Source organism: Blastococcus saxobsidens (assembly GCF_010682065.1).
GTDB classification, from domain to species: domain Bacteria; phylum Actinomycetota; class Actinomycetes; order Mycobacteriales; family Geodermatophilaceae; genus Blastococcus; species Blastococcus saxobsidens_B.
Window position 1 is genome coordinate 1 of record NZ_JAAGWG010000015.1, and the last position, 115343, is coordinate 115343.

Below are 115343 nucleotides of genomic sequence, written 5' to 3' on the forward strand. Positions count from 1 at the left end.
CAACCATCACCGCGGCCACACCGCGCTCGGCGGACGAACCCCCGCCGCCCGCGTCACCAACCTGGCGGGTCAGTACAACTAGCTCACTCGGCGGACCCGAAGGCGGCGGCCAGCTCCCGCGCGCGGGGCGCGTCCTCCGGGAAGACCAGGACGTCGGCCCGGTGCGGGGCGGGGAAGCGCACCGTGGACCGGATGCCGGCGTCGGAGAGCAGCGCCCGCAGCTGCAGCGCGGACTCGCGCCTTGCCAGCGTGGCGACCCGCGTGAGCAGCCCGTCGTCGCCCGCCGCGGGCGGGGTCGGCCGGGGCCCGCCGAACGCCCACCGCGTGAACAGCACGAGCAGCAGCAGGACCACGATGGCCACGCCCGGGCCGATCACCCGCCCCGCATCGACCAGCATGACGCCCCTTCTCCGACCCCGTTCGAGTGTGCCACCGCACACGGTGCCCACGCCGGGGCTGCTACTCACGGGTAACCGCCCTAGACTCCCGCGACATGCCGTTCCCTTCGAAGCCGTCGGAGCGCGACCGCCCCTGGGTCATGCGCACCTATGCCGGACACTCCTCGCCGGCCGAGTCGAACGCCCTGTACCGGCGCAACCTGGCGAAGGGCCAGACCGGGCTGTCGGTCGCCTTCGACCTGCCGACGCAGACCGGGTACGACCCCGACGACGAGCTCGCCGTGGGCGAGGTCGGCAAGGTCGGGGTGCCGGTCACGCACATCGGTGACATGCGCGCCCTCTTCGACGGCATCCCGCTCGACGAGATGAACACGTCGATGACGATCAACGCGACGGCGATGTGGCTGCTCGCGCTCTACCAGGCCGTCGCCGAGGAGCACGGGCACGACGTCACCACGCTGGCGGGGACGACGCAGAACGACATCATCAAGGAGTACCTGTCGCGGGGGACCTACGTCTTCCCGCCGGCTCCCTCGATGCGGCTGATCACCGACATGGTCGCCTACACGGTGACGACCATGCCGAAGTGGAACCCGATCAACATCTGCAGCTACCACCTGCAGGAGGCAGGTGCCACGCCGGAGCAGGAGATCGCCTACGCGATCAGCACCGCGATCGCCGTCCTGGACTCGGTGCGCGACTCCGGGCAGGTGCCGCAGGAGAAGTTCGGCGAGGTCGTCGCGCGCATCTCCTTCTTCGTCAACGCGGGCGTCCGCTTCGTCGAGGAGATGTGCAAGATGCGCGCCTTCACCCAGCTCTGGGACGAGCTGACGAAGGAGCGCTACGGCGTCGAGGACCCCAAGCACCGCCGCTTCCGCTACGGCGTCCAGGTCAACTCCCTGGGCCTGACCGAGGCGCAGCCGGAGAACAACGTCCAGCGGATCGTGCTGGAGATGCTCGCCGTCACCCTCTCCCGTGACTCCCGGGCCCGCGCCGTCCAGCTCCCGGCCTGGAACGAGGCGCTCGGCCTGCCCCGGCCCTGGGACCAGCAGTGGTCGCTGCGGCTGCAGCAGGTGCTGGCCTACGAGACCGACCTGCTCGAGTACGAGGACCTCTTCACCGGCTCGGTCGTCGTGGAGCAGAAGGTCGCGCAGATCCTCGAGGGCGCCCGCACCGAGATCGCGCGGGTGCAGGAGATGGGCGGGGCCGTGGCCGCCGTCGAGTCCGGCTACATGAAGGGCCAGCTGGTGGGTTCGCTGGCCGAGCGCCGCCGCCGGATGGAGAGCGGCGAGGACGTCGTCGTCGGCGTCAACAAGTTCGACACCACCGAGCCCAACCCGCTGACCGCCGACCTCGACACCGCGATCATGACGGTCGACCCGGCCGTGGAGGCCGCCGCCCAGGAGGCGGTGCGGAAGTGGCGCGCCGAGCGCGACCAGGGGAGGTGCGACGAGGCGCTGGACGCGCTGCGCGCGGCCGCCTCGTCGGACGTGAACCTGATGCCGGCGACGCTGGACTGCGCCCGCGCCGGCGTGACGACCGGCGAGTGGGCCGGCGTGCTGCGCGAGGTGTTCGGGGAGTACCGGGCCCCCACCGGCGTGGCTGCGGCCGCCGGCGGGGGAGAGGCCGACCAGGCGCTCACCGACGTCCGCGAGCGGGTGCGGGCCACCGGTGAGGAGCTCGGCGGCCGGCTGCGGTTCCTGGTCGGCAAGCCGGGGCTGGACGGGCACTCCAACGGCGCCGAGCAGATCGCCGTGCGCGCCCGTGACGCCGGCTTCGAGGTGATCTACCAGGGCATCCGGCTCACGCCCGCCCAGATCGTCTCGGCGGCCGTCGAGGAGGACGTGCACGTCGTCGGGCTCTCGGTGCTGTCCGGCTCCCACCTCCAGGTCGTTCCTGCGGTGCTGCAGGGGCTCCGGGAGGCCGGGCTGGACGACGTCCCCGTGGTCGTCGGCGGGATCATCCCGGACAGCGACGCGCGGCGGCTCCGCGAGCAGGGCGTGGCCCGGGTGTTCACGCCCAAGGACTTCGGCCTCAACGACATCATGGGTTCCGTCGTCGACGTGATCCGCGAGGCCAACGGCCTCGGGGACAAGGTGCCCGCCGGCGTCTGAGCGACACGGTCGGGTGATCGTGCGCACGTCGCGGAATGCCGGGGCCCGCCCCGGCACTGACCCCCGCGTGGAGAACGTGTGGGGGCTGACGCGACGGCGCGCCCTGGACTACGGACGGACGACGACGGCGAGCTGTTGAGCACCCGCTCGACCCTCGCCCTCGTCCTCCTCCCTCAGAACAGGTAGTCCTCCGTGCTCGCTCGTCTCCGCCGTGTGCCCTTCGCGGCACAGGTGCTCCTCGCCCTCGTCGTCGGCGTCGCCCTCGGCCTGGTCGCCCGTGACATCGGCCCCGTCGCCGACGGCTCGCCCAACTGGCTGGCCAGCACCCTCCAGACCATCGGCGGCACCTTCGTCACGCTGCTGAAGGCGCTGGTGCCGCCGCTGATCGTCACCGCCGTCATCGTCTCCATCGCCAACCTCAAGCAGGTCTCCAACGCCGCCCGGCTGGCCGGCCAGACGCTGCTCTGGTTCGCCATCACCGCGTTGATCGCCGTGGCCATCGGCATCGGCCTGGGCCTGCTCACCGAGCCCGGCCGCAACAGCTCGGTCGACCCCACCAGCGCGACCGACCCGGGCCGCACCGGCGGCTGGTTCGACTTCCTCACCGGTCTCGTGCCGGGCAACATCCTGGGCCTGCAGGCGTCCGCGGGCGCCGACGGCTCGGTGGGTCTGTCGTTCAACGTGCTGCAGCTGATCGTCATCTCGGTGGCCATCGGGATCGCCGTGCTCAAGGTCGGCGCGCCGGCCGAGCCCTTCCTGGGCTTCGTCCGGTCGGCCCTGGCGATCGTGCAGAAGGTGCTCTGGTGGGTCATCCTGCTGGCCCCGCTCGGCACGCTTGGCCTGATCGGCAACGCCGTCGCCACCTACGGGTGGGACTCCCTGGGCTCGCTCGGCGTGTTCGCCGGCTCGGTCTACGCCGGCCTGGCCCTGGTGCTCTTCGTCGTCTACCCGGTGCTGCTCAAGCTGCACGGCCTCTCGCCGCTGCGGTGGTTCGCCGGTGCGTGGCCGGCGATCCAGCTGGCCTTCGTCTCCCGCTCCTCGATCGGCACGCTGCCGGTGACCGAGCGGGTGACCGAGCAGAACCTCGGCGTCCCGCGGTCCTACGCCTCCTTCGCCGTGCCCCTGGGTGCCACGACGAAGATGGACGGCTGCGCGGCGATCTACCCGGCGCTGGCGGCGATCTTCGTCGCCCAGTTCTTCGGCGTGGACCTCTCGGTCACCGACTACCTGCTCATCGCGCTGGTCTCCGTCGTCGGTTCCGCCGCCACGGCCGGTGTCACGGGCGCGGTCGTCATGCTCACGCTGACCCTCTCGACGCTGGGGCTGCCGCTGGCCGGCGTCGGGCTCCTGCTGGCGATCGACCCCATCCTCGACATGGGCCGCACCGCGGTGAACGTGGCCGGTCAGGCCCTGGTGCCGACGATCGTCGCCAAGCGCGAGGGCATCCTCGACGTCGAGCGCTTCCGGTCGGGTCGTCCCGCGGAGCCGCTGGCCGCCGCCGAGCAGACCGGCGGGGTCGACAGCGACCTGCGCGCTCCCGTTCCCGCCTGAGCCGACGGGCCCGGTCCTCGCGAGAGGCCGGGCCCGTCGTCATGCGGGGGGCAGGTCGGCGCAGCCGGACTCGTGCGGCAGCAGGGGCCGCAGCAGCACCGTCCACCGCGAGCCGTCCGCCGAGGTCCACGGCGTGGCCGCCGACGCCGACTCCGCCGCCTCCAGCAGCGCCTGCGCCTCGGCCCCGGTCGCCGTTGCGCAGGTGACGCCCGGCGCGATCGGCTCCCCGGGCAGCTCCGGGCCGGGCCAGCGCTGCTCCGGCTGGGCCGGCTCCACCTCGACGTAGGGGCTCACCAGCGCCGCCACCGCCTCGGGCCGGTACGGCTCCGGTCCGGTGACGCGCTCGGCCCCCAGCGCCGCGGCCGGGTCCCGGAGCTCGTCCAGGAACGTCAGGAGCCGGTCCCGGGCGGCGGCCTGCTCCTCGGTCAGGCCGGCCTCCCCGGCCGGCGCGGGACCCAGGTCCATGCCCAGGGCGTAGGCCTCACGGGTGACCGTCGTCCCGCCGGTCCGGACGACGAACCGGGTCGTGGTCACGTCGGTGACCGGCGGCCGGCCGAGGTCGTCGGTCTCCGCGACGCCGGCCGCGAGCGCCCGGTCGACCAGGTCCCGCACCCCGCCGTCGTCGAGCAGGTACAGCTGCAGGTTGGGCAGCGCGGGAGCCGGCCAGATCGCCACCACCGGCCCGTCGGTGATCAGCCGGCCGTCGGCGTACACGGTCACCGTGGGGATCCGGCCGGTCAGCAGGGCGGGCGTCGTGTAGCCGCCCTGCTCGGTCACCTGCAGGACCACGGTGGCGTCCGCCGCGGCCGGCGCGGGCTCGGGCGACGGGCCGCCGCCGGCGGGCGAGGCGCAGGCGCTGACCAGGAGGAGCAGGGCGAGCGCGGCGCCCGCGCGCACGGGACGAGTCGGCATACGGGTAGGACGGCACGATCGTCCGGATGGTTCCACCGGAGACGGTCAGGCGCCGAGGACCTCGTGCGCGGGGACGGGGCGGCCGAAGAGGTAGCCCTGCCCGTAGCGCACGCCTCGGGCGATCAGGGTGTCCCGCTCCGCCGGGTCCTCCACGCCCTCGGCGACCAGGCGCGCCCCGGTCTCCTCGGCGAAGGCCACCATGGCCGAGGTCATCGCCTGGCGGGCGGGATCGGACTGCAGGCCCATGACCAGGCCGATGTCGAGCTTGATGACGTCGGGGCTCAGCCGCAGGATGTGCCGGAGGCTGGCGTAGCCGGCACCGGCGTCGTCCACGCTCACGGCGATCCCCGCGCGGCGCAGCCGTCGGGTGACCGCGACGACCGCCTCGTAGTCCTCGACCGCGCTGTGCTCGGTGATCTCCACGGCAAGGGGGCAGCCGGCGTGGTCGAGCAGGAGGTCGACCACCGTCGGGCACAGCAGTGCGTCGGGCGACAGGTTGACCGCGAGGGTCGCCCCGCCGGGCAGCCGGCCCGCCACGGCCAGCGCCGCGCGCGCCGCCACCTCCTCCAGCTCGACGCCCACCCCGACCGCGGCGGCCTCGCCGAACAGCGCCGCCGGCCCGTCCCCGGCCCACCCGGGGAAGCGGCTGAGGGCCTCGTGCCCGACGACGGCGCCGGTCAGCATCTCCACCACCGGCTGCAGGTGGATCTCGACGGCGCCCTGCGCCAGGAAGGCGCGCACCCGGGCGCGGCGGGCGGCCAGGTCATGCCCGGTCCCTGCTCCGGCGTGCCGGTAGTGGTCGCTGATCAGGTCGGCGAGCAGCTCCACCGTGCGGACCGACTCGCCGTCCAGCTGCGCCCCCGGGTCGCGGCTCACGCAGCAGAGCATGCCGATCGGCCGTGAGTCGGCACCCCGCACCGGTGCGCCGACGTAGGAGCCGATGTGCAGGTCGCCGGTCACGGCGAGGTCGCGGGTGCGCGGGTCGCGCGCGGCTCCGGTCACCACGGGAGGCAGCTGACCGCTGAGCACCCGGACGCAGTAGGAGCCCTCCAGCGGGGCGGTCATGCCCTCGTGCACGTTCATCGAGTCCAGGTCGCCGGTGGCCGAGGTGATCAGCTGGCTGCCCTCGGTGAACAGCGACACCCAGGCGACCTCCATGCCCAGCCGGGCGCGGGCGGCGTCGAGCAACCAGTGCACCCAGTCGCCGGCGGGGCCGCCCTCGGTGCGAACGCCGACCGCCCCCGCTGTGCCCACGTCGCCATTCTGCGGGCCGGTGGCGCCGGTCACCACGGTTTCCGTTCCGGATTCTTTCCGGAACCCGGTGCCGGCGCGGCCCCGGGGAAGGGGGCGGTAGCGTCGGCGCCCGTGCGTCTGGTCATCGCCCGTTGCTCGGTCGACTACGTCGGTCGGCTCACCGCCCACCTCCCCATGGCGACCCGCCTGCTGCTGGTCAAGGCCGACGGGTCGGTGTCGGTGCACGCCGACGACCGCGCCTACAAGCCGCTGAACTGGATGACCCCGCCGTGCCGGCTCGAGGAGGACCTCGCCGACGGCGCCGGCACCTGGACGGTGACCAACAAGGCGGGGGAACAGCTGATCATCTCCATCGAGGAGGTGCTGCACGACCACGCGCACGAGCTGGGCCCCGACCCCGGGCTGCAGAAGGACGGCGTCGAGGCCGAGCTGCAGCGGCTGCTGGCCCTGCACGTGGAGACCTTCGGCGCCGGGTGGTCGCTCGTGCGGCGGGAGTACCCCACGGCCATCGGCCCGGTCGACCTGCTGTGCCGGGACGCCGCCGGCGGAGTCGTGGCCGTGGAGATCAAGCGGCGTGGCGAGATCGACGGCGTCGAGCAGCTGACCCGGTACCTCGAGCTGCTCAACCGCGACCCGCTGCTCGCGCCGGTCAAGGGCGTCTTCGCCGCGCAGGAGATCAAGCCGCAGGCGCGGGTGCTCGCCGCCGACCGGGGCATCGACTGCGTCACCGTCGACTACGCCGTCCTCAAGGGCACCGACGACCCGACCCAGCGCCTCTTCTGAGTTACCGGCCGGTAGCCCGCGCGCGGCCGGAATGGGCGAATGAGAGACTGCCCGCGATCACCGGCGGCAGAGGAGATGGCAACGTGGCCAGGGAACTGAACGAGGTCGGCGTCGTGGGGCTGGGCACCATGGGTGCCGGCATCGCGGAAGTACTCGCACGGGCGGGCCTGTCGGTCACGGCCGTCGAGGTCACCGACGAGGCGCTGGGCCGCGGCCGCGGTCACGTCGAGCAGTCCACCGACCGGGCCCTCGCCCGCGGGAAGCTGGACCCGGCGGAGCGGGACCAGATCTTCGAGCGCATCCGGTTCAGCACGTCGCTGGAGGACCTGAGCACCGCCGAGCTGGTCATCGAGGCCATCCCCGAGCGCATGGAGCTCAAGGCCGACGTCTTCACCAAGCTCGACAAGATCTGCCCGCCGGACACCATCCTGGCGACCAACACCTCGAGCCTCTCGGTCACCGAGCTCTCGGTCGTCACGGGGCGGCCCAGCAAGGTGATCGGCATGCACTTCTTCAACCCGGCCCCGGTCATGAAGCTGGTCGAGGTCGTGCAGACCGTCGTCACCGAGCCCTCCGTGGTGGAGGACGTCGAGGCGCTGGCCGACCGGCTGGGCAAGGTCGACGTCACCATCGGTGACCGCGCCGGCTTCATCGCCAACGCGCTGCTGTTCGGCTACCTCAACCACGCGGTCTCGATGTTCGAGAACCGGTACGCCAGCCGCGAGGACATCGACGCCGCCATGCGCCTGGGCTGCGGCCTGCCCATGGGCCCGCTCGCGCTCATGGACCTCATCGGCATCGACACCGCCTACGAGATCCTCGACACGATGTACAAGCAGTCGCGGAACCGGCTGCACGCCCCGAGCCCGATCATCAAGCAGATGATGACCGCCGGTCTGCTCGGCCGGAAGGTCGGCCGCGGCTTCTACACCTACGCCGAGGCCGGGTCGGCCGAGGTCGTCCCCGACGCGCAGACCCCGACCCCCGGCGGTGCCGCCGAGGGCGCCCGCGAGGTGCGGACGGTCGGCGTCGTCGGCTCGGGCACGATGGCCACCGGCATCATCGAGGTGGTCGCCAAGGGCGGCTTCGACGTCGTGTTCGTCGCCCGTGCCGCCGACAAGGTCGACGCCGTCCAGAAGGCGCTGGCCAAGTCGCTGGACAAGCAGGTGGTCCGCGGCCGGCTCGAGGAGAGCGCCCGCGACGAGATCCTGGCCCGGGTCACCGGCACCACCTCCCTGGACGACCTCGCCGACCGCGATCTGATCATCGAGGCCGTCGTCGAGTCGCTGCCGGTCAAGGAGGCGCTGTTCGCCAACCTCGGTGAGCTCGCCAAGCCCGGTGCGGTCCTGGCGACGACGACGTCGAGCCTGCCCGTCATCGAGTGCGCCAAGGCCAGCGGCCGCCCGGCCGACGTCGTGGGCATGCACTTCTTCAACCCGGCGCAGGTGATGAAGCTGGTGGAGGTCGTGTCGACGATCTCCACCGCACCCGACGTGGCCGCCACGATCCACGCGGTGTCGGCGCAGCTGAAGAAGCACGCCGTGTCCTGCACCGACCGGGCCGGCTTCATCGTCAACGCGCTGCTCTTCCCGTACCTGAACGACGCGGTGAAGATGCTCGAGGCGCACTACGCCACCGCCGACGACATCGACGCGGCCATGAAGGTCGGCTGTGGCTACCCGATGGGTCCCTTCGAGCTGCTCGACGTCGTCGGCCTGGACGTCTCCCTGGCCATCGAGCGCGAGCTCTACACCGAGTTCCGGGAGCCCGGTTTCGCGCCGGCTCCGCTGCTCGAGCACCTGGTCACCGCCGGCTACCTCGGCCGCAAGACCGGTCGCGGGTTCCGGGACTACGCCAGCCGCTGACGGGTGCCCCGTCGCCGTCCACGAGCCGGCTCGAGGCCTTCGGGTCGCGAGCCGGCTCGTCGCGTCGATCCGGTCGAGGAGGCGGCGGACGGCGACTGGGTGGTGCGGGCCCTCACCGGCTCGGCCACGGGGAAGACCTACCGGTGCCCCGGGTGCGACCAGGAGATCCGGCCGGGCACGCCGCACGTGGTGACCTGGCCGGCGTACGCCCGCGACTCCGACCTGGAGCCCTGGGACGTCGAGTCCTCGGCCGACCGGCGTCGGCACTGGCACACCACCTGCTGGCGCTCCCGCGACCGACGGCGCTGAAGAAGGACCCCGCTGCCCCCCACGCCTCGCGAGCTCGGCGCGGGCCCCTGCAGCGGGGCCGTTCCATCAACTCACCAGCTCGGCGCGGGCCCCTGCAGCGGGGCCGTTCCATCAGCTCACGAGCTCGGCCGAGACCACGACGTTGTCCCGGTAGCCGCCCGTCCGCCGGTCGAACGGGCCGCCGCAGGTGATCAGCCGGAGCTCGGCCGCGGACACCGGCGCGTAGACCCGCTCGCCCGGGAAAGCGCTCTTGGCGTGCCGGTCGACGGCGGTGACGCGGAACCGCGCGACGCTGCCGTCGGCGCGGTCCACCAGCACCTCGTCGCCGGGGACGACCCCGGACAGCCCGGCGAGCACACCCGGGCGGCCGGCCCAGTCCACGTGGCCGGTGAGCACCGCCGGACCGGGAGCGCCCGGGAGCGGGCCGCCGGTGAACCAGCCTGCCACGGCCGGGTCCGCGGGTGGCACCAGCGCGCCGGCGCCGTCCAGGCCGGCTCCGGCCACCGCTCCGTCGATCCCGGCGGCCGGCACCCGCAGCCGCACGGGGGCCGCTACCGTCGCCGCCGCGCGGACCGGGGGAGCGGGCGGAGCGACGGCGGCGACGAGCCGGTCGAGGAACCCACCGCTCCCCGGCCCGCCGCCCGCCTCGACACCGCCGACGGGCCGCACCGCCGGGCCGGCCGCGTCGAGGACCGCGCGCAGGGTGGGTCCGTCCGGACCGGTGAGGGCCAGCAGCGTGACGACCGCACCGGCCGGTAGGTCCACCGGCACGTCGTCGGACCCGCCGGAGACCCGGGCCAGGTGCCGGCCGCCGGGTACCAGCACGTAGCCGCCGGTGCCCGGCCACGCGAGCCCGTCGGCCAGCACGGGGCCACCGTCCAGCACGACGTCCACCGGGGGCAGCCCGGCGGCGGCAGCCAGGACACGGACCCGGGCCGAGCCCGCCGGGGGAGCGCTCAGGTCGTCGGGCACCGTCGCCAGGACGAGATCGGCGAAGGGGCCGACGACGGTCACCGTGCTCGCACCGCCGGGCTCCAGCCGCACCCGCATCGACAGCACCGGCGGCACGCCCGCGGGGGAGCCCGCCGCGCGGACGCCGACCGCCCACTCGCCGGCCGTCAGCTCCTGGAAGCCGCTCACGTCGCCGTGGGCCAGGTGCTGGACGACCGTGGGTCCCGGGTCGGTGAGGACGGTGCCGGGTGCCGCGGCCGGGCTGAGCGTGACGTCGACGGCCGGGGTGTCGGGGGAGAGGTGGGCGACGCGGAGGGTCGCGGTCCCCGGCTCGTCCGCCGCGGCCGGCGGTGGCGACCAGAGACCGGCCAGGAGCACACCCAGCAGCACACCCAGCAGCACACCCAGCAGCAGGGCCACGACAGCCGGCAGCCCGCGGACCGACCGGACCCGGTGGTCCGTGGGCACGGGGGCTGCCGGGAGGTGCTGGGAGGGGATTACGAGCGCCCCTGGCCCACCGGCTGGTCGATCTCCTGGGTGCTGCCGGACTGCGACCCGGGAGTGGAACCGGTCGTGCTGCCCTGCCGCGAGGGGAGCGGGAGCTGCCGGGTGGTCGGCTCACCGGAGCGCTGCGGCGTCGGCGCCGGGAAGGTCGCGGTGACCGGGTCCGGCCGGGTCGGCTGGCGGGCGGCGGCTGCCTCGCTCTCACCACGGTTGACCTGCACGGCCGGCTGCTGCCCGGTCTGCGGCCCGGCGACAGGCGCCGGGGACTGGGCGGCGGGCTGGGCCGCGGGGGCAGCCGGGGCCGTCGTCGGCTGGGCGGCCTGCGGCGGGACCGCCGGCTCCGCGGACGCGGCGGCCGGCTCCGGCGCGGAGGGCTCGGTGGTCTTCGCCGGCGCCTGGGACGCCACGGCGCGGCGGTCGGCGTCGGCGTCGTCGCGGGCCTGCTGGGCACGGTCGCTGAGGTCGGGCAGCCCGTCGAGCAGGCGGCGGGCCTGCACCAGCCGTCCGGTCAGCTCGTCCCGCACCTCGCGGATGGCCTCGGCGCGGGCCTCGCCCTCGGCGACCAGCTGCGCGGCGTGCTGCTCGGCGGCGGCGATCCGCTGCCGGGCGGCCTGCGTGGAGACGCGCTCGCGCTCCTCCTCGACCCGGGCAGCCTCCGCACGGCGGGCGCGCTGCGCGATGTCGAAGTCCTCCTCGACCTTGGCGCGGCGGGCCTGCGACTCGGCGTCCAGGCGGGCCACGCGCTCCTGTGCCTTGGCCACCAGCTCGTCGGCGCGGATCTGGGCCTTCTGGGCGATCTGCTCGGCGGTCTGCCGGGCCTCGGCGATCATCCGCTCGACCTCGGCCTGCCCGGCGGCGTGGCGCTCGAGCAGTGCCCGCTCCTCGGCGGCGGTCTGCTCGCGGACGGCCATCGCGTCGGCCTCGGCGGCGCGGCGGATCTCGCCCGCCTCCTCCTCGGCCAGCTGCAGCATGTGCTGGATGCGCTCGCTGATGTTCTCGAACGTGGGGGCGGCGGCGGTCGCGGCCTTGCGGCGCAGCGACTCGATCTCGCCGTGCAGGGCCGACAGCTGGCTGGCCATGTCGGCGGTGCGCGCCACGGCGGCGTCGCGGTCGGCCAGCGCGATGCGGAAGTCGGCCTCGAGCCGCTCGATCGTGTCGGCGACCTGGCTGCGGTCGTACCCCCGCAGGACGACGTCGAACGAGTGCTGTGCCTCGTGCATCGGAAGATCGCGGCGGGGGTCGCTCATGCGTCCATCCTCGCAGAAGGGGGAGGGCTCGTCACCGTCCCGGGGCCAGTGGAAATCCCAGCCGTCCCGAGCGTCCCTGGTGACACGCGGGACCGGTTCCCCGGTGGGGCCGGCGCGTCGCCGGCCCCACCGGGCGCAGCATCAGATGCCGCGGAAGCGGTTGATCGCCTCGAGGTGCTTCTCGCGCTTCTCGGCGTCCTTGACGCCCAGCCCCTCCTCGGGGGAGAGGGTCAGGACGCCGACCTTGCCCTGGTGGGCGTTCTTGTGGACGTCGAGGGCGGCCTGGCCGACGTCGGCCATCGGGTAGACCTTGGACAGCGTCGGGTGGATGAGGCCCTTGTCGATGAGCCGGTTGGCCTCCCACGCCTCCTTGTAGTTCGCGAAGTGCGAGCTGAGGATGTTCTTGAGGTTCATCCAGAGGTACCGGTTGTCGTACTGGTGCATGTAGCCGGTGGTCGAGGCGCAGGTGACGATCGTGCCGCCCTTCTTGGCGACGTAGACGCTGGCGCCGAAGGTCTCGCGGCCCGGGTGCTCGAAGACGATGTCGACGTCCTCGCCGCCGGTCAGCTCACGGATCTTCTTGCCCAGGCGCTGCCACTCCTTGGGGTCCTGGTTGTTCTCGTCCTTCCAGAACTTGTACTGCTCCGCGGACCGGTCGATGATCAGCTCGGCGCCCATCTTGCGGACGATCTCGGCCTTCTCGGGGCTGCTGACCACGCAGACGGGGATCGCGCCGCCGTTGAGCGCCATCTGGGTGGCGTAGGAGCCCAGGCCGCCGGAGGCGCCCCAGATCAGCACGGTGTCGCCCTGCTTCATGTGGGCGCCGTTGCGGCTGACCAGCTGCCGGTAGGCGGTCGAGTTGACCAGGCCGGGGGCCGCCGCCTCCTCCCAGGAGAGGTGGGCGGGCTTGGGCATCAGCTGGTTGCTCTTGACCAGGGCCATCTCGGCGAGACCGCCGAAGTTGGTCTCGAAGCCCCAGATCCGCTGCTGCGGGTCCATCATCGTGTCGTCGTGCCCGGCCGGGTCCTCGAGCTCGACCGACAGGCAGTGCGCGACGACCTCGTCGCCCGGCTTCCACTTGTTGACGCCCGGGCCCACGCGCAGCACGACGCCGGCGAGGTCGGAGCCCACGATGTGGTACGGCAGGTCGTGGCGCTTGGTGAGCTCGGAGACCCGGCCGTAGCGCTCGAGGAAGCCGAAGGTCGAGACCGGCTCGAAGATCGACGTCCAGACGGTGTTGTAGTTCACCGAGGAGGCCATGACGGCCACGATCGCCTCGCCCGGGCCGAGCTCCGGGGTGGCGACCTCCTGGACGTGCAGCGACTTGCGCGGGTCCTTGTCCTTGGTGGCCACCCCCTCGAACATGGTCTGCTCGTCCTTGCGCACCACGACGGCGCGGTAGGACTCCGGCACAGCCAGGCCGCCCAGCGCGTCCAGCTGGTCGGCGAGGATGGCGTCCCTGATCTCGTTCACGCGTACTCCCGGGTCGTCTGCGGCCGTCGTCGGCCGGGCTCGGAGGGCGGTGCGGGTTCGGCGATGTTACCGGTCGGTAACCGCGCCGGTGGGGCGGGTCAGTGCGAAGGGGTGGCGGCGGGCTCGACGAGCTCCACCAGGACGCCGCCGGCGTCCTTCGGATGGATGAAGTTCACCCGGCTGTCGGAGGTGCCGCGCTTGGGCACGTCGTAGAGCAGACGGAGGCCGCGCTCGCGCAGGGTCGCGCTGACCGCCTCGACGTCCTCCACCCGGAAGGCCAGCTGCTGCAGCCCCGGGCCGGAGCGCCCGATGAACTTGGCGATGGTCGACTCGGGGGTGAGCGGAGCGAGCAGCTGGATGCGGGTGTCGCCGTCGCCGACGGCGAGCATCGCCTCGCGTACGCCCTGCTCCTCGTTGGTCTCCTCGTGCACGGAGCGCACCCCGAAGGCCTGGGAGTAGAAGGCGATCGCCTCGTCCAGGTCGGGGACGGCGATGCCCACGTGGTCGATGGTGGTGAACAGGCCGGCGGGCAGGCCCGTCGCGGCGCTGGCGTGATCGGCGTCGTTGGTGGTCACGCGGGCATCTTGCAGGCAAGACGTCTGGGACGACAGCTCGAAGTGGCACGGCTCACGCGCCCGCGTGACCGCGACCACACTCCTCGGACTGCCGCAGGCCGGGGCGCCGTCCTATCCTTCCCGGCAAGGCCCGGCGCCGTGCCTGGCCGTGACCTGCCTGGTCACGGCCGCTCGCGGTGCTTCGGAGACAACGTGGTCGCCACCGGCGGCGGCCCGGCACTGGAGGCAGCATGTCCCGCTCGGTCATCGTCAGCGGCGCCCGTACCCCGATGGGCCGGCTCCTCGGCTCGCTCAAGGACTTCTCCGCCGCCGACCTCGGTGGCTTCGCGATCAAGGCGGCCCTCGAGCGCGCCGGCGTCAGCGGCGACCAGGTCGACTACGTGATCATGGGCCAGGTCATCCAGGCCGGTGCCGGGCAGAACCCCGCCCGCCCGGCGGCCGTCAACGGCGGCATCCCGATGTCGGTGCCGGCGCTGACCATCAACAAGGTCTGCCTCTCGGGCCTGTCGGCCATCGCGATGGCCGACCAGCTCATCCGCGCCGGCGAGTACGACATCGTCGTCGCCGGTGGCATGGAGTCGATGACGCAGGCGCCGCACATCCTGGCGAACTCGCGCACCGGCACCAAGTACGGCGACACCAAGCTCATCGACTCGATGGCCCACGACGGCCTCTCCGACACCTTCGACCAGGTGGCGATGGGCGAGCTGACCGAGAAGGCCAACTCCCGGTACGACCTGACCCGCGAGGAGCAGGACGAGTTCGCCGCGGCCAGCCACCAGAAGGCCGCGCGGTCGCACAAGGACGGCGTCTTCGCCGAGTCGATCACCCCGGTGCTCATCCCGCAGCGCAAGGGCGACCCGATCGAGTTCACCGACGACGAGGGCATCCGTCCCGACACGACGGCGGAGAGCCTGTCGAAGCTGAAGCCGGCCTTCGCCAAGGACGGCACGATCACCGCCGGCACCGCCTCGCAGATCTCCGACGGCGCCTGCGCGGTCGTGGTCATGAGCGCGGCCAAGGCCGCCGAGCTCGGCATCACCCCGATCGCGGAGATCGGCGCGCACGGCGTCGTCGCCGGTCCGGACGCCACCCTGCAGAGCCAGCCGTCGCGCGCGATCCAGAAGGCCTGCGCGCGGGAGGGCATCGACCCCAAGGACCTCGACGTCGTCGAGCTCAACGAGGCCTTCGCCGCCGTCGGCATCGTCTCCACCCGCGAGCTGGGCATCGACCCCGAGAAGGTCAACCCCAACGGTGGCGCCATCGCGCTGGGCCACCCGGTCGGCATGAGCGGCGCCCGCGTGGTCCTCGACGTCGCGCTGGAGATCCGTCGCCGGGGCCTGAAGGTCGGCGCCGCCGCGCTGTGCGGCGGCGGTGGTCAGGGCGACGCCCTGATCCTGCACGCGCCCACCGGCGCGTGACCTCGGACGGCCTCGCGGTCCAGCCCGACGCCTCCGCCGCCCCTCGCGGGCGGCGGGGGCGCCGTGCTGTCGACGTCCCCACCCTCGTCGAGCGCGCCCGCGAGGGGGACGCGCGCGCCGTGGCGCGGCTGATCTCCCTGGTCGAGGACGCCAGCCCGGCCCTCCGGGAGGTCGCGGCGGCACTGGCCCCGCACACCGGCGGTGCCCAGGTCATCGGGCTGACCGGCTCACCGGGCGTCGGCAAGTCGACGTCGACGACGGCGCTGGTGCGCGCGCTGCGGCAGGCCGGAAAGCGGGTCGGCGTGCTGGCCGTCGACCCGTCGTCGCCGTTCTCCGGCGGCGCGCTGCTGGGCGACCGGGTGCGCATGCAGGACCACGCCGGCGACAGCGGCGTCTTCATCCGGTCCATGGCCTCCCGCGGGCACCTCGGCGGGCTGTCCTGGGCCACGCCGCAGGCGCTCCGGGTGCTCGACGCCGCGGGCTGCGACGTCGTGCTGATCGAGACCGTGGGTGTCGGGCAGTCCGAGCTCGAGATCGCCTCGCTGGCCGACACGACGCTGGTGCTGGTGGCCCCCGGGATGGGCGACGGCATCCAGGCGGCCAAGGCCGGGATCCTCGAGGTCGCCGACGTCTTCGTCGTCAACAAGGCCGACCGGGACGGCGCCGACCAGACCGTCCGCGACCTCCGCTACATGCAGTCGCTCGGCGGCCGGCACTCCGAGGCCGGCAACTGGCGCCCGCCGATCTGCCGGACCGTCGCCTCGCGCGACGCCGACAGCGGCGTGGACACCGTGCTGGAGAAGATCGAGGAGCACCGCCGGTGGCTGGAGTCCACCGGCGAGGGCCGCCGCCGGCGCGGCGAGCGCGCCGCCCGGGAGATCGAGGCGATCGCGCTGGCGACGCTCCGCAAGCGGATGGGCGACGTCCGCGGGTCGGCGGCGCTGGAGACGCTGGCCGGCCAGGTCGTCGACGGCGTCACCGATCCCTACCGCGCCGCCGACGAGCTGCTCAGCCGGCTGTAGCCGCCGCCGGTGCGCCTGCGGCCGTGCGGGTGAACCGCGCGGTGAGCCGCTCCCACGGGAGGATCGACAGGATCGCCACGCAGTGCGGCAGGAAGATGATCGTGACGCCGGCGTAGACCATCAGGTGGAAGCCGAGCAGGAACAGCACCAGCCCGATCCGCGCCCGGTCGCTGCGGGCCAGCAGGATCAGCGGGGCCAGGAACTCCATCACGAGCATCACCCACTGCGCCGTCCCGAGGAGCCACGGCAGCTCGAGGGTCCAGTTCGACAGGTCGGTGCCCCGGCGCAGCACCGCGCGGGTGAGGGTCGAGCCGGTCGGCCAGTCCCACCCGCCGAAGCGGATCTTGGCCCAGGCGGCGAGGAAGTAGGTGAGCATCACGGTCACCAGGACGGCGGCCATGGCCCAGCCCGCAGCCTCCGAGGGGCGCCGGTCGCGGAAGCGCGCCCGTCCGATCGTCGGCAGGACCGCGAGCGCCACGAGGAAGGCGATCCGGTCGTGGTCGACCTTGCCGTAGCTCATCGCGATCACCATCCACTCCCCGTAGAGGAGGAAGACGGCGGCGCCCAGCAGTCGGGGGGCCCGGCCGCTGGCGGCGGCCAGCGCGGCCAGCACCAGGGCCCACTGCACCACGACGACGAGGGTCTCGGTGGGGGTCGGCAGGTGCAGCAGCCGGCCGACGAGCAGCGGCTGGTACCACTCCGGGGGCACGTCGGCGTGCGCCCGCACCCACGCGGTGGTGAGGAAGACGTCGATCGGGATGAACAGGTAGGCGATCACCCGGAAGACCGCGATCCGGGCCAGCGGCACGGGGCGGAACCACCAGGCGCCGGGCCCGCGGGCGGAACCGGTCGGCCGGACCTCGGCCGGCTGTGCCCCCATCGTGGTCATGACCCCTTCCCCGGCAGGACGTAGGTGACGAGGACCTGGTCGGTCCAGTCGCCGGTGCGGCGACCCTCGACCAGCTCGAACCGGCGCTGCACGACCTGCACCGACACCAGGTCCGGCGCCGACGGGTTCGCGTCGGCGAAGGCGTCGGCGAGCAGGCCCAGCAGCTCGGGCCGTTCCCGGATCCGCGGCACCTGCCCCTCGAACTCCGCGCGACGCAGGCCCACCTCGCCGCCGGACAGGCGCACCTCCTCGCCGGCCTCGGTCAGCCCGACCGTCCGGGTGGAGGTGACCGCCGCGTTCGGGTCGGCCCGCGTGGAGTACATCCGGAACGGGCCGAAGGGGAACTCGTCGTCGTCGCCCCACACGGTCCCGGCCAGCAGCAGCGCCAGCACGACGGCGGACGCGAGCAACCGCCAGCGGCGGCCGGCGGGCGTCAGCCGGAGCTCCTCCGTCGTCAGAGGGTCCGGGGCGGTCAGGAGCGGCACGGCGGCCAGGGTAGGTCGACGCCGCGCCGATCGGTCGCTCCCGCGCAGCCGATACGGCTCTCCTGCGTACCGCGCTGCCCACCGTGCTCAACCGCCACACCGACGACCGCCGGACGCCGACGTCGCGCACCGCGGCAACCGGCGTGTGAGGATCGTGAGGTGAGTGGCGCGGGTGGACGACCGGACGCCGTCGTCGTCGGAGCGGGGCCCAACGGGCTGGCCGCGGCGCTGCGGCTGTCGGCGGCGGGGCTCCGGGTGCAGGTGGTGGACGCCGGGGACCGTCCCGGCGGCGGGATGCGCACCGAGGAACTGATCCGTCCCGGCTTCCACCACGACGTCTGCTCGACGGTGCAGCCGATGGCTGTCGCCGCGCCGTTCTTCCGCGAGTTCGACGTGGCGAGCCGCGGCGTGCGGTTCGTCCAGCCGGAGATCAACTTCGCGCACCCGCTGGACGGCGGGGGAGCGGCCCTGTCCTTCCGCTCGCTGGAGGAGACGGCGGTCGGCCTCGGTGCCGACGCCGCGGCCTACCGCCGGCTGTTCGAACCGCTGGTCGAGCACGGCGCCGACATCGTCGACTTCTTCCTGTCCAGCCGGCTGCGCTCGCTGCCGACGAAGAGCGTCGCCCAGGTCACGAAGTTCGCCCTCACCGGGCTGCCGAACGTGCGCTGGCTGGCGAACCGGTACTTCGACACCCAGGAGGGCCGCGCCCTGGTGGCGGGGGCCGGGGCGCACGGGATGCTCGACCTGGCCCAGCCGCTGACCTCGGCGCTGGGCATGCTGCTGGCGATGCTCTCCCACCACGCCGGGTGGCCGCTGATCGAGGGCGGTTCGCAGAAGCTTGCCGACGCGATGGTGACCGCGCTGGAGCAGCAGGGTGGCGAGGTCGTCACCGGGCACCGGGTCACCGACCTGCGCGAGTTCGAGGGCGTGCCGGCGGTGCTGCTGGACACCACGCCCGAGGACTTCGTGACGATGGCGGGCGACCGGCTGAACGAGGGCTACCGGCGCTGGGTCCGGCGGTACAAGCACGGCGCCGGCGTCTTCAAGATCGACTGGATCCTGTCCGAGCCCGTGCCCTGGACCAACCCCGACGTCCGGCGTGCCGGCACCATCCACGTCGCCGGCGACCTGGAGGAGACGCTGGCGGGCGAGCGCGCGCCGAACCAGGGCCGGCTCACCGACAAGCCGTACGTGCTGGCCGTCCAGCCGACGGTGCCCGACCCGACGCGGGCACCCGAGGGCGGCCACATCTTCTGGGCCTACGTGCACGTGCCGCACGGTGCCGATGTCGACATGACCGGGCCCATCGAGGACCAGATCGAGCGCTTCGCTCCGGGCTTCAAGGACACCGTCGTCGCGCGGGCGACCAAGAACGCCGTCCAGATGGAGCAGTGGAACCCCAGCTATCTCGGGGGCGACATCTCCAACGGCCAGGCGACGCTGCGCCAGATGCTGTTCCGTCCCGTCCCGCGCTGGAACACCTACCGGACGCCGGTCACCGGCGTGTACATGGCGTCGTCCGCCACCCCGCCGGGTCCGGCCGTGCACGGCATGTGCGGTGACCTCGCGGCGCGGACGGCGCTGCGCGACGTCTTCGGCGTCCGGCACGTCCCGCCGCTGCGGCCGGCACCCGCGGCGTAGGCGGGCACCGGCCGACCGTCAGGGCTACGAAGGTGCCCGGATGCGTATGGGAGCGCTCACGAGAGCCCTCGATGCGACGCTCATGCGTATCGGGACGCTCTCAGGGCCACGGCGATGCGCGCGATCACCACGTGCGGGTCCAGCAGGTCGGCGGCGGTGACGAAGACGACGGTCCACCCTGCGGCGGTCAGCTCGTCGAGGCGCCGTCGGTCGCGCGCCACCTGCTGGGCCCGTCCGTGCCAGAGGCCCTCGTACTCGACGGCGACCTTCTGGTCCGGCCAGGCGAAGTCCACGCGGGCGACGAAGCGGTCATCAGCACCTCGCACCGTGTGCTGCGCCACGGGCCGGGGCAGCGAGGAACGGTGAAGCAGCAGCCGGAGGCGCGTCTCCTGCGGTGACTCCGCCAGGCCGTCGGCGAGCTGAACGGCTCGCCGCAGCTGGCGGCAACCCGGTCCGGTGAGATCGGACGCGGCTGCCCGGAGCGCACCGAGGTCCACGAGCCCGGCACGCAGGAACCGGTCCAGTGCCACGACCGCCTCCTCGACCGGCTGGATCCGAGCGAGGTCCAGCGCCGTCCGCTGCGCGGAGGTGACGCGCACCCCGCCGCGGCGGACCACGTCGGATGCCTCGAGCGCACGCCGCGTCACGCGAATACCCCGGCGCCCCCACGGCTGGTGGGCGCGATCGTGCACTCGACGTCGTCGTCGGGGCCGGCGAGTTCGACGCCCCACAGCACACCGGCGCTACGACCGCTGACCACGGCACCCGGCAGCGCCAGGGCTGCTGCGGCCCGCGCCCGCCGCGCGTGGTCGAGCGACAACGAGGCGCAGGCGTAGACGTCCGGGAAGAGCCGGCGCCACGCCGAGCTCCGCAGCTGCCCCTTCGTCAGGCGCCCCGCTCTCACCTGGGCGGAGCCGCGGAACAGCCGGCCTCGGAGGGCATCTGGTCGGGTGGGTGTGCGGCCACCGGGGCACTCTGCCGCGAGGTGCGCCTCCGGGAAGCGGCCTGTCCACAGGCGGGCGGAGGGGTGTCCCGACTGCGGTTCCTCCCCGGATGCGCATGGGCGCGGTCATCCGCGTGCGTGAATGCGCCCGGATACGGACCGGAGCGCTCATGGCGTGGCGGCGTGCGGCCGGTAGCGTCCGCGGCATGGTGCGCGCACTCGGGCTGCCGTTCGACCCGATCGAACGGGCCGGGGAGACGTGGGAGCAGCGCTTCGGCCCGGCGTCGGCCATGCGCGCCGCGACGTCGATCTTCCGGGTCCAGCAGATCCTGCTCGCCCGGTTCGACGGCGTGCTCAAGCCGCACGAGCTCACCTTCGCCCGCTACGAGGTGCTGGTGCTGCTCACGTTCAGCCGGCTCGGCGAGCTCCCGCTGAAGGTGATCGGCAGCCGGCTGATGGTCCACCCGACCAGCGTCACGAACGCCATCGACCGGCTGGTGGCGGCCGGCTACGTCGACCGCCGGCCCAACCCCGCCGACGGCCGCGGCGTGTTGGCCGCGATCACCGAGCGGGGGCGTGTGGTGGTGGACGTGGCCACCGCCGCGCTCATGGCGCTCGACTTCGGGCTGGCCGAGCTGGGGGAGGAGGAGCGGGCGGAGCTGTTCGCCCTGCTCCGGACCGTTCGCCTCGGCGCGGGGGACGTCGCGGAGGGTCCCCAACACGCCGGGTGACCGTCGACACAGGATAGTTGGACGTCCTACTATCTGGTCATGACCCAGGACGCCAGGCAGCGGTGGCAGCAGCGGTACGACACGGCACTGGCGCAGGGCAAGGTGCGTGACGCGGACTTCACCACGCTCTCCGGCGTCGAGGTCGACCCCGTCTACGGCCCCGCCGACGAGTCCGCCTTTCCCGGCTTCGAGCGGATCGGCTACCCCGGCGAGTTCCCCTTCACCCGGGGCCTGCACGCCACCGGCTATCGCGGCCGGGCGTGGACCATCCGCCAGTTCGCCGGCTTCGGCAACGCGAAGCAGACGAACGAGCGCTACAAGATGATCTTGGCCGAGGGCGGCGGCGGACTGTCCGTCGCCTTCGACATGCCCACCCTCATGGGCCGCGACTCCGACGACCCGCGGGCGCTCGGCGAGGTCGGGCACTGCGGTGTCGCCATCGACACCGCCGCCGACATGGACGTGCTCTTCGACGGCATCGACCTCGAGGCGACGACGACGTCGATGACGATCAGCGGCCCCGCCGTGCCGGTGTTCTGCATGTACCTGGTCGCCGCCGAGCGCCAGGGCGCCGACCTCGGGAAGCTCAACGGCACCCTGCAGACCGACATCTTCAAGGAGTACATCGCGCAGAAGGAGTGGCTGTTCGCCCCCGAACCGCACCTGCGCCTCATCGGTGACCTGATGGAGTACTGCGCGGCGGAGATCCCCGCGTACAAGCCGATCAGCGTCTCCGGCTACCACATCCGCGAGGCCGGCTCGACCGCCGCGCAGGAGCTCGCCTACACGCTGGCCGACGGGTTCGCCTACGTCGAGCTCGGTCTGGACCGCGGCCTGGACATCGAGCAGTTCGCGCCCGGCCTGTCCTTCTTCTTCGACTCCCACCTGGACTTCTTCGAGGAGATCGCCAAGTTCCGCGCCGCCCGCCGCATCTGGGCCCGGTGGCTGCGCGACGTGTACGGCGCGAAGACGGAGAAGGCCCAGCAGCTGCGCTTCCACACCCAGACCGCCGGGGTGAGCCTGACCGCCCAGCAGCCGGACAACAACATCACCCGGACGGCGATCGAGGCGCTGGCCGCCGTACTCGGCGGCACCCAGAGCCTGCACACCAACGCCCTCGACGAGGTGCTCGCCCTGCCCAGCGCCAAGGCTGCGCAGATCGCCTTGCGGACGCAGCAGCTGATCATGGAGGAGACGGGGGTCATGAACGTGGCCGACCCGCTCGGCGGCTCCTGGTACGTGGAGGCGCTCACCGACGAGATGGAGCGGCAGGCGGAGGAGATCTTCACCCGCATCAAGGACATGAGCGCCGACGGCACCATGACGGGGGGCATCCTGCGCGGCATCGAGGACGGCTGGTTCACCGGCGAGATCGCCGAGGCCGCGTTCGTCTATCAGCGCGCGCTGGAGAAGGGCGAGAAGAAGGTCGTCGGCGTCAACACCCTGACCGGGTCGGTGGACGCCCACGACAAGCTGGAGATCCTGCGGGTCAGCCACCAGGTGGAGATCGACCAGAACGCCGAGCTGGCCGGCCGGCGGGAGCGGCGGGACGACGCCGCCGCCCGGGCCGCCGTCGAGCGGATGGTCGAGGTCGCGCGCACCGAGGCCAACATGGTCCCGGCGATGCTCGACGCGGTCCGTGCCGAGGCCACGCTGGGGGAGATCTGCGACGCGCTGCGGGCCGAGTGGGGCACGTACACCGAGCCCGCCCGGTTCTGACGTACCCGCCCGCCACGATGCGGGCATGACCGGATTCCGCGGGCGCCACCACACCATCGACTACGTCGAGCTCACCGTTCCCGACCTGGACCGGGCGCGGCGCTTCTACGCCGATGCCTTCGGCTGGCAGTTCACCGACTACGGGCCGGAGTACGCCGGCTTCCGCTTCCCCGGCGACGACCGCGAGTCCGGCGGCCTGCGCCTGGACACCCGCGTGCCCGGGCCGGGCGGCCCGCTGGTGCTGCTGTTCTCCACCGATCTCGACCGCACCGTGGCGGCGGTCGAGGCGGCCGGTGGCGAGGTGGCCGAGGGCCCGTACCCCTTCCCGGGCGGCCGGCGGTTCCACTTCCGCGATCCCTCGGGCAACGAGCTCGGTGCCTGGTCGGAGACCTGAGCGGGTCCCTGCGGAGCCGTAACCGGGTAGGTGTGTCGTCGTTCACACAGCAACATCCCCGGGACCCGGAGGTCGGCTGTGCGACGCATCGCGATCGTGCTGGCAGCAGGAGTGGTCGCCGTCGCGTCAGCGGCGCCGGCGACCGCCACCCCCACGGAGCACGCCGGGGACCACCCCGGCGTCCGCAACGTCCTCCCACCCGGCCAGGCCGGCGGCATGACGCTGCCCGGCGCGGCCGGGGCGATCCCGGGCGACCCGCTCGGCCGGCAGGCGGTCGACGGGCGGAACGCCCCGGAGAACTTCGCCGACCAGCTGGAGATGTACGACGCCCTGAACCACGCCGACCTCGGCTCGCTCACCGAGGAGTCCCTCGGCGCGTACTACAAGGACTCACCGCTCACCCTCACCGACGACGAGGCGGTGAGCGTGGACCGGCCCAAGGACGGCGTGGTCATCCGCCGGGACGAGTTCGGCGTCCCCTACATCGAGGGCGAGACCCGCGAGGACGCCGCGTGGGGCTCGGGCTACGCCGGCACGGTGGACCGGATGTTCCTCATGGACGTCCTCCGCCACGTCGGAGCCGCCCGGGCCGCGGAGTTCCTCGGTCCCAGCGCCGAGAACATCGCGATGGACCAGGAGCAGCTGCGCACGGCCTTCTACACCGAGGAGGAGGCCGCCGCGCAGATGGAGGAGGTCGCGGCCCGGTTCGGCGAGGAGGGGCAGCGGCTGCTCGCCGCCGCCGACGCGTTCATCGCCGGGATCAACGCCGCCCAGGAGCGGCTGTGCCCCGGGCTCGTGCTCGGGCCGTCCTGCCCGGTCGAGTACGCAGCACTGCAGCGGGTCCCGCAGCCCTGGGACCGGGCCGACGTCGTCTACATCGCGTCGCTGGTCGGCGGCATCTTCGGCAAGGGCGGCGGTGCCGAGTTCGCCAACGCCCGCTGGCTGCAGCAGCTCGAGCAGCAGTTCGGCCCGGAGGAGGCCCGCCGGATCTTCGACGACCTGCGCTCGGCCGACGACGCCGACGCCCCGACGACGTCCTCGGAGCCGGCGCCCTACGGCGGCGGACCGGTGGACCCGACGCTCCCCGGGGTCGCGCTCCCCGACCTGGACGGCCCGACCGCACCGGGGACCGGGGACGACGCCGGTTCCGGGGGCATCCCGCAGCCGTCGCTCGGCTCGCTGTCCGGCCGGCTGGCGCCCGCGCCGATGCGGATCACCGGCCCGTTCGGCACGCTCGACCTGGCCGCGGTGGCCGACGGCATGAGCAACGCCGCCCTGGTCTCCGGTGACCGCACGGCCGACGGGCACCCGGCGGCGGTCTTCGGCCCGCAGACCGGCTACTACGCACCGCAGCTGCTCACCGAGCAGGCCGTCGTCGCGCCAGGCATCCGGGCCCGCGGCGTCTCCTTCGCCGGCACCAACCTGGTCGTCCAGCTGGGCCGGGGCGTGGACTACGCGTGGTCGGCCACCAGCGCCAACAGCGACAACGTCGACACCGTGGTGGCCCCGCTGTGCGACCCGGCCGGCGGCGCGGCGACGGTGGAGTCCGAGGGCTACGTCGACGACGGCCGCTGCGTGCCGATGGACAGCCGGGTGCACCAGGAGACCGCCCTGCCCACCCTCGGCGGCGTGGGCGCACCGCAGGTGCTGCGCTTCCGGGTGCTCCGCACCGACGACGGCATCGTGCAGCTGCGCACCACCGTGGACGGTCAGCCGGTCGCCGTCGTGGCGCAGCGCAGCACCTACCACCGCGAGCTGGACTCGGTCATCGGGTTCGAGCGCTTCGGCAACCCCGACGTCGTCGACGACGCGGGCAGCTTCCAACAGGCCGCCGCGGCCATCGACTACACGTTCAACTGGTTCTACGCCGACGACCGGGACATCGCCTACTACTCCTCGGGCCGGCTGCCGGTCCGCGCCGAGGGCACCGACCCGCACCTGCCGCGCTGGGCCGGGGACCGGTGGGCGTGGCAGGGCTGGCTCGCCGCGGAGGACCACCCCCAGCAGGTGAACCCGCCCTCGGGCTTCCTGGTCTCCTGGAACAACAAGCCCGCGCCCGGCTGGGCTGCGGCCGACGACGGCTGGGGCTGGGGGCCGGTGCACCGGAGCCTGGCGCTGTCGGACCGCATGACCGCCCTGACCGACGCCGGTGGGGTGACGACGCCGGACCTGGTGGCCGCGGTCCAGGACGCCGCCACGGTCGACTCACGCGCCGACTACACGCTGCCGGCCCTGCTCGACGCCGTCGGCGACGACCCGGGGCTGGCGGAGGCGACGGCGCTGCTGCGCGACTGGCAGGAGCGGGGCGCCCACCGCCTCGACGCGGACCGCGACGGCGGCTACGACGACCAGGCCGCGGTGGCGCTGTTCGACGCGTGGTGGGAGTCGACCGCCGACGACGGCACGGTCACCTCGGTGGCCCACGAGCTGCTGCGCGGCACGCTGGGCGCCCTGGTCACCGAGCTCCCGCAGCGGCTGGACGACCACCCGCGCCAGGGTCTGGGCTCGGCGTGGAACAACGTCGCCTGGTACGGCTACGTCGTCGAGGACCTGGGCGGGCAGGGGCAGTGGTCGCGGTCCTACTGCGGCGGCGGGGACGCCGCGACCTGCCAGGCCGATCTGCGCGCCTCGCTGCGCGCCACGGTCGACCGGCTGCTCGCCGAGCAGGGCGCGGAGTCGGTCGGGGAGCTGACCTACGACAAGCACCTCGACGACATCACCGCCAAGTCCACCGGCGTCGTCGGGGTCCGGGACATCGACTGGCAGAACCGGCCCACGTTCCAGCAGGTCGTCCACTTCACCAGCGGGCGGTGAGTTCCGGAGCCGGGTAGGGCGAGTTCGTCCGGGGTGGGATGATCGAGGCCATGCAGCCCACCCGCCCCGGACGTCCCGACCCGCGCGCTCAGGCCCAGCAGGCGCAGATGGCCGCCGCGATGGCCGGCGCGGTCGACCTGGCCGCCGTCAAGGCGCGCTCGGAGGCCGCCGCACGCGCGCAGGCCGCCCCGCCGCCGAGCCCCACGGCACCGGCGGGGGCGCCGGGTGGCGCCGTCGTCGACGTCACCGAGGCCACCTTCCAGGCCGAGGTGCTCGACCGGTCCTTCCAGGTGCCGGTCGTGCTCGACCTGTGGGCGGAGTGGTGCGGCCCGTGCAAGCAGCTCTCGCCCGTGCTGGAGGCGCTCGCCGTCGAGGGCGGCGGCTCGTGGGTGCTCGCGAAGGTCGACGTCGAGGCCAACCCGGCGCTGGCGCAGGGGCTGCGCGTGCAGGGCATCCCGGCGGTCAAGGCCGTGTGGCAGGGCCAGCTGGTCGCCGAGTTCACCGGGGCCATCCCCGAGGAGCAGGCGCGGCAGTTCGTCACCGAGCTGGTGCAGGCCACCACCGGCGGAGCGGTCCCGGGCGGGGAGCCCGAGGAGGTCGAGGACCCGCGCCTCGACGCCGCCGAGGCAGCCCTGGAGCGCGGTGACCTGGCCGCCGCCGAGGCCGCCTACCAGGCGATCCTGGCCCAGGAGCCCGACCACCCGGACGCCGGGATCGCGCTCCGCCAGGTCCAGCTGTTCCGCCGGGCGGAGGAGGCCGGGCCGGACGCGCTGGCGGCCGCCGACGCCGCGCCCGACGACGTCGCCGCGCAGGCCCGGGCCGCGGACTTCCTGCTCGGCACCGGCAACATCGAGGCGGCGTTCGACCGTCTGCTCGAGGTGGTGCGCCGGACCGCGGGGGAGGAGCGCGACCAGGCCCGGCAGCACCTCGTCGAGCTGTTCGCCGTCGTGGGGGACCAGGACCCGCGGGTCGGCGCGGCGCGCCGCCGGCTCACCGCGGCGCTCTTCTGACCCCGACGATCTAGGCCCCGACGTCGCAGGCCCGGGCGCCGTCGACGAACCCGCCGCGGAACACGTCGACCAGCTGGAAGCCCGACAGCTCGGCGGCACCCAGGACCTGCTCCTCGATGCCGTACTCGAGCAGGAACAGCACGCTCTCGTCGAGGTCGCCGGGTGAGATGGCCACCTCGGGCACCTGCTGCCGGTAGACCTGCGCGCTGAACCAGCCGGTGAGGCAGACCGCGGAGCGGAGGGCGTCCGGGTCGGCGGCGTCGAGACCGAGCTGGTCCCGCGCGCCCAGCGCGTACGGGACGGCGAGCGCCGTGGCCACCGCGAAGTCGCCCAGCGCGTACGCCTCGGTGGTGAGGGACTCGTCGTAGGCGGCGACGTTGCCGTCCGCGCAGTAGACGAGGTCGCGGTCGGCCGGCGCGCAACCGGGGGCGCGGCCGTCGAAGCCCTCGATCGCCGGCGGGTCGAACCGCGTCGCGAACACCTCGTCGAAGGCCCGCTCCCAGAAGGCGGGCAGTGCGCCGTCCATCACGCCGACCAGGTCGTCGTAGGGCAGGTTGCCCTGCCGGCGGAAGTCGTCGTCGCGGGTGAACTCCTCCTGCGTGAACAGCCGCTGGGGACCGAACCCGTCGCGGCAGGCCTCCGGCCCGTCGTCGAAGCCCTCCTGGAAGGCCGACACGCGGTCGAAGTAGGAGCCGTGCGCGGACTCCTCCGCGGTGCTGGTCCCCACCGGGTCGCGCAGCAGGAAGTAGCCGCGCAGCAGGTCGTCGAGCTCCGGCTCCCGCAGGGAGGAGTGCTCGGCCTCGCCGCCGGCGACCCAGGCACTCCAGGCCCCGGCGAAGCAGTCGGCCTGCGTCTCGGTGGCGATCGAGGCCGAGGGGGACCCGACCCGGCCCTGGACCGCGTGGCCGAACTCGTGCGCCATGACCAGCGCGGGGAGGAACCGGCCGTAGCCGTCGGCGAGCTCGGTGAGGAACGCACGGTCGTAGGTGATCGAGTCGGAGTTGGGGTCCTGCACGGCCAGGCAGTAGAAGGCGTTGTTCTCCGCCTCGCGCGGATCGGCGCCGCAGCCGACCCCGTCGGGGAACTCCCCGGGCACGAGGGCGGCGGGATCGACGCTGAAGTAGCCGCCGCGCAGCGGCTCGAACGCCGTCCCGAACACGGCGGGGAGCTGCTCGGCCCAGTAGCTCTCCAGGTCGGCGAGGGCGTTGCGGGCCACCACGTCGGCCGGTTCGTCCGTGCCGCCGAGCACGGTGACCTCGCCCGCCGGTGCGTCGGGGAGGTCCGGCCGGGCGGGGGTCGCCTCCCCGAGCACCACCACCGCGCAGCCCGAGGTTCCCAGGCACAGCACGAGGCCGAGGACGGCGGTCAGCAGGCGGACCCCTCGCCGTCGCTCCATGGGTCGTGGATCGCCCCCGCGGGACGTGCCCAAACCCCGCCCGGATCACCGGCCGAAGCCGCACCCCTCCGCGCCGTAGAGGAACCCGCTGCGGAACTCGCCCACGAGCTCGAAGCCGGACGCGTCGACGGCGGGGAAGACCCGGTCGTCGACGCCGTACTGCAGCAGGAACTGCACGGCCTCGTCGACGTCGCCCGGGCTGATCTGGGCCTGCACCAGGTCGGCGAAGGAGTCCGCGTACCACTGGGCCTCGTACCAGCCGGTCAGGCAGACCGCCGAGCGGGTGGCCTCGTCGTCGTCCACGGAGAGCCCGGCCTGGTCGCGGACCGCCAGGGCGTAGGGCAGCGACAGCGCCGTCGTCAGCGCGAAGTCGCCGACCTCGTCGTAGGCGGGGACGGCGAGGTCGGTCTCGTCCACGTAGACCGTCGCGTCGTCGGCGCAGTAGCCCAGGTCGCGGCCGTCGAGCCCGGCGCAGTCGGGGCCCTCGCCGTCGAACCCCTCCAGTGCCGGCGGCTCGAACTCACCGCCGAACGCCTGGGGGAAGGCCTCGGCCCAGAAGGCCGGCAGCGTGGTGCCGACCCAGTCGACGATGTCGTCGAAGGGGGCGTTGCCCCGGTTCAGCTGATCGGTCGGCGTGAACGCGGCCGCGGTGAACAGCCGGTCGTCGCCGAACTCGTCGCGGCAGGTGGCCGGTCCGCTGTCGAAGCCGTCGTAGAAGGCCGACACCCGGTCGAAGTAGGAACCGTGCGCCTCCGTGTCGTCGGGGTCGCTGCCCACGTCGTCCCGCAGCAGGAGGAAGCCCCGGACGACGTCGTCGAGCTCGGGCTCGCGCAGGGACACGTGCTCGGCCCGCCCGTCGGCGACCCAGCGGGTCCACGCGCCGGCGAGGCAGTCGGCCTGCGTCTCGTCCAGGATGTTGCGGCCGCTGGGCGCGAAGCCGAACCGGCCCTGCATCGCGTGGCCGAACTCGTGCGCCATCACGACGGGGGCGAGGAAGCGGCCGTAGTCGTCGGCGAGCTCCTGCAGCAACGTGCGGTCGTAGGCGATGACGTCGCACACGGGGTCGTAGAAGGCGTTGCCGGCGACCTCCTCGGGTGCGGTGGGGGAGCCGTCGCACCCGATCCCCGTCTCCGGGTAGACGCTCTCGTCGAGGTCCACCGAGTCGACGGAGAAGTAGCCGCCCGCCAGCGGCTGGTACTCCCCGCCGAAGTGCTCGGGGTAGGCGGTGCGCCAGAACGTCTCGAGATCGGCCAGGGCGTTGCGCACGAACTGGTCGATGGGCTCGTCGCCCGCCCCGGTGACGGGGAACTCCTCGATGCCGACGTCGGCCTGCCCGCTGGTGCCCGGGGTGGCCTCACCGCGGACGACGTCGACGGCGCAGCCGGTGACCAGGACTCCGGCGAGGAGGGCGGGCACGGTCCGGCGCAGGAGCTGCCTCATCGTGTGTGGTCGTCCTCCCGGAACCCGGCCGACGCCCGTCCGGCGGGGCGGGCCCGCTCCAGCATGCCGTGCGGGCCCGGGTGCGACCAGCATCCGGCGCCCCACCCGTGGCGGGGCGCCGGAGGAGGCCGGTCAGCCCTCGTGCAGGAACCAGACGGTGCCCAGCGGCGGGGCCGAGATCGTCGCCGAGAACGGCTGACCGTGCCAGGGCTCGGCCACGGCCTCGATGCCGCCGTAGTTGCCGACGCCGGATCCGCCGTAGCCCTCGGCGTCGCTGTTGAGCACCTCACGCCACTGGCCGCCACGCGGCAGCCCGATCCGGTACTCGTGGTGCGGGGCCCCAGCGAAGTTGATGACGCAGGCCAGCGCCGAGCCCTCGACGACCGCGGGCTCGCCCACCGCGGACCCGGTGTCCGCACCCGCCGCGGGCAGGGCGGTGCCGGGCTGCTCCTTCGGTGCCACCCCGTACCGCAGGAACGACAGCACGTTGCCGCTCGCGTCGTTGGCGTCGATCCACTGGAAGCCGGCCGGCTCCACGTCCTGCGACCAGAGCGCGTCGTACTCCTTGTAGCGGGCGTTGAGGTCGGTGACCAGCTGCAGGACGCCGCGGTGCGCGGGGTCGTCGAGGTGCCACCAGTCCAGCGACCGGCTCTCGGCCCACTCCGAGTCCTGCGCGAACTCCGAGCCCATGAACAGCAGCTGCTTGCCGGGGTGGGCCCACATGTAGGCGAGGTAGGCGCGCAGGTTGGCCAGCTGCTGCCACCGGTCGCCCGGCATCTTCCGCAGCATGGAGCCCTTGCCGTAGACGACCTCGTCGTGGCTGATCGGCAGCACGAAGTTCTCGGTGTAGGCGTAGTGCATCGAGAACGTCAGCTGGCCGTGGTGGAAGCTGCGGTAGACCGGCTCGCGCTCCACGTAGGCCAGCGAGTCGTGCATCCAGCCCATGTTCCACTTGAACCCGAAGCCCAGGCCGCCGAGGTGCGTGGGCCGGGTGACGCCCGGCCACGCGGTGGACTCCTCGGCGATCGTCACCACGCCCGGGACCTCGCGGTAGACCGTGGCGTTGAACTCCTGCAGGAACGCCACCGCCTCGAGGTTCTCCCGGCCGCCGTACTTGTTGGGCAGCCACTCGGTGCGCGAGTAGTCCAGGTAGAGCATGGAGGCGACCGCATCCACCCGGATGCCGTCGACGTGGAACTCCTTGGCCCAGTACAGGGCGTTCGCGACCAGGAAGTTGCGGACCTCGGACCGGCCGAAGTCGAAGACGTAGGTGCCCCAGTCCAGCTGCTCGCCCCGGCGGGGGTCGCCGTGCTCGTAGAGCGGCGTGCCGTCGAAGCGGGCCAGCGCCCACTCGTCCTTGGGGAAGTGCGCCGGGACCCAGTCGACGATGACGCCGATGCCGGCCTGGTGGGCGCGGTCGATCAGGTAGCGCAGGTCGTCGGGGCTGCCGAAGCGCGAGGTCGGCGCGTAGTAGGAGGTGACTTGGTACCCCCAGGAGCCGCCGAAGGGGTGCTCGGCCAGCGGCATGAACTCGATGTGGGTGAACCCCGCGGCGACGACGTAGTCGATCAGCTCGTCGGCGAGCTCCCGGTAGGACAGCCCCTGGCGCCAGGAGCCGGCGTGCACCTCGTAGACGCTCATCGGGCGCGCGTGCCAGCCGGCCTCGGCCCGTGTGGCCAGCCACTCGTCGTCGGTCCACTCGTAGGTGGACTCGGTGACCACCGAGGCGTTCAGCGGGGGGACCTCGGTGGCGAAGGCCAGCGGGTCGGACTTCTCGCGCCAGGTGCCGTCGGCACCGAGCACGTGGTAGCGGTAGCGGGTGCCGACCTGGGCGCCCGGGATGAAGATCTCCCAGACCCCGGAGGATCCGAGGTGGCGCATCGGGTAGGCGCGGGCCTCCCAGTAGTCGAAGTCGCCGGTGACCTTCACGCCGCGGGCGCTGGGGGCCCAGACGGCGAAGGAGACGCCCTCGACGGTGCCGCGGGGCGTCTCGTACCGGCGGACGTGCGCGCCGAGCACCTCCCACAGGCGCTCGTGCCGGCCCTCGCGGATGAGGTGCTCGTCCATCGGGCCGAGCGTGGGCATCCAGCGGAACGGGTCGTCGACGGTGTGGGTGGTGGTGCCGCCCTCGGCGTCGCCGTAGCTGACCTCGATGCGGTAGTCGCCCGGCTGGCGGGGGAGCGCGGCCTCGTAGATGCCGCCGTCGTGCAGCCGGGTGGTGTCGTACCGGCTGCCGTCCTCGTCGAGGACGGCCACCGAGACGGCGTCCGGGCGCAGCGTGCGCACCGCCCACCCCTGGGCGGTGCGGTGCGCCCCGAGCACGCGGTGCGGATCGCGGGACCACCCGTCGACGATGGCCTGCAGGTCCTCGTCGGTGACCGACTCGATCGCCTGGTCGGCGTCCGCACCGGCGGTGGTGCCGCCGGCCTGCCCGCGGTCGGCGACGGCGAGGTCGGAGCCCGCGGTCGCAGGGGGGGCCGCCGGCTCGGCCGGCCCCGCCGCGTCGGTGCCGCTGTCCTGGGTCGGAGCCTCTGCGGAGCCCTCCGAGGGCGCCTGCGGGGTCGGCGGGGTGGCGGGGTCGGGGTCGGGCGCCACCGGCTGGCCGGCCGGGGCGCCGGTGCCGTCGCCGGGCTCGGCGATGGGCGCGGGGGCCACCACCGGGTTGGCGGTGACCTCGGTCTCCTCGCTGCCGGGCTCCGGGGTCGCCTCGGTGGCGTTCGGCGCGGCGGCGACCTTCTTCGCCACCGTGCGCTTGGCCGTGGTGGCCTTCTCGGCGGTGGCCTTCTTCGCCGGGGCCGCCTTCTTGGCGGCGGGGGCCTTCTTCGCGGCGGCCTTCTTGGCCGGTGCCTTCTCGCCCGGCGCCTTCCTGGCGGCGGCGCGCTTGGTCGTCCCGGCGGCCGTGGGGGCGTTCACCGGCGCTTCGTCGCCGGCGGCCGCCTCGGCCTGGGCGACCTTCTCCTCCACGGCGCGCTGGAGTTCCTGCTTGCTCTGCGCGTGGTCGTCGCTCGTCATCGTCTCGCCGTCCTCGTCCGTTCTCGGTGCTCTGGTCCGTCGGTTCGATGCCTCAGTCGCGGTCGGTGATCCGCGACAGCGACTGGAGCGGGATCATGAGCCAGTGCGGACGGTTCCTCGCCTCGTAGACGCATTCGTAAACCGCCTTGTCCGCCTCGAACGCCCGAAGGAGTGGTGACTCCCCGCACGGGTCGAGCCCGCTGGCCTCCGAGTAGCCCGCGCAGAACGCGGCCCGGTTGCGCGCCGCCCACTCCTGGGCGCGGTACTCGCGCTGGGAGTCCTCCGGCTGCTCCACGAGCAGGTGCCGGGCGGCGTAGTCGAAGCTGCGCAGCATGCCGGCGACGTCGCGCAGCGGGGTGTCCAGCTCTCGGCGGTCGACCAGCGGGCGGGCCGGCTCGCCCTCGAAGTCGAGGATGATCCAGCCCGTCGCGGTCCGCAGGACCTGCCCCAGGTGGAGGTCGCCGTGCACCCGCTGGCGGACGACCTGCTCGTCGCTCTCGGCGACGGCGGCGTACACCGCGCGCAGACCCTCGGCGTACTCGGCCAGCTGCGGCACGATCTCGATCGCCGCGTCCAGGCGTTCCGACATCTGCCGGGCCACGGTGGCGAACCAGTCGTGAGCGGCCTCCTCGGTCGGCAGGACCTGCGCCATGTCGGCGTGCACCGACGCGGTGGCCGCGCCGAGCCGGCGGCTGTCGGCGGCGAAGTCGCCACCGACCTCGTCGGCGTGCAGGTCGCCCTCGGCGTACAGGTCCCGGACGCTGGCCGTGGCCAGCCGCCAGCCGTCGCTGGCGTTGGGCACGAAGGTCTGCAGCATCGCGACCGTGGCCGGCTCGCCGCCCGCGGCGTCGTCGATCTCGACGTGCCCGAGCAGCGGGGCGATGTGCTCGTTGTCCGTCGCGCGCAGGGCCCGGTGGATCTCCACGTCGGGGTTGAGGCCAGGCTCCAGCCGGCGGAACAGCTTGAGGATCGCCTCCTGCCCGTAGACCAGCGAGGTGTTGCTCTGCTCGGTGGAGACGATGTCGCCGGGCAGTCCCTCGGGGATGTGGCCCTCGTCGGCGGGGGAGAAGCGCATCGGCCCGATGGAGGACCCCTGGGCCAGGTGGATCAGCCACGGCGCGGTCGACTCGCGGTCGCGCATCGCGTCGTAGGCGTAGGTCTCCCGGCCCTCGTTGGACACCGCGCCGACGAGGGCGGACTCCAGCTCCTCGGCGTGCTGGTCGCGCCAGGAGAGCGGCACCAGGTACGTGTCGCGCCCGCCGTCGGTGTACTCGATCCGCACCCGGTGCACCGACAGCACCGGGTTGCCCCGGTCCAGGAAGAAGCCGTCCTCGGTGACGCCGGCCCACTCGCGGCCCTTGCCGCCGAACCACCGCTGCTGCGGGATCCACTCGCGGAACAGGTCGGTCAGTGCGGTGCGGGGTTCGGCGGTCATCGCGTGCCTCCGGACTCGTCGGTCGGGGTCTCCTCGGTGTCGCTGACCACACCCGCGGCCAGCAGCGAGTCGGCCACCGCGCTGGAGGTGGCGCTGGCCCAGTCCTCGGTCTCCTCGACGACCGGCTCGGTCGGCTTGGAGAGCTCGAACCAGTAGAAGCCGTGCCCGGCCAGGGTGAGCATGTAGGGCAGGACGCCGATCTGCGGGAACTCGACCCGGCCGGTCAGCTCGATCGGGGTGTAGCCCTCGAACCGGCGCAGGTCCAGCTCCACCGGCTGCGGGAACCGCGACAGGTTGTTCACGCACAGCACGACGTCGTCGCCGAACTCGCGGACGAATGACAGCACCGTGGGGTTGCGCGAGCCGATCTCGGCGTAGCTGCCCAGCCCGAAGGTGGGGTGCTGGCCGCGGACCTGGATCATCCGGCGGAGCCACTGCAGCAGCGAGTTGGTGTTGCGCAGCTGCGACTCGACGTTGGTGACCTGGTAGCCGTAGACGGGGTCGGCGTTCAGCGGCAGGTACATCCGCTGCGGGTCGGCGGTGGAGAAGCCGCCGTTGCGGTCCGGAGTCCACTGCATCGGGGTGCGGACGCCGTCCCGGTCACCGAGCCAGATGTTGTCGCCCATGCCGATCTCGTCGCCGTAGTACAGGACCGGCGAGCCCGGCAGCGACAGCAGCAGGGCGTTGAACAGCTCGAGGGTGTTGACGTCGTTGTCCAGCAGCGGTGCCAGCCGGCGGCGGATGCCGATGTTGGCCTTCATGCGGGGGTCCTTGGCGTACTCGCCCCACATGTAGTCGCGCTCTTCGTCGGAGACCATCTCGAGCGTCAGCTCGTCGTGGTTGCGCAGGAAGACGCCCCACTGGCAGTTGTCCGGGATGTCCGGCGTCTGCGCCATGATCTCCGAGATCGGGAAGCGCTGCTCCCGGCGGACGGCCATGAACAGGCGCGGCATGACCGGGAAGTGGAAGGCCATCTGGCACTCGTCGCCGTTCTCGCCGAAGTACTCGACGACGTCGGCCGGCCACTGGTTGGCCTCGCAGAGCAGCACGACGTCGGGGTAGTTCGTGTCGACGACCTTGCGCACCTCCTTGAGGAACTCGTGGGTGCGCGGCAGGTTCTCGCAGTTGGTGCCCTCCTCCTCGAAGAGGTAGGGCACGGCGTCGAGCCGGAAGCCGTCGATGCCGAGGTCCAGCCAGAAGCGCAGGGCGTCGATGATCGCCTCGCGCACCTTCGGGTTCTCGAAGTTGAGGTCCGGCTGGTGGGAGAAGAAGCGGTGCCAGAAGTACTGCTTGCGCACCGGGTCGAACGTCCAGTTCGAGCTCTCGGTGTCGACGAAGATGATCCGGGCGTCGGCGTAGCCGGTGTCGTCGTCGGCCCACACGTAGAAGTCGCCGTAGGGTCCCTCGGGGTCACTGCGGCTGGCCTGGAACCAGGGGTGCTGGTCCGAGGTGTGGTTCATGACGAAGTCGATGATCACGCGCATGCCGCGGGCGTGGGCCTCGTCGAGGAACTCGTGGAAGTCCTCGATGTTGCCGAACTCCGGCAGCACCGCGGTGTAGTCGCTGACGTCGTAGCCGCCGTCGCGCAGCGGTGAGGCGAAGAACGGCGGCAGCCACAGGCAGTCGACGCCGAGCCACTGCAGGTAGTCCAGCTTGTCGATCATCCCGCGGAGGTCACCGACGCCGTCGGCGTTGCTGTCGGCGAAGCCGCGGACGAGCACCTCGTAGAAGACGGCGCGCTTGTACCACTCGGGGTCCGACCCCGGCGGGGGCAGAGCGGAGTGGGCGGCAGGGGAGTCGGGGACGGGAACGGTCATCGACGCGTATGCCTCGTTCGGGGTCGCAGGTGCGGTCGGGGGGTGCCGGTCAGTCGACCGGCGGCGGGAACTGCACGGGCCGCGGGAGGCTGATCCCGAAGACGTGCGCGGGCTCCCGGTAGGGGTCGAGCTCGACGTAGTTGAACTGGCCCCAGTCGTACCGGGCGCCGGTGAGCTCGTCGGTGACCGCGAAGCGCTCGTGCCAGTCCAGGCCGAGCGTCGGCAGGTCCAGCGCCGTCGTCCCGATCTGGGTGTTCTGGCTCGAGAGGTTGACGACCACGAGGACGGCGTCGGCCGAACCGGGGTCGGTCTTGGTGAAGCAGAGCAGGTTCGGGTTGTCCACCTGGTGGAACCGCAGCGTGCGCAGCTGCTGCAGCGCCGGGTGGGCGCGCCGGACCTCGTTGAGCCGCCGCAGGTAGGGCGCCAGGCTCCGGCCGCTGGCCTCGGCACCGGCCCAGTCACGAGGGCGGAGCGAGTACTTCTCGCTCTGGTGGTACTCCTCGCTGCCCGGCTTGACCGCCACGTGCTCGAACAGCTCGAAGCCCGAGTAGACGCCCCAGGTCGGGCTCAGCATCGAGGCGAGCACGGCGCGGATCTTGAACATCGGCGGGCCGCCGAACTGCAGCGACTCGTGCAGGATGTCCGGGGTGTTCACGAAGAAGTTCGGTCGCATGTAGTGCGAGTTCGTGGCGAGCTCGCGGCCGTACTCCTCGATCTCGCCGCGCTCGGTCCGCCACGTGAAGTACGTGTACGACTGCGTGAACCCGATGCGCGCCAGCTGGTGCATCATCGCCGGCCGGGTGAACGCCTCCGCCAGGAAGAGCACGTCAGGGTCGGTCTTCTTGACCTCCCAGATCAGCCAGTGCCAGAAGCTCAGCGGCTTGGTGTGCGGGTTGTCCACGCGGAAGATCCGAACCCCGGCCTCCATCCAGACCCGGATGACCCGGAGGCACTCGGCGTAGATGCCCTCCGGGTCGTTGTCGAAGTTGATCGGGTAGATGTCCTGGTACTTCTTCGGCGGGTTCTCGGCGTAGGCGATGGTGCCGTCGGGCTTGGTGGTGAACCACTCCGGGTGGGTCTCGACCCAGGGGTGGTCGGGCGCCGCCTGGAGCGCGAAGTCCAGCGCGACCTCCATGCCCAGCTCGCGGGTGCGGGCGACGAACGCCTTGAAGTCGTCCATGGTGCCGAGCTGCGGGTGGACCGCGTCGTGCCCGCCCTCGGCGCTGCCGATGGCCCAGGGGGAGCCGACGTCGTCGGGACCGATCTCGTGCGGGTTGCCGCCGGGGAACTGGGCGGTGTTCGGGCCCTTGCGGTTGACCGTGCCGATCGGGTGGATCGGCGGCAGGTAGACGATGTCGAAGCCCATGTCGGCGATCGCCGGCAACCGGTCGGACGCCGTCGTGAAGGTGCCGTGGGTGGGGACGCCGCCGACGACGGGGCCCTCCGAGCGCGGGAAGAACTCGTACCAGGAGCCGAACAGCGCCTCCTTGCGGTCCACGAACACCTCGTAGCGCGGCGAGGCGGTGACCAGCTCGCGCACCGGGTGCTCGTGCAGGTAGCGCTGCAGGCCCGAGGCCAGCGCCGGGGCGATCCGGACGGTGAGCTCCTGGGAGGTGTCCCGCAGGGCCTCGGCCGCGGCGGTCACCCGACCGCGCCAGCCCTCGTCGGCCTCGGCGGCCACGCGCTCGAGCAGGCGCGCGCCCTCCTCGAGGTCGTTGGCCAGCTCCTCGGCGCCCTGGCCGGCCTCCACCTTGACCTCGACGGCGTGCTTCCAGGTCTCCAGCGGATCGCTCCACGCCTCGACCCGGAAGGTCCAGCGGCCCTCCCGGTCGGGCACGACCGTGGTCAGCCAGCGATCGGGCTCCGGCGGCAGCTTCGCCATGCGGAGGAACCCGGTCGGCTCGCCGTCCGGTGAGGTCCACACGACGTTCGCGGCGACGGCGTCGTGCCCCTCGCGAAACACCGTGGCGGTGATCGGCAGGTGTTCACCGACCACCGCACGGGCCGAGAAGGTCCCGCAGGACACGACGGGGGCGACATCGGTGATGCCGAGGCGGAGATCAGCGCGTCCAGTCATCGCCGCCCACGCTACTGAGCTGCCGCCCCACCAGCATCTCGGCAGTTGATCTGCCCCACGCGCCTCACCCGTTGGGGCGGCGGATCGGCCGTCGACGGCCCTCCGGGCAGTTGCTCGAGACCCTGACGAACGGCGCGAGTCTGGTTAGTCTCGGCCGGGTGCGAGCTCTCCGACGTTTCACCGTCCGCGCGGCTCTGCCGGAGCCGCTCCTGCCGCTGAGCCAGCTGGTGATGAACCTGCGCTGGTCGTGGCACCCCGAGACACGCGACCTGTTCGAGACCCTGGACCCCGCCCTGTGGCAGCGCTGCGGGGGGGACCCGGTGCGCGCCCTGGGGGAGGTCTCGGCCGAGCGCCTGGCGCAGCTCGCCGCCGACCGCCGGTTCGTCCGCCGCCTGACCGACGCCGTCGACGACCTGGACGAGTACCTCTCCACCCCGCGCTGGTACCAGTCGCTGGGCGCCGAGGCGCCGCAGAGCATCGCCTACTTCTCCGCCGAGTTCGGCATCACCGAGGTGCTGCCGCAGTACTCGGGCGGCCTGGGCATCCTGGCCGGCGACCACCTCAAGGCCGCCTCCGACCTCGGGGTCCCGCTGATCGGCGTCGGGCTCCTCTACCGGGCCGGCTACTTCACCCAGGGCCTGTCGGCCGACGGCTGGCAGCTCGAGCACTACCCGTCGCTGGACCCGCACGGCCTGCCGGTCAAGCTGCTGCGCCAGTCCGACGGCTCCGCCGTCGTCATCACCGTCCCGCTGCCCGAGGGCCGGACCCTGTTCGCCCACGTGTGGCGGGCGCAGGTCGGCCGGGTGTCGCTGCTCCTGCTCGACAGCGACATCGAGGAGAACGCACCCGCCGAGCGCGTGGTCACCGACCGGCTCTACGGCGGCGACGAGGACCACCGGCTCCGCCAGGAGATGCTGCTCGGCATCGGCGGGGTCCGGGCGGTGCGGGCCTACTGCTCGCTCACCGGGACCCCGATGCCCGAGGTGTTCCACGCCAACGAGGGCCACGCCGGGTTCCAGGGCGTGGAGCGCATCCGGGAGCTGACCGAGGCGCACGGGCTGACCTTCCCCGAGGCGCTCCAGGCGGTGCGGGCCGGGACCGTCTTCACCACGCACACCCCCGTCCCGGCCGGCATCGACCGGTTCCCGAAGGCGCTCATCGAGCGCTACTTCGCCGGGTTCGGCGTGCCCCTGGACCAGCTGCTCCCGCTCGGTGCCGAGGACGACCCGTCGAAGTTCAACATGGCGCACATGGGGCTCCGGCTCGGGCAGCGGGCCAACGGCGTCAGCCAGCTGCACGGGCACGTCAGCCGCGGGATGTTCAGCGACCTGTGGCCGGGCTTCGACGAGGCCGACGTGCCGATCGGCTCGATCACCAACGGTGTGCACGCCCCGACGTGGACCGCCCGCGAGCTGGTCGAGATGGGCACGCAGACCTCCAGCCAGGGCGACCCGGTCGAGGTCGACGGCGAGGTGCACTTCGACGGCGTCGACCGCATCCCGGCCGGTGACCTGTGGACCACCCGCCGGCTGCTGCGCGGCCGGCTGGTCGAGGAGGTGCGGCGGCGGATCCGGGAGACGGCGCTGTCCCGCGGGGCCAGCGAGGCGGAGGTCGGCTGGACCGACACCGCCTTCGACCCCGACGTCCTCACCATCGGGTTCGCCCGGCGGGTGCCGTCGTACAAGCGGCTCACGCTGATGCTGCGCGACCCCGCCCGGCTCAAGGCCATGCTGCTGGACCCCGAGCGCCCGATCCAGCTGGTGATCGCCGGCAAGAGCCACCCGGCCGACGACGGCGGCAAGAAGCTCATCCAGCAGATGGTGGCCTTCGCCGACGACCCCGAGATCCGGCACCGGATCGCCTTCCTGCCCGGCTACGACATCGGGATGGCGCGCTACCTCTACTGGGGCTGCGACGTCTGGCTGAACAACCCGCTGCGGCCGCTGGAGGCCTGCGGCACCTCCGGGATGAAGGCGGCCCTGAACGGCGGGCTGAACCTGTCCATCCGCGACGGCTGGTGGGACGAGTGGTTCGACGGCCAGAACGGCTGGGCGATCCCGACCGCCGACGGGGTGCAGGACGCCGACCGGCGCGACGAGGTGGAGGCGCGGGCGATCTACGACCTGCTCTCGACCCAGGTGCTGCCCCGGTTCTACGAGCGCGACCGCGACGGCGTCCCCGGCCGGTGGGTGGAGATGGTCCGGCACACGCTGCGCGAGACCGGGCCCAAGGTCCTGGCCACGCGGATGGTCCGCGACTACGTCCGCGACCTGTACGTGCCGGCGGCGGGCTCGGCCCGCACGATGGCCGCCGACGGCTACGCACCGGCCCGCACCGAGGCGTCGTGGCGCGCGCACCTGCTGCACCACTGGCACGACGTGCGGGTGGCGCACGTCGAGGCGACCGGCGCGGGGGACACCCCGGAGATCGGGTCGACGCTCGCGCTGCGTGCCGAGGTGGAGCTGCCCGGGCTCGAGCCGTCCGACGTCGAGGTGCAGGCGGCCTACGGCCGGGTGGACGACGCCGACGGGCTGCACGAGGTGACGACCGTCACGATGGAGCACGAGCACACCGATGGGTCGCGGCACTGGTTCACCGCCACGGTTCCGCTGGAACGCACCGGCGCGTTCGGCTACACCGTGCGAGTCCTCCCGCACTCGGAGTACCTGGCCGATCCGGCGGAGCTCGGCGTGGTGAGCACGGCGTGACGCCGACCCAGGGGACACTCCCACCACGCGGGTCCCAGCGACACCGTGTGATGTCGTGATGCCCCGGCGTGGCGCTGCTGGTGGGGGCGCCGAGACCGCTCCGGCATCACTAGGCTGACGCCATGCCCGACCGCTGTGAAGTCCTCCCCGGAGAAGCCGTCGTCGCCCGCAGTGGCGGCGGCCTGCTGTGGGTCGACGCGCCCGGCTCGCCCGCCCTCGTGTCCGCCCTGCACGCCTGCCTCGGTGTGTCCGGGCCGGGTGCCGACCGCGTGCTGCAGGCCGTGGCCGGCCAGGTGAGCACGCTCGCCTCGGGTGCCGCGTCCTTCGCCCTCGTCCTCGCGACCGACACCGGCTCCGGTGTCGCGCTGTGGGGTGGCAAGGGCCAGCCGGCGGTCGACGGTGTCCCCGTGTCCGGTTCGTCGGTGGAGGGCGGCACGCTGGCCTCCGGCTTCGCGCTGGGTCAGTCCCTCTACGTCGGTCCCGGCCAGTCGGCGCCCCGCACGCCCCCCGGCGTCAGCTTCGACCTCGTCGAGGGCACCGTGCCCGGCGGCGGGGCCACGCTGCACCTGGCCGCGGCGGCTCCCTCGGCCGCCACCGCCACGTCGGCCGCCCCCGCGCAGTCGCCGTTCTCGGCGCCCTCGGACGCCGGCTTCGGTGCCTCCCGCGGCTCCTCGGCGGCGTCCTCGGCCCGCCCGGAGTCCGGCGAGCAGACGGCGTTCTGGCGCCCCGACGCCGACTCTGCCGTGCCGCTCCTGCGGTTCGACGACGGCATGGTCGTCACGATCGACGAGGACCTGGTCCTCGGCCGTCGCCCCGACAACCACGAGATGGTCACCAGCGGCTCGGCCCGCGCGGTGCCCATCGCCGACACCCAGAACGTGCTCTCGTCGGCGCACGCCGCCCTCACCCGGTCCGGCCGCGAGGTCTCGCTGGTCGACCTCGGGTCCCTCAACGGCACGCACGTCGCCGGCCCCGAGGCCACCGAGTGGACGCAGCTGGAGCCGGGTGTGGCCCACCCGCTCTCCGACGGCGACCGCCTGCTGCTGGGCTGGACGGTCATCACCTTCGAGCAGCCGCAGGAGTAACTGCAGCCCGAACCGCAGAGAGCCCCGGTCCGATGTCGGACCGGGGCTCTCGCGCGTGCAGGGCACGATCAGCGGATGCACCTCGAAGGGGACCTCGCACACGAGCTCGCGCTGAGTTCACCGAACCATCTGCCGGTGACCGCCCGCCGGCGCGCGCAGAAGGTGCTGCTGGTCCTGCTCTCCGGCCGCATGTGGGTGCACGAGGCCGACGGGGGGCGCCGCGACATCACCGGGCCCACGTGGGTCGTCTGGTACCCGGGCGAGGCGATCGAGTACGGCGCGGTCGGGGCGACGGTGCACTGGGTGCTCGCGGCGCCGGTCGGGGTCGTGCCACCGGGGTTCCCGCGCCCGGGTTCGCGCGTGCGCATGCGGGACGGCTCCGGGACGGCCGAGGCCCTGGTGATGCACTACCTGGACGACTCACCGGACGGCACGGGTCCGCTCTCGGTGGTCGCGGACGTGGCGGTCAGCGGGATCGGGATCCACTCCCTCGCCGAGCTGGTCGACGTCGTGGAGGAGGCCGACGAGGACCTGCACGACTGGGACTTCGGGCCGGGCCTGGAGCGACCGTGGCGCCGGGCCGGACGGTGAGTCAGGGGCGGCGCTCGACGCGGAACAGCCAGACGCACCGGCCGGGCATGGTCAGCGGGCCGGGCGCCACGAAGGTCGGCTCGGGCGGCGCGCCGGTCGGGTACTCGGTCGACAGCACCAGCTCGTAGCCGTCCGCCCAGGGCGGCCCCGGCAGCTGCACCGTCACCGGGTCCGGGCCGGCGTGCAGCTGCACCAGGTAGGAGTCGTCCACCAGCGGGTGGCCGTACTCGTCGCGGTACCGGATCCCGCGCCCGTCGAGGTACATGCCGACGGTCTGCAGCCCGGTGTCGAACCAGTCCCCGGTGGTCAGCTGGCCACCGCCGGGGGCGAACCAGGCCAGGTCGCGGGTGCCGCCGGTGCCCGGCAGCTCGTGGCCCTCGAAGAACGCCTCCTGCCGCAGCACCGGGGCGGCGCGGCGGAGGCGCACCAGCCGGCTGGTGAACGCCAGCAGGTCCCGGTCGACGCCGTCCCAGTCCAGCCAGGAGATCTCGTTGTCCTGGCAGTAGGCGTTGTTGTTGCCGCCCTGGGTGCGGCCGAGCTCGTCGCCGGCGGTCAGCATCGGCACCCCGGTGGACAGCAGCAGCGTCGTCAGCAGGTTGCGGACCTGGCGTCCCCGCAGCTCCAGGACGTCCGGGTCGTCGGTCGGGCCCTCGACGCCGCAGTTCCAGTTCCGGTTGTGGCTCTCGCCGTCCCGGTTGTCCTCGCCGTTGGCCTCGTTGCGCTTGTGCTCGTAGGCGACCAGGTCGGCCATGGGGAAGCCGTCGTGCGCGGTGACGAAGTTGATGCTGGCGAACGGCCGCCGGCCGTCGGAGCGGTAGAGGTCGGAGGAGCCGGTGAGCCGGTAGGCCAGGTCGCGGACGCCGACGTGCGCGCCGGACCACACGTCGCGCACGGTGTCGCGGTACTTGCCGTTCCACTCCGTCCACGGCGGCGGGAAGTTGCCCACCTGGTAGCCGCCCTCGCCGACGTCCCACGGCTCGGCGATCAGCTTCACCTGGCTGACCACCGGGTCCTGGTGGACGACGTCGAAGAACGCCGAGAGCCGGTCGACGTCGTGCATCGAGCGGGCCAGCGCCGAGGCCAGGTCGAACCGGAAGCCGTCGACGTGCATCTCGGTGACCCAGTAGCGCAGCGAGTCCATCAGCAGCCCGAGCACGGCCGGGCGGCGGACGTCGAGGGTGTTCCCGCACCCGGTGTAGTCGGTGTAGCGGGCGCGGTTGCCGCCGTCGAGCCGGTAGTAGCCGCCGTTGTCGATGCCCTTGAACGACAGGGTCGGGCCGCTGTGGTCGCCCTCGGCGGTGTGGTTGTAGACGACGTCGAGGATCACCTCGATGCCGGCGGCGTGCAGCTCGCGCACCATCGTCTTGAACTCCGTCACCTGACCGCCGCCGCTCCCGGCGGAGCTGTAGCCGGCGTGCGGGGCGAAGTAGCCGAGGGTGTTGTAGCCCCAGTAGTTGGTCAGCCCGCGGCGCAGCAGGTGCGGCTCGCTGACGAAGTGGTGCACCGGCAGCAGCTCGACCGCGGTCACGCCGAGCGAGAGCAGGTGCTCGATGAACGCCGGGTGGGCCAGCCCCGCGTAGGTGCCGCACAGGTGCGGCGGGACGTCGGGGTGCCGCGCGGTCGCGCCCTTCACGTGCACCTCGTAGACGACGGTGTCGGACCACGAGCGGCGCAGCGGACGGTCGCCGTCCCACGGGAACGGGTCGTGGACGACGACGCCGCGGGGCACGTGGGGCGCGGAGTCCTGCTCGTCCGGGACGGCGGAGTCCACGTGCTCGAAGGGGTGGCCGAACAGGGCGGTGTGCAGCCGCAGCTCGCCGTCGACCGCGCGTGCGTAGGGGTCGAGCAGGAGCTTCGCCGGGTTGTAGCGGTGTCCGCTGAACGGGTCGTAGCCGCCGTGCACCCGGTAGCCGTAGTGCTGGCCGGGACCGACACCGGGCAGCCGGCCGTGCCACACCTGGTGGGTCGTCTCCTCGAGCCGGTGGCGGTGCTCGGTGCCGTCGGCGTCGAAGAGGCACAGGTCGACGGCGGCCGCCCCCGCCGACCACAGCGCGAAGTTCGTCCCCCGCCCGTCCCAGGTGGCCCCGAGGGGGGCCGGGGTGCCGGGCAGCAGGCCCGGGACAGGACCGTGGGGGCGGCGGTGCGGGTGGTGTCCGGCGGAGTGGTTGTCGGTCACGGCGCGATCGTGCCCTCTCCGATCCCGGACGTGGCGCAACGTCGACCGGGAAAGGTTGATTGGATGGGGGCGTGTCGAGCTCAGGCGCCTCCGAGGGGGCCGTCGTACGGATGACCGGGGTGGACGTCGTCCGGGGGCAGAACCACCTGCTCAGGGGCGTCGACTGGCGGGTGGAGGCCGACCAGCGGTGGGTCGTCCTGGGGCCGAACGGGGCGGGGAAGACGACGCTCATGCAGCTGGCGTCGGCGCTGATGCACCCGACGCGCGGCGAGGTCCGGCTGCTCGGCGAGACGCTCGGCGCGGTCGACGTCTTCGAGCTGCGCCCCCGGATCGGGATCACCAGCGCCTCCCTGGCCCAGCGGATCGACCCGGGGGAGAAGACCGGGGACATCGTGGTCTCCGCCGGGTACGCGGTGGTCGGCCGGTGGCGGGAGCGCTACGACGTGCACGACCTGACCCGCGCGGGGCTGCTGATGTCGCAGTGGGGGGTCGCGCAGTACGCGCACCGGCCCTTCGGCACGCTCAGCGAGGGCGAGCGCAAGCGCGCGCAGATCGCCCGGGCGCTGATGCCGGACCCGGAGCTGCTCATCCTCGACGAGCCCGGCGCCGGCCTGGACCTCGGCGGCCGCGAGGACCTGGTGGCCCGCCTGTCGGACCTGGCGAAGTACCACTACGCGCCGGCGCAGGTGCTGGTCACCCACCACGTCGAGGAGATCCCGCCGGGCTACACCCACGCCCTGCTGCTCCGCGACGGCGAGGTGGTGGCCTCCGGCGCCGCGGACGACGTCCTGACCGCGCAGATGCTGTCGGACACGTTCGGCCTGGCGCTCTCGCTCACCCGCACCGACGGCCGCTTCACCGCCCGCCGCGCCTGAGGCCCCCTCCAGAGGCTCGGCCCGAGCGGAGCGAGGGGTGAGGGGGAGGGGGTCCTTATAGGGTTCGGGCCATGTCTGGAGCGCCCGAGTTCGTGACCCTGCAGGTGGAGGACGGGGTGGGCACGATCCGCCTCGACCGGCCGAAGATGAACGCGATCGACGAGCAGCTGCACCTGGAGGTGCGCGCCGCCGCGACCGAGGCCGCCGGCCGCGACGACGTCCGCGCCGTGGTGGTCTACGGCGGCGAGCGGGTGTTCGCCGCGGGCGCCGACATCAAGGCGATGTCCCAGCTCGACGCCGCCGGCATGACCGCGTGGGGCAAGGAGCTGCAGGACTCGTTCCGGACCCTCGCCCAGCTGCCCAAGCCGGTCATCGCCGCGATCACCGGCTACGCCCTCGGTGGCGGCTACGAGCTGGCCCTGTGCGCGGACTTCCGGGTGCTCGGCGCCTCGGCGAAGATCGGCCAGCCGGAGATCCTGCTCGGGATCATCCCCGGCGCCGGCGGCACCCAGCGGCTGGCCCGCCTGGTCGGCCCGGCCAAGGCCAAGGACCTCGTCTTCACCGGCCGGCACGTGGGTGCAGAGGAGGCGCTGGAGATCGGGCTGGCCGACGCCGTCGTCCCCGACGCCGAGGTCTACTCCACCGCCGTCGCCATGGCCAAGAAGTTCGCCGCCGGCCCGCCGCTGGCCCTCGCCGCCGCCAAGCAGGCCATCGACGGTGGCCTCGACGGCTCCCTCGACGAGGGGCTGGCCCTGGAGACCCGCCTGTTCGCCGGCCTCTTCGACAGCGAGGACCAGAAGACCGGCATGCGCTCCTTCCTGGAGAGCGGGCCGGGCAAGGCCACCTTCACCGGCCGCTGAACGGGGCGGTCCGTCGCCGAAAGGTCATCCGACCGTCACGCGTGAGTACCGGGCGCGGCCCCTCCGGGTCGGCCACAATGCGCGAGGCCGTCCGGTCAGGACCAACGGGGTCCGGGCCGAGGACGGCACCACACCAGGAGGACCTGTGCGACGCACCACCCTGCGAGCCGCCGTCGCGGTCGTGACGGCCGGCATCACCCTGACTGCCTGCGGCTCCGACGACGGCGGCAGCGGCTCCGGCGGCACTGGTTCGGACTGGGCCACCGCCACGTCGGCCGAGGGCGGCGGCGGCATGGAGGCACTCATCGAGGCCGCGCAGGCCGAGGGCGAGCTCAACGTCATCGCCCTGCCGCCGGACTGGGCCAACTACGGCGAGATGCTCGAGACCTTCAGCGAGAAGTACGACATCGAGATCAACTCGGCCAGCCCGGACGGCTCCAGCCAGGACGAGCTGAACGCCGTCGAGAGCCAGCGCGGGCAGGACCGCGCGCCCGACGTCCTCGACCTCGGGACGGCGTTCGCCCGCCAGGCCCAGCAGCAGGACCTGCTGGCGCCCTACCAGGTGGAGACCTGGGACGACATCCCCGAGGGCCAGAAGGACGCCGACGGCCACTGGTTCAACGACTACGGCGGCTACCTGTCGATCGGCTGCAACGCCACCATCGTGGGCGAGTGCCCGAGCTCCTTCGCCGAGCTGCTCGACCCGCGCTACGAGGGTCAGGTCGCGCTCAACGGCAACCCGACGCAGGCGGCCGCGGCGTTCGGCGGCGTCTGGGCGGCCGCGCTGTCCCAGGGCGGCAGCCTCGATGACATCGGCCCCGGCATCGACTTCTTCGTCGAGCTGAAGGAGGCCGGCAACTTCAACCCGGTGGAGAGCACCCCGGCGACCATCGACAGCGGCGAGACCCCGATCGTCCTCGACTGGGACTACCTCAACGCGTCCTACACCGAGGACCTCGCGTCGTCCGGCACGACGTGGGAGGTCGCCGTCCCCTCCGACGGGCTGTTCGGCAGCTACTACAGCCAGGCGGTCAGCAAGTTCGCCCCGCACCCGGCGGCCGCCCGCCTCTGGCAGGAGTTCCTGTACAGCGACGAGGGCCAGAACATCTGGCTGAACGGTGGCGCCCGCCCGGTCCGGCTGCCCGCCATGGAGGAGGACGGCACGGCCGACCCCGACGCGCTGGCCAAGCTCCCCACCGTCGAGGGCTCCGCGGAGTTCCCGACCGAGGAGCAGGAGACGGCCGCCAAGCAGGTCGTCAACGAGCGCTGGAACGCGGAGATCTCGGGCTGAGCACCACAGCCGCCGCACCGGTCGCGCCGGCCCCTCGACGCAGGGGCCGGCGCGGCCGGGTGCTCTCCGTCCTGGGGACGCTGCCGTTCTTCCTGTACATCGGCGTCTTCCTGCTGCTGCCCATCGGGGTGCTGGCCGTCGAGGCCTTCCGCGCCACCGACCCGGTCACCTTCGAGGAGACCTGGTCGACCGGCTCGATCACGGCCATCACCGGCGGGCCGTACCGCCGCGCCTACCTGGGCAGCCTCCAGCTCTCGGCCATCACCGCGGTGCTCAGCGCCGTGCTCGGGCTGGCGCTGGCGATGGCGATCCTGCGCGCCAGGCGCGGCCGGCTGCTGCGCCGCCTCGTGCTCACCGCGTCCGGGGTGCTGGCCAACTTCGGCGGCGTTCCGCTGGCCTTCGCCTTCCTCGCGACGATCGGCGGGCAGGGGGTGGTCACCGCCTTCCTCACCGACACGCTCGGCATCGGGCTGGGCGGCTTCACGCTCCAGTCCATGACCGGCCTGGCGGTGGTCTACCTGTACTTCCTCATCCCGCTGATGGTGCTCACCATCGTCCCGGCGCTGGAGGCGCTGCGCCCGCAGTGGCGGGAGGCCGCCGACAACCTCGGCGCCACCGGCTGGCAGTACTGGCGGCACGTCGGTGGGCCGGTGCTCCTACCGCCGGTCCTCGGCGCGACGATGCTGCTGTTCGCCTCCGCGTTCGCCGCCTACGCGACCGCCAAGGCACTGGTCGGCAGCAGCGTCCCGCTGGTCACCCTGCAGATCGCCGACGCGTTGTCCAGCAACGTCGTCGTCGGGGCGGAGAACCTCGGCAAGGCGCTGGCGCTCGGCATGGTCCTGCTCGTCGGCGTGGTCATGGTCTTCTACGCCTGGGTGCAGAAGCGAACCCAGCGGTGGCTGACGTGACCGAGCTCGCGAGGGCACGCGGAGACGCAGCACCGCCGGGCACGGTTGCGACGAGCGCCGGCGAGGAGGCACCGTGACCGCGCTCGCGGAGAGCGTCGCCAATGCCGGCGGCGTGGCTCCCGGGACGCCGGTGCGGCCCTCGCGCCGGCGCGGTGCCGGGGCGTGGCGGATCGCCGTCCTCCTGGCCCTCGGCACCTACTTCCTCGTCCCGATCGGCGCCTCGATCTGGTATACGGTCCGCGACCGGGCCGACGGCGGGGTCACCGGCCGCGTGTACGGCGCGATCCCCGGCGCCGCGGGCTTCGCCGAGGCCTTCGGCCGCTCGCTGCTGCTGGCCGGCCTGACCGTGGTCCTGGCCCTGCTGCTCATGGTCCCCACCGTCGTGCTCGTGGAGCTGCGGCTGCCCCGGCTGCGGACGGCGGTGGAGCTCTTGACGCTCGCACCGCTCGTGCTGCCCCCGATCGCGCTGGTCGTCGGTGTGCGCAGCGTGCTGGCCTGGGCGCCGGACTACTTCTACGGCACCCCGGTCGCCGAGGCGATGTTCGCGCTCCAGAGGCCGGCGCTGCCGTGGATCCTGGTGCTGGTCTACGTCGTCCTGGCGCTGCCCTTCGTCTACCGCGCGCTCGACGCCGGCGTGCGCGGCTCGGACCTGCGCACCCTCACCGAGGCCGCCCGCAACCTCGGCGCCTCGTGGCCGCGGGTGCTCGGATCGGTCGTGCTGCCGGTCCTGCGCACCTCGGTCCTCAACGCGGCGTTCCTCACCGTGGCCCTCGTGCTCGGCGAGTTCACCGTCGCCTCCATCCTCGGCTTCGAGACCTTCCCCACGTGGATCGTGCGGATCTCGGGGTCCCAGGCGCAGTTGTCGGTCGCGGTGTCGGTGCTGTCCCTCGTCGTCACCTGGCTGCTGCTTCTGCTCATCTCGACGCTCGACCGGCGCCGGGGCCCGAAGGAGAGCTCATGACCACCGCCCGTGCTCGCGTCGAGGCCCCGGTGCGTCCCGGTGTGGCCGTCCGGCTCGAGGGCCTGACCCGTCGCTACGGGTCCGTCCTCGCCCTCGACGGTCTGGACCTGGACATCACCGGCGGGGAGTTCCTGGCCCTGCTCGGCCCCTCCGGCTGCGGGAAGACCACGGCGCTGCGGGCGATCGCCGGGTTCGATCGGCCCGACGCCGGCGGGGTGCTGATCGACGGCCGCGACGTCACCGACGTGCCCCCGAACAAGCGGGACACCGGGATGGTCTTTCAGGCCTACAGCCTGTTCCCGAACCTGACGGTGGCCGAGAACGTGGCCTTCGGGCTGCGGGTGCGCCGGCGCGGCAGGGCCGAGCAGACCCACCGGGCCGCGGAGCTCCTGGAGCTGGTCGGGCTGGCCGATAGCGGGAACCGCTACCCCCACCAGCTCTCCGGCGGCCAGCAGCAGCGGGTCGCGCTCGCCCGAGCCCTGGCGGTCGCGCCGCAGGTGCTGCTGCTCGACGAACCCCTCTCGGCGCTCGACGCCCAGGTGCGGGTGCAGCTGCGCGAGGAGATCCGGCGGATCCAGCTCGACCTCGGGATCACCACCGTGTTCGTCACCCACGACCAGGCCGAGGCGCTCTCGGTCGCCGACCGGGTGGGTGTGATGCGTGCCGGGCGGCTGGAGCAGATCGCCTCGCCCGACGACCTCTACGAGCGCCCGGCGACGGCGTTCGTGGCCGAGTTCGTGGGCACGATGAACCGGCTGCCCGCGACGCTCTCCGGCGGCGAGGTGCACCTGCTCGGCGCCCGGCGTCCCCTGGCCGGGGCAGCCCCGTCCGGCGGGCCGCTGGTGGCCCTGGTCCGCCCGGAGTCGCTGCTGGTCTCGGCCGACCCGGCCGGCACGGGCCGGGTGGTGACCCGCACGTTCTCCGGGGCCTCCACCCGCGTGCTCGTCGGGCTGGGCGACGGCGTCGAGGTGCGCATCGACGTCGCCAGCGCCGACAGCCAGCTGCTGCGGCCGGGGGCCGCCGTCACGGTGACCCCCGCCGACCGGCCGGTGCTCGTCGCGCCGGCCGAGCCGGCGGGCGACGGGGCGTAGCGTCGGGGGAGTCGCGGTTCACCTCGCGCACCGGCCCCCGCGCCGGTGCCGGACCGGGAGCACGAACACCCGAGCCTGCACCGGCTCAGTCAGGTCGACCGCATGACCTCCGCCCCGTCCGCCGTCATCCCCGCCTCGTCGGCGGAGGCCACCTGCGAGGTCTGCCCGCATGCGCTGGCCGACCACGACCGCATCTCGCTGCGCTTCTGCCAGGCGACCCAGGCCCAGCTCGCCGGGGGCGCTGCGGCGCACGGGTGCGTCTGCCCCGCCTGAGCGGAGCGGAGTGCGCGATCATGCGCGGGTGACAGCCCCCGATCGCACGCCCTCCGTCGTCGACCGGTCCGATCCCGCCGGCCGGGCCTGGGTGGACCGGGCCGTGGCCGCGGTCGAGGCCGACGCCCGGCGCAGCGCCGACACCCACCTGCTGGTCTACCCGCTGCCGCCGGAGTGGGGCGTCGATCTGTACCTCAAGGACGAGTCGACGCACCCGACCGGCAGCCTCAAGCACCGGCTGGCCCGGTCGCTGTTCCTCTACGGGCTGTGCTCGGGGCAGATCACCGAGGGCAGCACGATGGTGGAGGCCTCCAGCGGCTCGACGGCGGTGAGCGAGGCCTACTTCGCCCGGATGCTGGGGCTGCCGTTCGTCGCGGTCATGCCGCGGTCGACCAGCCCGGAGAAGATCGCGCTGATCGAGTTCCACGGGGGCCGCTGCCATTTCGTCGATCGCGCACCGGACATGTACGAGGAGGCCCGGCGGCTGGCTGCCGACTGCGGCGGCCACTACCTCGACCAGTTCACCTACGCCGAACGGGCCACCGACTGGCGGGGCAACAACAACATCGCCGAGTCGATCTTCGAGCAGTTGTCGGCGGAGCCGCACCCGGTGCCCGAGTGGGTCGTGGTCGGCGCCGGCACGGGCGGCACCAGCGCCACCATCGGTCGCTACATCCGCTTCCGCCGGCACCCCACCCGGCTGGCCGTCGTCGATCCGGAGAACTCCGCGTTCCTCCCCGGCTACACAGCCGGTGACCTCGGCTGGACGACGGGGACGCCCTCGCGCATCGAGGGGATCGGCCGGCCCCGGGTGGAGCCCTCCTTCGTGCCCACGATCGTCGACCGCATGATCGGCGTGCCCGACGCCGCCTCGCTGGCCGCCGTGCGGCACCTGGAGCGGGTCACCGGCCGGCGGGCGGGCGGCTCGACCGGCACCAACCTCTGGGGCGCGTTCGGGCTGGTCGCGGAGATGGTGGCCGCCGGCCGCCGGGGGAGCGTCGTCACGTTGCTGTGCGACGGCGGGGAGCGCTACGCCCACACGTACTACTCCGACGAGTGGGTGGCCGCCCAGGGACTCGACCTGGCGCCCCACGCCGAGACCCTCCGCCGATTCGCCGCGACGGGGGAGTGGACGGGCCTCGGCGGGACCCGGGCGTGATGTGACTCACCTGCCCCTCGTACCGCAGCGGCGTTACCCACCAGTAACCTCCATGATCGGAGCCAGGCGGGCCGCCGTGCCCGCATCCTGAACGCGTCCTGAGGAAGGTTCAGCGCGATGAACATCGTCGTTCTTGTCAAGCAGGTCCCGGACTCGGGAAGTGAGCGCAAGCTGGACCCGGCCGACAACACCGTCGCCCGTGCGTCCGCCGACAACGTCATCAACGAGATGGACGAGTACGCCATCGAGGAGGCGCTCACCATCAAGGAGGCGCAGGGCGGTGAGGTCACGGTGCTGACCGTCGGCCCCGACTCCGCCACCGACGCCATCCGCAAGGCGCTGTCCATGGGCGCCGACAAGGCCGTGCACGTCGTGGACGACGCCATCCACGGCTCGTGCGCGGTGCAGACCTCGGCGGTCATCGCCGCGGCCCTGCAGCAGATGGAGTACGACCTCGTGCTCTGCGGCGCCGAGGCCACCGACGCGCAGCTGTCGGTCATGCCGGCCCTGCTCGCCGAGCGCCTGGGCCTCCCGCAGCTGTCCGGTGCCCGCAAGGTCACCATCGAGGGCGGCACCGCGAAGGTGGAGCGGCAGACCGACGGCGGCTTCTGGGCCCTCGAGGCCCCGCTCCCGGCGATCATCTCCACCTGGGACACGATCAACGAGCCGCGCTACCCCTCCTTCAAGGGGATCATGGCCGCCAAGAAGAAGCCGGTGGAGACCAAGTCGCTGGCCGACCTGGGCGTCGACGCCGGCAGCGTGGGCCTGGCGACGGCCACCAGCAAGGTGCTCGACTTCGCCGGCCGCCCGCCCAAGGGCGAGGGCGTCAAGGTGACCGACGAGGGCGACGGCGCGCAGAAGTTCGTCGACTACCTCGCCAGCCAGAAGATCGTCTGAGTCCGGCCCGGATCGAAGGAAGAGGAGAAACCCCATGGCAGAGGTCCTGGTCCTGGCCGAGCTCAACCCGGCCGGCGGCGGAGTCCGCAAGACCACCCTGGAAGCCCTGACCGCGGCGCGTGCGCTCGGTGAGCCGTCGGCCGTCGTCCTCGGCGCGCCGGGCACGGCCGCCGGTGTCAAGGACACGCTCGCGGAGTACGGCGCCGCGACCGTCTACGTCGCCGAGTCCGACGACGTCGACGCCTACCTCGTGGCCCCCAAGGCCGAGGTGCTGGCGCAGCTGGTGAGCGAGAAGTCGCCCGCCGCCGTCGTCATCCCCTCCTCGCCGGAGGGCAAGGAGATCGCCGCCCGCCTGGCCATCAAGACCGGCAGCGGCTTCCTCACCGACGTCACCGAGATCGCCTCCGACGGCACCGCCACCCAGGCGGCCTTCGCCGGGGCGACGATCGTGCACTCGCAGGTGACGGTCGGCACCCCGATCTACACCCTGCGCGGCAACTCGGTCACCCCGGAGGCGGCTCCGGCCGCGGGCGCCGAGCAGCCGGTGTCGGTGTCGATCAGCGACGCCGCCAAGCAGGTCCGCGTGGTCGAGCGCGTGGTGGAGCAGAAGAGCAGCCGCCCCGAGCTCACCGAGGCCTCGATCGTCGTCTCCGGCGGTCGCGGTGTCGCCAGCGCCGAGAACTTCTCGGTCATCGAGGGCCTGGCCGACTCGCTCGGCGCGGCCGTCGGCGCCTCGCGCGCCGCGGTGGACTCCGGCTTCTACCCCCACTCCTTCCAGGTGGGGCAGACCGGCAAGACCGTCTCGCCGAACCTCTACGTGGCCGTCGGCATCTCCGGTGCGATCCAGCACCGCGCCGGCATGCAGACCTCGAAGACCATCGTGGCCATCAACAAGGACCCCGAGGCCCCGATCTTCGAGCTGGCCGACTTCGGTGTCATCGGCGACCTGAACACGGTCGTGCCGGCCGCCACCGAGCAGATCAACGCCCGCAAGTAGGGGCTCAGCAGCACCACACCGTCGAGCGCCGATCCCTCCGGGGGTCGGCGCTCGACGCCGTTCCGGGCTCGGGAAACGGTGACATCGCCGCCGAACGGGAAGCACACGCGGCGATGCAGGGTTGGGCGGAACGTGGACGGTCGGGCCGACGAGAGCATCTGGGACGCCGGCCACCGGCGGACGACGACCGGGCTGCTGACCCTCGTCACGCTCATCGCCTTCGAGGCGATGGCGGTCGGCACGGCGATGCCCAGCGCGGTGGCCGAGCTCGACGCGGTCGCCTGGTACGCCTGGCCGTTCAGCGCCTTCCTCGTCACCTCGGTCGTCGGCATGGTCGTCGGCGGGGAGGTGGGGGACCGGCGAGCTCCCGGCCGGGGCGTCCTGGCCGGCGTGCTGGTGTTCGCGGCCGGCCTGGTCGTCGCCGGGATCGCCCAGCACATGGCCGTGCTCGTCCTGGGCCGCGCCGTCCAGGGGCTCGGCGCCGGGGTGGTCATCGTGCTGCTCTACGTCATCGCCGGGCAGGCGTACTCCTCCCGGCTGCGCCCCCGCCTGTTCGGCGCCTTCGCGGCCGGGTGGGTTCTGCCCGCGCTGATCGGGCCGCTGGCCGCCGGCCTGGTGACCACCCACGTCGGCTGGCGCGGCGTCTTCCTCGGGCTCGTGCCGCTGGTCGCGGCCGGCCTCGCGCTGCTGCTCACCGCCGGGCCCGGGACTGCGCCCCCGGGTGGGGGGACGCCGCAGCGCAGCAAGGCCTCCTGGGCCGTGCTGGCCGGAACCGGCATCGCGGCGCTGCAGTACGCCGGCCAGCGCCTGGACCTCCTCGCCGTCCCGCTCGCCGTCCTGGGTGCCGCCGCCCTGGCCCTCGGGCTGCGGCGCCTCCTGCCCCGCGGCACCGTCCGGGCCCGCCCCGGGATCCCCGCGGTCGTCGCCTCCCGCGGGCTGCTGGCCGGCGCCTTCTTCGGCATGGACGCGCTGATCCCGTTCGTCCTGACCGAGCAGCACGGCTGGAGCGCCGCCACCGCCGGGCTCCCGCTGACCGCGGGGGCGGTCGGCTGGGTGCTCGCCGCGCAGCTCCAGGGGCGACTGCCCGACGTCCCCCGCCAGCGGGTCCTGCGGGCGGGATGCCTCGTGCTCGCCACCGGTCTGGCCGCCACCGCCGCGATCGCCGTCCCCGGGCTCGGTGGCTGGCCGGCCTACCTGACGTGGGGGCTGGCCGGCGTCGGCATGGGGCTGGGCATGCCGAGCGTCGGCGTGCTGCTGCTCGACCAGTCACCGGAGGCCGAGCGCGGGGCCAACTCCGCGGCGCTGCAGATCTCCGACGTCACGGCCTCGGCCCTCCTCGTCGGCCTCGCCGGGGTGCTGGTGGCCGGGGCCGCCGACGGCGACGGCCCGCTGTGGCCCGCGGTGCTCGTCGCGGTCGCCGTGCTGACCGTGCCCGCGCTGCTGGGCGCGGGGATCGCCGGCCGCACCGCATCGCCGGGCCGAGGCGCTCCGGAGGGCGCGACTACATTGGCTGCGTCATGACGTATCTCGACCACGCGGCGACCACGCCGGTGCTACCCGAGGTCGTGGCCGCGATGGCCGAGCAGCTGGGCCGGGTCGGCAACGCCTCCTCGCTGCACGCCAGCGGCCGGGCCGCCCGGCGCGCCGCCGAGCAGGCCCGCGAGCGGCTGGCCGAGGCGGTCGGCGCACGCCCCTCCGAGGTGTTGTTCACCGGCGGGGGCACCGAGAGCGACAACCTCGCCGTCAAGGGGCTGTTCTGGGCCCGCCGGGAGGCCGACTCCCGCCGGCGCCGGATCGTCGTGAGCCCGGCGGAGCACCACGCGGTCCTGGACAGCGTGGAGTGGCTGGCCAAGCACGAGGGCGCCGAGGTCACCTGGCTGCAGGTGGAGCCGACCGGCCGGGTCACCCCCGCAGCGCTCGCCGCCGCGCTGGGCGACGGCACCGACGTCGCCGTCGCCAGCGTGATGTGGGCCAACAACGAGATCGGCACCGTCAGCGACATCGCCGAGCTGGCCGCGACGGCGCACGACGTCGGGGTCCCGCTGCACACCGATGCCGTGCAGGCCGTCGGGCAGGTGCTCGTGGACTTCGGGGCCAGCGGCGTCGACGCGCTGACCATGACCGGTCACAAGCTCGGCGGCCCCATGGGTGCCGGGGCGCTGCTGCTGCGCCGGGACGCCGAGTGCACCCCGCTGCTGCACGGCGGCGGTCAGGAGCGCGACGTGCGCTCCGGGACCCTCGACGTCGCGGCCATCGTGGGGCTGGCGGTGGCGACCGGAGCGGCCGTCGGCGGCCGGGTCGAGCGCGCCGCCGCGGTGAGCCGGCTGCGCGACCGGCTCGTGGCCGGCGTGGTGGAGCAGGTGCCCGACGTGCAGCTGAACGGCGCCGCGCTGGACGACGTCGTCCGTTCCGGTCCCGGCCGGTTGCCGGGCAACGCCCACCTGTCCTTCCCCGGAGCCGAGGGCGACGCCCTGCTCATGCTGCTCGACGCTCGGGGCATCGAGTGCTCCACCGGATCGGCCTGCAGCGCCGGCGTGGCCCGGCCCAGCCACGTGCTGCTGGCCGTCGGCGCCGAGCCGGACCGGGCCCGCAGCTCGCTGCGGTTCAGCCTGGGGCACACCAGCACCGACGCCGACGTGGACGCCGTGCTCGAGGTCATCGCGCCGGTGGTCGAGCGTGCCCGGCGGGCCGGGGGCCGGCGATGAGGGTGCTGGCGGCGATGAGCGGGGGAGTGGACTCCGCGGTGGCCGCGGCCCTGGCCGTCGACGCCGGGCACGACGTCACCGGGGTGCACCTGGCGCTCTCGCCCGACCGGCAGACCCTGCGCAGCGGGGCCCGCGGGTGCTGCAGCGTGGAGGACGCGCACGACGCGCGCCGGGTCGCCGACGAGCTCGGCATCCCCTTCTACGTGTGGGACCTCGCCGACCGCTTCCGCGAGGACGTCGTCGAGGACTTCGTGGCCGAGTACGCGGCCGGGCGCACCCCCAACCCGTGCCTGCGCTGCAACGAGAAGATCAAGTTCACCGCGGTGCTGGACCGGGCACGGGCGCTGGGCTTCGACGCGGTCGTCACCGGCCACCACGCCCGGCTGGCCGACGGCGAGCTGCGGCGGTCGGTGGACGCCGGCAAGGACCAGTCCTACGTGCTGGGGGTGCTCACCCCCGAGCAGCTCGCGGCGGCGATGTTCCCGCTGGGCGGCATGACCAAGGACCGGGTCCGCGAGATCGCCGCCGAGCGTGGCTTCGCCGTGGCCACCAAGGCCGACTCGCACGACATCTGCTTCATCCCCGACGGCGACACCCGCGGCTTCCTGGCCCGGAAGCTGGGCAGCCGGCCCGGCCCGCTGGTGGACGCCGCCACCGGGGCCACCGTCGGCGAGCACGACGGCACCTACGGCTTCACCGTCGGCCAGCGGCGCGGGCTCGGCGTGAGCGTCGGCGACCAGCAGCCCCGCTACGTGCTGGGCATCGAGCCGGTGAGCCGCACCGTCACGATCGGCACCGCCGACCTCGCCGGCGTCGACGAGATCACCACCGCCGCCGCCACCTGGACCGGTGCGGTTCCGGCGCTGCCGCTCCGGGCCCAGGTGCAGCTGCGGGCGCACGGGGAGCCGGTGGCCTGCGAGGTGGGCGCGGGCGACGACGGCGGGCTGGTGATCCGGGTCGACGCCGTGCAGCGCGGGGTCGCCGCCGGTCAGTCCGCCGTCCTGTACGAACCGGACGCCGAGCGGGGCGACCGGGTGCTCGGGCAGGCAGCCATCCGGACGTCGAGCCGGCGCCGGGGCGCGGTCGGGCGGGAAGTGCTGGCGGACTAGCGTCGCCGGCGTGAGCTCCGAGAACAGCGACCCGAGGCCGGCTGCCACCACGTGGGGGGCGGCCTCCGGTGTCGGATCGCTGCCCGGCACCGATCCGGCCGAGGCGTTGCGCACGGTGGTCGGGGAGCTGCCCGGCTTCGCTCACCTCCCCGAGCTGCCCGGCCGGGGCGCGGGCGCCGACATGCTCGGCCGCAGCGCCGCGCTCCTGGTGGACCTCTCCTTCGACCTGACGCCGGCCGGCTGGCGCCTGGTGCCCCGGGCCGGCATCGACCAGCAGCGGGCCGAGGAGTTCCTGGCCCGCGACCTCGACGCGCTGCACGACGTCGCCGAGCGCTGGACCGGCCCCTTCAAGGTGCAGGCCGCCGGTCCCTGGACCCTGGCCGCCGGCCTCGAGCGGACCCGCGGGGACCGCGCGGTGGTCGATGCCGGCGCCCGTCGCGACCTGGCCCAGTCCCTCGCCGAGGGCCTGAGCGCGCACGTGGCCGCGGTGCAGGCGCGGGTGCCCGGGGCGCAGGTCGTCGTCCAGCTCGACGAGCCCTCGGTCCCGGCGGTGCTGCAGGGCGGGCTGCCGACGGTGAGCGGTTTCGGCAAGTTGTCCGCCGTCGCCGCCGACGTGGTCGAGCAGGAGCTCGGTGCGGTGATCCGCGCCCTGCCGGGCGCGGTCGTGGTGCACTGCTGCGCCCCGCGGATGCCCCTGGGTCTCTTCCGCGCCGCCGGTGCGGCGGGGCTCTCCTTCGACCTCGGGCTCGTGCAGGACCTCGACGCGGTCGGCGAGGCCGTCGACGCCGGGGTGCACCTGCTGCTCGGCGTCGTCCCGGGCACCGACGCCCGGCTGCCGGCGCCGAAGGCCACCGCCTCGCGGGTGCAGGCCTGGTGGAGCGAGCTCGGCTTCCCGGTCGAGCAGTTGGCGGACGCGGTGACGCTGACCCCCGCGTGCGGGCTGGCCGGGGCGTCGCCGGCCCACGCCCGCGCCGCCATGGCCCACGTGCGCGAGGCCGCGAAGTACCTGCTGCCGGAGTGAGCCCGACCGGGTGAGCCCCGGTTGGCCGTCGTACCCGCCGGATACCGTTCCAGCGTGACCAGCGAGGCCGGAGTCGAGGAACCCAGCGTCGAGCAGCTGCCGGTCGGTGCGCCGACCGACCGCGAGGACCTCACCGAGGTGCCCGACGGCGCCCGGACGCGGCACCGCGACCTCTCCGAGGAGCTCGACCGCTACGCCTTCGCGTACTACGTCCGCGACGAGCCGCTGATCAGCGACGGCCAGTACGACGAGCTGATGGGCGAGCTCAAGGAGATCGAGGCCGCCCACCCCGCGCTGGTCACCCCGGAGTCGCCCAGCCAGAAGGTCAACGGCGGGTTCACCGCCACCTTCGCCCCGGTGCAGCACCTGGAGCGGATGCAGAGCCTGGACAACGCCTTCAGCAGCGACGAGCTGTCGGCGTGGGCGGCCCGGGTGGAGCGCGAGGGCGCGTCCGGGGCGGGCTACCTGTGCGAGCTGAAGGTCGACGGCGTCGCGGTCGCGATCGTCTACGAGAACGGCCGGCTGATCCGCGCGGCGACCCGGGGTGACGGGACGACGGGGGAGGACGTGACCGCGAACGTCCGCACCATGGCCAACGTCCCGCAGCAGCTGACCGGCGACGACGTCCCGGAGCTGCTCGAGGTCCGCGGCGAGATCTACTTCCCGGTGGCCGGCTTCGCCGACGTCAACGCCGGTCTGGTCGAGGCGGGGAAGGCCCCGTTCGCGAACCCGCGCAACGCCGCCGCCGGCTCGCTGCGGCAGAAGGCCCCGAAGGTCACCGCTTCTCGTCCGCTGCGCCTGGTGGTGCACGGGGTCGGGGCGCACCGCGGCTTCGACGTCGACCGGCAGTCGGCGGCCTACGACCGGCTGCGCGAGCTCGGGCTGCCGGTGAGCGACCGTTCCCGGGTCGCCGACGACCTCGAGGCCGTCTGGGCCTACATCGAGCAGACCAAGGAGCAGCGGCACTCCGTCGAGCACGAGATCGACGGCGTCGTCGTCAAGGTCGACCAGTACGCGCTGCAGCGCCGGCTGGGGTCGACGTCGCGTGCCCCGCGCTGGGCGATCGCGTTCAAGTACCCGCCGGAGGAGGCGACCACCACGCTCCTGGACATCAGGGTGAACGTGGGCCGCACCGGGCGGGTCACGCCGTTCGCCTACATGGAGCCGGTGAAGGTCGCCGGGTCGACGGTGCAGCTCGCCACCCTGCACAACGCGTCCGAGGTGGTCCGCAAGGGCGTGCTGATCGGCGACACGGTCGTCATCCGCAAGGCCGGCGACGTCATCCCCGAGGTGCTCGGCCCGGTGGTGGCGGCGCGCGACGGGTCCGAGCGCGAGTTCGTGATGCCCACGCACTGCCCCGAGTGCGGCACCGAGCTGCGGCCGGAGAAGGAGGGCGACGCCGACATCCGCTGCCCCAACGCGCGGTCCTGCCCGGCGCAGCTGCGGGAGCGGGTCTTCCACGTGGCCGGTCGTGGTGCCTTCGACATCGAGAACCTCGGCTACGAGGCGGCCATCGCTCTGCTGCAGAGCTCCCTGCTGACCGACGAGGGCGACATCTTCTTCCTCGACGAGGAGCAGTTGCAGCGCTCGCCGTTCTTCACCAAGAAGGACGGGGCGCTGTCGGCCAACGGTGCCAAGCTGCTCACCAACCTGCAGACCCGCAAGGACGTGCCGCTGTGGCGCGTGCTGGTCGCCCTGTCGATCCGGCACGTCGGCCCCACGGCAGCGCAGGCCCTGGCTCGCGATTTCCGCTCTTTGGACCGGATCATCGAGGCGTCGGAAGAGGAGCTGGCCGCCGCCGACGGGGTCGGGCCCACCATCGCCACGTCGGTGCGCGACTGGTTCGAGGTGGACTGGCACCGCGATGTCGTGGAGAAGTGGCGGCAGGCCGGGGTGCGGATGGCCGACGAGGGGGAGGACGCCGGCCCCGGCCCGCTGACCGGGGTCACCGTCGTGGTCACCGGGTCGCTGCGCGACTACAGCCGCGATCAGGCGATCGCGGCCATCCAGGAGCGCGGCGGCAAGGTGACCGGATCGGTGTCGAAGAAGACCGGCTTCGTGGTCGTCGGCGCCGACCCCGGCAGCAAGTACGACAAGGCCGTGCAGGTGAAGGCGCCGATCCTGGACGACGACGGGCTCCGCGTGCTGCTGGAGGACGGGCCCGAGGCGGCCCGCGCCGTCGCGACGATCGGGGACGGCACCGAGGCCTGATGGCTTCCGGCGTGCGCCGGGTCAGAACGGCGGCGGTTCGGTGCTGGCCACCAGGCCGGTGGGCGCGCTGACGGTGAGCGTGCCGTCGGGCTCGAGGTCGTAGGTCCAGCCAGGGGCCTGGTGCTTGCCGCGGTGGTGGCCGGTGCAGAACCCGGTCAGGTTCGCCGCCGAGGTCGGCCCGTCGGGATAGGGCGTGCTGTGGTCCAGCTCGCCGCCCCGGGGGACGCGGCGGCGGCAGCCGGGGAACCGGCAGCGGCGGTCGCGGGCGCGCAGGAACCTGTCCAGCGCGGCGCCCGGGCGGTACCCGTCGGTGGGTGGGGGTGGACCGAGCCCGGGGCGGCCGGCCAGGTCGTGGTCGCAGACGCCGGGTCTGCGGGCGCAGGCCGGGCGGCCGCAGTGCGCGTGCCGGCGGAGCTCGCGGCTGTCGGTGAGCGCAACCAGCGCCCCGGTGAGCTCGTCGACCACCGCGATCCGCGGCCGGTCCACCAGCGTCCCGCCGGCCGACCGGTCGAGCAGCGCAGCGAGCTCGGCCCGCTGGGCGTCGGTCGCGGCGGTCAGCGCCGCAAGATCGGAGTGGGCGGCGTCGATGCGACCGGCTGGACCGCGCCGCCAGTCGTGCTCGTCCTGTCGATCGGCCAACCAGGCGCGGCCCACCGCTGCCGAGGCGCTGCCGACGGCCCGGTCCAACCGGAGCAGGGCAAGGCCCGCGTCCTGGACCGCCGCATGCGCAGCAGCCCACGAGCTGCCGCGGGCGGCCGCGGCAGGTCTCGCGTCGGCGGTGCGGGTGGTCGGAGCCGGTTCCGCGCCTGCGTCGGGCGGAGGGCCCGGAGCCGGTCCTGTGTCATCCGCGACCGGGACGCGGCGGGGCGCGTGCCGGTCGTCGTCGTTGTCCTGTGGTGACTCCTCGATCCACGGCGGCTCGTCGTTCCACCACTGGAGCTGCACCTCCGGCGGTGGGTCGTCCTCGCCGCGCCACACGCCGGCCAGGGCGCGCTCCTCCAACTCTGCCTCCCACCGCCGGTCGGCCTCGCACAGCCACTCCGGCCAGCTCTCGGGTGCGGAGCTCCCGGGATCCCACACGGTCGCCGGGAGTGCGGCCGCGGGTTCCGGCGGCTCGGCGGGGGCGGCAGGTTCCGGCAGCAGGCCCAGGCCGCGGGCCAGCGCGCGCACCATCTTCGCCGGCACCGGCTCGCCGCCGATCTCACCGGGTACATCACCACCGGCGAGGGTGCGCGCCCCCGCCACGACGGTGAGGTGCGCCTGCACCGGCGGGAGAGCGTGCTCGCCGCGGCGCAGCACGAGGTCGAGCAGGACGTCGGCCATCTTCTGCCCACGGGTCCGGGTGTCGTCCGGGTCGTCCAGCTGGTCCGCGTACTGCCCCAGCACGTCGACCATCGCCTGGGCCTCGGGCACGGTGAGCAGCGACTCCAGCACCGCCATGCCGTCCCGCCGGTCCGGCCGCGCCCAGACACCGCGCTCGCGGAGTGCCCGCAGCAGCCGTTCGGCGTCGAGCCGGGCCAGGCCCATCCGGCGAGCCTTCGCGGCGAGCTGCGCCGGCGTGGTGACCCGCCCGGCCGCCCACGCGACGAGGTCCCGCTCCATCCTCAGGCGGACCTCGTCGTCGCCGATGCAGCCGACCCGCTCGAGCATCGTCCACAGGTGACCGACATGGAGGGTGCCCGCCTCCAGTGCGGCGAGCGTGCCGGGTAGCCGGCGCACGAGGGTCGACGACCGCTCGAGCAGCTGCTGGGCCGCCTCGGTGGAGAGCGAGAGGGCCAGCGCCAGCTCCTGCGTCGCCCACTCGCTCACGTCGACCAGCACCTGCGGTCGCGCCGCACGCCGAGCGGCGCTCATCGCGCCCGGCTCTCCGGGCTGCCGGTCCACCGACGCCGGTCGGGACGCGGCGAACTCGGCCACCGCGCGGGCCCGCACCGCCGTCTGCCGAGCGATCTCGCGGTCGGCCGCCTGCACCGCACCGAGCGGGCCTGAGGCCCAGCCCGCAGCGGGCGCGCCGCCGTCCGCGACGGTGCGGGTGGGCGCCTCCTCCATGCCTTCGATCGTATGTTCGACCACCGACACTTTCGGCGCGGAAAGGGATCCGGACCCCTGGGCGAGGCGATCAGACCGGGGGGAGGACTCCGACCGTGGCGGCGATGCCGGTGAGGTGCGCCAGCCGCAGCAGCTCCGACCGGCGGAACGCCGGCCCGCCCGAGCGGCCGAGGACGAGCGCCCGGCCGGCGCCGAAGGGCACGGCCATCATCTCGATGGCCATCTCCTGCCAGCGCTCCGGCAGCCAGGAGTCGTCGCTCGGCAGCAGCCGCGGCCCCGACAGCGGCAGCCACGGCAGCGTCAGGCCGGTGAAGACCGGCGCCGCCTCCGACGCCGCGAGCACGGCCCCCTCGGGCAGCGGTGCCGGCTGCCCGGCGCCGTCCAGGACGGCCGCCCAGCTGCTGTGGAACACCCGCGGCAGTTCCGTGGCCAGCAGCTCCGTCGGCGCCCGCTCCCCACGGGACAGCGCCTCCAGCAGCTCCAGTTCGCGGTGGGTGTCCAGCGGCCCGGCGAAGGGCCGCAACGACTCCACCTCGACCCCGGGGACGCTCCGGGCGGCGGTGATCAGGCTGTCGGGCAGCCGGTCGGCCGGCAGGTCCACCACGATGTCGTCGACGGCGATGCCGTGGGCGCGCTCCAGGACGTCGAGCGAGACGATGTCGACGCCCGCCGTGCCCAGTGCGGTGGCGACGGCGCCGAGCGCGCCGGGGCGGTCGGGCACGACCAGGCGCAGGAGATAGGACACGGTTCCTCCGGGGGAGTCCTCGCCGGTTGCGGGCCGATCTCCGTCGATCGCGATCGGGAGCACCCTCTCACGCTGACCAGCGGCCGGAGGGGCCCACGTACAGTGACCCGGTCACGTCCCGGCCCCGGAGCGGGCCGCCGGGCATCGCCGAAGTGGAGTTCCACCGCAGCATGAGCACCCCCTCCCCGAAGGGCCAGCTGACCCGCGACGAGGTGGCGCACCTGGCGCACCTGTCCCGGCTGGCCGTGAGCGACGAGGAGCTGGACCTGTTCGCCGGTCAGCTCGCCGCCGTGCTCGACGCCGTCGCCCAGGTGGGCAAGGCCGACGTCGCCGACGTCGCCCCCACCACGCACGCCGTGCCGATGACCAACGTCATGCGCCCCGACGTGGCCCGGCCGAGCCTGCCGCGCGACGTCGTCCTCGCCGGCGCGCCCGCGGCGGAGGACGGCCGCTTCCGCGTGCCGCGCATCCTGGGGGAGGAGGCGTGATGACAGCCGACATCACGGCCAGCAGCGCCGCCGACCTGAGCAGCGCGCTGCAGTCCGGCGAGCTCAGCTCCGTCGACGTGACGCAGGCCTACCTCGACCGCATCGCCGAGACCGACGCCACGATCGGCGCCTACCTGCACGTCGACGCCGAGGCGGCCCTGGCCGCCGCCGGCGCCGTCGACGCGGCCCGGGCCACGGGCGAGGAGCTGGGTCCCCTCGCGGGGGTCCCGCTGGCGCTCAAGGACGTCGTCGTCACCGAGGGCGTGCCCACGACCAGCGGCTCGAAGATCCTCCAGGGCTGGCGGCCGCCGTACGACGCCACCCTGGCCGCCCGGCTGAAGGCGGCCGGCACGGTGCTGCTGGGCAAGACCAACATGGACGAGTTCGCCATGGGCTCCTCCACCGAGAACTCCGCCTACCAGGTCACCCGCAACCCCTGGGACACCGACCGCATCCCCGGCGGCTCCTCCGGCGGGTCCTCGGCGGCCGTCGCCGGTGGCCTCGCCCCCTGGTCCATCGGCACCGACACCGGTGGCTCGATCCGCCAGCCGGCCGCCGTCACCGGGCTGGTCGGGCACAAGCCCACCTACGGTTCGGTGTCCCGCTACGGGCTGATCGCGTTCTCCTCCAGCCTCGACCAGGCCGGACCGATGACCCGCACGGTGCTCGACGCCGCCCTGCTGCACGAGGCCATCGCCGGGCACGACCCGCTGGACTCCACGAGCATCGACTCGCCGGTGCCGGTGCTGGCCGATGCGGCCCGCCGCGGCGCCGAGGGCGACCTGTCCGGCCTGAAGGTCGGCGTCGTCACCGAGCTCGGCGGGGAGGGCCACGCCGACGGCTACGACGCCGGTGTGCTCGCCCGGTTCGCCGAGACCGTCGCCCTGCTGGAGAGCCTGGGCGCGGAGGTCCGGCAGGTCTCCTGCCCCGCCTTCGACCTGGCGCTGCCCGCCTACTACCTGATCGCGCCCAGCGAGGCATCGTCCAACCTGGCCCGCTTCGACGGCGTCCGGTACGGCGTGCGTGTCGGCGACGACGGCAGCCGCGACCTCGACGAGGTCATGGCGCTCACGCGCGAGCAGGGCTTCGGCCCCGAGGTCAAGCGCCGGATCATCCTCGGCACGTACGCGCTGTCGGCCGGCTACTACGACGCCTACTACGGGCAGGCGCAGAAGGTCCGGACGCTGATCACCCGCGACTTCACCACCGCCTGGGACGACGTGGACGTGCTCGTCAGCCCCACCAGCCCGACGGTGGCCTGGTCGATCGGCGCCCGCGTCGACGACCCGATCGCCATGTACGCCGCCGACCTGTGCACGCTGCCGGCGAGCCTGGCCGGCGTGCCGGCGATCTCGGTGCCCTGCGGCCTGTCCGAGGGGCTGCCGGTCGGCTTCCAGGTCATGGCCCCGGCGCTGGCCGACGACCGCTGCTACCGGGTGGCCGCCGCCCTCGAGGCGGCCCAGGACGCCGCCCGCGGGCACACGTTCCTCGCCGGGATGGAGAACACCCCCTCATGAGCGACACCCTGGTCGACTACGACGAGGTCCTGACCCGGTACGAGCCGGTCATCGGTCTGGAGACCCACGTCGAGCTGGGCACCGCGTCGAAGATGTTCTGCGGCTGCTCGACGACCTTCGGCGCCGAGCCCAACACCCAGACCTGCCCGGTCTGCCTCGGCCTGCCCGGTTCGCTGCCCGCGGCGAACGCGGCCGCGATCGAGTCGACGATCCGCATCGGCCTGGCGCTGGGCTGCCGCATCGCCACCTGGGCGCGGTTCTCCCGGAAGAACTACTTCTACCCGGACATCCCCAAGGGCTTCCAGACGACGCAGTACGACGAGCCGCTGTGCACCGCAGGGCACCTGGACGTCGAGGTCGACGGCGAGACATACCGCGTCGAGGTCGAGCGGGTGCACCTGGAGGAGGACACCGGCAAGAACCTGCACGTCGGTGGCTCGACCGGCCGCATCCACGGCGCCGACCACTCGCTGATCGACTACAACCGCGCGGGCATCCCGCTGGTGGAGATCGTCACCCGGCCCATCCCGGGCGCCGGCGCGAAGGCGCCCGAGGTCGCCAAGGCCTACGTCACCGAGCTGCGCGAGATCCTGGTCGCCCTCGGCGTCTCCGAGGTGCGCATGGAGCAGGGCAACCTGCGCTGCGACGTCAACACCTCGCTGGCCCCGATCGGCAGCCTCGAGTGGGGCACCCGCACCGAGACCAAGAACGTGAACTCGCTGCGGTCGGTCGAGCGGGCCGTGCGCTTCGAGATGCGCCGCCAGGCCGCCCTGCTCGACGAGGGGCAGCGGATCTTCCAGGAGACCCGGCACTTCCACGAGGACACCGGGTCCACCTCGCCCGGCCGCAGCAAGGAGGAGGCGACCGACTACCGGTACTTCCCCGAGCCCGACCTCGTGCCGGTCGCCCCGGACGAGGAGTGGGTGGCCTCGCTGCTCGCCGAGCTGCCCGAGCTGCCGGCCGCCCGCCGCACCCGGCTCTCCGACGAGTGGGGCATCTCGCCGACCGAGATGGCCTGGCTGGTCAACGCCGGCGCCGTCGAGCTGGTCAGCGAGACCGTCGCCGCCGGCGCCTCGCCCGGGGACGCCCGCAAGTGGTGGCTGGGCGACCTCGCCCGCCGCGCCAACGACGCCGGCACCGAGCTCGGCGAGCTGGCGGTCACCCCGCAGCAGGTGGCCGAGCTGATCGGGCTCATCTCCGCCGGCACGATCAACGACCAGCTGGCCCGGCAGGCGCTCGACGGCGTGCTGGCCGGCGAGGGCCGCCCGGCGCAGGTCGTGGAGGCCCGCGGGCTCGCCGTCATGGGGGAGTCCGACGAGCTGGTCGCCGCCGTCGAGGCCGCGATCGAGGGCAACCCCGACGTGGCCGACAAGGTGCGCGGCGGCAAGCTGCAGGCGATCGGCGCGCTGGTCGGTGCGGTCATGAAGACGACCCGCGGCAAGGCCGATGCCGCCACCGTGAAGCGGATGCTCGAGGAGCGCCTGGTCGGCGACTGAGTTCGGAACCCTCCGGGCGCCCCGTCACGCGGAGTGGGGCCCGGAGGGTTCCGCGCAGGCGTGACTCAACGGCCCGGCGGAGCCGGGAACGGCACCTGGCCGCGGTGCAGTCCGGAGGACTGCGATGTCACCGCGGTTCTCCTCGGCCTGCACGAGGGGAGCCGTTCGGCCTGGTGCAGGTCTACCGGTTCGACGACGAGCCGGAGTCGCTGGCCGAGCTCGGCACCGTGTGCCCGGTCCCGCCGGGCGCGCTCGGCATCGACTACCTGGTCGGGGAGCCGGAGGCCCGCGGACGTGGGCTGGGCGCGGCCATGATCGCGGCGGCCGTCGCCCGCGGCTTCGCCGACCACCCGGACGCGCGGGACGTGCTCGTGCCGGTGGCCCTGGGCAACGAGGCGTCGTGGCGGGCGCTGCGCCGCGCGGGCGCCACCTGGACCCCCGGGACCACGTCGTCCACCGGTTCACGCGGTGACGCGGAGCGGGATCGGCGGCAGGGTCTACAGCGGGGACTGCGGCTGGCCGCCCGGCGGCCGGATCCGGAGCACCTTGTCGTCGCCCTCGCCGGGGGTGCCGATGCCGTCCTTGTTCGACGTGGTCACCCAGAGCGCGCCCTCGGCGTCGAGGACGACGGTGCGCAGCCGGCCGTAGCGGCCACCGAGCACCTCGTTCGTGGCGTCCTCCACCGGGGCGCCGTCCTGGTCGAGGGTCAGCACGTGCACCCGCTCGCCGTCCAGCGCGCCCAGGAACACCGTGCCGTTGACGACGGCGCACCCGCCGAGCCCGCCTTCCTCGGCCGGGATGGCCACCAGGGGCGGTGCCGCCGCGTCCCCACCTTCGGCGACGACCTCGAACTCGTCGGGGCCCTCCCGCGCCTCGTCGGTGGCGTAGATCCGCTCCTCGTCCTGGCACAGCGCGGTGACGTCCCGGTGGCCCCGGCTGAACACCGGGTCGGGGCCCACCCCCCGGCCGAAGACGTCGATCCGCAGCACCTTGCCCGCCAGCGACGCCGGGTCTGCGGCCAGCGCCGGGTCGCCGGCGTCCCCGGTGCCCACGTAGAGGCTCCCGTCCAGGCCGGTCATCAGGGCCCCGCCGTTGCCCACCTCGCCGCGCGGGATGCCGGTGAGCACCGGGTTGGGGGTGCCGCCGACGGGGAAGCGCACGACCCGGTTGTCGGTGGCGGTCGAGATGTAGGCGAACAGCAGCCCGTCCTCGAGAAAAGTGGGGGAGAGGGCCAGGCCCAGCAGCCCGCCGTCGCCGGCGGTGTCGATGCCGGGGACGACCATCAGCTCCTGGGCAGGTGAGCGGTCGGGGAACACCTGGAGCAGCCGACCGGTCTCGCGCTCCCCGACGATCGCCGAGCCGTCGGGGAGCAGCACCAGGCCGGTGGGCACGGTGAGATCGGTGGCGACGACGTTCGGGTCGCCGCCCTCCTCGCCGGAGCCCGGCTGCGCGGGGCCCGGCGGGATGCCGGTCGGCGGCGGGCCGACCTTCGGCGGCGCCCCCTCGGGCAGCGGGCGGAAGGGGCCGGCGGGCTCGTAGCCGCCGTCGCCGCAGGCGGTCAGCAGCAGGCCGGTCAGCACCGCGGCGAGCACCCGCGGCCCGCGCCACGCCCTGGTCGGCCTCACCCGACTCACAGTACGTGCGTGCCGCCCACGGCTCGCGCCGCTCGCGGGGGAGTTCCTAGGTTGGGCGGGTGACGATCCTCGACCTCGCCCCCGACGAGACACTGCACGTGCTCGTGCCCTCGCGCGGTCTGGCCGCCGCCGTGGAGTCGGTCTCGCCGCGGGTGCGCGCCCACCGCACGGGTCCCGACGACGGTCCACCCGAGGGCGGGGCGGCGCTGGCCCGGATGTGGGTGCCCCGGTCGGTCGGTGGCCGGCTGCCCGACGACGCCTTCTTCGCGGCGCTGCCCCGGCTGCAGGTCGTGCAGCTGCTCACCGCGGGCGCCGAGCGGTTCGTCGGCCGGCTTCCCGAGGGGGTGCTGCTGTGCAACGCCCGCGGCGCGCACACGCCGTCGACCGCCGAGTGGGTGCTGGCCGCCACGCTCGCCGCGCAGCGCGGGCTGCCGTCCTTCGTGCGCGAGCAGGACGCGCGCCGCTGGTCCGCCGCCACGCACCGGTCGCTGGTCGGGGCCCGCGTCCTCGTCGTCGGCGCCGGGGACATCGGCCGCGCCGTCGGGCGGATGCTGGCCGGGTTCGACGTGCAGCTGACCTACGTGGCGCGCACCGCCCGGGAGGGCGTCGAGGCGATCGACGACCTGCCGGCCCTGCTGCCGCACGCCGACGTCGTGGTCCTCCTCGTGCCCGTGACGCCGCAGACCACCGGCCTGGTCGATGCCGGCTTCCTCGCCGCGATGCCCGACGGCGCGCTGCTGGTCAACGCCGCCCGGGGCGTGGTCGTCGACACCGACGCACTCGTGGCCGAGCTGTCGACCGGCCGGCTGCGCGCCGCGCTCGACGTGACCGATCCCGAGCCGCTGCCCGCGGAGCACCCGCTGTGGTCGGCGCCCGGGCTGCTGCTCACCCCGCACGTCGGTGGCGCGGTGCCCGCGACCAACGAGCGGGCGGCCGAGGCGGTCACCGCGCAGGTCCGCCGGGTCCTCGCGGGCGAGCCGCTGCAGAACGTCGTCGGCGACTACTGAGGGGGCGCCGGCCGCGCAGGGGGAGCCGGCACCTCGAGGCGGCCGCCCGAGAGCTCGGCGAGGCGGGGCAGGTCGCGCGCCCGGATCACCGGCAACCGCAGCTCGGTCCCCGCCGTCGTCACCAGCCAGAGCTCGCCCCGGCGGGCGACCCGGATCCCGGCGACCTCGGTCCACGGCACGGTCCGGCGGCCGACGAGCGCCTGGATCGCCAGGCCGTCGGCCGAGATGTCGACGCCGGTGCGCAGCACCCACACCCCGATCACCACCGGGACGAGCAGCAGCACCGGCGTCCAGGGGGCGGCGAAGGCCAGCGGGACCACGCAGAGCGCCAGCAGCGCCACGGGGAAGAGGGCGGTGCGGGTCATCCGCAGGCGGGCGGGGGAGTCCACGACCACCGATCCTCCCAGACCCCTCACCCGGAGAGCCGGGACAGCTTCGCCGCCGTGCCGGTGCCGTCGACGGCGGTGTAGACGACCACCTGGACGCCGGGGGCGTCGGCGGGGGTCACCTGGTGGTGCTCCAGCACCAGGGTGCCGACGACGGGGTGCTCGAAACGCCGCTCGGTGGAGCTGAACCGGTCCACGTCCCGGCTGGCCCACCCCTCGCGGAAGCTGGGACTGGCCTCCTGCAGCCGGGTGACCAGATCCACGACCCCGGGATCGGCCAGCCGCGGACCGACCTCCGCGCGGAACTGGGTGAGGAACCGTCGGCTGTCGGTCTCCCAGTCGCCGAGCAGGTCCCGGACGGCGGGATCGGTGAACACGGCCCACAGCAGGTTCCGGTCCGCGGCGGCGGCGACGCCGGGGTAGAGGCGCTCGTAGGCCCGGTTCCACCCCACGATCGACCAGCTCGAGGTGATCGCGTAGGCGGGCGAGGGGCCGAGGGCGTCCATCAGCCGCTGCAGGTGGGCGGGCACGGCCTCCGACGACCGCTCCGCAGGTGCGCCGCCGTGGCCGGCCAGCCGCAGCACGTACTCGTGTTCGGCCGGCGACAGCCGCAGCGTCCGGGCGAGGGCGTCCACCACCTGCCGGGAGGGGTGGATGTCGCGGCCCTGCTCGAGCCACGTGTACCAGGTGTGGCTCACCCCGGCGAGCAGCGCGACCTCCTCCCGGCGCAGCCCCGGTGTGCGGCGGTTGCCGCCCGCGACCAGACCCACCGACGCGGGCGACACCTGGCGGCGGCGGGAGCCGAGGAACTCGGCCAGCTCCCGGCGGGCTGTGGCGGTCACGGCGCGTCCTCTCGGTGGTGGTATCGATACCAGTATCAGCCCGCCCCGGATGCCCGCCGCGAACCGGCCTAGCATTCCCACCCGTGACGATCGGCGAGGACCTCATCCCGGGCAACGACTCCGCCAGCGCGACGCGCAGTCCGCTCAAGCCGCGCAGCTACGAGGTGACCGACGGGGACGCCAAGGCCCCCGCCCGCGCCATGCTCCGCGCCGTCGGCATGGGTGACGAGGACATGGTCAAGCCGCAGATCGGCGTCGCCTCGTCCTGGAACGAGATCACCCCCTGCAACCTGTCGCTGGACCGGCTGGCCAAGCGGGCCAAGGACGGCGTCCGCGCCGCCGGCGGCTTCCCGATGGAGTTCGGCACCATCTCCGTCTCCGACGGCATCTCCATGGGGCACGAGGGCATGCGCGCCTCGCTGGTCTCCCGCGAGGTCATCGCCGACTCGGTGGAGACCGTCATGTTCGCCGAGCGGCTCGACGGCTCGGTGCTGCTGGCCGGCTGCGACAAGTCGCTGCCCGGCATGCTCATGGCCGCGGCCCGCCTGGACCTGGCCAGCGTCTTCCTCTACTCGGGCTCGACGATGCCGGGCAAGCTGGGCGACCGCGACCTCACGATCATCGACGTCTTCGAGGCCGTCGGCGCCTGCGCGCGCGGGCTCATCACCCGCGACGAGCTGACCGCGATCGAGAAGGCCGCCTGCCCCGGTCAGGGTTCCTGCGGCGGCATGTACACCGCCAACACGATGGCCAGCGTCGCCGAGGCGCTCGGCATGGCCCTGCCCGGCAGCGCCGCCCCGCCGGCCCCGGACAGCCGCCGCGACGACTACGCGGTCGCCTCCGGTGAGGCGGTCGTGAACCTGCTCCACAAGGGCATCACCGCGCGCCAGATCATGACGAAGAAGGCGTTCGAGAACGCGATCACCGTCGTCATGGCCCTGGGCGGCTCGACCAACGCCGTCCTGCACCTGATGGCGATCGCGCACGAGGCGCAGGTGGACCTCGAGCTCGAGGACTTCAACCGGATCGGTGACCGGACGCCGCTCCTGGCCGACGTGAAGCCCTTCGGCCGCTTCGTCATGACCGACGTGGACCGCATCGGCGGCGTCCCCGTGGTGCTGCGCGCGCTGCTCGACGCCGGGCTGCTGCACGGCGACGTGCTCACCGTGACCGGGAAGACCATGGCCGAGAACCTGGCCGAGATCGCCCCGCCGGACCCCGACGGCGCGATCATCCACGCGATGAACGACCCGATCCACCGGACCGGTGGGCTGTCGGTCCTGCGCGGGTCGCTGGCGCCGGAGGGCGCGGTCGTGAAGTCGGCCGGTTTCGACGCCGACGTCTTCGAGGGCACCGCCCGGGTCTTCGACGGCGAGCAGGGGGCGATGGACGCCGTCACCGAGGGCACGCTGAACCCCGGTGACGTCGTGGTGATCCGCTACGAGGGCCCGCGCGGCGGGCCGGGGATGCGCGAGATGCTCGCGGTCACGGGCGCGATCAAGGGCGCGGGTCTGGGCAAGGACGTCCTGCTGCTCACCGACGGTCGCTTCTCCGGCGGGACGACGGGGCTGTGCATCGGTCACGTCGCGCCGGAGGCCACGGACGGCGGCCCGATCGCGTTCGTCCGCGACGGCGACCGCATCCGGCTGGACCTGACCACCCGGACCCTCGACCTGCTGGTCGACGACGCCGAGCTGGCCGAGCGCGCGGTCGGCTGGCAACCGCTGGCGCCCCGCTACACGACCGGTGTCCTCGGCAAGTACGCCAAGCTGGTCGGGTCGGCGGCGAAGGGCGCGATCTGCGGCTGACCCCTTGGGGTGACCGGCACCGGTGACGGCTCGTCGCCGGTGCCGGGGGTGCCGACCACAGACCCGTGACCACTGGGGAGACCGGCGTGCCCGTCCGGGGCGCGCCCCGGCGGCCGGTGCCCGTGCTCCCTCTGCCCGGCGTCCGCGACCCGCGGTCGCGGCGCGAGTCGGCGGTCGCGTACTGCCTGCTGGCCGTGCTCGCCGTGCTGGCAGTGGCGCTGCGCGCCGTGCTCGGCACGGAGGCGTCCCGGCTCTTCCCCGCGCTGCTCGCGGTGGCCTCCGCCGTCGCGGCGGTCGTCGTCGCCCGGCACGGGAAGCGGCTGGACCCCCGGTCCCGCCGGCCGTGGCGGGCGCTGGCCTCCGTCGCCGCCCTGCTGACGCTCGGTCAGCTGATCGCCCTGGTCGACCCCGCGAACGGGGAGCTGAGCGGCTGGGCCCAGCTGCCGCAGGTCGCCTGCGTGCCCCTCGCGCTCGCGACGTGCCTGCTCCTGATGCCCTCGAGGGCGGGTCGCCGCCCCGGCGTGCGCGAGCTCCTGGACGGCGCGATCGTGCTGACCGCCGTCGTGCTGGTGGGCGTCGTGGTGCTCTCCGACGCCATGGCCCACAGCTCCGGTGTGGTCGGCGCCCTGCTGGTCGTGGGGTACCCCGTCTCGGGGGCGTTGCTCTGCGGCGTCGGGCTGATCACCGTCTCCCGTGCCGACCGCTCCCGCCGGCGGGCCGCCGTGTGGCTGCTCGTCGCGATGGCGGCCCTCGTCGTCGTCGCCGTCTCCGGCGCGCTGGCCAACGTCGTCGGGCTCGAGGCCTCCGGCGTGCTGACCATCCTGGCCTGGACGGGCATGGCCGCCGCCGGCGTCCGCGCCGTGGACAGCGATCCGGGTGCGCCGGTGGCGCGCCCCGAGGAGCCCTCGACCCCCGCCCTCTTCGGCCTCGTGGTCAGCCACGGGACGGCCTACGGCGTGTCCGCCATGGTGGTCCTGGTGCTCAGCGCCGGGCACACCTTCACCACCTCCGGGCAGGTCCTCACCGGCCTGGTGATCGCCCTGACGTCGGCGCGGGGCCTGCTCTGGGCGGTCGACGGCGCCCGGTTGACGCGCCGGCTGGCGCAGACCGAGGCCTACTTCCGCGCCCTGGCGGCCAGCGCGGAGGACGTCACGGTCGTCCTGGACGACGGCGGCCACGTGCGCTGGCTCTCCGGTGCCGTCCAGGGGCAGCTGGGCTGGCACGCCGACGACCTCACCGGTCGCCGGCTGGCCGACCTGCTCCACCCCGCCGACCGGGAGGTCCTCGCGCGGGTCGTCGCCGACGTCGGCGCCGCGCAGGCGTCCGCCCCCACGGTCCGGCTGCGCACCGGCGACGGCGAGGAGCGGGACGTGGAGGTCGCCGGGGCGGCGCGTGCCGGGGTGCCGGGCACGGCGCTGCGCGAGGGGCTGGTGCTCCACCTGCGGGACGTGACCGCCCGGCGGTCCAACCAGCGCGAGCTGGAGCGGATGGCCTACACCGACTACCTCACCGGGCTGCCCAACCGGGCCCGCTTCATGGCCGCCCTGGAGGAGGCCCTCGCACGCGCCACCGACGGTGACCCCGGCTGCGTGCTGCTCGTCGACCTCGACGGCTTCAAGGCGGTCAACGACGTGGCCGGCCACGACGCCGGTGACCGGCTGCTCGTGCAGGTCGCCGACCAGCTTCGCGCCGGAGCCCGGGAGCAGGACCTGGTGGCCCGGCTCGGCGGCGACGAGTTCGCCCTGCTGGTGCCGGGCGGGCCCGACGAGGCGATGGGCCTGGCCGAGCGGCTGGTCGTCGCGCTGGACCGATCGTTCCGGGCATCGACCCCGGGCGACGACGGGAACGGCCCGCTGTTCGCGGTCTCGGGCAGCATCGGGCTGGCCGAGATCGACGGCTCCGGGAACGTGCCGGCCGTCGTCCGCCAGGCCGACCTGGCGCTGCGGGCGGCGAAGGCTGCGGGGAAGCGCTGCGTGCGCTCGTCCGGCGAGGCGATCGACGCCGCGATCGGCCGCCGCACCCGGCTCGCCCGGGACCTGCCGGCGGCGCTTGAGGAGGGGCAGCTGCGCGTCGTCTACCAGCCCGTCGTCGGCGTGCACGACCGGCGCGTGCTGGGGCTGGAGGCCCTCGTCCGGTGGGACCACCCGCTGCTGGGGACCGTGCCGCCCGACGAGTTCATCCACCTGGCGGAGGAGGACGGCCTCATCGTCCCGCTGCAGCGCTGGGTGCTCGACGTCGCGGTCCGGCACGCCGCGGTGCTGCTCGCCGACGGCTGGGACGTCCAGATGGGCGTCAACGTCTCGGTGCGCCACCTGCAGGCCGGTTGCCTGGCCCCCGACGTCGCCGCGGCGCTGGCCGCGGTGCAGCTCCCGCCGGGCAAGCTGGTGCTGGAGCTGACCGAGTCGGTGCTGCTGGACACGCAGGACGCGCTGCTCAGCGACCTGGAGACGCTGCGGGGGATGGGCGTCGTGCTCGCCCTCGACGACTTCGGCCGGGGCTGGTCCTCGCTGGCCTACCTCGCGCGGCTGCCCGTGCAGGTGCTGAAGATGGACACGGAGTTCGTGGCCGGCATCGATGAGGGCCCCCGCGGTCGCGCCCTGGTGGCCAGCGTCGTGGAGCTCGGCCGGACCCTGGGCATGGACGTCGTCGCCGAGGGCGTGGAGACCGAGGCGCAGCTGGCCGAGCTGCGGACGATGGACTGCCGCTTCCTGCAGGGCTACCTGTTCGGCCGGCCGATGTCCTTCGCGGACCTGCGCGCGCTGCTGGACTCCTTCGACCCGGCCGTGCTGGACGTGAGCGGAGCAGATCTGGACAAGGGTGTCCACATGGTGGGACAGGTCGGTTGACGTCCCGCCTCGGGTAGGCGCACTCTGTCGGAGTGCCTCGCACCAGCATGCCCGCAGACGCCCGCACCAGCGGCGTCCTCGTACTCGCGTAGCGCGTCCGGTCACCGACCGACGCGCTGACCCTTCGTGCCCGTGGCACGAGGGGTTTTTTGTTGGCCGTGACCTGCCGCACAGCGAGCACGCTGATTGCCGCACCAGCCCGTACCACGCCGCAAGGCACAGGAGACCGCGCGATGACGACCAGCACGAACCAGGCCCCGGACTCCGAGGCAGCCACCCGCGAGGCGGCCGCTGCCCTGACCGGCGTCGAGACCACCGCCCGGTCGACGGCAGAGGCCGCCGCCCAGCCGGCCACCGGGATCACCGGGGCGCAGAGCCTCGTCCGGTCCCTCGAGGCCGTCGGCGTGGACGTGGTCTTCGGCATCCCGGGCGGGGCGATCCTCCCGCTCTACGACCCGCTGTTCGACTCGTTGGTGCACCACGTGCTGGTCCGCCACGAGCAGGGCGCCGGGCACGCGGCGACCGGCTACGCGCAGGCCACCGGCCGGGTCGGCGTCTGCATGGCCACCTCGGGCCCCGGCGCCACCAACCTGGTGACGCCGCTGGCCGACGCCTACATGGACTCGGTGCCGGTCGTGGCGATCACCGGCCAGGTGCCCAGCGGCGCCATCGGCACCGACGCCTTCCAGGAGGCGGACATCCGCGGCATCACGATGCCGGTCACCAAGCACAACTTCCTGGTCACCGACGCCGCCGAGATCCCGCAGCGGATCGCCGAGGCGTTCCACCTGGCGTCCACGGGCCGGCCCGGGCCCGTGCTGGTCGACGTCCCCAAGGACGTGCTGCAGGCCACGACGGACTTCTCCTGGCCGCCGCGGATGGATCTGCCCGGCTACAAGCCGACCACGCGGCCGCACGGCAAGCAGGTGCGCGAGGCGGCGACCCTCATCGCCGGTGCCTCCCGCCCGGTCCTCTACGTCGGTGGCGGCGTGCTCAAGGCCGGCGCGAGCGAGGAGCTGGCCGAGCTGGCCGAGCTGACCGGCGCTCCGGTGGTCACCACCCTCATGGCCCGGGGCGCCTTCCCCGACAGCAGCCCCCAGCACCTGGGGATGCCGGGCATGCACGGCACGGTGGCGGCGGTGACAGCGCTGCAGAAGGCCGACGTGCTGGTCGCCCTGGGCGCCCGGTTCGACGACCGCGTCACCGGCGAGCTGTCGAGCTTCGCGCCCGACGCCCTCGTCGTGCACGCCGACATCGACCCCGCCGAGATCGGCAAGAACCGCAAGGCCGACGTCCCGATCGTGGGCGACGCCAAGGAGACGATCGCCCAGCTGGTCGAGGCGCTGCGCGCCGAGCACGCCGCCGGCCGCACCCCCGACCTCGCCGCCTGGTGGGAGCAGCTGGACGACTGGCGGGACCGCTACCCGCTGGGCTACGACTGGCCGGAGGACGGCACGCTGTCGCCGCAGTACGTCATCGAGCGGCTCGGCGCGATCGCCGGCCCCGACGCGATCTACACCTCCGGCGTCGGCCAGCACCAGATGTGGGCCGCGCAGTTCATCAAGTACGAGAAGCCGGGCACCTGGCTCAACAGCGGCGGGCTGGGCACCATGGGCTACGCCGTGCCGGCCGCGATGGGGGCCAAGTACGGCTGCCCGGAGACCACGGTGTGGGCCATCGACGGCGACGGCTGCTTCCAGATGACCAACCAGGAGCTGGCCACCTGCGCCATCGAGGGCATCCCGATCAAGGTCGCCGTCATCAACAACGGCAACCTCGGCATGGTCCGGCAGTGGCAGACCCTCTTCTACGAGGGCCGCTACTCCAACACCAAGCTGCATGCGCGCAACGCCGACGGGACGCCCAAGCCGGTGCGCATCCCCGACTTCGTGGCGCTGGCCGAGGCGCTGGGGTGCGTCGGCCTGCGCTGCGAGAGCAAGGACGACGTGGACGCCGTCATCGAGAAGGCCATGGCCATCACGGACGCGCCCGTCGTCATCGACTTCGTGGTGGGCGCCGACGCGCAGGTCTGGCCGATGGTGGCCGCCGGTGCGAGCAACGACGCGATCCTGGCCGCGCGCGACGTGCGGCCCGTCTTCGGAGAGGGCCAGGTCTGATGTCGCGCCACACCTTGTCGGTGCTCGTCGAGAACAAGTCCGGTGTCCTGGCCCGCGTCTCGGCGCTGTTCAGCCGGCGCGGGTTCAACATCGAGTCCCTGGCCGTCGGGCCCACCGAGAACCCCGACCTGTCCCGCATGACGATCGTGGTCGACGCGGAGAGCCAGCCGCTGGAGCAGATCACCAAGCAGCTGAACAAGCTCATCGAGATCATCAAGATCGTCGAGCTGGACGGCGGGGCCGCCGTCCAGCGCGAGCTGCTGCTGGTCAAGGTCCGCGCTGCCATGGCCGAGCGCACCCAGGTGCTGCAGACCGCCGAGCTGTTCCGGGCGCGGGTCATCGACGTCAACCCCGACACAGTGACGCTCGAGGCCACCGGCACCCCGGACAAGCTGCAGGCCCTGCTGGCGGTGCTCGCGCCGCTCGGCATCAAGGAGATGGCCCAGTCCGGCACCGTCGCCCTGGGCCGGGGCCCGCGGGCGATGTCGGGCGCCGGTACCTTGCGCCCGGTCGAGCGCACCGCCTGAACCACCCGGCCCGTCCAGGGCCGATATGGCCACTTTGGCCCTTCCACCGACAGAAGGAGAGCACCACCGCATGGCCGCCGAGATCTTCTACGACGACGACGCCGACCTCTCGATCATCCAGGGGCGCACGGTCGCCGTCCTGGGGTACGGCAGCCAGGGGCACGCGCACGCGCTGTCCCTGCGCGACTCGGGTGTCGACGTCCGCGTCGGCCTCCCCGAGGGCAGCAAGAGCCGGGCCAAGGCCGAGGCCGAGGGCCTGCGCGTGGTCACGCCCGCCGAGGCGTCCGCCGAGGCCGACCTGATCATGATCCTGGCGCCGGACCACGTGCAGCGGACGCTGTACGCGGAGTCGGTCGAGCCGAACCTGCAGGACGGCGACGCGCTGTTCTTCGGCCACGGCTTCAACATCCGGTTCGGCTACATCAAGCCCCCGGCCGGTGTGGACGTCGCGATGGTCGCCCCCAAGGGCCCCGGTCACCTGGTGCGCCGCGAGTTCGAGAACGGCAAGGGCGTGCCCTGCCTCGTCGCAGTCGAGCAGGACGCCGGCGGCAACGCGCTGTCCCTGGCGCTGTCCTACGCCGCGGCCATCGGCGGCACCCGGGCCGGCGTCATCAAGACGACCTTCGCCGAGGAGACCGAGACCGACCTGTTCGGCGAGCAGGCCGTGCTCTGCGGCGGCGCCAGCGCGCTGATCACCGCCGGGTTCGAGACCCTCACCGAGGCCGGCTACCAGCCCGAGGTCGCCTACTTCGAGTGCCTCCACGAGCTCAAGCTGATCGTGGACCTCATGTACGAGGGCGGGATCGCCAAGCAGCGCTGGTCGGTGTCCGACACCGCCGAGTACGGCGACTACACCTCGGGCCCGAAGGTCATCGACGCCCGCGTCAAGGAGTCGATGGGCGAGGTCCTGGCCGCGATCAAGGACGGCTCGTGGGCCGCCGCCTTCATCGCCGACCAGGACGCCGGCGCCCCGGACTTCAAGGCCAAGCGCGCCGCCGCCGAGGCGCACCCGATCGAGGAGACCGGGCGCAAGCTGCGCGGCCTCATGAGCTGGGTCTCGGCCTCGGACGACTACACCGGTACCGCCGCCCGCAGCTGATCCGCAGCAGACGACGGCCCCCGCTCCCTCGATGGGAGCGGGGGCCGTCGTCGTGCCGGGGTCTCGGCCGGGTGAGGAGCCGCCGGGTCAGGAGCCGCTGGGGCGGCTCGCGTACCACTGCTGGGCGGCCTGGCCGCGCAGCAGCGAGATGATGACCGCCGGTCCCACGATGAGGAGCAGCCCGGCGCCGCCCAGGCCGAGGCCCTGCGCCAGCCCCACGACGAGGCCGATGAGCCACACCGCTGCGGTGAAGTAGGCGGCGTACAGCAGGATCTGCGGGGCGGCGCCGCGCAGCACCTGGATGCCGCCGACCACGAGCGCGACGCCCGCGGCGACGGCCAGGAGGCCGAGCAGCACGTCACCGGTGGTCAGCTCGACGTCGAAGCTGTCGGCCGCGGCGAGCCCGAGCAGGTTGAGCAGTGCGGTGAGGGCACCGATGATGATGGCGGTGACCGCGGCGCCGGTCACCGTGCCCGGGCGCTTGGTCGGAGCGGAGCCGGGCCAGCCGGGCGCGGCACCGTAGCCGGGCTGCTGGCCGTACGGCTGCTGTCCGTACTGGGGCTGTCCGTACTGCGGCTGGCCGTAGCCGGGCTGCTGGCCGTAGGGAGGCTGGCCGTACTGGGGCTGGCCGGGCTGCTGGCCGTAGCCGGGCTGCTGGCCGTAGCCCTGGGACGGCGGCTGGCCCTGCGGCGGGGGCGGCCCCCACCCGGGCTGCGGTGAACCGCCCTGCGGCTGGTCGGGGTCGGAACCGTTGGTCGGGCTGGACATGGTGCTGCGTCCTCCAGGTCGTCGGCGGCCCGTGGTGGCCACCGAGGCGGATCGCACGGATCGTCACACCGATCCGTGGGTGGGGCAGGGCGGGGTGCGGCGATCACCCGGTCCAGCGACCGGTGCGGCGGGCCCGGTGCGCGGCGTAGAAGTCGGCCGCCGGACGCAGGCAGAGCAGCACGACGATCGCGACGGCGGCGGCGAAGCCCAGCAGCACGAACAGCGCGCCGGCCGGATCACCAGCGCCCAGGGTGCCGAGCAGGACGAACGCGGTGAAGGCGATCGACAGGGATCCGCCCACGATCAGGACCACGCGGGTGCGTCCGGTGAGCGCCAGGATCGAGCCCCAGGCCATGAGCACGGTGTACAGGCCGAACACGACGCCGGCCACGACGATGCCGGCCGTGGCCGCGCTCCGCTCCTCGCTGCTCAGCTGACCGCCGAACTGTTCCTCGAACTCCAGGAACTCCGCCCCGCCGACGACGAGCACCAGGGCGGTGAGCAGACCCAGGGCAGCGAAGATCAGCCCGAACACGGCGGCGACGATGACGGCGGCCGGCCGGCTGGGCGTGCCGATGGACGCGTACTGACCCCCTTGCCCGAAGGGGTCCTGGCCGTAGGGCGGCTGGCCGTACTGGGGCTGGCCGTACGCGGGCTGGCCGTACTGGGGCTGACCGTAGGGCTGCTGGCCGTACGGGGGCTGGCCCTGGGGCGGCTGGCCGTACTGGGGCCGGCCGTACTGGGGCTGGCCGTACTGGGGCTGGCCGTAGGGGGGCTGCCCCGGGGTGTGCTGAGGGTTGTCCGGGCGGCCCGGATCGTCGGACTGGCTCATGCTTCCCTCCGGTCGGCACCGGTCGTGCGGTGCGGTCGCAGATCAGCATGTCCGGGCCGCTCACGGGCGGGCAAGCCGACCGGCCGCAGCTTCCGCCCCGGGCGGCGGGAGTGGGCCGCCGCCCCCGACCTAGGCTGTGGACCCGTGACCACGACCGCGCCCGTCGTCCTGATCGCCGAAGAACTGGCCCCGAGCGTGCTCGAGGTGCTCGGAACCGACGTCGAGATCCGGCACGTCGACGGCGCCGACCGGGCCGCGCTGCTCCCGGCCCTCGCCGATGCCGCGGCGGTGATGATCCGCAGCGCGACGCAGATCGACGCCGAGGCGCTCGCGGCCGCACCGAACCTCAAGGTGGTCGCCCGCGCCGGCATCGGCCTGGACAACGTCGACGTCGCCGCCGCCACCGAGCGCGGCGTCATGGTGGTCAACGCGCCGACGTCGAACATCGTCAGCGCCGCCGAGCACGCCGTCGCCCTGCTGCTCGCCGCCGCCCGCCAGATCCCCGCCGCCGACGCGACCCTGCGCGAGGGCCAGTGGAAGCGCTCGAAGTTCATGGGCGTCGAGGTCACCGAGAAGACCGTCGGCGTCGTCGGTCTCGGCCGGATCGGCGTCCTGTTCGCGCAGCGGCTGGCCGCATTCGGCGTCGAGCTCATCGCCTACGACCCCTACATCCAGCCCGGCCGCGCCGCCCAGCTCGGCGTCCGGCTGGTCTCGCTGGAGGAGCTGCTCCGCGAGTCGGACTTCATCTCCATCCACCTGCCCAAGACCCCCGAGACCCTGGGTCTGATCGGGGCCGAGCAGCTGGCGATGACCAAGCGGGGCGTGATCATCGTCAACGCCGCCCGCGGCGGCCTGGTGGACGAGGTGGCGCTGGCCGACGCGCTGCGCTCGGGCCAGGTGGGCGCGGCAGGCCTCGACGTCTACGCCACCGAGCCGACCACCGACAGCCCGCTGTTCGGGCTGCCCAACACCGTCGTCACCCCGCACCTGGGCGCCTCGACGACCGAGGCGCAGGACAAGGCCGGCACCGCCGTGGCGCGCTCCGTGCGGCTGGCGCTCCAGGGCGAGTTCGTGCCCGACGCGGTGAACGTGCAGGCCGGCGGCGTGGTCGCTGAGGACGTGCGGCCGGGGCTCCCGCTGGCCGAGAAGCTGGGCCGCGTCTTCACCGCGGTCGCCGGCGGGCTGGCGCAGTCGGTGACCGTCGACGTCCGCGGCAAGCTGGCCGAGTTCGACGCCTCGGTGCTCCAGCTGGCCGCCCTCAAGGGCATCTTCTCCGACGTCGTCGAGGAGCAGGTCACCTACGTCAACGCGCCGCTGCTCGCCGAGCAGCGCGGGCTGGACGTCGCCCTCACCAGCGACACCGACAGCCCCACCTACCGGAACCTGATCACGCTGCGCGGCGCCATGGCCGACGGTCGGGCGGTGGCGGTGTCGGGGACGCTCTTCGGCAAGAACCAGGTGCCGCGGCTGACCGAGGTGGCCGGGTTCGAGATCGACCTCGCGGCGTCGGGCAACCTGCTGTTCTTCACCTACGCCGACCGGCCGGGTGTCGTGGGGGCCGTCGGCGCGGCGCTGGGCGAGGCCGGGATCAACATCGCCGGTGCCCAGGTGAGCCCGGCGTCGGAGGACGGCGAGGCGCTGATGGCGGTCACCGTCGACGGCCCCGTCGCCCCCGAACTGCTCGACGCGATCGCCGGGCGCATCGGCGCGCGGGCAGCCCGGGCGGCCGACCTCACGACGCTCTGACCTAGGGTCCCTTCCCATGCGCCTGGCTGTGATCCCTGGAGACGGCATCGGTCCCGAGGTGGTGGCGGAGGGACTCAAGGTCCTGAGCGCGGTCGCCCCAGACCTGGAGACCACCCCGTACGACCTCGGTGCGACCCGGTGGCAGCGCACCGGTGAGCTGCTGCCCGACACCGTGGTCGACGAGCTCCGCCAGCACGACGCGATCCTGCTCGGCGCGATCGGCGACCCCGGCGTGCCCCCGGGCATCCTCGAGCGGGGGCTGCTGCTGCGGCTGCGCTTCGAGCTCGACCACCACGTGAACCTGCGCCCGGCGCGGCTGTTCGACGGCGTGCGCAGCCCGCTGGCCGCGCCCGGCCCGATCGACATGCTGTGCGTGCGGGAGGGCACCGAGGGGCCCTACGTGGGCAACGGCGGCGTCCTGCGCAAGGACACCCCGCACGAGGTAGCGACCGAGGTCAGCCTGAACACCGCGTTCGGCGTCGAGCGCGTGGTCCGGTACGCCTTCGAGCGGGCCACGGCGCGCCCCCGCAAGCACCTCACGCTGATCCACAAGACCAACGTGCTCACCCACGCCGGTGGCCTGTGGTCGCGCACCGTGGAGGAGGTGTCGGTGGAGTTCCCCGAGGTCACCGTCGCCTACCAGCACGTGGACGCCGCCTCGATGTTCTTCATCACCGACCCGGGCCGCTACGACGTCATCGTCACCGACAACCTGTTCGGCGACATCGTCACCGACATCGCGGCCGCGGTGACCGGTGGCATCGGCCTGGCCGCCAGCGGCAACCTCGACGCGTCCGGCACGAACCCGAGCATGTTCGAGCCGGTGCACGGCTCGGCCCCGGACATCGCCGGCCAGGGCATCGCCGACCCCACCGCCACGGTGCTGTCGGTCGGGCTGCTCCTCCAGCACCTCGGTCGCACCGAGCAGGCGCGGAAGGTCGACGCCGCGGTGGCCTTCGACCTGTCCACGCGTGACCCGCAGGCTCCGATCCGCACCACCGACGTCGGCGACCGCCTGGCCGCCCTCGCCGGCGGCTGAGTCACCCCTCGGGCGGCTCCTCGACGAGCAGACCGGCGACCGGCACGGGCAGCAGCGCCCGACCGGTCTGCCCGGGGGCAGGCCACTCGGGGCGCACCGTGCAGCCGGTGGGGGAGGACTCCACCAGCAGCACCGGCTGCCAGGTCCAGTCCTCGCCCGGTTCCCCGGCCGCGAAGGTCCCGGCGGGCAGCGGCTCGGGCAGCCGCGCCCACCAGCGCCGGTCCAGCGCGGCCAGCCCGCGCTGCCGCAGCAGGGCCGCGGCCTCGTCGCGCGGCCGGGGACCCGTCAGCGGGGTGCCGGTGAGCAGCAGCGGCAGCGCCGGGCCGGGGACGCCGTCGGCGCACAGCCAGCCCACCTGCTCGCCGTCGGCGCGGTGCACGGGGGTCCAGTCGGGCGGGATCACGAGGGGGCAGCCTGCCAGGGGTGGGCCGGGGGCCGCCCGTGATTTACTCGTCGCGATGCACCCCACCGGCACGATCATCATCGCCTAGCGCGCAGTTCCCTCCCCGACTGCGCGCAGACCTCCCGTACCCGGGGGGTCTTTTTCGTTGTCGGGCCGGCCGTTACTCCCGGGAGACACCGTGAGCACCTCCACCGACTTCCACGTCTTCGACACCACGCTGCGCGACGGCGCCCAGCGGGAGGGTGTCAGCTACTCGGTCGCCGACAAGCTGGCGGTGGCGCGGTTGCTGGACGAGATCGGGGTCGGGTTCATCGAGGGCGGCTGGCCGGGTGCGCTGCCCAAGGACACCGAGTTCTTCGCCCGGGCGCGCACCGAGCTGCAGCTCGAGCACGCCCAGCTGGTCGCCTTCGGGTCGACCCGGAAGGCCGGCGTCCGGGTGGAGGAGGACCTCCAGGTCCGCGCCCTGCTCGACGCCGGGACGTCGGTCGTGTGCCTGGTCGCCAAGTCCGACGTCCGGCACGTCCGCGAGGCGCTGCGGACCACGCCGGAGGAGAACCTGGCCATGGTGTCGGACACGGTGGCCTTCCTCGTCGCCCAGGGACGGAGGGTCTTCCTCGACTGCGAGCACTTCTTCGACGGGTACGCCGCCGACCGCGACTACGGGGTGCGGGTGCTGGAGACGGCGTTCGCCGCGGGGGCCGAGGTGGGGGTCCTGTGCGACACCAACGGCGGGATGCTGCCGATGGGCGTCGGGCGGGTGGTCGCCGACGTGCGCTCACGGGTCATCGGGCAGCTCGGCATCCACTGCCAGGACGACACCGGCTGCGCGGTCGCCAACACGCTGGCCGCGGTCGAGGCCGGGGTGACGCACGTGCAGGGGACGGCGAACGGCTACGGCGAGCGGGCCGGGAACGCCGACACCTTCGCGCTGATCGCCAACCTCGTCACCAAGATGGGCGTGCCCGCGGTGCCGGCCGGGTGCCTGCCGGAGCTGCAGCGGGTCAGCCACGCCATCGCCGAGCTCGCCAACATCGCCCCCGACGAGCACCAGCCCTTCGTCGGGGCGTCGGCGTTCGCGCACAAGGCCGGGCTGCACGCCAGCGCGATCAAGGTGAGCCCCGAGCTCTACAACCACCTGGACCCCGCCGTCGTCGGCAACGACATGCGCATCCTGGTCACCGAGATGGCCGGCCGGGCCTCGGTGGAGCTCAAGGGTCGCGAGCTGGGAGTGGATCTCGCCGGGCAGACCGACGCGATCGGCCGGGTCGTCGACCAGGTGAAGGTGCTGGAGGCCGACGGCTGGTCGTTCGAGGCCGCCGACGCCTCCTTCGAGCTGCTGCTGCGGGCCCAGCTGCCCGACGCGCCTCCGCCGCTGTTCGAGCTGGAGAGCTACAAGACCTCCGTCGAGCACTGGGGCAACGGCGTGGTGGTCAGCGAGGCGACGGTGAAGGTGCACGTCGACGGCGAGCGGATCATCAGCACCGGCGAGGGCAACGGTCCGGTCAATGCGCTGGACAACGCGCTGCGCCAGGCCCTGGTGCACCGCTACCCGCAGCTGGCCGACGTCTCCCTGGCCGACTACAAGGTCCGCATCCTCGGCTGGAAGGGCGGCACGAGCGCGACGACCCGGGTGCTCATCGACACGACCGACGGGACGGGGGAGTGGACCACCGTCGGGGTGCACGCCAACATCGTCGAGGCCTCCTGGCACGCGCTCGTCGACGCGCTCACCTACGCCGTCCTGCGCCGTCCTCAGCCGTAGCGGGAGATGTCACCGGTGCACGAGCTGGGCACCACTGCTGCGGTGACCCGGACGGTCGACCTGTGGGAGCGGCGACCGGCGGAGCGCGACTCCGCCTTCGAGGACTGGACCATCGACGGTGTCCCGTTGCGTCGCTTGGTGGCCGACCGCTGGGGGGTGCCGGACCTCCCGTCCGAGCTGACCCGGCTGTGGCCGGAGGCGCCTCGAGCGGCTGTTGCCGGTCTGAGAGCGCTGCTCGGGGACGGAACCCCGGACTTCGGGGACGGTCGCGTCGCCCTGCTGGTCTGCGCGGTCGATCAGGACATCAACTGTCGAGCGCTCGCTGCGAGCCTGGTCATCGAGATCGACGCGGTGCACTGGCGGGACGTCGGCTGGCAGGTGGACTTCGAGGAGTTCGTTCCTGCGCCGGACGAGTACGGACCACTGTCCACGTACAGCTTCGACCGGCGGCAGTACGAGGGCCTGCTCGGCGAGCTGCTGCGCCGTTACGAGGCGCTCGCCGCAGCAACACCGGCCGAGCCGCCCGTACGGCAGCGGCGCCGCCGGGCCCCGTGGTCGCGCTGAGCGGTGCGGCTCAGCCGTAGCGGGCGACGAAGTTCGCCAGCAGGCGCCCGGGGTGGGTCACCACCGCGGGCGTCAGCCGGGCGATGACCGCCTCGACCTCCGAGGGCGGGAAGTAGCCGGCGTGCTGGTAGATCCGCACCCGCTGCACGATCCCGGGGACGTCGAGCTCGGGGTGGAACTGGGTGGCGTAGACGTTCTCGCCCACCCTGAACATCTGCACCGGGCAGGTCGGCGACGAGGCCAGCAGCACCGCGTGCGGGGGCAGGAGCCGGCAGGCCTCCTTGTGGCCGACGAACGCCTCGAACCGCGCGGGCACGCCCGCGAGCAGGGGATCGCTGCTGCCCTCCGGCGTGAGGGTCACCTCGACCACGGACACCGGCTCGCCGTAGGTGCGGTCGACGACGCCGCCCTGGTGGGTCCCGAGCGTGCCGATGCCGTAGCAGGCGCCGAAGAAGGGCAGGTCCCTCGCCACGATCCGGTCGAGCAGACCGCCGACGTCCCGCTCCACCCGCAGCTGGACGGGGGACTTGTCCTCGTCGGCGTCGCTGGAGTTGAACGGCCCACCGCCCAGCATCACCCCGGCGAAGTCGTCGAGGTCCAGCTCGGGCAGCGGACCGGCCTCCAGGCGGATCCGGTGCAGCCGGTCGGCGGGCAGCCCGGTGAACCGCAGGAACGAGGCGTACTCCTCGTCGGCCGCCTCGTCCTCCGGTCGGGAGGAGAGCAGCAGGAAGGGGCGCACGCGGGTCAGCGCGGCTGGATCTCGCCCATGGGTCCCCAGCCGGAGACCTCCGGCGCGTCCACGTAGATGATCTGCGGCTGCGCCGACACCAGCTCCGGGGCCTGCTCGACGAACCGCTTGAAGGCGTCGGTGCCCACGTGCGCGGCACCGGCCTCGGAGTCGCGGAAGCCCTCGACGCAGACGAACGTGTTCGGCTCCTCCAGGCTCCGGGACCACTCGAAGAACAGCGAGCCCTCCTCGGCGTTGACCGCGTTGGCGTAGTCGGCGGCCAGGCCGGTCCACTCGTCGGCGCGCTCGGGACGGACGGGGAACTTCACGACGATCAGGATCATGGAATCGATTCTGCTCTGTCACCCCGAGTGGGGCCCGGAGGGCTCCGCGCAGGGGTGACGGACGGCTCAGCCCGACGGGGGGACGGCACCTGGCCGCGGTTGCTGCCCGGAGGGCAGCCGTGTGCGCAGCAGGCAGAACTCGTTGCCCTCGGGGTCGGCCAGCACGTGCCAGCCCTCGTCGCCGGTCTGGCCGACCTCGACAGGGGTGGCACCGAGGTCGAGCAGCCGCTGCAGCTCGGCGTCCTGGTCGCGGTCGGTCGGGTTCAGATCGATGTGCAGCCGCACCTTCCCGGGGGTCGGGTCGGTGACGGGGGCGAACACCAGCGTCGGGGCGGGGCCACCGAAGCCCGAGGCGGGGCCGATCTCGATGGCGCCGTCCTCGTCGCCGAGGACCTCGTAGTCGAGCACCGCCGCCCAGAAGGCGGCGAGCGATCCGGGGTCGCGGCTGTCGACGACCAGCTCGGAGAAACGGCATGCCATGAGCCGGAACGGTAGGCCGGGAGCCGCCCGCCCGCCCGCCGACTAACCTCGGCTCGTGCGCATCGTCCGTTTTGCCTCCCCTCAGGGAATGTCCTTCGGCGTCCTCGACGGGGACGGCCAGATCGCCCAGATCGAGGGCCACCCCTTCGGCCAGATCAACTTCACCGGCACGCGCTTCGCGCAGGCCGACATCCGGCTGCTCTCGCCGATCCTGCCGAGCAAGGTGGTGTGCGTCGGCAAGAACTACGCCGACCACGTGAAGGAGATGAACACCGGGGACGCTCCGAAGGAGCCCCTGCTGTTCCTCAAGCCCTCCACGTCGGTGATCGGCCCGGGTGACGCCATCCGCATCCCGCCGGGCAGCACCAACGTCCACCACGAGGCGGAGCTCGCGGTCGTGATCGGGGCCCGTGGCGCCCGGAACGTCACGCCGGAGCAGGCGCTGAGCAGCGTCTTCGGCTACACGATCGGCAACGACGTCACCGAGCGCGACATGCAGCGCAACGACGGCCAGTGGACCCGGGCCAAGGGCTTCGACTCGTTCTGCCCGCTGGGGCCGTGGATCGAGACCGACCTGCCCGGGCTCGGCCTGGACGCCACCGACCTCGAGGTCACCTGCACCGTCGACGGCGAGCCGCGGCAGCACGGGCGCACCAGCCAGCTGCTCTTCGGCATCCCGACCCTGATCTCGCACATCTCGCGGGTCATGACGCTGCTGCCCGGTGACGTCGTCCTCACCGGCACGCCCGCCGGCGTCGGCCCGATCCGCCCCGGTCAGCAGGTCGAGTGCTCGATCCAGGGGCTGGGCACCCTGACCAACTCGGTCAGCGACGCCGACCCGGTCTCCACCGCGGGCGCGGCCCGGTGACGGCCCCGACCCCGCCCACCGCCCCGACGACGAGCCCGCGCACCCGGTTCTGCCCGTCGCCCACCGGCCTGGTCCACGTCGGGCTCGTCCGGACGGCGCTGTTCAACTGGGCGCACGCCCGGCACCACGGCGGCACGTTCGTCTTCCGCATCGAGGACACCGATGCCGCGCGCGACTCCGAGGAGTCCTATCGCCACCTGCTCGACAGCCTGCGCTGGCTCGGGCTGGACTGGGACGAGGGCCCCGAGGTGGGCGGTCCCCACGGGCCCTACCGCCAGTCCGAGCGGCACGACGTCTACCGCGAGGTGGCCGCCAAGCTGCTCGAGTCGGGTCATGCCTACGAGTCCTTCTCCACCAACGAGGAGGTCGACGCCCGCCGTCGGGCGGCCGGCCAGGACCCGAAGCTCGGGTACGACAACCACGACCGCTTGCTGACCGATGCGCAGAAGGCCGCCTTGCGCGACGAGGGCCGCTCCCCGGTGCTCCGGCTGCGCATGCCCGACGAGGACCTGGTCTGGACCGACCTGGTCCGCGGCGAGGTGCGGTTCGCGGCCGGTGCGGTGCCCGACTTCGTGCTGGTGCGCGGCAACGGCGCCCCGCTCTACCCGTTCGTCAACCCGGTGGACGACGCCCTCATGGGCATCACCGACGTGCTCCGCGGTGAGGACCTGCTGCCCTCCACGCCCCGGCAGCTGGCCCTCTACGCGGCGCTCACCGACATCGGCGTCGCCTCGGTCACCCCCCGCTTCGGGCACCTGCCGCTGGTGACCGGCGAGGGCACCAAGAAGCTCTCCAAGCGCGACCCCACGTCGAACCTGGACGTCTACCGCGAGCGGGGCTTCCTGCCCGAGGGGCTGGTCAACTACCTCTCCCTGCTCGGCTGGTCGATCGCCGAGGACCGTGACGTCTTCTCCACCGCCGAGCTCGTCGAGGCCTTCGACATCACCCGGGTCAGCGCCAACCCGGCGCGCTTCGACCTGAAGAAGGCCGAGGCGATCAACGCCACGCACCTCCGCGCGCTGCCGGTGGCGGAGTTCACCGACCGCGTGGTGCCCTACCTGGCCCAGGCGGGCCTGGTCACCGACCCGCCGACGGCGGAGCAGGCCGCGGTCCTGGAGGCCATCGCACCGATGGCCCAGGAGCGCATGGTCGTGCTCTCCGAGGCGGTCGGGCTGCTGGGCTTCCTCTTCGTCGACGAGGTGCAGATCGATCCGGCCGCGGCGGACAAGCAGCTGTCCGGCGAGGCGGCGGTCGAGGTGCTGGACGCGGCGACCACCGCCCTGCGGGAGCTGGCCGAGTGGACCACCCCGGCGATCGAGCAGGCGCTGAAGGACTCCCTGGTCGAGGGCCTGGGCCGCAAGCCGCGGCAGGCGTTCGGGCCGGTGCGGGTCGCGGTCAGCGGGCGGACGGTCTCGCCGCCGCTCTACGAGTCGATGGAGCTGCTGGGCCGGGAGCGGACGCTGGCCCGGCTGGTCGCGGCCCGCGAGGTGGCGACCGCGGCATGATTCCGCCGGGGGCCGGCGCGCGACCGGACGACGAGCGGTACGCCGGTCCGCCGCCGACCCTGCGGCCCGGGCCGGACCAGCTGCCTCCCGCGCCGTGGCCGCAGCCGGCGCCGTGGCCACCGCAGGGGGCGGCCTGGCCGCAGCAGGGCCCGTGGGTGCCCCAGCCCGGGCCGTGGCCGCCGCAGGTGGTCTGGGCGCCGCCGCCGGGCACGCCCCCGCACGACGAGCCGCAGCCCTTCCTGCGGGCCATGCGGGCCCGCGACTGGGCGTGGTGGCGTCCGCTGGTGGGGCTGCTGCTGCTCGCGGTGGTCTTCGGCGTGGCCAGCGCGGTCGTCGGGGTGCTGGGCCTGCTCACCGGCATCAGCCCCGACCTGACGATGGACGACCTGCTCGATCCCGCGGTCCTGCTGGTCACCAACGGCGCCCTGGTCGTGGCCATCCCGGTCGTGTGGCTGGCCTGGGCCGTGGCGCACGGGATGCGGCCGGGCTGGTCCTCCTCGGTCCTGGCCAGGCTGCGATGGCGGCTGCTGCCGCGGCTCACCCTCCTCGCCCTGGCCACCCTCGGGCTCGTCATCGCCGCCGGCGTGGCGTTCGACCTCACCGCGGGGGAGGGGCAGGTGGAGGGGCCGATCCCCGGCTGGGGCTGGCTGCTCGTCGTCGTCCTGCTCACCACCCCGCTGCAGTCGGCCGCGGAGGAGTACCTGTTCCGCGGCTACCTCAGCCAGGCGATCGCCGGCTGGGTGCGCAGGCCGTCGGTGGGGGCGGTGCTGGCCGCCGTCGTCACCGGAACGCTCTTCTCGCTGGCCCACCTGCCACCGGACCTGCCGACCTTCCTGGACCGGTTCTTCTTCGCGCTGGCGGCCTCGGCTGTGGTGTGGCTGACCGGGGGCCTGGAGGCCGCGATCGTGCTGCACGCGGTCAACAACGTGCTGCTGTTCGTCCTGGCCGGGTTGCTGGGCGAGGACGTCATCGCCATGGGCGAGGTGCCCGAGGGTGCCGGCCTGGCGTCGCTCGCGTTCGGCGTGCTGGGCATGGCCGGCTACGTGGCGGCGGTGGCCTGGTGGGCGAGGAGGGCCCGTCCCGAGCGGCGCACCGAGGCCCAGGACCTGCGTCCCCCGTGGCTGCGGCCGGCCGCAGCGGCCCCGGACCCGGCCGCCTGACCCGCCGACCGGGGGGTGGTTCCACCGCCCGCGACGGCGTCGGGTATCGTCTTTCCCGGCGCCGCGAGGTGCCACCCATGGGGTATGGGGTAATTGGCAGCCCGACGGTTTCTGGTTCCGTTAGTCTAGGTTCGAGTCCTGGTACCCCAGCGAGGAATCCTGGTTCCTCCTGCACCACCGCACCACCCAGCACGGCCCCGTCGTCTAGCGGCCCAGGACGCCGCCCTCTCACGGCGGTAGCGAGGGTTCGAATCCCTTCGGGGCTACGCCACCGAGAGCCCCCGACCACCAGGTCGGGGGCTCTCGCCGTTCCCGGGTGGGTGGCCGGTCCGGCCGGAGCCGCACCCCCGTTCCCGGGCCCGGTCCGGGCATGGCAAAATGGTCGCCGCACCACCCAGCACGGCCCCGTCGTCTAGCGGCCCAGGACGCCGCCCTCTCACGGCGGTAGCGAGGGTTCGAATCCCTTCGGGGCTACGCGACCGAGAGCCCCCGACCACCAGGTCGGGGGCTCTCGCCGTTCTCGGGGACGCCTGATCCGGCACCCGATCGGGCGTCGCGCAGATCGCACCGACTTCCGGTGGCCGGATGATCATGAGCGGGACTACGGTCGACTCCGCCGTTCGCGCACCGTGACGGCGGAGAGGCGGTCGCGCGGTGATCCGGACGAGCCGGCGGCTGGCCGACGGACGCGAGATCCTCTACTTCGACGAGGACCGCGACGCCCCCGCCCGCGACGCCACCGACGAGCGCGACCTCCCCGAGGTGGCCACCCGCTCCCAGCTCCGGTTCGACCCACTGCTCGGCGAATGGGTCGTGGTGGCCGCGCACCGGCAGACCCGCACCTTCCTGCCCCCGGCCGACCAGTGCCCGCTGTGCCCGTCGCGGCCCGGCCGGCCGACCGAGGTGCCCGAGGCCGACTACCAGGTCGTGGTCTTCGAGAACCGCTTCCCGTCACTGGCCACCGACGTCGCCCGCGACGTCCCCCCGGCCGCCCCCGGCAACCCGCTGGCGGAGCTCCGGCCGGGCTTCGGCCGCTGCGAGGTCGTCTGCTTCACCAGCGACCACGACCGCGACTTCTTCCAGCTGGGCCGGGACCGGGCGCGGCTGGTCGTGGACGTCTGGGCCGAGCGCACCGCCGAGCTCTCCGCGCTGGACGGCGTCGAGCAGGTCTTCTGCTTCGAGAACCACGGCGAGGAGATCGGGGTGACGCTCTCCCACCCGCACGGCCAGATCTACGCCTACCCGTTCGTCACGCCGCGGGTGGCGAAGGTGCTGGCCTCGGTGCGCCGCCACCGCGAGGCCACCGGGGGCGACCTGTTCGCCGAGGTCGTCGCCGCCGAGCGCTCCGGCCCGCGCGTGGTGGCCGGCAACGAGCACTGGACGGCGTTCGTCCCCGCGGCGGCGCGCTGGCCCTACGAGGTGCAGCTGTTCCCCACCCGCAGGGTGGCCGACCTGCCGGAGCTGACGGACGCCGAGCGGGACGCCTTCGTGGAGGTCTACCTGGACGTGCTGGGCCGCTTCGCCCACCGCTTCGTCACCCCGATGCCCTACATCACCTCGTGGAACCAGGCGCCGGCGCGCGCCCGGGACGAGTGGTGGCTGCACCTGCAGCTGTTCTCGCTGCGGCGCGCACCCGGCAAGCTCAAGTACCTGGCCGGCTCGGAGTCGGGGATGGGCGCCTTCATCACCGACACCAACCCCGAGGACGTCGCCGACCAGCTGCGGAACGTGAAAGTGACGACCGAGTGAGCATCGCAGTGAGCGCCAGCGACCGAGGAGCGGAGCGAGGACGGAACCGAGCCATGGGCGACGTGGTCCTGCCGTGATCCCCGACGACGCGGACGCCGCCCGGACGGCGGCCGAGGCCTTCGCCCAGCGGTTCGGGCAGCAGCCCGAGGGCGTGTGGGCCGCTCCGGGACGGGTCAACGTCATCGGCGAGCACACCGACTACAACGGCGGCTTCGTGCTGCCGGTCGCGCTGCCGCACACCACCCGCGCCGCCGTGGCCCGCCGCGACGACGGGCTGCTCGTCCTCGCCTCGGCCCAGCACCCCGGCGACGACGCCGAGGTCGCGGTGGTCGACCTCGAGCCGGGCCGGCCGGGCGGGTGGGCCGGCTATCCGGCCGGGGTCGTGCACGCCCTCGCGGAGCAGGTGCCCGGCGGGCTGACCGTCCTGGTCGACGGCAACGTGCCCGCCGGCGCCGGGCTCTCCTCCTCCGCCGCGCTGTCCTGCTCGGTGGCCCTGGCGGTGCGCGACCTGCTCGACCTCGACCTGGACGGCGACGCGCTGATCGACGTCGCCCGCCGGGCCGAGAACGACTTCGTCGGCGCGCCCACCGGCGTGCTCGACCAGTCCGCCTCGGTGCTGTGCACCGCCGGGCACGCGCTGTTCCTGGACACCCGCGACGGCGCCCGCGAGCAGGTGCCGCTGGACCTCGCGGCGGCCGGGCTGGCTCTGCTGGTGATGGACACCGGCACCACCCACGACCACGCCGAGGGCGGCTACCGCGACCGCCGCCGGGAGTGCGAGCAGGCCGCCCGGCGGCTCGGGGTGGAGCTGCTCCGCGAGGTCGACGACGTCGCCGCGCTCGCCCCCCTGGCCGACGGCACCGAGGACGGCGAGGTGCTGCTGCGACGCGCCCGGCACGTCGTCACCGAGGACGCGCGCGTGCTGGAGGTCGTGGCCACGCTGCGGGGCGACGCCGATCCGCGGGCCATCGGCCCGGTGCTCACGGCCGGCCACGAGTCGCTGCGCGACGACTTCCAGATCTCGGTGCCGCTGATCGACGTCTGCGTCGAGGCCGCGCTCGCCGCCGGCGCGCACGGCGCCCGCATGGTCGGGGGCGGGTTCGGCGGCAGCGTCCTCGCCCTGGTCGAGGCCGGCGCGGCCGACGACGTCACCGCCGCCGTCACCGAGCGCTTCGCCGCGGAACAGCACCCGGCCCCGCGCACCTTCGTCGTCGTCCCCTCCGCCGGCGCCCGCCGCCTGGCCTGAGTCCGCACCCCCGAGAGAAGGAACCCGTGGACGAACCGCTGAGGCTCGATGCCTCCTTCGTCGACTACGCGCTGGTCGTCGCCTACTTCGCCGTCGTGATGCTGATCGGCGTCGCCGCCCGCCGCCGGGTGTCCGACAGCCTGGACTTCTTCCTGTCCGGCCGGTCGCTGCCGGCCTGGGTGACCGGCCTGGCGTTCATCTCGGCGAACCTGGGTGCGGTCGAGATCATCGGCATGTCGGCCAACGGCGCGCAGTACGGCATGGCGACGATGCACTACTTCTGGATCGGCGCCGTCCCGGCCATGCTGTTCCTCGGCGTGGTGATGATGCCCTTCTACTACGGGTCGAAGGTCCGCAGCGTCCCGGAGTTCATGCGCCGCCGGTTCGGCACCGGCGCCCACCTGGTCAACGCGATCAGCTTCGCCGTCGCCCAGGTGCTCATCGCCGGCATCAACCTGTTCCTGCTGGCCACCATCGTGGAGGCCCTGCTGGGCTGGCCGCTGTGGATCTCGCTGATCGTGGCGGCGGCGGTGGTGCTCAGCTACATCACCCTGGGCGGGTTGTCCGCGGCGATCTACAACGAGGTCCTGCAGTTCTTCGTCATCGTTGCCGCGCTGCTGCCGCTGACCCTGATCGGGCTGAACCGCGTCGGTGGCATCGGCGGGCTCATCGATCGGGTGACCGCCTCCCCGGGCGGGGACGAGCAGCTGTCGTCGTGGCCGGCGACCAACCTGTCGGGCTTCGAGAACCCGGTCTGGTCCGCCGTCGGCATCGTCTTCGGCCTCGGCTTCGTGCTCTCGTTCGGCTACTGGACGACGAACTTCGTCGAGGTCCAGCGCGCCATGGCCACCAAGTCGATGTCGGCGGCCCGGAGCACGCCGATCATCGGCGCCTTCCCCAAGATGTTCGTGCCGTTCATCGTCGTCATCCCCGGGATGATCGCCGCGGTGCTCGTCCCCGAGCTCATCGACTACAAGGCCGACCCGACCGCCGCCACCGGCGTCACCTACAACGACGCGATCCTGCTGCTGATCCGCGACGTGCTGCCCAACGGGCTGCTCGGCGTCGCCATCGCCGGCCTGCTGGCCGCGTTCATGGCCGGCATGGCGGCCAACATCTCCTCCTTCAACACCGTCTTCAGCTACGACCTGTGGCAGCAGTACGTGAAGAAGGACCGGCCCGACGGCTACTACCTGAAGGTCGGCCGGTGGGCCACGGTCGGTGCCACGGTCGCGGCCATCGGGACGGCGCTGATCGCGTCGGGCTACAGCAACCTGATGGACTACCTGCAGACCCTGTTCGGCTTCTTCAACGCACCGCTGTTCGCCACGTTCATCCTGGGCATGTTCTGGAAGCGGATGACGCCGACGGCGGGCTGGGCCGGACTGGTCTCGGGCACCGCGGCGGCCATCACCGTCTTCGTCATGGTGGAGACCGGCGTCCTGGACCTGCCGGGGCAGGGCGGGGCGTTCGTCGCGGCGGGCGCGGCCTTCGTCGTCGACATCGTGGTGAGCGTGGTGGTCAGCAAGGTGACCGCGCCCAAGCCGGCGCACGAGCTGGCCGGGCTGGTGTACTCGGAGACGCCCAGGGAGGTGCGCACCGACCCGGAGGCGCACAAGTTGCCCTGGTACCAGTCGCCGGTGCCGCTGGCCGGGATCGCGCTGGCCATGGTCATCGCCCTGAACGTGATCTTCCGATGAGGGGGGAACCCGTGAGCTCCGGCAAGCGGCAGCAGCAGCAGAAGGCGGGCGCGTTCGACGTCCGCAACGTCATCGCGGAGCTGATCGGCTTCTACGGCGTGGTGCTGGTCGTCGTCGGGCTGCTCGACGACGACGAGAGCCTGGCCAAGACCGGCGGCATCGACGCCAACCTGTGGGCGGGCATCGGGATGATCGCCGTGGCGGTCGCCTTCGCGCTGTGGTCCCGGCTGCGCCCGACCGTGGTCGACCCGCCGCGGGAGGACGAGCAGCCGACCGGCTGAGCTCAGCGCGCGGCGCGGGAGATGGCGGCCGAGGCGTCCAGCACCGCGCCGATGACCTCGGCGCCGGGGCGCCGGCCCAGCCGCTCGACCGGGCCGGAGATCGAGACGGCACCGAGCACGGTGCCCGACCCGTCACGGACCGGGGCCGACAGCGAGGCCACCCCCGCCTCGCGCTCGGCAACGCTGTGCGCCCAGCCGCGCCGGCGCACGTCCAGCAGCGTGCGCGCGGTGAAGCTGGCGTTGGGCAGCAGCCGGTTGACCTCGTCGGCGGGCATGAACGCCAGCAGCGCGTGCGCGGCCGAGCCGGCGGTCATGGGGAGGCGGGCGCCCACCGGCACGGTGTCGCGCAGCCCGCTGGTGCGCTCGGCGGCGGCGACGCAGACGCGGGTGGCCCCGTCGCGCACGTAGAACTGGGCGCTCTCCCCGGTGCTGTCGCGCAGGGTGACCAGGTGGCGGCCGGCGATCTCGCCGATGTCGGCCGTGCCGCGCCCCAGCTCCGCCAGCGCCGGTCCCGGCGCCCAGCTGCCGCCGTCGGTGCGGCGCACCAGCCGGTGACCCTCGAGCGCGACGGCCAGCCGGTGGGCGGTCGCGCGGGGCAGACCGGTGCGCGCGACGAGCTCGGCGAGGGTCGCCGGCTCCTGCGCCACGGCGTGCAGGATCGACACCGCTTTGTCCAAGACCGCTACCGGGTTAGGCTGTCCCACACAGCAATACTTGCATCCCACGCAGTGAGACCGCTACCGCGATCCCCCGGGTGGGTGCCCGGTGAGAGGACGAACCGTGCCGAAGACCCTGGCCGAGAAGGTCTACGAGGCGCACGTGGTGCGCAGCACCGCGGGCGAGCCCGACCTGCTCTACATCGACCTCCACCTCGTGCACGAGGTGACCAGCCCGCAGGCCTTCGACGGCCTCCGGGTGGCCGGGCGGACGGTGCGCAGGCCCGACCTCACCATGGCGACGGAGGACCACAACGTCCCGACGCTGGACATCCTCGCGCCCATCGCCGACCCGATCAGCCGGGCGCAGGTCGAGGCGCTGCGGAAGAACGCCGCCGAGTTCGGCATCCGGCTGGCCCCGATGGGCGACCGCGACCAGGGCATCGTGCACGTCATCGGCCCGCAGCTGGGGCTCACCCAGCCGGGCATGACCATCGTGTGCGGCGACAGCCACACCTCCACGCACGGCGCCTTCGGCGCGCTGGCGTTCGGCATCGGCACCAGCGAGGTCGAGCACGTGCTCGCCACCCAGACGCTGCCGCAGTACGCGCCCAAGCAGATGTCGGTCACCGTCGACGGCGAGCTGGCCCCGGGCGTCTCGGCGAAGGACATCATCCTCGCCGTCATCGCGCAGATCGGCACCAATGGTGCCGCCGGCCACGTCATCGAGTACCGCGGCAGCGCCATCGAGGCGCTGTCGATGGAGGCCCGCATGACGATCTGCAACATGTCGATCGAGGCCGGCGCCAAGGCGGGGCTCATCGCTCCCGACCGGACCACCTTCGACTTCCTGCAGGGCCGCCCGCACGCCCCGCAGGGCGCGGACTGGGACGCCGCCGTCGAGTACTGGTCGACGCTGCGCACCGACGAGGGCGCGGTCTTCGACGCCGAGGTCGTGCTCGACGCCGCGACGCTGACGCCGTTCGTCACCTGGGGCACCAACCCCGGTCAGGGCCTGCCGATCAGCGAGCGGGTCCCCGACCCGGCCCAGATCGCCGACGAGGGCGAGCGCCGGGCCGCCGAGCAGGCGCTGGCCTACATGGGCCTGACGCCGGGCACGCCGCTCACCGAGATCGAGGTCGACACCGTCTTCCTCGGCTCCTGCACCAACGGCCGGATCGAGGACCTGCGGGTCGCCGCGGACCTGCTGCGCGGGAAGCGGATCGACCCCAGCACCCGGATGCTCGTCGTCCCCGGGTCCGTCGGCGTCAAGAGCCAGGCCGAGGCCGAGGGCCTGGACCAGGTGTTCATCGACGCCGGCGCGGAGTGGCGGGGTGCGGGCTGCTCGATGTGCCTGGGCATGAACCCCGACCAGCTCAAGCCGGGGGAGCGCTCGGCCTCCACCAGCAATCGCAACTTCCAGGGCCGGCAGGGCAAGGGTGGGCGCACCCACCTGGTGTCGCCGTCGGTGGCTGCGGCCACCGCGCTCACCGGCCGCCTGACCGCCCCCGCCGACCTGATCGGAGCCTGACCCGTGGACGCCTTCATCACGCACACCGGCACCGTCGCCCCGCTGCGCCGCAGCGCCGTCGACACCGACCAGATCATCCCGGCCGAGTACCTCAAGCGGATCACCCGCACCGGGTTCGAGGACGGCCTCTTCGTCGCCTGGCGCACCAACGAGCCGGACTTCGTGCTCAACAAGCCCGAGTACTCCGACGCCTCGATCCTGGTGGCCGGCCCCGACTTCGGCACCGGCTCCTCCCGCGAGCACGCGGTGTGGGCGCTGAAGGACGGCGGCTTCCGGGTGGTCATCTCCTCGCGGTTCGCCGACATCTTCAAGAACAACTCGACCAAGGCCGGGCTGCTCACCGTCGTCCTGCCCCAGGCCGAGGTGGAGGCGCTGTGGGCCGCGGCCGAGGCCGACCCCACCACGCAGGTCACCGTCGACCTGCAGGCCAAGCTGGTCACCTACGGCGACACCACCGTGCCGTTCGACGCCGACGACTACACCCGCTGGCGGCTGCTGGAGGGGCTCGACGACGTCGGGCTGACCGAGCGGCACCTCGACGACGTCGAGGCGTTCGAGGGCCGGCGACCGGCGTGGCTGCCCAAGGCCCTCCCGGCGCTGCCGGCCTGACCTGCCGGCCCCGGCGCCCTCAGGGGGCGTCGGGGTCGGGCTCGAAGTCGCGGTAGTAGTCGGCCACCAGGGCGCCCGGTCGGCCGCCGAGGGCCCACACGCTGCCCTTGGCGGCGGGCGGGAGCAGCCCCCGGACACCGTGGCCGTGCACGCCCAGGGCCTGCAGCACCGCGGGGATGACCCCGCCCTGGCTGCAGACGACGGTGACGCCCGGATCCGCCCGGGGCACCAGCAGCCGTTCGAGCGCGGTGAGCGCGGCCTGCGGGTCGTCGGCGAAGCACTCCTCGCCGAACTCGGGTCGGTCGTGCACGCCCAGACCCATCGTCTCCGCGAGGGGCTCGACCGTCGCGCGGCAGCGCAGCGGCGGTGCCGAGGCGATGGCCTGGGGCTCGAAGAGCAGCAGGGCCTCGGCGAGCTGCCGCGCCTGCCGCAGCCCCCGCTCGTCCAGGGGGCGCTGCTCGTCCGGGCCGTCGAACTCCTGCTTGCTCCCGGCCCGGCCGTGGCGGACCAGCAGGAGGCCGACCTCGCGCGGGACGTCGGTCCGGGCGGCGTCGGCGATCACCAGGCGGTCGTGCTCGTGGGTGACCAGGGCGGCGGCGTCGGCGGGGGGGAGCCAGCGCAGCTCGTCCACCTCGTCGTTGGTGGCGAAGGAGCCCCCGACGCACCGCATGAGCCAGTAGTCCACGTGCTTGGGCACGCCGTCGACCGAGTACTGCGTCGTGGGCCCACGACGCCCGGCGACCACGTCGAGGCCGGTCTCCTCGACCACCTCGCGGCAGGCGGCGGCCAGCGCGTGCTCACCGGCGTCGAGCTTCCCCTTGGGCAGCGACCAGTCGTCGTAGCGGGGCCGGTGCACGACGGCGATCTCGACGTCGTCGTCCCCGGCCGGCCGCCACACGACCCCGCCGGCGGCCGCGACGGGCCGCTGGTCAGCCGGCGAGGTCATGGATCCGGTGCAGCAGCTCCGCCTGGTAGTCACGGCCCTCCAGCCGCTCCCAGCGACCGTCGCTGCGCAGCTCCCAGCAGCGCACGCCCGGAGCCATCGCCGGGGCGAGGGTCTCGTGCAGCTGCGTGCGGGCGGCCTCGTCGCAGACCCGCAGCAGCACCTCGACCCGGCGGTCGAGGTTGCGGTGCATCAGGTCGGCGCTGCCGATCCACCACTCGTCCTCGCCGCCGTTGACGAAGGAGATGACCCGGGAGTGCTCCAGGAAGCGGCCGACGATCGAGCGCACCCGGATCGTCTCCGACATGCCTTCGACGCCGGGCCGCAGCGCGCAGATCCCGCGGACGAACAGCTCCACCGGGACGCCGGCCCGCGAGGCCTCGTACAGCGCGTCGATGATCCGCTCGTCGACCAGCGAGTTGACCTTGATGCGGATGCCGGCGGGGCGGCCCTCGGCGGCGTGCCGGGCCTCCCGGCGGATCTTCTCCACCAGCCCGTTGCGGATGCCGTGCGGCGCCACCATGAGGGTCCGGTAGTTGGTCTGCCGCGAGTAGCCGGTGAGCGTGTTGAACAGGTCGGTGAGGTCGGCGCCGACCCGCGGGTCGGCGGTCAGGATGCCGACGTCCTCGTAGATGCGCGCCGTCTTGGGGTTGTAGTTGCCGGTGCCGATGTGGCAGTACCGCCGGATCACGCCCTGCTCGCGGCGCACCACGAGCGCCGTCTTGCAGTGCGTCTTGAGGCCGACCAGCCCGTAGACGACGTGGCAGCCGGCCCGCTCCAGCGAGCGGGCCCAGCTGATGTTGGCCTCCTCGTCGAAGCGCGCCTTGATCTCCACCAGCACGACGACCTGCTTGCCGGCCTCGGCGGCCTCGATCAGGGCGTTGACGATGGGGGAGTCGCCGGACGTGCGGTACAGCGTCTGCTTGATCGCCAGCACGTTCGGGTCGGCCGCCGCCTGCTCGATGAAGCGCTGCACGCTGGTCGCGAACGAGTGGTAGGGGTGGTGCAGCAGGACGTCGCCCTCGCGCAGGGTGGCGAAGACGCTCTTGGGGGTCTCGCCCTCGCTCAGCCGCGGGTGCGTGGCGGGCACGAAGGGCTCGTCCTTGAGCTCGGGTCGGTCCAGGTCGTACAGCGCCCACAGCGAGGCGAGGTCGAGCAGCCCGGGCACGTGGACCACGTCCGTCGGGACCACCTCCAGCTCGGAGATCAGCACCTCCAGGATCCGCGGGTCCATCGGCTCGGCGACCTCGAGCCGCACCGCCGGCCCGAACCGGCGGCGGGCCAGCTCGCGCTCCAGGGCCTGCAGCAGGTCCTCGTCCCGGTCCTCCTCGACCTCGACGTCGGCGTTGCGGGTGACCCGGAAGAAGTGGTGGTCGATGACCTCCAGGCCGGGGAAGAGCTGCGGCAGGTGGGCGGCGATGAGGTCCTCGAGCGGCAGGAACGTCGCGGTGGTCTCCACATCGCCGACCTGCACGAAGCGCGGCACGTTGTTCGGCACCTTGAGGCGGGCGAACCGGGGGGCGCCGGTCTCCGGGTCGCGCACCGACACGGCGAGGTTCAGCGACAGCCCGCTGATGTAGGGGAAGGGGTGCGCGGGGTCGACCGCCAGCGGCGTGAGCACGGGGAACACCTGGTCGCGGAAGTACTCGCGCAGCCGCACGGCCGCGTCGTCCTCGAGCTCGTCCCACCGCACGATCCGGATGCCGGCCTCGCCCAGCCGCGGCAGAACGTCCTTGTTGAAGACGTCGGAGTGCCGCTGCACCAGCTCCTGGGTGCGAGCGGTGATCCGTTCCAGCTGCTCCCGGATGGTGAGGCCGTCGGGGGAACGGACGGTGAGGCCGGTGTTCTGGCGGCGCTTGAGCCCCGCGATGCGGACCATGAAGAACTCGTCGAGGTTGCTGGCGAAGATGGCGAGGTACTTGACCCGCTCCAGCAGGGGGAGCGTGTCGTCCTCGGCCAGTTCGAGCACCCGGGCGTTGAAGTCCAGCCAGGACAGTTCTCGGTTCAGGTACCGATCGGGTGGGAGCTGGGCCGTGCGGTTCGCGGTCTCTGCTGGCACATGGTCATCGTGCCGCACGCAGGTGAACGGCGAGAGTCGGCGAGGCGTGCAGCAGCTCGGTGGTCCGGGGTCCGACGCCCAGCTCCACGGCCGCGCGCAGGTCCGCCGGGGTGTCGACGTCGCGGAGCAGGCCGGGCCAGTCGCCGGTCAGCGGGTGCGCGCCGTCGTCGGAGTGGGCGCGCGCGGACCCGCGGCCGAACCGCGGGCGCAGCGGCGTCCCGACGGCGGTGAGCAGGGTCGTGCCGGTGCCCGGGGCGTCGGCGACGAAGCAGCGGGGCGCGGCCCCGGCCGCGTCGAGCGCCGCCGCCAGCTCCGCCGGCCGCAGCGCGGGCAGGTCGGAGGAGAGGGCGGCCACCGCCGTGCCGCCGGCCGCCAGCGCGCCGTGCTCCAGCGCGGGGTTCAGCCCGCTGTCCGGCTCGTCGGCCACCGTCCGCGCGCCGAGGCCGCGCACCAGCTCGGCGGCCGCGGGTTCGTCGGTGACGACGACGACCGACCCGACACGAGGGCAGGCGGTGGCGGCGGCCACCGTGTCGGCCAGCAGGGCCAGCACCAGTGCCCGGTGGTCGTCCCTCCGCAGGCCGGGAAGCGGTTGCAGCCGGGTCTTGGCGACGGCGAGCCGCTTCGCCGGGACCACGACCGACCAGGAGTGCACGACCACAATGTGAGCACACCGCGGTCGCGGGGGACCCCGGTCAGGACCCGGTGGGGGTGGCACGGCGGCGCAGGTCGATCATGGGACAGCTCACAGCGGAGGGAGGTCGAGGCATGCAGACCAGCACGTGGCGCACCCGTGGACGCATCCCGTTCGCCCTCTGGCTCTGCATCGGCGAGCCGGTCGACCTCACCGCCGTGCGCGCGGCGGTCGCGGCGGGCCGCCCCATCGACGCCCAACTGCTACGGGAGACGACCGAACAGATGATGGCCCGGGTGCGCGACCAGTTGTCCGAGCTCCGCGGGGTACCCGCACCCCGAGCCGTCCACCCCGCGCCGCGGCGCGAGCTGCCCGGGGACCTCTCGGGGAGTGCCGCGTGACCCGGGCCGCCGTCCTGGGGGCGGGCTCCTGGGGGACGACGTTCGCCAAGGTGCTGGCCGACGCCGGCTGCGAGGTGGTCCTGCACGCGCGCCGGCCCGAGCTGGCCGACGCCATCACCGAGCAGCGGGAGAACGCCGACTACCTGCCGGGCGTGCGGCTGCCCGACCGGCTGCGCGCGACCGCCGACCCGGGGGAGGCGCTCGACGGCGCCGAGGTCGTGGTGCTCGCCGTGCCGTCCCAGTCGCTGCGCGGCAACCTCGCCGACTGGCGGGGGCTCCTGCCGCCGGACGCCACGCTGCTGTCGCTGATGAAGGGCATCGAGCTCGGCACGACCAAGCGCATGAGCGAGGTCATCCAGGAGGTGACCGGGGCCGGGGCGGAGCGGGTGGCTGCGCTGTCCGGGCCGAACCTGGCGCGCGAGATCGCCGAGGAGCAGCCGGCGGCCACGGTGATCGCCTGCTCCGACGCCGACCGCGCCGCCCAGCTGCAGGCCGCCTGCCACACCCGCTACTTCCGCCCGTACACCAACCCCGACCTGGTCGGGTGCGAGCTCGGCGGCGCGGTGAAGAACGTGATCGCGCTGTCCTGCGGCATCGCCGAGGGGCTCGGCTTCGGGGACAACACCCGGGCCTCGCTGATCACCCGCGGCCTGGCCGAGACGGCCCGGCTGGGCCTCGCGCTGGGCGCGGAGCTGACCACGTTCGCCGGGCTCGCGGGGCTCGGTGACCTGGTGGCCACGTGCAGCTCGCCGCTGTCCCGCAACCGGACCTTCGGCGAGAAGCTGGGCCGGGGGATGTCGGTCGAGGAGGTGCAGCAGAGCACCCGGCAGACCGCCGAGGGAGTGAAGAGCTGCCGCTCGGTGCTGGACCTGGCGCGGGCGCACGGGATCGACGTGCCGATCACCGAGGCGGTCGTGCGGGTGTGCCACGAGGGGGAGGCGCCCGCGCAGATGGTGCGGGAGATCATGTCGCGGGAGGCGAAGCCGGAGTGAGCGGACAGGACCGTGAGCATCGCAGCGAGGAACGAGCGAGGAGCGGAGCGGTCCGCGGGAGCGAGCAGGGTGCAGTGATGGACGCTGAGTGGGGCGACGGGACGCGGGCGGTCCGCGCGGGGGAGGACCCGGCGGTTCCGGGCGCGCCGCTGCGGCCCTCGCCGGTGTTCGCCGCGCCCTTCCACCTGGGCGACCAGCCGCCGCGGGCGAACGGCGCGGACGCCTACGGGCGCACCGAGCACCCGACGTTGCGCGTCTTCGAGGACGCGGTGGGCGAGCTCGACGGCGGTCGCTGCCTGTCCTTCGCCACCGGGATGGCGGCGCTGACCGCGGCCGTGCTGGCCTGCGCGCGCAGCGGTGACCGCGTCGTCCTGCCCTCCGACGGCTACTACACGACCCGGCTGCTGGCGGCCGAGGAGCTCGACCGGTTCGGCATCGAGGTGCAGTACGCGGCCACGCCGGACATCGAGCGGGTGGCCGCGGACGGCGGGCTGGCGGGTGCCCGCATGGTGCTCTTGGAGACGCCGAGCAACCCGCAGCTCGACGTCTGCGACATCGCCGCCGTCGCCGGGGCCGCCCACGCGGCCGGCGCGCTCGTCGCCGTCGACAACACCACCGCGACGCCGCTCGGCCAGCGGCCGCTGGCGCTCGGCGCCGACCTGACCGTGGGCAGCGACACCAAGGCGCTCACCGGGCACAGCGACGTCCTGCTCGGGCACGTGACCGTGACCGACGACGAGCTGTACGCCCGCGTGAAGGGGTTCCGCGACCGCACCGGCAGCACCCCCGGCGCCTTCGAGGCGTGGCTGGGCCACCGGTCGATGAGCACCGTCGACCTGCGCCTGGCGCGCCAGGCGGCGAACGCGGCCGCCGTCGTGGAGCTGCTGGACGGGCACCCGGCGGTGACCGGCCTGCGCTGGCCGTGGCGGCCGGGCGACCCGTCCTTCGCGCTGGCCTCGCGGCAGATGCTGCGGCCCAACGGCGTGGTGTCCCTGGAGCTCGCCGACGAGGCGGCCGTCACGCGCCTGCTGTCGGCCAGCCGGCTCTGGGCGGCGGCCACCAGCTTCGGTGGCGTGCACAGCACGATCGATCGCCGGGCCCAGTGGGGCGGGGACGCCGTCGCGCCGGGCTTCGTCCGGCTGTCGTGCGGCATCGAGGACACCGCCGACCTGGTCGCCGACCTATCCCGCGCGCTGGACGCCCTCGGCTGAGGTCTCCGGGCGCCGGTTGCCCCGGACGGTCAGCCAGATGCTCACGCCGAAGTAGTAGACGAGGTAGGCCAGGCTCACCACGACGACCACCGGGTGCGGGTCGGGGTACTGGAGGACCAGCACCCCGGAGCTGATCAGCCAGACGGCGGCGAGCCCCAGGTTCAGGCTGCGCAGGAGCTTGGTGCGCGAGGGGTAGACGTACTTGACCGGCACGAACACCAGCACGGTCAGCACCGCCAGCGTCACCGCCGTCCCGGTCGTGCCGATGTCCAGCACCAGCACGTAGAAGGCGACGACGTTCCAGTAGCTCGGGAACCCGAGGAAGTAGTGGTCGTCGGTCTTCGCGTCGACCCGGCAGAACTGGTAGCAGGAGGCCAGCAGCGGGAGGGCGGCCAGCACCCAGCCCAGCGCCCCGCCCGGCAGCCGGTCGGTCGTCCAGAGCAGGACGACGGCGGCGAAGACGTAGGTCAGGTAGTCGACGATGTCGTCCATCCGGGCGCCGTCGAACCAGGGGATCGTCTCCTTGACCCGGAAGCGGCGGGCCAGCATCCCGTCGGTGCCGTCGACGAAGAGCGTCGCCAGCACCAGCCACAGGGCGGTGACCACCTGCCCGTCCAGGGCGGCGAGCACGATGAGCAGCCCCAGGACCGACCCGCTGGCGGTGTAGAGGTGCACCGCGGCACCGGCGAGCCGGAAGCCGCGCGAGAACGTCTCCCTCGGCGGAGCTGCCTGATCCTGCACGCGACGAGGCTGCCACACCACGGCCGGGTCGGCGGGGACGACCGCTGCCCGACGTCGCACCGAGGGGTGCGTGGGTCCCTCGGTTAGGGTCGCGGGGATGAGCGGACAGGCTGGCAAGGTGCGGGTGGCGGTCGTGTTCGGCGGACGCAGCGAGGAGCACGCGATCTCCTGCGTCTCGGCCGGCAGCGTCATGGCCGCGCTGGACCCGGACCGCTACGAGGTGGTGCCGGTCGGCATCGCGCGCGACGGGCGCTGGGTGCTGCCCGATCCCGGGCAGCAGCTGACCATCACCGACGGGGCGCTCCCCGAGGTCGTCGGAGGCACGGCGGTCTCGCTGGTCGGCGACCCGCAGTCGCGTGGCCTCGCCGTCCTCGAGCCGGGTGCGGCCGTCGGCGCGCTCACCGAGGTCGACGTCGTCTTCCCGGTGCTGCACGGCACCTACGGGGAGGACGGCACGGTCCAGGGGCTGCTGGAGATGACCGGTCTGCCCTACGTGGGATCGGGCGTGTTCGCCAGCGCGGCCTCCATGGACAAGGAGTTCACCAAGAAGCTCCTGGCTGCCGCCGGGCTGCCCCAGGGCGACCACGTCGTCCTGCGCGACGCTGCCGGTGCCGTGTGCGCCGACCCGGAGCTCCTCGACGGGGCGGCGCGGGAGCGGCTCGGCCTGCCGGTGTTCGTGAAGCCGGCGCGGGCGGGTTCCAGCATCGGCATCACGAAGGTCTCCGACTGGGCGCAGTTCCCGGCCGCCGTCGCCGAGGCCGCCGCGGTCGACCCCAAGGTGATCGTGGAGGCCGCCATCCCCGGCCGCGAGATCGAGTGCGGCGTCCTGGCCGCACGGGGCTCCGGGCTGCCCGAGGCCAGCCTGCCGGCCGAGATCCGGCTGCACGCCGGTGTGGACTGGTACGACTTCGCGGCCAAGTACCTCGACGACGCGGCCGACTTCGACATCCCGGCCGACCTCACCCCCGAGCAGACCGCCGCCGTCCAGGACGCCGCGCGGCGGGCCTACCTGGCGCTGGACTGCCGGGGCCTGGCCCGGGTTGACTTCTTCCTGGGCACCGGGGCCGACGGCCGGGACCACCTGGTCATCAACGAGGTCAACACGATGCCCGGCTTCACCCCGATCTCCATGTTCGCCCGCATGTGGGCGGCCACCGGCGTGGACTTCGCCGAGCTGGTCGACCGGCTCGTCAGCGGCGCGCTCGGCAACGGCTCCCGGCCGGCCCGGTGATCCCGGGGCGGCCCACCGCGCGCGGTGGGCCCGCCACGCCGTCCCGGCTCGTCCCCGTCCTGGTCCCCGCGCTGCTCGCCCTGCTCGCCCTGCTCGGCTGCGGCCGCGCGGTCGAGGGCTCGGCGACCGCCGTCGCGCCCTCGGACCGGCCGACGACGCCCGAGGAGCTGGAGCCCCTCCTGGTCACCGAGGTCCCGTCGGGGCTGCCGCGGCTGCCCGACGACGAGGTGCACCCGCCCGCCGGCGCCAAACGGCTGGAGGACGTGGCGCGGTACGCCAGCGACCCGGTCCGGGAGCGGGGGATCCTGGCGGAGTACGGCTACCTGCACGGCTGGGAGCGGTTCTGGGGTCGCGAGGCGGGGCCGATGACCGCGCTCTTCGTCGACCAGTTCGAGCAACGCTCAGGGGCCGGCCGCTACGCGGAGGACCTCGCCGGCAACGACGCCGACCTCTACGGCGGAACCCTCAGCGAGGACCCGCCCGGGCTGCCCGGCAGCTGCCGCCAGCTGGTGGTGGAGGAGCCGGTGCCCGACGCGGGCCTGGACGCGCCGGCGGCCTTCGCGTGGTGCCGGCACGGCGTGTTCAGCGTGTCGGTGACCGCGGTGGGGCCCACGGCCCGCGAGGCCGTCCGGGAGGTGCAGGCGGTGCTGGCCGACCAGCTCGAGCTGCTGCCGCCGGCGTGAGCGTGCGGGAGAGCTCAGGGCGCGGGCTGCGGCTCCTGGTAGGGCAGCGCCTCGGCGAGCGGGACGGTCAGCGCGGTGACCGGAGCGCTGTCGACGCCTGCGGGCAGCCGGACCTCGACGTACACGGGGCGGTCGACCGCCGTCCACACGGTGGTGTCGGGGTCGCTGGTGTCCACGTGCCACAGGACGCCGTTGATCTGGATGCCGGAGGCGGTCGCCACCCAGCCGGCGGGGCGGTCCACCCCGCAGGTGAGGACGACGGGCGGCTCACCCCACGCGTAGACGTAGGGGGTGTCGGACTTCACCCGGCGGGAGGGCTCCCCGGCGAGCTCCAGCGGCAGGTTCCCCATGAGGGCCGGGCACGACGCCTCCGCCTCGGGCGTCACCTCGGGGACGTCCAGCGGCAGCACCGGGAGGTCCTCGGGGCGGACGGGGGTGCGCCCGTCGATCTCGGCCGGCGCGCCCTGGCCGGCGCGCGGATCGCTCGTGCCGGCGGACGGGTCGCCGAGCACGTTGACGAGCACGACCAGCGCGATCACCACCGGGACGGCGATCGCCGTGGTGAGCAGGGCGGCCCGGCGCAGCGGGTCCACGGGGCTACCCGGTCAGATGTTGACGACCGGGCAGGTCAGCGTGCGGGTGATGCCGTCGACCGACTGCACTCGCGCGACGACCAGGCGACCCAGGTCGTCGACGGTGTCGGCCTCGGCGCGCACGATGACGTCGTACGGGCCGGTCACGTCCTCGGCCCGGGTGACGCCGCTGATCTCGGCGATGGTCGAGGCGACCTGGGCGGCCTTGCCGACTTCGGTCTGGATGAGGATGTAGGCGTGGACCACGGGAGATCCTTCCTCCGGCAACAGTGCCGAGACGTCGTCCCCGCCGGGTGGCGGACTCGTCGGCAACCTACCCCAGCAGCTGGAGGACTTCGGTGAGTCGCCCCCGTCCGCTCGTTCCGCGCAGCGATCCCGCCGACAGCGTGCGCGTCGTCGGGGAGTTCGGCGTGATCGCCCGCGTGCTCGCCCGCTCCGGCACCGCGGCGGCCGCCGAGGTGGGGCCCGGTGACGACGCCGCGGTGGTGCGGGCCGCCGACGGGCGCGTCGTCGTCACCACCGACGTGCTGGTCGAGGGCCGGCACTTCCGGCGCGACTGGTCCTCGGCCGAGGACATCGGGCACAAGGCGGCCGCCGCCAACCTGGCCGACGTCGCTGCGATGGGGGCGACGACGACCGCGCTGGTGGTCGGGCTGGCGTGCCCGCCGGACACCCCGACGGGCTGGCTCGAGGGCGTGGCCACCGGCATGGCCGACGAGTGCGCGCCGATGGGCGCCGCCGTCGTCGGTGGTGACACCGTCGCGTCGGCCCCGGACAGCGCCGGCGTGGTGCTCTCGGTGACCGCGCTGGGCGACCTCGGTGGGCGGACCCCGGTGCGGCGCTCGGGGGCGCGTGCCGGGCAGGTCGTGGCGCTGGCCGGGCGGCTGGGCTGGTCGGCGGCGGGGCTGGCGGTGCTGCGGCGGGGCTTCTCCAGCCCGGTGGCCGTCGTCGCCGCGCACCGGCGGCCCACGCCGCCGTACGCCGCCGGACCGGCCGCCGCGGACGCCGGGGCCTCGGCGATGTGCGACGTGAGCGACGGCCTGGTGGCCGACGCCGGGCACCTGGCGCGCGACAGCGGGGTGGTGATCGACCTGGACTCGGCGGCGCTGGCCGCGGCGTGCCTGGAGCCGGTCGGGCCGCTGCAGCAGGTGGGCTCGGCGCTGGGGGTGGACCCGATGGCGTGGGTGCTCAGCGGCGGGGAGGACCACGCCCTGCTGGCCACCTTCCCGCCGAAGGCGGTGCTGCCCCCCGGGTGGACGGTGATCGGCGCGGTGCGTGCGCCGGGCAGGGAACCGGGTGTGCGGGTGGACGGCCGCCCGGCGGCCGAGGCGCTCCACGACGTGGGCGCGGAGAGGGCGGGACATGTCCACTTCGGCTGAGCGGGTGCTGCGCGACGGGTCGGTGGCCCGGCTGCGCCCGGTGCCCTACGACGACCCGCTGGCGCAGGCGCTGGTCGAGGCGGTGCAGCAGGAGTACGTCGCGCGGTACGGCGGCCGCGACGCCGCTCCCGTCGACCCCGCGGAGTTCCTGCCCCCGGCCGGGCTGTTCCTCGTCGCCGAGGTCGGCGGCGTGCCGGCCGGGTGCGGGGCGTGGCGGGTCTACCCGCCCGGCGGGGTGGAGATCAAGCGGGTCTACGTGGCGCCGGCCTTCCGCCGGCTGGGCCTGGCCCAGACGGTCATGGCAGAGCTGGAGTCCTCCGCCGTCCGCGCGGGGCACCGGTCGGTGGTGCTCAACACCGGCGACAAGCAGCCGGAGGCGGTGGCGCTGTACGGGGAGCTCGGCTACCTGCCCGTCGAGGGCTACGGGGTGTACGCGTGCTCGACCGACGCGGTCTTCCTGGGCAAGGCGCTGGCCGCCGAGCTGCCGGCGGAGGAGGGGGAGTCGTGGGCATCGTGACCGTCTCGGCGTCCTACGGAGCGGCGGGCGCGGAGATCGCGCCGGCGGTGGCCGACCGGCTCGGGCTGCCCTTCCACGACCGGGCGATCCCCGGGCGGGTGGCCGGCCGGCTGGGGGTCCCGGTGGCCGAGGCCGAGGCCAACGACGAGACCGTCGTGCGCGGCCTCTGGCGGCTGGTGGCCTCGCTGGGCACCATGCCCGACCCCGTGGGTGCCGTCGTCCCCGGGACGCCGCTGCCCGACGCGCGGGCCTACCGCGAGCAGACCGAGCGGGTCCTCGCCGAGATCGCCGAGGGCGACGGCGGGGTGGTGCTGGGCCGAGCCGCGGCGATGGTGCTGCGCGACAGGCCCGATGCGCTGCACGTGCGGCTGGACGGACCGCGGGAGCAGCGGCTGTCGTCGGCCGTGGCCCGCTCGGGGCGTCCGCGCGAGGAGGTGGCCCGGGAACTGGCCGCCGCCGACCGGGGGCGGGAGGCCTACGTGCGGCACTTCTACCGCTGCGACCCGGCCGAGGCCAGGCACTACCACCTCGTCGTGGACACCACGGCGCTGCCGCTGGAGACCGGCATCGAGCTGGTCGTCGCCGCCGCGCGCGGGCGGGGCATCGGCCGGTAGCCCGCGCGCACGAAGAACCCCGGGGGTCCGAGGACCTCCGGGGTTCTGTCGATCAGCGGGGCGCGGAGCCCCCGAGCTCAGGCGCGGACGACCTTGCCGGCGCGGATGCACGAGGTGCACGCGTTGATCCGGCGACGGTTGCCGGGGGCGATCAGCGCCCGCACGGACTGGATGTTCGGGTTCCAACGGCGCGGCGTGCGCCGGTGCGAGTGCGACACCGACATACCGAAACCGGGGCCCTTGCCACACACATCGCAGTTGGCAGCCACGGTTGATCACTCCCAGAAGAATCGTTCACAGACGGCGGGGCAAGGCAGCACCCGCGACAAGACCGTCCAACACTCTAACCGGTTCTCCGGCGGGGCGTCGCGGCACCCTCCCGGCGGGGCACGTTCGGGCGGTCCTCCAGCCGATGATGCCCGATCCTGTCGGCCCGGGTGGGTAGCCTTCCCCCGTGCTGACGGCGCTGGACGACGCCGCGGTCGGTCAGTGGTGCCGCGCCGCGGTCGAGGCGCTGTCCGGCGCCAGGAGCCGGCTCGACGAGCTGAACGTCTTCCCGGTCCCCGACGGGGACACCGGCACCAACCTCCTGCACACCGCGGAGGGTGCGCTCGCGGCCCTGGACTCCGCGGGTGGGCGGGAGGCGACCTGGCCGGTCCTGGCCCGTGGCGCGGTGCTCGCCGCCCGAGGGAACTCCGGCACGATCCTGGCCCAGCTGCTGCGCGGTCTGGCCGACCAGCTGACCGCGCAGCCGCCCGCGGAGGGGCCGGCGTTCGCCGCCGCCCTGCAGAAGGCGGCCGACGGCGCCTACGCCGCCGTCGCCGACCCCGAGGAGGGCACCTTCCTGACCGTCGCCCGGGCTGCCGGCGAAGCGGCCGTGGCGGCCGTCGACGACGGCGCGGGCGAGCTCGCCGCCGTCGTGCGCGCCGCGGCCGACGGCGCCCGGGTGGCCCTCGACCGCACGCCCGGGCAGCTGGCCGCGCTGCGCGAGGCCGGCGTGGTCGACGCGGGCGGCGCGGGGCTGTGCCTCGTGCTCGACGCCCTCGTGCGCACCGTCACCGGCGTCGAGCCGGTGCGCCCGGCCCTGGCGCTGCCCGAGCACCACCACCGGCACGAGCACGCCCCGCACCAGCCCCCGCCCGGTCCGGGCAGCGAGGTGCAGTACCTGCTGGCCGACGCCGACGAGGCGGCGGTCGAACGGCTGCAGCAGCGGCTGGCCGCCCTCGGCGACAGCCTCGTGGTCGTCGGGGTGGACACCCCCACCGGCCGGGAGTGGAACGTGCACGTCCACGTCTCCGACGTCGGAGCCGCCATCGAGGCCGGCATCGAGGCCGGCCGCCCGCACCGCATCTCGGTCACCCCGCTTGCGCCCGTGTGGCACCCGGAAGCGGTGCCCGGACGGCGCGCGGTCGTCGCCGTCGTGCACAGCGACGGCCTGGCGGCGTTGTTCGCCGCCGAGGGCGCGCGGGTCGTCGTCTGCGGCGAGGGTGGCGTCACCGAGGACGACATCCACGCCGAGATCCTCGCCTCGGGGGGTGAGGAGGTGGTCGTCCTGCCCAACGACGCCGGCCTCCTGCCCGTGGCCTCGCGGGCGGCCACCCGCGCCCGGGAGACCGGCCGGGAGGTCGGCGTGGTCCCGACGCGCTCCCCGGTGCAGGGGCTGGCCGCCGTCGCCGTCGCCGATGCCGAGCGACGCTTCGGCGACGACGTCATCGCCATGGCCGAGGCCGCCGCGGCGACCCGGTGGGCCGAGGTGACAGTCGCCGACCAGGAGGCGCTCACCTCGGCGGGCCGGTGCCACCCCGGCGACGTCCTTGGCTCCGCCGAGGGCGACGTCGTCGTGATCGGTCCCGACGTCGCCGCCGTCGCCTGCGACCTGCTGGACCGGCTGCTCTCGGCCGGCGGCGAGATGGCCACCCTGGTCGTCGGGGAGGACGAGGAGCTGGGCGCCACCGTCTGCGCCCACCTGTCCTCGGCCCACCCGACGGTCGAGGTCGTCCGCTACGGCGGTGGTCCCAGCTCGCTGCCCCTGCAGATCGGGGTGGAGTGAGCGTGGCGGTCACCCTCGGGACCCCGCTGTCGAAGGTCCTCGGCCCCAAGACGGCCACCGGCATGGCCGACCAGCTCGGGCTGCACACCGTCCTGGACCTGCTCCGGCACTACCCGCGCCGCTACGCCCGGCGCGGTGAGCAGGCCGACCTCGCCGACGTCCAGGTGGGTGACCGGGTCACCGTGCTGGCGCAGGTCCGGAGCGTGACCAGCCGGCCGATGCGCAACCGCCGGGGCTCGCTCACCGAGGTCGTCGTGGGCGACGGCAGCGGGCGCATGAAGCTGGTCTTCTTCAACCACCGGCACGGGCAGCTGAAGGTCAACGCCTGGGGGATGTTCGCCGGCACCGTGGGGGAGTACCGCGGGGAGAAGCAGTTCGCCCACCCCGACATGCACCTGCTCGACAGCAGCGACGACGAGACCGACTGGGCGCGGGCGCTGGTGCCGATCTACCCGGCGAGCAAGGACGTCTCCAGCTGGGTCATCCAGAAGTCGGTCAAGCTGCTGCTGGGGGCGGGCGGTGGGTTCGGCGAGCTGATCGAGGACCCGCTGCCGGAGGAGATCCGCGCCCGCCACGGGCTGCTGCCCCTGGCCTCGGCGCTGCTCGACATCCACCGCCCCACCACCACCGAGGACGTCGAGCGCGCCGAGCAGCGGCTCAAGTGGGACGAGGCGCTCACCCTCCAGCTGACCCTGGCCGCCCGGCGCCGCGCCGCCGCGCTCGAGCCGGGCATCTCCCGCCCGCGGCGGGCCGGCGGCCTGCTCGACGCCGTCGATGCCGCCCTGCCGTTCGCCCTCACCGAGGGGCAGCGCGAGGTGGGCGAGGAGCTGGCCGCCGAGCTCGACCGGGACCAGCCGATGCACCGGCTGCTGCAGGGCGAGGTCGGCTCCGGCAAGACGGTGGTGGCGCTGCGCGCCATGGCCCAGGTCGTCGACGCCGGCGGCCAGGCGGCGCTGCTGGCCCCCACCGAGGTCCTCGCCGCCCAGCACGTCCGCGGCATCCGCGCCCTGCTGGGGCCGCTCGGTCGCGCGGGGGAGATCGACGGGGACCCCGCCGGCACGCGGGTCACCCTGCTCACCGGGTCGCTGAAGGCCGCCGCCAAGCGGGAGGCGCGGGCCGAGGTGGCCGAGGGGCGGGCCGGCATCGTCGTCGGTACCCATGCGCTGCTGCAGGAGGGCGTGGAGTTCGCCGACCTCGGGCTGGTCGTCGTCGACGAGCAGCACCGGTTCGGTGTGGAGCAGCGGGACGCCCTGCGGGCCAAGGGCAGCCGGCCGCCGCACGTGCTCGTCATGACCGCCACCCCGATCCCGCGGACGGTGGCGATGACCGTCTACGGCGACCTGGAGATCTCCACCCTGCGCCAGCTGCCGAGCGGCCGCGGCGGGGTGTCCAGCTCCGTCGTCCCGGTGGTGGAGAAGCCCGGCTGGCTGGACCGGGCCTGGGAGCGGCTGCGCGAGGAGGTCGCCGCCGGCCGGCAGGCCTACGTCGTCTGCCCACGGATCGGCGACGTCACGGGCGCCGAGGACGAGCCCGAGGACGCCGACGGCGCCCCGCCGGACGAGGACGGGCGCAGCGACCGGCGGCCGCCGCTGGCCGTCCTGGACGTCGCCGAGGCGCTGCGTGCCGGCCCGCTGGCCGGGCTGCGGCTCGAGGTCCTGCACGGCCGC

General features: G+C 73.7%; 100 protein-coding genes, 3 tRNA genes and 1 pseudogene (1 of these 104 running past the window's edge). 67 read left to right on the forward strand and 37 right to left on the reverse strand.

Features of this window, described 5'->3' with window-relative positions:
• Positions 1-83: 83 nt before the first annotated feature.
• Positions 84-398: a hypothetical protein gene (locus GCU60_RS11365; protein ID WP_163205255.1), complete on the reverse strand. Its 315-nt coding sequence runs from the start codon at positions 396-398 to the stop codon at positions 84-86.
• A 95-nt stretch (positions 399-493) separates the two neighbouring features.
• On the opposite strand from GCU60_RS11365, the gene GCU60_RS11370 reads away from it, so the two are divergent.
• Positions 494-2512 carry a protein meaA gene (locus GCU60_RS11370; protein WP_163205257.1) on the forward strand — a complete coding sequence of 673 codons (2019 nt, stop codon included), beginning with the start codon at positions 494-496 and terminating at the stop codon, positions 2510-2512.
• A 192-nt stretch (positions 2513-2704) separates the two neighbouring features.
• Positions 2705-4063: a cation:dicarboxylate symporter family transporter gene (locus GCU60_RS11375; RefSeq protein WP_163205259.1), complete on the forward strand. Its 1359-nt coding sequence runs from the start codon at positions 2705-2707 to the stop codon at positions 4061-4063.
• A gap of 39 nt (positions 4064-4102) precedes the next feature.
• On the opposite strand, the gene GCU60_RS11380 is transcribed toward GCU60_RS11375, so the two are convergent.
• Both GCU60_RS11380 and GCU60_RS20310 read right to left on the reverse strand, forming a co-directional pair.
• Positions 4103-4975 carry a hypothetical protein gene (locus tag GCU60_RS11380; protein ID WP_163205261.1) on the reverse strand — a complete coding sequence of 291 codons (873 nt, stop codon included), beginning with the start codon at positions 4973-4975 and terminating at the stop codon, positions 4103-4105.
• A 45-nt stretch (positions 4976-5020) separates the two neighbouring features.
• Positions 5021-6229, reverse strand: coding sequence for an EAL domain-containing protein (locus tag GCU60_RS20310; protein ID WP_163205263.1), 1209 nt, complete (start codon positions 6227-6229; stop codon positions 5021-5023).
• Positions 6230-6340: 111 nt separating this feature from the next.
• On the opposite strand from GCU60_RS20310, the gene nucS reads away from it, so the two are divergent.
• From nucS to GCU60_RS11400, 3 genes are all read left to right on the forward strand, one after another.
• Complete coding sequence (gene nucS, locus GCU60_RS11390; RefSeq protein WP_163205265.1) at positions 6341-7012, forward strand: endonuclease NucS; 672 nt, start codon at positions 6341-6343, stop codon at positions 7010-7012.
• Between the two features lie 83 nt (positions 7013-7095).
• Complete coding sequence (locus GCU60_RS11395) at positions 7096-8877, forward strand: 3-hydroxybutyryl-CoA dehydrogenase (RefSeq protein ID WP_163205267.1); 1782 nt, start codon at positions 7096-7098, stop codon at positions 8875-8877.
• A gap of 99 nt (positions 8878-8976) precedes the next feature.
• Positions 8977-9186 carry a hypothetical protein gene (locus GCU60_RS11400; protein ID WP_239521021.1) on the forward strand — a complete coding sequence of 70 codons (210 nt, stop codon included), beginning with the start codon at positions 8977-8979 and terminating at the stop codon, positions 9184-9186.
• Between the two features lie 111 nt (positions 9187-9297).
• Here the strand turns inward: GCU60_RS11400 and GCU60_RS11405 are convergent, their stop codons facing one another.
• The 4 genes from GCU60_RS11405 to mce form a co-directional block, all read right to left on the reverse strand.
• The gene (locus GCU60_RS11405; protein ID WP_163205271.1) at positions 9298-10605 is read right to left on the reverse strand and encodes a class F sortase; all 1308 of its coding nucleotides are present in this window, start codon (positions 10603-10605) and stop codon (positions 9298-9300) included.
• A gap of 29 nt (positions 10606-10634) precedes the next feature.
• Positions 10635-11888 (reverse strand): hypothetical protein, encoded by a 1254-nt coding sequence (locus tag GCU60_RS11410; RefSeq protein ID WP_163205273.1) that lies wholly within the window; start codon positions 11886-11888, stop codon positions 10635-10637.
• 141 nt (positions 11889-12029) lie between these two features.
• The gene (gene ccrA, locus GCU60_RS11415; protein WP_163205275.1) at positions 12030-13361 is read right to left on the reverse strand and encodes a crotonyl-CoA carboxylase/reductase; all 1332 of its coding nucleotides are present in this window, start codon (positions 13359-13361) and stop codon (positions 12030-12032) included.
• A 98-nt stretch (positions 13362-13459) separates the two neighbouring features.
• Positions 13460-13936 carry a methylmalonyl-CoA epimerase gene (mce, locus tag GCU60_RS11420; RefSeq protein ID WP_163205277.1) on the reverse strand — a complete coding sequence of 159 codons (477 nt, stop codon included), beginning with the start codon at positions 13934-13936 and terminating at the stop codon, positions 13460-13462.
• Positions 13937-14166: 230 nt separating this feature from the next.
• On the opposite strand from mce, the gene GCU60_RS11425 reads away from it, so the two are divergent.
• Both GCU60_RS11425 and meaB read left to right on the forward strand, forming a co-directional pair.
• The gene (locus GCU60_RS11425) at positions 14167-15357 is read left to right on the forward strand and encodes an acetyl-CoA C-acetyltransferase (RefSeq protein ID WP_163205278.1); all 1191 of its coding nucleotides are present in this window, start codon (positions 14167-14169) and stop codon (positions 15355-15357) included.
• Positions 15354-16379, forward strand: coding sequence for a methylmalonyl Co-A mutase-associated GTPase MeaB (gene meaB, locus GCU60_RS11430; protein WP_163205280.1), 1026 nt, complete (start codon positions 15354-15356; stop codon positions 16377-16379). The genes GCU60_RS11425 and meaB overlap by 4 nt, the downstream gene beginning before the upstream one ends.
• Here meaB and GCU60_RS11435 read toward each other — a convergent pair.
• Both GCU60_RS11435 and GCU60_RS11440 read right to left on the reverse strand, forming a co-directional pair.
• Entirely contained in the window at positions 16366-17268 is a 903-nt protein-coding gene (locus GCU60_RS11435; RefSeq protein ID WP_239521025.1) for an MFS transporter permease, read from the reverse strand. The two genes, meaB and GCU60_RS11435, sit on opposite strands and share 14 nt — an antisense overlap.
• Positions 17265-17753: a hypothetical protein gene (locus GCU60_RS11440; RefSeq protein ID WP_163205282.1), complete on the reverse strand. Its 489-nt coding sequence runs from the start codon at positions 17751-17753 to the stop codon at positions 17265-17267. The genes GCU60_RS11435 and GCU60_RS11440 overlap by 4 nt, the downstream gene beginning before the upstream one ends.
• 159 nt (positions 17754-17912) lie before the next feature.
• On the opposite strand from GCU60_RS11440, the gene GCU60_RS11445 reads away from it, so the two are divergent.
• Positions 17913-19394 (forward strand): FAD-dependent oxidoreductase, encoded by a 1482-nt coding sequence (locus tag GCU60_RS11445; protein WP_163205284.1) that lies wholly within the window; start codon positions 17913-17915, stop codon positions 19392-19394.
• An 80-nt stretch (positions 19395-19474) separates the two neighbouring features.
• Here GCU60_RS11445 and GCU60_RS21595 read toward each other — a convergent pair whose 3' ends face one another.
• Positions 19475-20041: an endonuclease domain-containing protein gene (locus GCU60_RS21595; RefSeq protein ID WP_345770540.1), complete on the reverse strand. Its 567-nt coding sequence runs from the start codon at positions 20039-20041 to the stop codon at positions 19475-19477.
• Positions 20038-20298, reverse strand: coding sequence for a hypothetical protein (locus tag GCU60_RS20320; RefSeq protein ID WP_239521027.1), 261 nt, complete (start codon positions 20296-20298; stop codon positions 20038-20040). The genes GCU60_RS21595 and GCU60_RS20320 overlap by 4 nt, the downstream gene beginning before the upstream one ends.
• Positions 20299-20543: 245 nt before the next feature.
• On the opposite strand from GCU60_RS20320, the gene GCU60_RS11455 reads away from it, so the two are divergent.
• The 5 genes from GCU60_RS11455 to GCU60_RS11475 all read left to right on the forward strand — a co-directional run bounded on the left by GCU60_RS11455 (position 20544) and on the right by GCU60_RS11475 (position 27005).
• Positions 20544-21068: a MarR family winged helix-turn-helix transcriptional regulator gene (locus GCU60_RS11455; RefSeq protein ID WP_163205286.1), complete on the forward strand. Its 525-nt coding sequence runs from the start codon at positions 20544-20546 to the stop codon at positions 21066-21068.
• 39 nt (positions 21069-21107) lie between these two features.
• The gene (locus GCU60_RS11460; RefSeq protein ID WP_163205288.1) at positions 21108-22787 is read left to right on the forward strand and encodes an acyl-CoA mutase large subunit family protein; all 1680 of its coding nucleotides are present in this window, start codon (positions 21108-21110) and stop codon (positions 22785-22787) included.
• A 25-nt stretch (positions 22788-22812) separates the two neighbouring features.
• Entirely contained in the window at positions 22813-23181 is a 369-nt protein-coding gene (locus GCU60_RS11465) for a VOC family protein (protein ID WP_163205290.1), read from the forward strand.
• Positions 23182-23259: 78 nt separating this feature from the next.
• Positions 23260-25995 (forward strand): penicillin acylase family protein, encoded by a 2736-nt coding sequence (locus GCU60_RS11470; protein WP_163205292.1) that lies wholly within the window; start codon positions 23260-23262, stop codon positions 25993-25995.
• Positions 25996-26045: 50 nt separating this feature from the next.
• Positions 26046-27005 (forward strand): tetratricopeptide repeat protein, encoded by a 960-nt coding sequence (locus GCU60_RS11475; RefSeq protein ID WP_204261873.1) that lies wholly within the window; start codon positions 26046-26048, stop codon positions 27003-27005.
• 10 nt (positions 27006-27015) lie between these two features.
• Here GCU60_RS11475 and GCU60_RS11480 read toward each other — a convergent pair whose 3' ends face one another.
• From GCU60_RS11480 to GCU60_RS11505, 6 genes are all read right to left on the reverse strand, one after another.
• Entirely contained in the window at positions 27016-28401 is a 1386-nt protein-coding gene (locus tag GCU60_RS11480) for a neutral zinc metallopeptidase (protein ID WP_163205294.1), read from the reverse strand.
• Positions 28402-28446: 45 nt separating this feature from the next.
• Positions 28447-29841 carry a hypothetical protein gene (locus GCU60_RS11485; protein ID WP_239521028.1) on the reverse strand — a complete coding sequence of 465 codons (1395 nt, stop codon included), beginning with the start codon at positions 29839-29841 and terminating at the stop codon, positions 28447-28449.
• Between the two features lie 132 nt (positions 29842-29973).
• Positions 29974-32853: a 1,4-alpha-glucan branching protein GlgB gene (glgB, locus tag GCU60_RS11490; protein ID WP_204261874.1), complete on the reverse strand. Its 2880-nt coding sequence runs from the start codon at positions 32851-32853 to the stop codon at positions 29974-29976.
• Between the two features lie 52 nt (positions 32854-32905).
• Complete coding sequence (locus GCU60_RS11495) at positions 32906-34288, reverse strand: maltokinase N-terminal cap-like domain-containing protein (RefSeq protein ID WP_163205296.1); 1383 nt, start codon at positions 34286-34288, stop codon at positions 32906-32908.
• Positions 34285-36105, reverse strand: coding sequence for a maltose alpha-D-glucosyltransferase (gene treS / locus GCU60_RS11500; RefSeq protein ID WP_163205298.1), 1821 nt, complete (start codon positions 36103-36105; stop codon positions 34285-34287). Before treS ends, GCU60_RS11495 begins: the two co-directional genes overlap by 4 nt.
• Before the next feature lie 49 nt (positions 36106-36154).
• Complete coding sequence (locus GCU60_RS11505; RefSeq protein ID WP_163205300.1) at positions 36155-38182, reverse strand: alpha-1,4-glucan--maltose-1-phosphate maltosyltransferase; 2028 nt, start codon at positions 38180-38182, stop codon at positions 36155-36157.
• Between the two features lie 158 nt (positions 38183-38340).
• Between GCU60_RS11505 and glgP the strand changes: the two genes are divergently transcribed.
• The 3 genes from glgP (at position 38341) to GCU60_RS11520 (ending at position 42566) form a co-directional block, all read left to right on the forward strand.
• Positions 38341-40890 carry an alpha-glucan family phosphorylase gene (glgP, locus tag GCU60_RS11510; RefSeq protein WP_163205301.1) on the forward strand — a complete coding sequence of 850 codons (2550 nt, stop codon included), beginning with the start codon at positions 38341-38343 and terminating at the stop codon, positions 40888-40890.
• 122 nt (positions 40891-41012) lie between these two features.
• Positions 41013-41975 carry an FHA domain-containing protein gene (locus tag GCU60_RS11515; protein WP_163205303.1) on the forward strand — a complete coding sequence of 321 codons (963 nt, stop codon included), beginning with the start codon at positions 41013-41015 and terminating at the stop codon, positions 41973-41975.
• Between the two features lie 75 nt (positions 41976-42050).
• Positions 42051-42566, forward strand: coding sequence for a hypothetical protein (locus tag GCU60_RS11520; RefSeq protein WP_163205305.1), 516 nt, complete (start codon positions 42051-42053; stop codon positions 42564-42566).
• Between the two features lies 1 nt (position 42567).
• Here GCU60_RS11520 and glgX read toward each other — a convergent pair whose 3' ends face one another.
• A complete protein-coding gene (glgX, locus tag GCU60_RS11525; RefSeq protein ID WP_345770541.1) occupies positions 42568-44742 on the reverse strand; it encodes a glycogen debranching protein GlgX in 2175 nt (724 codons plus the stop codon).
• Between the two features lie 71 nt (positions 44743-44813).
• Between glgX and GCU60_RS11530 the strand changes: the two genes are divergently transcribed.
• From GCU60_RS11530 to ligA, 15 genes are all read left to right on the forward strand, one after another.
• Complete coding sequence (locus GCU60_RS11530; RefSeq protein WP_345770542.1) at positions 44814-45617, forward strand: ABC transporter ATP-binding protein; 804 nt, start codon at positions 44814-44816, stop codon at positions 45615-45617.
• A gap of 71 nt (positions 45618-45688) precedes the next feature.
• Positions 45689-46477 carry an enoyl-CoA hydratase/isomerase family protein gene (locus GCU60_RS11535; protein WP_163205309.1) on the forward strand — a complete coding sequence of 263 codons (789 nt, stop codon included), beginning with the start codon at positions 45689-45691 and terminating at the stop codon, positions 46475-46477.
• Between the two features lie 145 nt (positions 46478-46622).
• The gene (locus GCU60_RS11540; protein ID WP_163205311.1) at positions 46623-47768 is read left to right on the forward strand and encodes an extracellular solute-binding protein; all 1146 of its coding nucleotides are present in this window, start codon (positions 46623-46625) and stop codon (positions 47766-47768) included.
• Positions 47769-47827: 59 nt separating this feature from the next.
• Positions 47828-48676 carry an ABC transporter permease subunit gene (locus GCU60_RS11545; protein ID WP_163205314.1) on the forward strand — a complete coding sequence of 283 codons (849 nt, stop codon included), beginning with the start codon at positions 47828-47830 and terminating at the stop codon, positions 48674-48676.
• A 73-nt stretch (positions 48677-48749) separates the two neighbouring features.
• Positions 48750-49637 carry an ABC transporter permease gene (locus GCU60_RS11550; protein WP_345770543.1) on the forward strand — a complete coding sequence of 296 codons (888 nt, stop codon included), beginning with the start codon at positions 48750-48752 and terminating at the stop codon, positions 49635-49637.
• Positions 49634-50728 (forward strand): ABC transporter ATP-binding protein, encoded by a 1095-nt coding sequence (locus tag GCU60_RS11555; RefSeq protein ID WP_163205316.1) that lies wholly within the window; start codon positions 49634-49636, stop codon positions 50726-50728. Before GCU60_RS11550 ends, GCU60_RS11555 begins: the two co-directional genes overlap by 4 nt.
• A 102-nt stretch (positions 50729-50830) precedes the next feature.
• A complete protein-coding gene (locus tag GCU60_RS19880; protein ID WP_204261875.1) occupies positions 50831-51001 on the forward strand; it encodes an RGCVC family protein in 171 nt (56 codons plus the stop codon).
• Positions 51002-51029: 28 nt separating this feature from the next.
• Positions 51030-52160, forward strand: coding sequence for a pyridoxal-phosphate dependent enzyme (locus tag GCU60_RS11560; RefSeq protein ID WP_163205318.1), 1131 nt, complete (start codon positions 51030-51032; stop codon positions 52158-52160).
• A gap of 117 nt (positions 52161-52277) precedes the next feature.
• Positions 52278-53057: an electron transfer flavoprotein subunit beta/FixA family protein gene (locus tag GCU60_RS11565; protein WP_163205320.1), complete on the forward strand. Its 780-nt coding sequence runs from the start codon at positions 52278-52280 to the stop codon at positions 53055-53057.
• Between the two features lie 34 nt (positions 53058-53091).
• Entirely contained in the window at positions 53092-54054 is a 963-nt protein-coding gene (locus tag GCU60_RS11570) for an electron transfer flavoprotein subunit alpha/FixB family protein (RefSeq protein ID WP_163205322.1), read from the forward strand.
• A 132-nt stretch (positions 54055-54186) separates the two neighbouring features.
• The gene (locus GCU60_RS11575; protein WP_345770544.1) at positions 54187-55575 is read left to right on the forward strand and encodes an MFS transporter; all 1389 of its coding nucleotides are present in this window, start codon (positions 54187-54189) and stop codon (positions 55573-55575) included.
• Positions 55572-56759, forward strand: coding sequence for a cysteine desulfurase family protein (locus tag GCU60_RS11580; RefSeq protein WP_163205324.1), 1188 nt, complete (start codon positions 55572-55574; stop codon positions 56757-56759). Before GCU60_RS11575 ends, GCU60_RS11580 begins: the two co-directional genes overlap by 4 nt.
• Complete coding sequence (gene mnmA / locus GCU60_RS11585) at positions 56756-57868, forward strand: tRNA 2-thiouridine(34) synthase MnmA (protein ID WP_163205325.1); 1113 nt, start codon at positions 56756-56758, stop codon at positions 57866-57868. Before GCU60_RS11580 ends, mnmA begins: the two co-directional genes overlap by 4 nt.
• A gap of 10 nt (positions 57869-57878) precedes the next feature.
• Positions 57879-58889, forward strand: a complete 1011-nt coding sequence (locus GCU60_RS11590) for a methionine synthase (RefSeq protein ID WP_163205327.1) — start codon at positions 57879-57881, stop codon at positions 58887-58889.
• A gap of 54 nt (positions 58890-58943) precedes the next feature.
• Positions 58944-61100, forward strand: a complete 2157-nt coding sequence (ligA, locus tag GCU60_RS11595; protein WP_163205330.1) for an NAD-dependent DNA ligase LigA — start codon at positions 58944-58946, stop codon at positions 61098-61100.
• Positions 61101-61121: 21 nt separating this feature from the next.
• On the opposite strand, the gene GCU60_RS11600 is transcribed toward ligA, so the two are convergent.
• Together GCU60_RS11600 and GCU60_RS11605 are read right to left on the reverse strand one after the other, a co-directional pair.
• On the reverse strand, positions 61122-63149 hold the full coding sequence (locus tag GCU60_RS11600) for an HNH endonuclease signature motif containing protein (protein ID WP_163205332.1): 2028 nt from the start codon (positions 63147-63149) through the stop codon (positions 61122-61124).
• Between the two features lie 70 nt (positions 63150-63219).
• Positions 63220-63894 carry an ACT domain-containing protein gene (locus GCU60_RS11605; protein ID WP_163205334.1) on the reverse strand — a complete coding sequence of 225 codons (675 nt, stop codon included), beginning with the start codon at positions 63892-63894 and terminating at the stop codon, positions 63220-63222.
• A 170-nt stretch (positions 63895-64064) separates the two neighbouring features.
• On the opposite strand from GCU60_RS11605, the gene gatC reads away from it, so the two are divergent.
• The 4 genes and pseudogenes from gatC to GCU60_RS22085 form a co-directional block, all read left to right on the forward strand.
• Positions 64065-64382: an Asp-tRNA(Asn)/Glu-tRNA(Gln) amidotransferase subunit GatC gene (gatC, locus tag GCU60_RS11610; RefSeq protein WP_163205336.1), complete on the forward strand. Its 318-nt coding sequence runs from the start codon at positions 64065-64067 to the stop codon at positions 64380-64382.
• Positions 64382-65899 carry an Asp-tRNA(Asn)/Glu-tRNA(Gln) amidotransferase subunit GatA gene (gene gatA, locus GCU60_RS11615; protein ID WP_163205338.1) on the forward strand — a complete coding sequence of 506 codons (1518 nt, stop codon included), beginning with the start codon at positions 64382-64384 and terminating at the stop codon, positions 65897-65899. Before gatC ends, gatA begins: the two co-directional genes overlap by 1 nt.
• The gene (gatB, locus tag GCU60_RS11620) at positions 65896-67395 is read left to right on the forward strand and encodes an Asp-tRNA(Asn)/Glu-tRNA(Gln) amidotransferase subunit GatB (protein WP_163205340.1); all 1500 of its coding nucleotides are present in this window, start codon (positions 65896-65898) and stop codon (positions 67393-67395) included. The genes gatA and gatB overlap by 4 nt, the downstream gene beginning before the upstream one ends.
• A 173-nt stretch (positions 67396-67568) precedes the next feature.
• Positions 67569-67766 (forward strand): annotated as a pseudogene (locus GCU60_RS22085) (GNAT family N-acetyltransferase); the annotation flags it as partial.
• Between the two features lie 126 nt (positions 67767-67892).
• Here the strand turns inward: GCU60_RS22085 and GCU60_RS11630 are convergent.
• Complete coding sequence (locus GCU60_RS11630) at positions 67893-69020, reverse strand: PQQ-dependent sugar dehydrogenase (RefSeq protein WP_163205342.1); 1128 nt, start codon at positions 69018-69020, stop codon at positions 67893-67895.
• A gap of 68 nt (positions 69021-69088) precedes the next feature.
• On the opposite strand from GCU60_RS11630, the gene GCU60_RS11635 reads away from it, so the two are divergent.
• A complete protein-coding gene (locus GCU60_RS11635; protein ID WP_345770545.1) occupies positions 69089-70036 on the forward strand; it encodes a 2-hydroxyacid dehydrogenase in 948 nt (315 codons plus the stop codon).
• On the opposite strand, the gene GCU60_RS11640 is transcribed toward GCU60_RS11635, so the two are convergent.
• Complete coding sequence (locus GCU60_RS11640) at positions 70030-70425, reverse strand: PH domain-containing protein (RefSeq protein ID WP_345770546.1); 396 nt, start codon at positions 70423-70425, stop codon at positions 70030-70032. The two genes, GCU60_RS11635 and GCU60_RS11640, sit on opposite strands and share 7 nt — an antisense overlap.
• Before the next feature lie 23 nt (positions 70426-70448).
• Positions 70449-71264, reverse strand: coding sequence for a helix-turn-helix transcriptional regulator (locus GCU60_RS11645; RefSeq protein ID WP_345770547.1), 816 nt, complete (start codon positions 71262-71264; stop codon positions 70449-70451).
• Positions 71265-71347: 83 nt separating this feature from the next.
• Here GCU60_RS11645 and ilvD point away from each other — a divergent pair, with 83 nt between their 5' ends.
• The 5 genes from ilvD (at position 71348) to ilvC (ending at position 79661) form a co-directional block, all read left to right on the forward strand.
• Positions 71348-73072: a dihydroxy-acid dehydratase gene (gene ilvD / locus GCU60_RS11650; protein WP_163205347.1), complete on the forward strand. Its 1725-nt coding sequence runs from the start codon at positions 71348-71350 to the stop codon at positions 73070-73072.
• Positions 73073-73137: 65 nt separating this feature from the next.
• Positions 73138-75918: an EAL domain-containing protein gene (locus GCU60_RS11655; RefSeq protein WP_163205349.1), complete on the forward strand. Its 2781-nt coding sequence runs from the start codon at positions 73138-73140 to the stop codon at positions 75916-75918.
• A gap of 233 nt (positions 75919-76151) precedes the next feature.
• Entirely contained in the window at positions 76152-78035 is a 1884-nt protein-coding gene (locus GCU60_RS11660; protein WP_163205351.1) for an acetolactate synthase large subunit, read from the forward strand.
• Positions 78035-78562 carry an acetolactate synthase small subunit gene (ilvN, locus tag GCU60_RS11665; protein ID WP_014377556.1) on the forward strand — a complete coding sequence of 176 codons (528 nt, stop codon included), beginning with the start codon at positions 78035-78037 and terminating at the stop codon, positions 78560-78562. Before GCU60_RS11660 ends, ilvN begins: the two co-directional genes overlap by 1 nt.
• A gap of 70 nt (positions 78563-78632) precedes the next feature.
• Complete coding sequence (ilvC, locus tag GCU60_RS11670; protein WP_163205353.1) at positions 78633-79661, forward strand: ketol-acid reductoisomerase; 1029 nt, start codon at positions 78633-78635, stop codon at positions 79659-79661.
• Between the two features lie 87 nt (positions 79662-79748).
• Here the strand turns inward: ilvC and GCU60_RS19885 are convergent, their stop codons facing one another.
• Complete coding sequence (locus GCU60_RS19885; RefSeq protein WP_204261877.1) at positions 79749-80429, reverse strand: hypothetical protein; 681 nt, start codon at positions 80427-80429, stop codon at positions 79749-79751.
• A gap of 103 nt (positions 80430-80532) precedes the next feature.
• Entirely contained in the window at positions 80533-81261 is a 729-nt protein-coding gene (locus tag GCU60_RS19890; RefSeq protein ID WP_204261878.1) for a hypothetical protein, read from the reverse strand.
• Positions 81262-81405: 144 nt separating this feature from the next.
• Between GCU60_RS19890 and serA the strand changes: the two genes are divergently transcribed.
• Together serA and GCU60_RS11690 are read left to right on the forward strand one after the other, a co-directional pair.
• The gene (gene serA, locus GCU60_RS11685) at positions 81406-83007 is read left to right on the forward strand and encodes a phosphoglycerate dehydrogenase (RefSeq protein WP_163205355.1); all 1602 of its coding nucleotides are present in this window, start codon (positions 81406-81408) and stop codon (positions 83005-83007) included.
• Between the two features lie 16 nt (positions 83008-83023).
• Positions 83024-84046, forward strand: coding sequence for a 3-isopropylmalate dehydrogenase (locus GCU60_RS11690; protein ID WP_163205357.1), 1023 nt, complete (start codon positions 83024-83026; stop codon positions 84044-84046).
• Position 84047: 1 nt separating this feature from the next.
• Here GCU60_RS11690 and GCU60_RS11695 read toward each other — a convergent pair whose 3' ends face one another.
• Positions 84048-84449: a hypothetical protein gene (locus GCU60_RS11695; RefSeq protein WP_163205359.1), complete on the reverse strand. Its 402-nt coding sequence runs from the start codon at positions 84447-84449 to the stop codon at positions 84048-84050.
• Positions 84450-84627: 178 nt separating this feature from the next.
• On the opposite strand from GCU60_RS11695, the gene cimA reads away from it, so the two are divergent.
• Together cimA and GCU60_RS11705 are read left to right on the forward strand one after the other, a co-directional pair.
• The gene (gene cimA / locus GCU60_RS11700; protein WP_163205361.1) at positions 84628-86211 is read left to right on the forward strand and encodes a citramalate synthase; all 1584 of its coding nucleotides are present in this window, start codon (positions 84628-84630) and stop codon (positions 86209-86211) included.
• 15 nt (positions 86212-86226) lie between these two features.
• Entirely contained in the window at positions 86227-86775 is a 549-nt protein-coding gene (locus tag GCU60_RS11705; protein WP_163205363.1) for a hypothetical protein, read from the forward strand.
• 10 nt (positions 86776-86785) lie between these two features.
• On the opposite strand, the gene GCU60_RS11710 is transcribed toward GCU60_RS11705, so the two are convergent.
• The 3 genes from GCU60_RS11710 to GCU60_RS11720 form a co-directional block, all read right to left on the reverse strand.
• Positions 86786-87514, reverse strand: coding sequence for a glutamine amidotransferase (locus GCU60_RS11710; RefSeq protein WP_163205365.1), 729 nt, complete (start codon positions 87512-87514; stop codon positions 86786-86788).
• Positions 87515-87519: 5 nt separating this feature from the next.
• Positions 87520-87846: a putative quinol monooxygenase gene (locus GCU60_RS11715; protein ID WP_163205367.1), complete on the reverse strand. Its 327-nt coding sequence runs from the start codon at positions 87844-87846 to the stop codon at positions 87520-87522.
• A 66-nt stretch (positions 87847-87912) separates the two neighbouring features.
• Positions 87913-88326: a VOC family protein gene (locus GCU60_RS11720; RefSeq protein WP_163205369.1), complete on the reverse strand. Its 414-nt coding sequence runs from the start codon at positions 88324-88326 to the stop codon at positions 87913-87915.
• Between the two features lie 55 nt (positions 88327-88381).
• Between GCU60_RS11720 and GCU60_RS11725 the strand changes: the two genes are divergently transcribed.
• From GCU60_RS11725 to GCU60_RS11770, 10 genes are all read left to right on the forward strand, one after another.
• Positions 88382-89194: a fumarylacetoacetate hydrolase family protein gene (locus GCU60_RS11725; protein ID WP_163205371.1), complete on the forward strand. Its 813-nt coding sequence runs from the start codon at positions 88382-88384 to the stop codon at positions 89192-89194.
• Positions 89191-90699: a glutamate--tRNA ligase gene (gene gltX, locus GCU60_RS11730; RefSeq protein WP_163205373.1), complete on the forward strand. Its 1509-nt coding sequence runs from the start codon at positions 89191-89193 to the stop codon at positions 90697-90699. The genes GCU60_RS11725 and gltX overlap by 4 nt, the downstream gene beginning before the upstream one ends.
• Entirely contained in the window at positions 90696-91859 is a 1164-nt protein-coding gene (locus GCU60_RS11735; protein WP_163205375.1) for a CPBP family intramembrane glutamic endopeptidase, read from the forward strand. The genes gltX and GCU60_RS11735 overlap by 4 nt, the downstream gene beginning before the upstream one ends.
• Positions 91860-91937: 78 nt before the next feature.
• Positions 91938-92009, forward strand: a tRNA-Gln gene (locus GCU60_RS11740).
• Between the two features lie 43 nt (positions 92010-92052).
• Positions 92053-92125: transfer RNA gene (locus GCU60_RS11745), tRNA-Glu, on the forward strand.
• A gap of 135 nt (positions 92126-92260) precedes the next feature.
• A tRNA-Glu gene (locus GCU60_RS11750) sits at positions 92261-92333 on the forward strand.
• 180 nt (positions 92334-92513) lie between these two features.
• Positions 92514-93608, forward strand: a complete 1095-nt coding sequence (gene galT, locus GCU60_RS11755; protein WP_345770548.1) for a galactose-1-phosphate uridylyltransferase — start codon at positions 92514-92516, stop codon at positions 93606-93608.
• A gap of 73 nt (positions 93609-93681) precedes the next feature.
• A complete protein-coding gene (gene galK / locus GCU60_RS11760; protein WP_204261880.1) occupies positions 93682-94854 on the forward strand; it encodes a galactokinase in 1173 nt (390 codons plus the stop codon).
• 26 nt (positions 94855-94880) lie between these two features.
• Positions 94881-96554 (forward strand): sodium:solute symporter family transporter, encoded by a 1674-nt coding sequence (locus GCU60_RS11765; protein ID WP_163205377.1) that lies wholly within the window; start codon positions 94881-94883, stop codon positions 96552-96554.
• A gap of 11 nt (positions 96555-96565) precedes the next feature.
• Positions 96566-96835, forward strand: coding sequence for a hypothetical protein (locus tag GCU60_RS11770; RefSeq protein ID WP_204261881.1), 270 nt, complete (start codon positions 96566-96568; stop codon positions 96833-96835).
• 2 nt (positions 96836-96837) lie between these two features.
• Here the strand turns inward: GCU60_RS11770 and GCU60_RS11775 are convergent, their stop codons facing one another.
• Entirely contained in the window at positions 96838-97500 is a 663-nt protein-coding gene (locus GCU60_RS11775) for an IclR family transcriptional regulator (RefSeq protein WP_430537419.1), read from the reverse strand.
• A gap of 115 nt (positions 97501-97615) precedes the next feature.
• Here GCU60_RS11775 and leuC point away from each other — a divergent pair, with 115 nt between their 5' ends.
• Positions 97616-99022 (forward strand): 3-isopropylmalate dehydratase large subunit, encoded by a 1407-nt coding sequence (leuC, locus tag GCU60_RS11780; RefSeq protein WP_163205383.1) that lies wholly within the window; start codon positions 97616-97618, stop codon positions 99020-99022.
• 3 nt (positions 99023-99025) lie between these two features.
• Complete coding sequence (gene leuD / locus GCU60_RS11785) at positions 99026-99631, forward strand: 3-isopropylmalate dehydratase small subunit (RefSeq protein ID WP_163205385.1); 606 nt, start codon at positions 99026-99028, stop codon at positions 99629-99631.
• Positions 99632-99650: 19 nt separating this feature from the next.
• Here leuD and GCU60_RS11790 read toward each other — a convergent pair whose 3' ends face one another.
• The 3 genes from GCU60_RS11790 to cofC are packed head-to-tail and all read right to left on the reverse strand — an operon-like array spanning position 99651 to position 103285.
• On the reverse strand, positions 99651-100577 hold the full coding sequence (locus GCU60_RS11790) for an NUDIX hydrolase (protein ID WP_163205387.1): 927 nt from the start codon (positions 100575-100577) through the stop codon (positions 99651-99653).
• The gene (locus GCU60_RS11795; RefSeq protein WP_345770549.1) at positions 100561-102633 is read right to left on the reverse strand and encodes an RNA degradosome polyphosphate kinase; all 2073 of its coding nucleotides are present in this window, start codon (positions 102631-102633) and stop codon (positions 100561-100563) included. The genes GCU60_RS11790 and GCU60_RS11795 overlap by 17 nt, the downstream gene beginning before the upstream one ends.
• 4 nt (positions 102634-102637) lie before the next feature.
• Positions 102638-103285 carry a 2-phospho-L-lactate guanylyltransferase gene (cofC, locus tag GCU60_RS11800; protein WP_163205391.1) on the reverse strand — a complete coding sequence of 216 codons (648 nt, stop codon included), beginning with the start codon at positions 103283-103285 and terminating at the stop codon, positions 102638-102640.
• A 113-nt stretch (positions 103286-103398) separates the two neighbouring features.
• On the opposite strand from cofC, the gene GCU60_RS11805 reads away from it, so the two are divergent.
• The 3 genes from GCU60_RS11805 to GCU60_RS11815 all read left to right on the forward strand — a co-directional run bounded on the left by GCU60_RS11805 (position 103399) and on the right by GCU60_RS11815 (position 105868).
• The gene (locus GCU60_RS11805; protein WP_163205393.1) at positions 103399-103665 is read left to right on the forward strand and encodes a hypothetical protein; all 267 of its coding nucleotides are present in this window, start codon (positions 103399-103401) and stop codon (positions 103663-103665) included.
• A complete protein-coding gene (locus GCU60_RS11810) occupies positions 103662-104657 on the forward strand; it encodes an NAD(P)H-dependent glycerol-3-phosphate dehydrogenase (protein WP_163205395.1) in 996 nt (331 codons plus the stop codon). Before GCU60_RS11805 ends, GCU60_RS11810 begins: the two co-directional genes overlap by 4 nt.
• A 77-nt stretch (positions 104658-104734) precedes the next feature.
• On the forward strand, positions 104735-105868 hold the full coding sequence (locus GCU60_RS11815) for a cystathionine gamma-lyase (RefSeq protein WP_163205397.1): 1134 nt from the start codon (positions 104735-104737) through the stop codon (positions 105866-105868).
• Here GCU60_RS11815 and GCU60_RS11820 read toward each other — a convergent pair.
• Positions 105839-106609 carry a CDP-alcohol phosphatidyltransferase family protein gene (locus tag GCU60_RS11820; RefSeq protein ID WP_163205400.1) on the reverse strand — a complete coding sequence of 257 codons (771 nt, stop codon included), beginning with the start codon at positions 106607-106609 and terminating at the stop codon, positions 105839-105841. The two genes, GCU60_RS11815 and GCU60_RS11820, sit on opposite strands and share 30 nt — an antisense overlap.
• Positions 106610-106706: 97 nt before the next feature.
• Between GCU60_RS11820 and GCU60_RS11825 the strand changes: the two genes are divergently transcribed.
• Positions 106707-107840: a D-alanine--D-alanine ligase family protein gene (locus GCU60_RS11825; protein WP_163205402.1), complete on the forward strand. Its 1134-nt coding sequence runs from the start codon at positions 106707-106709 to the stop codon at positions 107838-107840.
• Positions 107837-108523, forward strand: a complete 687-nt coding sequence (locus GCU60_RS11830) for a hypothetical protein (RefSeq protein ID WP_163205404.1) — start codon at positions 107837-107839, stop codon at positions 108521-108523. The genes GCU60_RS11825 and GCU60_RS11830 overlap by 4 nt, the downstream gene beginning before the upstream one ends.
• Positions 108524-108537: 14 nt before the next feature.
• On the opposite strand, the gene GCU60_RS11835 is transcribed toward GCU60_RS11830, so the two are convergent.
• Together GCU60_RS11835 and GCU60_RS11840 are read right to left on the reverse strand one after the other, a co-directional pair.
• Positions 108538-109116 carry a DUF3515 family protein gene (locus GCU60_RS11835; RefSeq protein ID WP_163205406.1) on the reverse strand — a complete coding sequence of 193 codons (579 nt, stop codon included), beginning with the start codon at positions 109114-109116 and terminating at the stop codon, positions 108538-108540.
• 12 nt (positions 109117-109128) lie between these two features.
• Positions 109129-109362 carry an Lrp/AsnC ligand binding domain-containing protein gene (locus GCU60_RS11840; RefSeq protein WP_104529649.1) on the reverse strand — a complete coding sequence of 78 codons (234 nt, stop codon included), beginning with the start codon at positions 109360-109362 and terminating at the stop codon, positions 109129-109131.
• A 92-nt stretch (positions 109363-109454) separates the two neighbouring features.
• Here GCU60_RS11840 and GCU60_RS11845 point away from each other — a divergent pair, with 92 nt between their 5' ends.
• Genes GCU60_RS11845 through GCU60_RS11855 form a run of 3 tightly spaced genes read left to right on the forward strand, consistent with a single transcriptional unit; the run spans position 109455 to position 111626 of the window.
• Complete coding sequence (locus tag GCU60_RS11845; protein ID WP_163205408.1) at positions 109455-110495, forward strand: thiamine-phosphate kinase; 1041 nt, start codon at positions 109455-109457, stop codon at positions 110493-110495.
• The gene (locus GCU60_RS11850) at positions 110479-111012 is read left to right on the forward strand and encodes a GNAT family N-acetyltransferase (protein WP_163205410.1); all 534 of its coding nucleotides are present in this window, start codon (positions 110479-110481) and stop codon (positions 111010-111012) included. Before GCU60_RS11845 ends, GCU60_RS11850 begins: the two co-directional genes overlap by 17 nt.
• Entirely contained in the window at positions 111000-111626 is a 627-nt protein-coding gene (locus GCU60_RS11855) for a cytidylate kinase family protein (protein WP_163205412.1), read from the forward strand. Before GCU60_RS11850 ends, GCU60_RS11855 begins: the two co-directional genes overlap by 13 nt.
• A 77-nt stretch (positions 111627-111703) precedes the next feature.
• Here the strand turns inward: GCU60_RS11855 and rpmB are convergent, their stop codons facing one another.
• Positions 111704-111895, reverse strand: coding sequence for a 50S ribosomal protein L28 (gene rpmB / locus GCU60_RS11860; protein ID WP_104523111.1), 192 nt, complete (start codon positions 111893-111895; stop codon positions 111704-111706).
• Between the two features lie 185 nt (positions 111896-112080).
• Here rpmB and GCU60_RS11865 point away from each other — a divergent pair, with 185 nt between their 5' ends.
• Both GCU60_RS11865 and recG read left to right on the forward strand, forming a co-directional pair.
• Positions 112081-113676, forward strand: a complete 1596-nt coding sequence (locus tag GCU60_RS11865) for a DAK2 domain-containing protein (RefSeq protein WP_163205415.1) — start codon at positions 112081-112083, stop codon at positions 113674-113676.
• A 2-nt stretch (positions 113677-113678) separates the two neighbouring features.
• Positions 113679-115343, forward strand: partial view of an ATP-dependent DNA helicase RecG gene (gene recG, locus GCU60_RS11870; RefSeq protein WP_345770550.1) — the 5' portion only. It continues 528 nt past the right edge of the window; 1665 of the gene's 2193 nt are visible here — the first part of the coding sequence; its start codon is at positions 113679-113681; the stop codon falls past the right edge of the window.

Coding starts and splice junctions, on each gene's coding strand:
- GCU60_RS11365 (WP_163205255.1), bottom strand. CDS start 398: ATGCTGGTCGATGCGGGGCGGGTGATCGGCCCGGGCGTGGCCATCGTG.
- GCU60_RS11370 (WP_163205257.1), top strand. CDS start 494: ATGCCGTTCCCTTCGAAGCCGTCGGAGCGCGACCGCCCCTGGGTCATG.
- GCU60_RS11380 (WP_163205261.1), bottom strand. CDS start 4,975: ATGCCGACTCGTCCCGTGCGCGCGGGCGCCGCGCTCGCCCTGCTCCTC.
- GCU60_RS11410 (WP_163205273.1), bottom strand. CDS start 11,888: ATGAGCGACCCCCGCCGCGATCTTCCGATGCACGAGGCACAGCACTCG.
- GCU60_RS11425 (WP_163205278.1), top strand. CDS start 14,167: ATGTCCCGCTCGGTCATCGTCAGCGGCGCCCGTACCCCGATGGGCCGG.
- GCU60_RS11435 (WP_239521025.1), bottom strand. CDS start 17,268: ATGACCACGATGGGGGCACAGCCGGCCGAGGTCCGGCCGACCGGTTCC.
- GCU60_RS11455 (WP_163205286.1), top strand. CDS start 20,544: ATGGTGCGCGCACTCGGGCTGCCGTTCGACCCGATCGAACGGGCCGGG.
- GCU60_RS11460 (WP_163205288.1), top strand. CDS start 21,108: ATGACCCAGGACGCCAGGCAGCGGTGGCAGCAGCGGTACGACACGGCA.
- GCU60_RS11465 (WP_163205290.1), top strand. CDS start 22,813: ATGACCGGATTCCGCGGGCGCCACCACACCATCGACTACGTCGAGCTC.
- GCU60_RS11475 (WP_204261873.1), top strand. CDS start 26,046: ATGCAGCCCACCCGCCCCGGACGTCCCGACCCGCGCGCTCAGGCCCAG.
- GCU60_RS11480 (WP_163205294.1), bottom strand. CDS start 28,401: ATGGAGCGACGGCGAGGGGTCCGCCTGCTGACCGCCGTCCTCGGCCTC.
- GCU60_RS11485 (WP_239521028.1), bottom strand. CDS start 29,841: ATGAGGCAGCTCCTGCGCCGGACCGTGCCCGCCCTCCTCGCCGGAGTC.
- glgB (WP_204261874.1), bottom strand. CDS start 32,853: ATGACGAGCGACGACCACGCGCAGAGCAAGCAGGAACTCCAGCGCGCC.
- GCU60_RS11495 (WP_163205296.1), bottom strand. CDS start 34,288: ATGACCGCCGAACCCCGCACCGCACTGACCGACCTGTTCCGCGAGTGG.
- treS (WP_163205298.1), bottom strand. CDS start 36,105: ATGACCGTTCCCGTCCCCGACTCCCCTGCCGCCCACTCCGCTCTGCCC.
- GCU60_RS11505 (WP_163205300.1), bottom strand. CDS start 38,182: ATGACTGGACGCGCTGATCTCCGCCTCGGCATCACCGATGTCGCCCCC.
- GCU60_RS11515 (WP_163205303.1), top strand. CDS start 41,013: ATGCCCGACCGCTGTGAAGTCCTCCCCGGAGAAGCCGTCGTCGCCCGC.
- GCU60_RS11520 (WP_163205305.1), top strand. CDS start 42,051: ATGCACCTCGAAGGGGACCTCGCACACGAGCTCGCGCTGAGTTCACCG.
- GCU60_RS11535 (WP_163205309.1), top strand. CDS start 45,689: ATGTCTGGAGCGCCCGAGTTCGTGACCCTGCAGGTGGAGGACGGGGTG.
- GCU60_RS11555 (WP_163205316.1), top strand. CDS start 49,634: ATGACCACCGCCCGTGCTCGCGTCGAGGCCCCGGTGCGTCCCGGTGTG.
- GCU60_RS19880 (WP_204261875.1), top strand. CDS start 50,831: ATGACCTCCGCCCCGTCCGCCGTCATCCCCGCCTCGTCGGCGGAGGCC.
- GCU60_RS11565 (WP_163205320.1), top strand. CDS start 52,278: ATGAACATCGTCGTTCTTGTCAAGCAGGTCCCGGACTCGGGAAGTGAG.
- GCU60_RS11570 (WP_163205322.1), top strand. CDS start 53,092: ATGGCAGAGGTCCTGGTCCTGGCCGAGCTCAACCCGGCCGGCGGCGGA.
- GCU60_RS11580 (WP_163205324.1), top strand. CDS start 55,572: ATGACGTATCTCGACCACGCGGCGACCACGCCGGTGCTACCCGAGGTC.
- mnmA (WP_163205325.1), top strand. CDS start 56,756: ATGAGGGTGCTGGCGGCGATGAGCGGGGGAGTGGACTCCGCGGTGGCC.
- GCU60_RS11600 (WP_163205332.1), bottom strand. CDS start 63,149: ATGGAGGAGGCGCCCACCCGCACCGTCGCGGACGGCGGCGCGCCCGCT.
- gatC (WP_163205336.1), top strand. CDS start 64,065: ATGAGCACCCCCTCCCCGAAGGGCCAGCTGACCCGCGACGAGGTGGCG.
- gatA (WP_163205338.1), top strand. CDS start 64,382: ATGACAGCCGACATCACGGCCAGCAGCGCCGCCGACCTGAGCAGCGCG.
- gatB (WP_163205340.1), top strand. CDS start 65,896: ATGAGCGACACCCTGGTCGACTACGACGAGGTCCTGACCCGGTACGAG.
- GCU60_RS11660 (WP_163205351.1), top strand. CDS start 76,152: ATGACGACCAGCACGAACCAGGCCCCGGACTCCGAGGCAGCCACCCGC.
- ilvN (WP_014377556.1), top strand. CDS start 78,035: ATGTCGCGCCACACCTTGTCGGTGCTCGTCGAGAACAAGTCCGGTGTC.
- ilvC (WP_163205353.1), top strand. CDS start 78,633: ATGGCCGCCGAGATCTTCTACGACGACGACGCCGACCTCTCGATCATC.
- GCU60_RS19885 (WP_204261877.1), bottom strand. CDS start 80,429: ATGTCCAGCCCGACCAACGGTTCCGACCCCGACCAGCCGCAGGGCGGT.
- GCU60_RS19890 (WP_204261878.1), bottom strand. CDS start 81,261: ATGAGCCAGTCCGACGATCCGGGCCGCCCGGACAACCCTCAGCACACC.
- GCU60_RS11690 (WP_163205357.1), top strand. CDS start 83,024: ATGCGCCTGGCTGTGATCCCTGGAGACGGCATCGGTCCCGAGGTGGTG.
- GCU60_RS11715 (WP_163205367.1), bottom strand. CDS start 87,846: ATGATCCTGATCGTCGTGAAGTTCCCCGTCCGTCCCGAGCGCGCCGAC.
- GCU60_RS11720 (WP_163205369.1), bottom strand. CDS start 88,326: ATGGCATGCCGTTTCTCCGAGCTGGTCGTCGACAGCCGCGACCCCGGA.
- GCU60_RS11735 (WP_163205375.1), top strand. CDS start 90,696: ATGATTCCGCCGGGGGCCGGCGCGCGACCGGACGACGAGCGGTACGCC.
- GCU60_RS11790 (WP_163205387.1), bottom strand. CDS start 100,577: ATGACCTCGCCGGCTGACCAGCGGCCCGTCGCGGCCGCCGGCGGGGTC.
- GCU60_RS11805 (WP_163205393.1), top strand. CDS start 103,399: ATGCAGACCAGCACGTGGCGCACCCGTGGACGCATCCCGTTCGCCCTC.
- GCU60_RS11815 (WP_163205397.1), top strand. CDS start 104,735: ATGGACGCTGAGTGGGGCGACGGGACGCGGGCGGTCCGCGCGGGGGAG.
- GCU60_RS11825 (WP_163205402.1), top strand. CDS start 106,707: ATGAGCGGACAGGCTGGCAAGGTGCGGGTGGCGGTCGTGTTCGGCGGA.
- GCU60_RS11850 (WP_163205410.1), top strand. CDS start 110,479: ATGTCCACTTCGGCTGAGCGGGTGCTGCGCGACGGGTCGGTGGCCCGG.